Consider the following 111,061-nt stretch of genomic DNA (forward strand, 5'->3'; position numbering starts at 1 on the left):
CGAACATCGAGCAGTTCAAGTCGATCTTCTGATCCTGCGGGCTCCCGGACCCGTCCGGGAGCCCTTGCCCAAGGGACCCCCATGCTCGTCAGCCCCGTCAGCGAAGCCCCCGCGCCCGCCGCGGCGCGGGCCGAGCCCGCCCTCGCCCCCGTGCTCGAGCTTCGCGGGATCGCCAAGAGCTTTCCCGGCGTCAAGGCGCTCGACGGCGTGCGCCTCGGCCTCTACCCGGGCCAAGTCACGGCGCTCGTCGGCGAGAACGGCGCCGGCAAGTCCACCATCGTCAAGATCCTCACCGGCATCTACCAGCCCGACGCGGGCGAGATCCTGCTCGACGGCAGCCCGGTCGCCTTTCCGACGCCGCACGCGGCCGCCGACGCCGGCGTCACCGCGATCCATCAGGAGACCGTGCTTTTCGACGACCTCACGGTGGCGGAGAACATCCTGCTCGGCCACGCGCCGCGCACCCGCCTCGGCCTCATCGACTGGGGCCGCCTGACGGCACGCGCCCGCGAGATGCTGGCCCGCGTCGGCGCCGAGATCGACCCGCGCGCCCGGCTGCGCGACCTCGGCATCGCCAGCAAGCACCTGGTCGCGGTCGCCCGCGCCCTCTCCATCGACGCCCGCGTCGTCATCATGGACGAGCCGACCGCCGCCCTGTCGCACAAGGAGATCGCCGAACTCTACGAGCTGATCGAGCGGCTGAAGGCCGAGGGCAAGGCGATCCTGTTCATCAGCCACAAGTTCGACGAGATCTTCCGCATCGCCGACCGCTACACCGTGTTCCGCGACGGCCGCTTCATCGGCGAGGGCGCGATGGCCGACGTGACCGAGGCCGGACTGGTGCGGATGATGGTCGGCCGCTCGATCGACGCGATCTTCCCCGAGCGCCGCCACGAGATCGGCGACGAGATCCTGCGCGTCGTCGGCTACAGCCATCCGACCGAGTTTGACTCGATCGGCTTCACCCTGAATCGCGGCGAGATCCTCGGCTTCTACGGGCTGGTCGGCGCCGGCCGCAGCGAGGTGATGCAGGCGCTGTTCGGCGTGACAAGGCCGTCGAAGGGCGCGGTGCGGATCGACGGGCAGATCGCCATCATCCGCTCCCCCGCCGAGGCGATCGCCCGCGGCATCGTCTACGTCCCCGAGGATCGCGGCGCACAGGGCGCCATCCGGGCGCTGCCGATCTTCCAGAACGTCACGCTGCCCTCGCTCCACCGCACCTCGCGGCGCGGCTTCCTGCGCCTCGCCGAGGAATTCCGGCTCGCCCGCGAGTACACCCGCCGCCTCGACCTGCGCGCCGCGGCGCTGGATCAGGAGGTGGGCCAGCTCTCGGGCGGCAACCAGCAGAAGGTGGTGATCGCCAAGTGGCTCGCCACCCGGCCCCGCGTCATCATCCTCGACGAGCCGACCAAGGGCATCGACATCGGCTCCAAGGCCGCGGTCCACGAGTTCATGGCCGAGCTGGCGGCGCAGGGCCTTGCCGTCATCATGGTCTCCTCGGAGATCCCGGAGATCCTCGGCATGTCGGACCGCGTGATCGTCATGCGCGAGGGCCGCATCGTCGGTGAATACCCCCGCATCGGCCTCGATCCGGAAAGCCTCGTCCGGGCGGCCGCCGGGATCGGAGAAAGCGCATGAAATCCCGCGAACTGCTCCTCGCCGCCATCATTGCCGGCCTCGTCGCGCTGATCGCCACGCGCTTTCCGGCCTTCGCGCGGCCGGCGAACCTCGCCAATGTGTTCAACGATACCGCGATCCTCATCGTGCTCGCCCTCGGGCAGATGGCGGTGATCCTGACCAAGTGCATCGACCTCTCGGTGGCCGCCAACCTCGCGCTCAACGGCATGGTGGTCGCCATGCTGAACGCCGCCCACCCCGGGATCCCGATTCCGGTGCTGATGCTCGTCGCCCTCGGGCTTGGCGCGGCGCTCGGCGCCGTCAACGGCCTGATGGTCTGGAAGCTCGACATCCCGCCGATCGTCGCCACACTCGGCACCCTGACGATCTATCGCGGCGCGATCTTCCTGCTGTCCGGCGGCGCCTGGGTGAATGCCCACGAGATGAGCCCGGCGTTCAAGGCGCTGCCGCGCGCCTCCCTCGCGGGGCTGCCGGTGCTGACGTGGATCGCCGTCGCCGCGGTCCTTGCCATGTGGCTCGTGCTGACCCGCACGCCGCTCGGCCGCGCCTTCTATGCCGTGGGCGGCAATCCGCACGCGGCGGTCTATACCGGCATCGACGTCGGCCGCACCCGCTGCGCCGCCTACATCCTGTCGGGCGCGCTGGCCGGCGTCTGCGGCTATCTCTGGGTCGCGCGCTACGCCGTCGCCTATGTCGACGTGGCCGGCGGGTTCGAGCTCGACGTCATCGCCGCCTGCGTCATCGGCGGCGTGTCGATCGCGGGCGGCATCGGCTCGGTCGCGGGGGCGATCCTCGGGGCGCTGTTCCTCGGCGTCATCAAGAATGCGCTGCCCGTCATCGACGTCTCGCCGTTCTGGCAACTCGCGATCTCCGGGTCGGCGATCATCGCGGCCGTCACGTTCAACGCCCGCGCCGAGCGCACCAGGGGCCGCGTCATCCTCAAGGCGGCGGAAGCAGTATGACCGACCTCCGGCACGTCCCCGACCGTCTCGACACCCGCGCAAGCCGCGTCCTAAAGAGCTGGGAGGCGCTGCTCCTCGCGCTCGCGGTGGCGATCTTCATCGCGAACGCGCTGGCCTCGCCGTACTTCCTCGATCCGTGGAACCTGTCGGACGCCACGTTCAACTTCACCGAGAAGGCGATGGTCGCCTTTCCGATGGCGCTGCTCATCATCGCGGGCGAGATCGACCTGTCGGTCGCCGCGATCATCGCGCTCGCCTCGACCGCGATGGGCTATGCGCTGCACCTCGGCGCCGGCACACCCGCGCTGGTCGTGATCGGCCTCGGCACCGGGCTCGCCTGCGGCGCGTTCAACGGCTTTCTCGTCACCCGGCTCGGGCTGCCGTCGATCGTCGCCACGATCGGCACCATGAGCCTGTTCCGCGGCATCGCCTTCATCGTGCTCGGCGACAAGGCGTATACCGGCTATCCGGCGGCGTTCTCCTGGTTCGGACAGGGCTACGTCGCCTGGGTCTTTTCCGTCGAGTTCGTGCTGTTCTGGCTGCTCGCCGCGGCCTTCGCCGTGCTCCTGCACCTGACGAGCTTCGGCCGCACGGTCTATGCCATCGGCAACAATCCCACGGCCTCGCTGTTCTCGGGCATCCGGGTGGCGCGGGTGAAGTTCCTGCTGTTCCTGACGACCGGCCTGCTGTCCGGGCTCGCCGCGGTCTGTCTCACCTCGCGGCTCGGCTCGACCCGGCCGTCGATCGCGCTCGGCTGGGAGCTGGAGATCGTTACCATGGTGGTGCTGGGCGGCGTTTCGATCCTCGGCGGCTCCGGCACGATCATCGGCGTCGTCATCGCCGCCTTCGTGCTCGGCATGGTGACGTTCGGCTTCGGCCTGCTCAACGTGCCGGGCATTGTGATGTCGATCTTCATCGGCTTCCTGCTCATCGCCGTGATCGCTCTGCCGAGGCTCGTCAGCCGCATCCGCGCCGGGCGGGCCCATGCCTGAGCGCATCCTCGTCATCGACATCGGCAAGACCAACGCCAAGGTCGCGGTGGTCGACGCCGGCAGTCTCGCCCAGATCGACTTCATCGCCCGGCCGAGCCGGGTACTGCCCGGGCCGCCCTATCCCCACGCGGATACGGACGGCATCTGGGCGTTCCTGCTCGACGCGCTCGGCGCCCTGCACGCCCGGCATGGCGCCGATGCCGTGTCGATCACCGCGCATGGCGCCACCGCCGCGCTGCTCGACGCCGACGGCCGGCTGGCGCTGCCGGTGCTCGACTACGAGCATCCCGGGCCGGACGCGCTCGCCGACGCCTACGACGCCGCCCGCCCGGCCTTTGCCGAGACCGGCACGCCAAAACTGCCCGGCGGCCTCGTGGTGGGCCGCCAGCTGTTCTGGCAGTTCGCCACCTTTCCGGCGGCGGCGCGCGCCACGCGGATCCTCATGTATCCGCAGTACTGGGCGCACCGGCTGACCGGCGTCGCCGCGTCGGAGGCGACCTCGCTCGGCTGCCACACAGACCTCTGGAACCCGGCCGCGCGGGATTTCTCGTCGCTCGTCGCGGCGCAGGGGTGGCGCCCGCTGTTTCCGGCCCTTCGCGCCGCCTCCGATTGCCTCGGCCCGATCACGCGGCAGGTCGCGGACGCCACCGGCCTCTCCCCCGCCACCCCGGTGTTCTGCGGCATCCACGACTCGAACGCCTCGCTGCTGCCGCACCTGCGCAGCCGGCGCGCGCCGTTCGCCGTCGTCTCCACCGGCACCTGGGTCGTGACCATGGCCGTCGGCGGCCGGGCGGTGCAGCTCGATCCCGGCCGCGACACCCTCGTCAACGTCAACGCCTTCGGCGACCCCGTCCCTTCCGCCCGCTTCATGGGCGGTCGGGAGTGGGAGCTGACGCGCCCCGAGCCCCTGCCCGACCCCGCAGCCGTCGGCGCATTGCTCGAGCGCGGGATCTTTCTCCTGCCCTCGGTCGTCGCCGGCTCCGGCCCGTTCCCGGACCGGCGCGCGCAGTGGATCGGCCCGGCGGATGCCACCCCGGCAGAGCGCACCGCCGCGCTGTCGCTCTATCTGGCGATGATGACCTCGACCTGCCTCGAGCTGATCGGCGCGGCGGGCCCGACCCTCGTGGAAGGCCCGTTCGCGCGAAATGCCCTCTACGTCGCGATGCTTGGCGCCGCGACCGGCCGTCCGGTCGTGCTGCCGGCCCCGGGCAGCACCGGCACCAGCCTCGGGGCCGCGCTCCTCGCGCTACCCGAACCGCCCGCGCCGCAGGAGACTGCCGCCGCGACGCCGGAACCCGACCCGGCGCTCGCCACCTATGCCGATCGCTGGCGCGCCCGCGCCGCCCGGCCGGTCGACGCCTGAGCACGCGCAACCGGAGACGCCGATGGCGCCCGGTCCTGCGTGCGGTGGAAACTGGAGGGTTGGTGGAGCCAAGGGGGATCGAACCCCTGACCTCTTGCATGCCATGCAAGCGCTCTCCCAGCTGAGCTATGGCCCCGTACCACCTGGGTGCTGGCGGGGGCCCTTTTGGGGGCCCGCGCCGCGGTGCGCTTCTTTAGGTTGGAGACCGGACCAGATCAAGCGGGAAATGGCCCGGAAACGCAAAAGGGGCTCAGCCCTCTTCCTCGTCGCTGCCGACATCGGCGATCTCGTCCAGATCGACGTTGTCTTCCTCGTCCTCGAGGATCTCGTCGTCGAGATCGTCGTCGGTGTCGAGCGTCTCCTCGTCGGCGTCGATCTCGGGCAGATCCTCGAGATCCACCGGCTCCGGCTTCACCTTTTCGGGACGAAGGGTTTTGGCCTTGGCGACGGAAAGGCTGTCGACTGTGTAGACCGCGCCACAGCTCGGGCAGGTCATCGGGTCGCTACGAAGGTCGTAGAATCGGGTCGAGCAGGTCGGGCAAACGCGCTTAACGCCCCATTCATCCTTGGGCATTCGCTTCCTCACGGGCTGGAATCAAGGGGAAATCGGCGCCCCGATGCCACGCTTGCAGAACTTTGTCAAACCTTCGCGGCTACTGCTCGCGGACGCCCCGCCGGCAAGGGGTGGTGTCAAACGCTCTTGATGCGCTGCAACTGCGGGCTATACGTGACGCTAAAGTGACCAGTTGGGTGCCGATCGAGAGCGAGGGAATCGAGGGTGGGGATGCTCTATCACGCCTATGAAATGACCCATGCGGCCATCTCTCCGATGCGAGCCGCGGCGCGCGTCGGCCAGGAGGTCATCCGAAACCCCTTCAACCCGATGGCATCGAGCTACGGCTCGCGGGCGGTTTCGGCGGCGCTCGAGATGTTCATCAACGCCACCCGGCGCTACGGCAAGCCGGACTTCGGCATCGCCGCGGTCCAGGTCGACGGGATGGACACGCCGATCGAGGAGGAAGTGGTCTGGGAGGCGCCGTTCGCGCGCGTCATCCACTTCAAGCGGCTCTCGACGGCCGCCGAGACGCGCAACGACCCGAAGGTGCTGATGGTCGCGCCGATGTCGGGGCACTACGCCACGCTGCTGCGCGGCACGGTGCGCGACATGCTGCCGAACCATGACGTCTACATCACCGACTGGCTCGATGCCCGCGACGTGCCGCTGGCGGCCGGCGACTTCGACCTCGACGACTACACCGACTACCTCGTGCGGATGATCGAGGCGCTGAGCGGCGAGGGCGAGCGCATCGCCGTGATGGCGGTGTGCCAGCCCGGCATCCCGGTGATGGCGGCGGCCAGCCTCATGGCCCGCGACCGGAACCCGAAGCGGCCGGCGTCGATGGTGCTGATGGGCTCGCCCATGGACACCGCGCGCAACCCCAAGCAGCCGAACGAGCTGGCGGTGAAGCGGCCGCTCGGCTGGTTCGAGAACAACGTCGTCGTGATGGTCCCGTGGCCGTGTCGCGGATTCATGCGGCGGGTCTACCCGGGCTTCCTGCAGCTCTCGGGCTTTCTCGCGATGAACATCGACCGCCATGTCGATGCCCACGTCCACCAGTTCCAGAACCTCGTGCGCGGCGACGGCGACGGCGCCGAGCAGCACCGGACCTTCTACGACGAGTATCTCGCGGTCATGGACCTGACCGCCGAGTTCTACCTCCAGACCATCGAGCGCGTGTTCCAGAAGCGGCTGATGGCCAAGGGCCAGTACCGCTATCGCGGCACCCCGCTCGACACGACGCTGGTCGACGATATCGCGCTGATGACCGTCGAGGGCGAGAAGGACGACATCACCGGCCTCGGCCAGACCCAGGCGGCGCACGACATGACGCCGCGCCTGCCGGCGGAGAAGCGTGGCCACTTCGTCGCGGAGGGCGTCGGGCACTATGGCGTGTTCAACGGCTCGCGCTGGCGCAAGATGATCGAGCCGCGCGTCCGGGAGTTCATCCGGGCCCAGCGCGAGACGGCCTGAGCGCCGGCCCGTGGCCGAGGCGATCCGCATCGGGAACCCGGCGATCGAGGTCCGGCTGCGGCGCCATGCCGGCGCGCGGCGGATGGTGCTCCGGGTCTCGCACATCGGCTCGGCCCCGACCCTGACCCTGCCCCCGGGCGTGCCGCTGTCGCGCGCGCGGGCGTTCCTCTCGGATCAGGAGGCGTGGATCCGCGGCCACCTCGCCGCGCAGTCCCGCCGGACCGAGGTGGTGGACGGATCGGTCCTGCCGTTTCGCGGCGGAGAGCTGACCGTGCGGGCGGCGCCAGTCGCGCGGTTCACCCAGACCGGCGCGGATTCTGGCGGTGCCGATGCGCGGCCCGATCGGGCCGCTGGTGGCGGGCTGGCTCCGCGAGGAGGCGCGTCGCGATGTGGTCGACGCCTCGCGGCGCCACGCGGCGCAGCTGGGGGTCAAGGCGGGCCGCGTCACCTTGCGTGACCCGCGGAGCCGCTGGGGCTCGTGCAGCCACGCCGCCGACCTGATGTATTCCTGGCGCCTTGTGATGGCGCCCCCGGTCGTGCTCGACTACGTGGCCGCGCACGAGGTGGCGCACATCGTCGAGCTGAACCACTCGCCGGCGTTCTGGAGCGTGGTCAGCCGCCTGATGCCGGGATACGCCGCGCCGCGCGAGTGGCTGCGCGTGAACGGCAGTTCGCTTCACCGCATCGACTTCGGAACCCGCACCGCTTGACGCGCGCCGCGCCAGCCGCAAGCTGCGGCCGATGAACGAGCGCGAGCGCCAGAGCGATATCCTGCTGCCCGCCCACGAGCGGGTCTATCGGACCCTGCGGGCGCGGGTGATGCATGGACAGATCGCACCCGGGGTGCCGCTGACCCTGCGCGGGGTGGCGGCGGAGTTCGGCGTCAGCATGACACCGGCGCGCGAGGCGGTGCGGCGGCTGGTGGCAGAGGGGGCGCTGAAGCTCTCGGCCTCGGGGCGCGTCTCGACGCCGGAACTGGCGAACGAGCGGATCGAGGAGCTGGCGGCCCTGCGGGCGCTGATCGAGCCCGAGCTGGCCAGCCGGGCATTGCCCCGCGCGCACGCCGCCCTGACGGACCGGATGGCCGCGATCAACGCCGTGATCGACGAGATGATCGTCAAGGGCGACGCGTCGGGCTACGTGCGGACCAACCTCGAATTCCACCGCACCCTCTATCTCCGCGCACAGGCCCCGGCGATGCTGGCGCTGATCGAGACGGTGTGGCTGCAGGCGGGGCCGACGATGCGGCTGCTCTACGAGCGGCTGCAACGCCGGCAGGCGACCGACCTGCACAGGAAGATCATCGCGGCGCTGCGGGCGGGGGACGAACCGGGGCTGCGGCTCGCGATCCGCACGGACGTGACGCAGGGCCTGCGGATGCTCGCGGCGTAGGCGGACCTGCGGCGCGAGCCGCACAGTGCGGCATCAATTCGGGCCACCTGGGCGAAATTCGCCGTCCCCGGGTGGAAAATCGGGCGTATCCGCCCTAAGCTTCGCATCAGGCGCCCGCGCCCTCCCTCCTCGATCGTGAAAGCCGTTGTGATGAGTGAAGCCTGTATCGGTGCGGAACAGTCGCGTGCCATCGCCTCCACGACCCTGCTGATGCTGTCGCTCGCCGTCGGGGCCTTCGGGATAGGGACCGGCGAGTTCGCGATCATGGGCCTGCTTCCCGACATCGCGACCGGGCTCGGGGTGTCGCTGCCGGCGGCCGGGCATCTCATCAGCGCCTATGCCCTCGGCGTGGTGATCGGCGCGCCGGCGATCGCGCTGCTCGCGGCGCGGTTGAGCCGGCGCACGCTGCTGCTGGCGCTGATGGCCGGATTCGCGGGCGGCAATCTTGCGAGCGCGGTGGCGCCCGGCATCCTGTCGCTGGCGGCGGTGCGCTTCCTGTCCGGCCTGCCGCATGGCGCCTACTTCGGGGTCGCCGCGCTGGTGGCGGCGTCGGTGGCGCCGCCGGGCGGGCGGACGCAGGCGATCGGGCGAGTGATGCTGGGACTGACGGTGGCAACGCTGGTCGGGACGCCGCTGGTCGCGTGGCTCGGCCAGATCTTCGGCTGGCGGGCGCTCTTCGTGCTGGTGGGCGCGGTCGGCGCGCTGGCGGTGGGGCTGCTGTGGCTGACCCTGCCGGAGCATCGGCCGGAACCGGGCGCGAGCGCGTTTCGCGAACTCAGGGCGCTGCGCCGGCCGCAGGTGCTGCTGACCCTGCTGTTCGGGTCGGTGGGGTTCGGCGGCATGTTCGCCGTCTTCAGCTACATCGCGGCGACGGCGACCGAGGTTGCCGGACTGCCGGCGAGCTTCGTGCCGGTGATCCTGGCGATCTTCGGCACCGGCATGATCGCCGGCAACCTGATCGGGGCGAAGCTCGCCGACCGGGCGCTGATGGCGACGATTGCCGGCCTGACCGCGTTCAACATCGTGGTGCTGGTGGTCTTCGCGATGACGGCGGCCAGCGCGGTCATGCTCTGCCTCTGCGTGTTCTTCATCGGGTTCGGGGTCGCCATGGCGCCCGCGGTGCAGACCCGGCTGATGGACGTGGCCGGCGATGCGCAGACGCTGGCGGCGACCTCGATGCACGCGGCGTTCAACATCGCCAACGCGGCCGGAGCGTGGCTGGGCGGGCTGGCGATCGCCGCCGGGTTCGGCTTTGCCTCGACCGGATGGGTCGGCGCCGGGCTCGGGGCGATCGGCCTGGCGGTGTTTGCGGTGTCGTGGGCGCTGGATCGGCGCGGCTGACGGGCTTCCGCCGTAGCGGGGTGGAGGAAAAGCCCCCACCCCGCTGCGGGTCAGGCGTGAATGGCGCCGTCGCCGCAGGCCAGTGCCGCCTCGCGAACCGCCTCGGAGCAGGTCGGGTGCGGGTGGCAGGTGCGGGCCAGATCCTCGGCCGCGGCGCCGAATTCCATCGCGACGCACACCTCGGAGATCAGCTCGCCGGCCTGCGGGCCGATGATGTGGGCGCCGAGAATGCGGTCGGTCTCCTTGTCGGCGAGGATCTTAACGAATCCTTCACCCATGAAGTAGGACTTCGCGCGGGCATTGCCCTGAAAGGGGAACTTGCCGACCTTGTAGGCGCGGCCCTTGGCCTTCAGGGTCTCCTCGGTCTCGCCGACGGAGGCGACCTCGGGCGAGGTGTAGATCACGCCGGGAATGACGCCGTAGTTCACGTGCCCATGCTGGCCGGCGATGGTCTCGGCCACCGCCATCCCCTCGTCCTCGGCCTTGTGGGCGAGCATCGGGCCGGGGGTCACGTCGCCGATCGCATAGATGCCGGGGACCGACGTGCGCCAGTGCGCGTCGACCTTCACCTGGCCGCGTTCGGTCATCTCGATGCCGACCGCATCGAGGCCGAGGCCCGCGACGTAGGGCCGCCGGCCGGTGGCGACCAGCACCACGTCGGCATCGAGCGACGCCTCGCTGTCGTCCTTGCGCAGCTTGTAGGTGACGTGCACGCCGCCCTCGCCGGGCTCGGCCGACTGCACGGCGGCGCCGAGGATGAAGTCGAGGCCCTGCTTCGCCAGCTGCTTCTGCAGCGCCTTGCAGACCTCGAGGTCCATGCCGGGGGTGATCTGGTCGAGGAATTCGAGCACCGTCACCTTCGCGCCGAGGCGGGCGTAGACCGAGCCAAGCTCGAGGCCGATGACGCCGGCGCCGATGACGACGAGATGCTTCGGCACCTCTGGCAAATCCAGCGCGCCGGTCGACGAGACGACGGTCTTCTCGTCGATGGTCACGCCCCGAAGCGGCGTCACCTCGGAGCCGGACGCGATGACGATGTTCTTCGCCTTATGGGTGGCATCGCCGACGGTGACTTCCCCCGGGGCAGTGATCCTGCCCCAGCCCTTCAGCCAGTCGATCTTGTTCTTCTTGAACAGGAATTCGATGCCCTTGGTGTTCGAACTCGACGGTCGACGCCCTGTAGCCCTGCATCTTCGCGACATCGACGCCGACCGACGCGCCCCCGGTGAGGCCCATCTTCTCGAAGGTGTCGTGCGCCTCGTGGTAGAGTTCGGACGCGTGCAGCAGGGCCTTCGACGGGATGCAGCCGATGTTGAGGCAGGTGCCGCCGAGCGTTTCGCGGCCCTCGACGCAGGCGGTCTTCAGGCCGAGCTGTGCGCAGCGGATGGCGCAGACGTAGCCACCGGGACCACCGCCAATGACGATGACGTCGTAGTCAGCCAAGGGAACCTCCGTAAGTTCAGCTTACATCGTGGGTATGCACGAACCATGCACCGACCATGCACGGATCATGCACGGATCATGCATATGATTTTGCCCCTAGAACAGCGCCACAAGGATCATCACCAGCGTGGCGGTGAAGCCGATGCCGAAGATGACCGACCGCCACGGCGTCCAACCGAAGGCGTAGGCGGGCACGTAGAGAACGCGGGCGGCGAGGTAGATCCACGCGCACGCCGCGGTAAGACCGCTCGCCGAGGCGGAGAGCGTCACCACCACGACGGCGATGGTGAAGAAGGCGAGCGCCTCGAAGTGGTTCGCCACCGCCCGCCGGAGCCGGCCGGTCAGCGGCGAAAGCTGCGCCTCGATATCGCGCGGGCCGGCGTTGTAGGCCGGACCGGCATCGCGGCTCATCGCCGCCCCGGCGAACGCAATCTGCACCGACTGCAGCAGGGCGGCGAGGGCGAGGACCGTGAGTTCGGGAGTCATGCTGTCCTCTCGGTAACGGCGGGCAGACCGGCCGACCGCCCGTTGGAGCCGCTTTCGGGGCCGGCCGCCGGGGCCGCCGCGCTCGATCGGCGGCGCTCCGGCACTTACCTTAAGTCTCGCGGCCTCACAGATCCATCAGCAGGCGCCGCGGATCCTCGAGCGCGTCCTTGACCCGGACGAGGAACGTCACCGCGCCCTTGCCGTCGACGATGCGGTGGTCGTAGCTGAGCGCGAGGTACATCATCGGGCGGGCCACGATCGCGCCCTTCACCACCATCGGCCGCTCCTGGATCTTGTGCATGCCGAGGATGCCGGACTGCGGCGGGTTCAGGATCGGCGAGGAGAGCAGCGAGCCGTAGACGCCGCCGTTGGAGATGGTGAAGGTGCCGCCCTGCATCTCGGCCATCGAGAGCTTGCCGTCGCGGGCGCGCAGGCCCAGCTCGGCGATCTTCTTCTCGATCGTGGCAAAGGACATCTGGTCGGCGTCGCGCACCACCGGGACGACGAGGCCGGTCGGCGTGCCGACGGCGACGCCCATGTGGACGAAGTTCTTGTAGACGATATCCGTGCCGTCGATCTCGGCGTTGACCTCCGGCACCTCCTTCAGCGCGTGGCAGCACGCCTTGGTGAAGAACGACATGAAGCCGAGCTTCACGCCGTGCTTCTTTTCGAACTGGTCCTTGAACTCGTTCCTCAGGTCCATGATGCCGGTCATGTCCACCTCGTTGTAGGTGGTGAGCATGGCGGCGTTGTTCTGCGCTTCCTTGAGCCGGCGGGCGATGGTCTGGCGCAGGCGGGTCATCTTGACCCGCTCTTCGCGGGAGGCGTCCTCGGCGAGGATCGGCGCCCGCGGGATCGACACCGGCTCCGGCGCCGGAGCGGGGGCGGGGCGGGATGCCGCCCGTGCCACGTCTTCCTTCATGATCCGGCCGTCGCGGCCGGAACCCTCGATCGAGGCCGGGTCGATGCCCTTCTCGGCCATGAGCTTCTTGGCCGAGGGCGCATCCTCGACGTCACGGCGGGTGGATGCCGCGGGCGCGGCCGCAGCCGCCTCGCTGCCCGCCCTGGCGACGGCGGCCTTGCCCGTGCCGCCGCCGATGCGGCCGAGCTTGCCGCCGGCGGCCACGGTGGCCCCGGCGTCGGCATAGATCTCGGCCAGCGTGCCGGAAGCCGGGGCGGGCACCTCGACGGAGACCTTGTCGGTTTCGAGCTCGCAGAGGATCTCGTCCTGGGTCACGGCGTCGCCCACCTTCTTGAACCAGGTGGAGACGGCCGCCTCGGTGACGCTCTCGCCCAGCGTCGGCACGGCGATCTCGGTCGAGCCTTCGTTGGCCGGGGCGGACTCGGCATCCTCCGCCGCGGCGCGGCCGGGCTTTTCCTCGGCCGTGGCCGCCTTCGGCGCCGGGGCGGCGGACTCGGCGCGGGCGTCGGCGTTGGTGTCGATGGTGGCGAGCAGCGCGTCGGCGCCGACCGTCTCGCCCTCTTTCGCGACGATCTCGGCGAGGATGCCGGCAGCGGTGGCGGGCACCTCGACCGTCACCTTGTCGGTCTCGAGCTCGCAGAGCATCTCGTCGACCCTCACGAGGTCGCCCACCTTCTTGAACCAGGTGGCGACGGTCGCCTCGGAGACGCTCTCGCCCAGCGTGGGCACGCGGATGTCGGCCATTGTCTTAGCGGTCCTTCTTCAGGCTGAGCGCAGCGTCGATGAGGGATTCCTGCTGCGCCTTGTGCTCACGGGCGAGCCCGGTGGCGGGCGAAGCGGCGGCCGGGCGACCGGCATAGATCGGGCGGGTGTACTTCGCGCCGATCTTCTCGAGCACCCATTCGATGTTGGGCTCGACGAACGCCCAGCCGCCCTGGTTCTTCGGCTCTTCCTGGCACCAGACGATCTGGGCGTCCTTGAACCGCTCAAGCTCCCTGGTGAGCGACAGGGCGGGGAAGGGATAGAACTGCTCGAGACGCATCAGATAGACGTCCTCGATGCCGCGGGCGTCGCGTTCCTCGAGCAGGTCGTAGTAGACCTTGCCGGAGCAGAGGACGACGCGCTTGATCTTCGCGTCGGGCACCAGCCGCGCCGAGGACAGGCCATAGTCCGGGCCGAGGTCGGCGTCATCCCAGAGCACCCGGTGGAAGCTCGTGGTCTTGGCGAAGTCCTTGAGCTTCGACACGGCGAGCTTGTGCCGGAGCAGCGACTTCGGCGTGAACAGGATCAGCGGCTTGCGGAAGGTGCGGTGCATCTGCCGGCGCAGGATGTGGAAGTAGTTCGCCGGCGTGGTGACGTTCGCCACGATCCAGTTGTCGCTGGCGCAGAGCTGCAGGAACCGCTCGGGCCGGGCGGAGGAGTGCTCCGGCCCCTGCCCCTCGTAGCCGTGCGGCAGCAGCAGGACGAGGCCCGACATGCGCAGCCACTTCGCCTCGCCGGACGAGATGAACTGGTCGATCATGATCTGGGCGCCGTTGACGAAATCGCCGAACTGCGCCTCCCAGAGCACCAGCGCGTTGGGCTCGGCGAGGGAATAGCCGTACTCGTAGCCGAGGACGGCGTATTCCGAGAGCATCGAGTCCACCACCTCGTAGCCGGCCTGGCCCGCCTCGATGTGGTTGAGCGGCAGGTAGCGCTCTTCGGTTTCCTGGTCGATGATGCCGGAGTGGCGCTGGCTGAAGGTGCCGCGGGTCGAGTCCTGCCCGGACAGGCGGACGGGATAGCCCTCGGTCAGCAGCGTGCCGAAGGCGAGCGCCTCGGCGGTGGCCCAGTCGAGGCCGTCGCCCGTCTCGATCATCGCCCGCTTGGCATCGAGCATCCGCTGCACGGTCTTGTGCGGATGGAAGCCGTCGGGCAGGCGGGTGAGCGCCGCGCCGACCTTCTTCAGCCTGGACAGATCGACGCCGGTCTTGCCGCGCTGATACCGGCCCTCGCGCTTGCCGAGGCCGGACCACCGGCCATCCAGCCAGTCGGCCTTGTTCGGGCGGAATTCCTTCGACGACTCGAACTCCTCGTTCAGGTGCGCCTGGAAGGCCGCCTTCATGTCCTCGATCTCGCCCTCGGGAATGAGGCCGTCGGCGACGAGGCGGTCGGTGTAGAGCTGCAAGGTCGTCTTGTGGCTCTTGATCGACTTGTACATCAGCGGCTGGGTGAACATCGGCTCGTCACCCTCGTTGTGACCGAACCGGCGGTAGCAGAACATGTCGATGACGACATCCTTCTGGAACCGCTGGCGGAATTCGGTCGCGACGCGGGCGGCGTGGACGACGGCCTCCGGGTCGTCGCCGTTCACGTGGAAGATCGGCGCCTCGACCATCAGCGCGATGTCGGTCGGATAGGGCGACGAACGCGAATACTGCGGCGCGGTGGTGAAGCCGATCTGGTTGTTCACGACGATGTGGATCGTGCCGCCGGTCTTGTGGCCCTTCAGGCCCGAGAGGCCGAAGCACTCGGCGACGATGCCCTGGCCGGCGAAGGCCGCGTCGCCGTGCAGCAGGATCGGCAGGACGCGGGTGCGCTCGACGTCGCCCTTCTGCGCCTGCTTGGCCCGCACCTTGCCCAGAACGACCGGATCGACCGCCTCCAGATGGCTCGGGTTGGCGGTCAGCGACAGGTGGACGGTGTTGCCGTCGAACTCGCGGTCGGAGGAGGCGCCGAGGTGATACTTCACGTCGCCGGAGCCCTCGACCTCCTCGGGCTTGTAGCTGCCGCCCTGGAACTCGTTGAAGATCGCGCGATAGGGCTTTGCCAGCACGTTGGCGAGCACCGACAGGCGGCCGCGGTGCGGCATGCCCATGATGATCTCCTCGACGCCGAGCTGGCCGCCGCGCTTGATGATCTGCTCCATCGCCGGGATCAGCGCCTCGCCGCCGTCGAGGCCGAAGCGCTTGGTGCCGGTGTACTTCACCTGCAGGAACTTCTCGAAGCCCTCGGCCTCGACCAGCTTGTTCAGGATCGCGCGCCGGCCCTGCCGCGTGAAGGTGATCTCCTTGCCGTAGCCCTCGATGCGCTCCTTGAGCCACGCCGACTGTTCCGGGTCGGAGATGTGCATGTACTGCAAAGCGAAGGTGCCGCAGTAGGTGCGCTTCACCAGCGCGAGGATCTCGCGCAGGCTGGCCGTCTCGAGGCCGAGCACGTTGTCGATGAAGATCGACCTGTCGAGATCGGCCTCGGTGAAGCCGTAGGTCTCGAAGCGCAGCTCGGGGTGCGGCAGCTGATCCTCGAGGCCGAGCGGGTCGAGGTCGGCCTCGAGGTGGCCGCGGATACGATAGGCGCGGATCAGCATCAGCGCCCGGAGCGAGTCGGTGACGGCCTGGCGCAGCTGGCCGTCACCGACGGCGACGCCCTTCTCCTCGGCCTTGGCCTTGACCTTCTCGGCGAGCTTCGCCGGCGCCGGCCACTGGCCGTCGAGGGCGGCGGTCAGCTCGTCGTTCGGCTGCGGCGGCCAGTCGCTGCGCAGCCAGCTCGGGCCCTCGGCACTCTTCACCGCGTCGGTGTCGGAGTCGCCAAGGCCGCGGAAGAACGCCTGCCAGCTCGCATCCACGCTCTCGGGATCGCGGGCATAGCGCGCCTGCAGCTGCTCGATGTACTCCGCATTCTGCCCCTGCAGGAACGAGGAGGAATGGAAGACCGTGTTCTGCGACTGATCGGTCATCTGATGCCGGGCCGCTGCCCGCTCCCTCAACCGGACCCCGCCAGAGGCCCATGAAGCCGCCGCGGACCGTTCCGCGGCGGCGGTTCGCGAGCCTTAGCGGCCCATCGCCTTCAACACCGCCTGGCCGAGGCCGGCCGGGCTGTCGGCGACGACGATGCCGGCAGACTTCATCGCCTCGATCTTGTCCTCGGCGCCGCCCTTGCCGCCGGCGACGATGGCGCCGGCGTGGCCCATGCGACGGCCCGGCGGCGCGGTGCGGCCGGCGATGAAGCCGGCGGTCGGCTTCATCCGGCCCTTCTTCGCCTCGTCGCGGAGGAACTGCGCGGCGTCCTCTTCCGCCGAGCCGCCGATCTCGCCGATCATGATGATCGATTCCGTCTCCGGGTCCGACAGGAACCATTCCAGCACGTCGAGATGCTCGGTCCCCTTGATCGGGTCGCCGCCGATGCCGACGCAGGTGGATTGCCCGAGCCCCGCGGCGGTGGTCTGGCCGACCGCCTCGTAGGTAAGGGTGCCGGAGCGCGACACAACCCCGACGGAGCCGCGCTTGTGGATGTGGCCGGGCATGATGCCGATCTTGCAGGCGTCCGGCGTGATGACGCCGGGGCAGTTCGGCCCGATCAGGATCGACTTCGTGCCCTGCAGCGCGCGCTTCACCTTCATCATGTCGAGGACCGGGATCCCCTCGGTGATGCAGACGATGAGCGCGAGCTCGGCGTCGATCGCCTCGAGGATCGCGTCGGCCGCGAACGGCGGCGGCACGTAGATCGCGGTCGCGTTCGCCCCCGTGCGCTCGACCGCCTCGGCGACGGTGTTGAAGACCGGCAGGCCGATGTGGCTCTCGCCGCCCTTTCCGGGCGTCACGCCGCCGACCATCTTCGTGCCGTAGGCGATGGCCTGCTCGCTGTGGAAGGTCCCCTGCGAGCCGGTCAGGCCCTGGCAGATCACCTTGGTGTTCTCGTCGACGAGGATCGCCATCTCAAATTACCCCTTCACCGCCTTCACGATCTTCGCGGCCGCATCGGCCAGATCGTCCGCGGCGATCACCGCGAGACCGCTCTCGTTCAGGATCTTCTTCCCCAGCTCGACGTTCGTCCCCTCCAGCCGCACGACCAGCGGCACCTGCAGGCCGACCGCCTGCACCGCGGCGATGACGCCCTCGGCGATGATGTCGCAGCGCATGATCCCGCCGAAGATGTTGACGAGGATGCCCTTCACGTTCGGATCGGAGGTGATGATCTTGAAGGCTTCCGTCACCTTCTCCTTGGTCGCGCCGCCGCCGACGTCGAGGAAGTTGGCGGGTTCCGCGCCGTAGAGCTTGATGATGTCCATCGTCGCCATGGCGAGGCCGGCGCCGTTCACCATGCAGCCGATCTCGCCGTCGAGCGCGATGTAGTTGAGGTCGAACTTCGACGCCGCCAGCTCCTTCGGGTCTTCCTCGGTCTCGTCGCGGAGGGCGAGGATGTCCTTCTGGCGGTAGAGCGCGTTCGAGTCGAAGCCCATCTTGGCGTCGAGGCACTTCAGGTCGCCGTCGGTGGTGACGATCAGCGGGTTGATCTCCAGCATCTCGGCGTCCTTCTCGGTGAAGAGACGGTAGAGCTTGCTGATGAGATCGACGCACTGCTTCACCTGCTTGCCCTCGAGGCCGAGGGCAAAGGCAACGCGGCGGCCGTGGAAGCCGGAGATGCCCGAGGCGGGGTCGACGGTGAAGGACACGACCTTCTCTGGAGTCTTCGCCGCCACTTCCTCGATGTCCATGCCACCCTCGGTGGAGCAGACGAAGGCGATGCGCGAGGACACCCGGTCGATCAGCAGCGCGAGATAAAGCTCGCGGGCGATGTCGGAACCGTCCTCGATGTAGATGCGGTTCACCACTTTGCCGGCCGGGCCGGTCTGGTGGGTGACGAGGGTGCGGCCCAGCATCTTCTGGGCCTCGTCGGCGGCGTCGGCCACCGACTTCGTGACGCGGACGCCACCCTTTTCGCCGGCCGAGGCCTCCTTGAACTTGCCCTTGCCGCGGCCACCGGCATGGATCTGCGACTTCACCACCCAGATCGGGCCGTCGAGTTCGCTGGCGGCAGACTTGGCCTCCTCGGCCTTCAGGACGATGCGGCCGTCGCTGACTGGCGCGCCGTACTGGCGAAGGAGCTGCTTGGCCTGGTATTCGTGAATGTTCATCTCGGTCCTCGGGCCTTCTTGCCTGCGCACCCCGTAGGCGCGGATTCCCCGTCATGCAAATGGTTTGAGGCCAACGGGCGCTTTGGTCGCGGAAAATCGACCAAGTGTGATCACACGCAAAAACAGTGTGATCACACTTGGCCGAGGTCAGGGCGGTTGTGATCGAGAATCGGGCTGGGCGACGCCAGCCTCAGTCTCGCACGATGGAGATCAGCGAGCCTTTCCAACCGTCCGCACCGATCGAGCCGAGATCGAGGCGGACCGGCGCATTCGCATAGCTGCCGCGCCAGGACAGGTCGGAGCGGGGGACGACCGGGGCGACGGGCTGGGCCTTCGTCATGGCGAGCCACGGAGCGATCAGCGCCACGGCCTGCTCCGTGGTCATGCGCGACACCCCCACGATGCAGCCCTGCCTGGGTGCGCTGGCGATGCTCGCAGCCATGAAGAGCTGGAGGCCCGGCGCGGCGTAGAGGTTGACGCGCCGTTTGCCCCAGACGCCCTTGTCGGCATAGCCCGCGCCCTTGATCGCCTCGCGCAGGCCGTCGAAGTCCGGCAGGTGATCCTGGCAGATTTTCACCGCGTCGCGCGCCTTGGCGAGAACCGCGTCGGCCGCCTGCGCCCGCGCGGTCACTGGCAGGAGGGCAAGCGCGAGCGCGAGGGCAAGGGCGGCGGGCCTGGGCCCGCTGGAAGGGGTGACGGGCACGGGCTCTGGCTCCTCGGGGTGCGTCAATGCGCCCCGCCTATCACCAGATCCGTTCACCGGGTGTTAAGGCCCCCGGAACGGCAAACGCCGCCGCCCTTCCGGGCGACGGCGCTGTTTCTGGTCGCGGTCTGGCTCAGGCCAGCGACGGGTCGATGCCCTTGCAGGCCTCGACCAGGCCCTTCACCGCATCGACGGACTTGTCGAACATCGCCTTCTCGGCGCGGTCGAGGTTGATCTCGATGACCTTCTCGACACCGCCGGCGCCGAGCACCGTGGGCACGCCCACGTACATCCCCTTGAGCCCATAGGCGCCGTCGACATAGGCGGCGCAGGGCAGGACGCGCTTCTGGTCGTTGAGATAGGACTCGGCCATCTCGATCGCCGACGCGGCCGGGGCGTAGAACGCCGATCCGGTCTTCAGCAGGCCGACGATCTCGGCGCCGCCGTCGCGGGTGCGCTGGATGATGGCGTCGAGCTTTTCCTGGCTGGTCCAGCCCATCGCCACCAGATCCGGCAGCGGGATGCCGCCCACGGTGGAATAGCGCGGCAGCGGCACCATGGTGTCGCCGTGGCCACCGAGCACGAAGGCCGAGACGTCCTTGACCGACACGCCGAACTCCTCGGCGAGGAAGTAGCGGAAGCGGCCGGAGTCGAGCACGCCGGCCATGCCGACCACCTTCTCCGCCGGCAGGCCGGAGAACTGCCGCAGGGCCCAGACCATCGCGTCGAGCGGGTTGGTGATGCAGATGACGAAGGCGTCGGGCGCGTGCTTGGCGATGCCCTCGCCGACCGACTTCATCACCTTGAGGTTGATGCCGAGCAGGTCGTCGCGGCTCATGCCCGGCTTGCGCGGCACGCCGGCGGTGACGATGCAGACGTCGGCGCCGGCGATCGCCTCGTAGGACGAGGTGCCGGTGACGCCGGCATCGAACTTGCCGATCGGGCTCGACTCGGCGATGTCGAGGGCCTTGCCCTGCGGCACACCGTCGACGATGTCGAAGAGCACGACGTCGCCAAGCTCCCGCATGGCCGCGAGGTGCGCCAGCGTTCCGCCGATCTGTCCAGATCCGATGAGCGCGATCTTCGGTCGTGCCATTTCCGTCACTCTCCCGATTGTTCCGGTGCAAACTCGCCGAGTTGGCTAGACCCTCGGCCGAAGGTTGGCAAGCCGGTTTGGCTGCACCGCAGCAGGAGCCCCGGGGGAATCCGCTGGCGGCGATGTTCGGCTTCGTTGGAGTCCGCTTGCGGTTCTGGATCCCCGGCGCGCTTGCCCGCCCTGCCCGCCGCCCTACTTCTGCCCGAAACAGGCGGGAGACCGGGGTGGCAGGGAACGGGATCGGTGGCTCGCGGCTGGTCCGCGGCCTGTTTCTCTGCCTCGGGTTCGGGTTTGTCGCGATCGGGCTGGTGGGCGTGGTGCTGCCCGTGCTGCCCACGACGCCGTTCCTGATCCTCGCCGCCGCCTGCTTCGCGCGCTCGTCGGAGCGGCTGGAGCGGCGCCTGCTCGATCACCCGCGCTTCGGCCCGCCGCTCCGGGCGTGGCGCGAGCGTGGGGCGATCCCGCGGCGGGCGAAGCTGATGGCGCTCATCGGCAGCGCGGCGGGATTCGCCATCTTCCTCGCCACCGGCAGCCACGGCGCGGGCCTGACCGCTGCCGTGGCACTGGTGATGCTCGGCGGCATCGCCTTCGTCTTCAGCCGGCCGTCCTGACGCGGGGTCAGGCGGTCGCCGGCGCCGCCTCGGTCAGCCGGTCGCCCAGCATCTTCTCCAGCTTCACGGCATCGGCGTGGAACTTGCGGATGCCCTCGGAGAGCTTGTCCGTGGCCATCTCGTCCTCGTTCATCTGCCACCGGAACTCCGCCTCCGACAGGCGCTCGGGCCGGGCGCTGCCGGCCTGGGGCGTGAGCTTGCGCTCCAGGGTCCCGTCGGCCTTCGCCAGCTGGTCGAGCAGCGCCGGCGCGATGGTCAGCCGGTCGCAACCGGCGAGCGCCTCGATCTGCTCCGGGCTGCGGAACGATGCGCCCATCACCACCGTGTCGATGCCGTGCTCCTTGTAGTACGCATAGATCCGGCGCACCGACAGCACGCCCGGATCCTCCTCCGGGGCATAGGTCTTGCCGGTCTTCGCCTTGTACCAGTCGGTGATCCGCCCGACGAACGGCGAGATCAGGAACACGCCCGCGTCCGCGCACGCCTTGGCCTGCGCCATGCTGAACAGCAGCGTCAGGTTGCAGTCGACGCCATCCTTCTGCAGGATCTCCGCCGCGCGGATCCCCTCCCAGGTGGAGGCGAGCTTGATCAGGATGCGCTCGCGGCCGATCCCGAGCCGGGCATAGGTGTCGACGATCTGGCGCGCCCGTGCGAGCGAGCCGTCGATGTCGAAGGAGAGCCGCGCGTCGACCTCGGTCGACACCCGCCCCGGCACGATCCCGGCCAGCTCGGCACCCACGGCGACGGTCAGGTCGGAGGCAATACCGGCGGCATCGTGCCCGGCGCGGCGGCCGTCGTCGATCGCCTTCGCCACCACGTCGGCAAAGGCCGGCGAGCCGAGCGCGGCCAGCACGATCGACGGATTGGTGGTGCAGTCCTGCGGCTTGAACTGCCGCACGGCGTCGATGTCCCCGGTGTCCGCCACCACGGTACTCATCTGCCGGAGCTGGTCGAGCTTGCTCGTCATCGCGATTCCTCCTTCTCGCGGACTCCCGAGGCCCGCGTCCATTTCGCCGAAGCTTTCGCCCGAAAGCCCGGCGAGGAAAAGCCCTCACGCGGCAGATAGCGCCGAATGCCCCGGCTGCCACCGGCGGCGGGAGAGTCAACGTTAATGTTTAGTTCAACAGTTCTGTTGAATCTGCTATCCAATGAACAGCAAAGAGCTGATGAAGTGGCTCAAGCAGCGCGGATGCCGCACCAGGGCGGCAGTGGGCACCAGACGGTGATCCTCGGCGATCGCAAGTCCCAGGTTCCGCTGCACGGGTCGCGCAAGGAGCTGGGAACCGGACTGGTCAACCGGATCAAGAAGGATCTGGCGCTGGAGTGAACGGATCGGAAGGAAGACGACAGTGATCAGCTATCCCGTGACGCTGGAGCCTGACGACAACGGTACGCTTCTTGCCACCTGCCCGGACCTGCCGGGCGTCGTGACCTACGGCGAGAACGAGACCGATGCGCTGCGCCATGCGGCACAGGCGATCGAGGAATGGCTCGGACAGGCGCTTCACGCTTTCGCCCCGATCCCGCGGCCGTCGGGCGGCGCGCCGCGCGCAACACTATCGCTGAATACGACGCTGGTGCTGGAACTTTACTGGGCGCTATCGGCCCGTGGCTGGACCCGGGCCGACCTGCAGCGCGCTTTGGGTTGGCATCGGCCCCAGGTGGACCGATTGTTCGACCTGCGCCACGAGACCAAGTCGGTGCGGCTGGAAGCGGCGTTCCGCGCCCTTGGCGTCGAGCCCCACGTCGACGTGCGCCGGGCGGCCTGACGCCGAGCCGTCTGGCTCAGCCGCCGGCGACCTGGGTCGCGGGGCGGTAGAACATGTGCTGGCCGATCGTCACGGTGCGGGTGAAGCGGCGCGACCAGTCGGGGCGGATCGAGCGGACGTGGAAGTACGTCGCTCCCCCGGAGATCGTGCGCGGCTGGCCGTCGATCATCAGGCGCGCCAGCTTTTCGCTGCGCTCGCGGGCGAGGGCGCTCTTCATCACGTCGGGCAGACCGTCGCAGGCGTAGGAGAACTGGCACCCCCGGCCGCTGCCGACGCCCTGATGGACGACGCCGCAGATCGTGCCCGGGAAGCTGCGGCTCGAGGTGCGGTTCAGGACAACCTCGGCCACGGCGACCTGACCGGCGAGCGGCTCGCCCCGCGACTCGAAGTAGATCGCCTGCGCCAGGCACTGCCATTGCTCGTCCCCGCTGGCGGGCGGCAGCGCGTCGATGGCGGCGAGGCTCAGGCTCCTCGACGGCGACGGCTCGATCAGCGCCTCCGGCCCGTCCTCCCGGCTGGCGACGGTCAGGCTGTCGTCCCGGGCCATCGGGCGGGCGCTTTCGGCGATCGCTCCCAGCTGGTCGGAGGCGGTGCTGAGCGCCATCTGCTCGCGCGCGACGGCACGGGCAGCCTCGTCTCCGAACGGCCCGGCAACACCCATCGCCGGATTCAGTGCAAACAGAAGGCAAGCAACGGCAAGCCCCGCCGAGACGGCCCGGCGGCCCATTGATCGAATCATACTGTCTCTACCCCCGGAGCCGCCCGAATTGCGGCAGATCGGTCTCGATTGTCCCCATCTTCTCAACGTGGGTGTGCCCGTTCCGGGCCCGAATTGTCTAGCAAGTTCGCGAGGTGAGCGGAATCTCGCCAATCACGGCGATAAAATAGGTCTCATCTTCTGGATGAAACGGTCACGCTTTCAGACGTTTTTAAGACTTGCGTGAACTGCGGCGCGAGCCCGGCCATGCAGCTCTGCGAAGGTCGCGAACGGGTCGGCGATGGCCGCGAGGCGCGCCTCGAGCACCCCCGCCCCCTCGCGCCCGAACGATTCGACGAGCCGCGAGCGCATCCAGGCGCGCCCCTGCTCCTGCCGCCGGGTGGCACGGCCGTCGCCCTCGCGGCCGAGGCCGGCGAGCAGGTCGAGCGCCTCGGCGAGCCCGGTCCCGGCCTGCGCCGACACGATGGCGACCGGCGCCGCCCCGCCGTCCGAGCCATAGCCGAGCGCCCGGCGCACGTCCGCCGCCGCCCGCTGCGCCGGGGCACCGAGGTCGCCCTTGGTCACGAGCACCAGAATCCGGCACCTCCATGACGCCGGCTTTCATGAATTGCAGTGCGTCGCCCGATCCGGGTTGCGCGCAGAACACCACCACGTCGGCACAGTCGGCGATCTCGGTCTCCGACTGGCCCACGCCGACGGTCTCGACGACCACCCAGTCATAGAGCGCGCGCATCAGCACCATGGCCGGGAACACCTGATCGGCCAGCCCGCCGAGGCGCAGCCGCGCCGCCATCGAGCGCACGAAGACGCCCGGATCCTCCGGGTCGACGACGATCCGGGTGCGGTCGCCGAGCAGCGCCCCGCCCGTCCGGCGCGAGGACGGGTCGACTGCGATCACCGCCACCGTCTCGCCCCGGGCGCGGAGCGCGGCGATCAGCGCGCTGGTCAGCGTCGACTTGCCCACCCCCGGCGGCCCGGTCAGCCCGAGCGCGATGCCCCTCGGCGCCCCCCAGGCGGCCGCGAGCAGCGCGGCGAGCGTCCGGCTCTCGGGTGCGGTCTCGAGCGCGGTCAGCGCCCGGGCGAGCGCGACCTTGCCCCCGGCGGCGAGCGCCGGCAGATCGGCGGGAAGCCCGGTCATCGGCCGCCGTCCGCCCCGTCCCGGGTGAGCAGGCTGGCCTGCGCCGCGGCGAGGCGGGCGATCGGCACGCGGAACGGCGAGCACGACACGTAGTCGAAGCCCGCCACCTTGCAGAACCGCACCGACGACGGGTCGCCGCCATGCTCGCCGCAGAGCCCGAGCACCAGATCCGGGTTGCCGGCCCGGCCGCGCTTTGCCGCGATCAGCATCAGCTCGCCCACGCCTTCGAGGTCGAGGGTGTGGAACGGATCCTCGGTGAAGACGCCGCGGCTCACGTAGTCGCGCATGAAGCGTCCGGCGTCGTCGCGGCTGAGGCCATAGGTCATCTGCGTCAGGTCGTTGGTGCCGAACGACAGGAACGCCGCCGAGAGCGCAAGGTCGCCCGCGCGCAGCGCCGCCCGCGGCGTCTCGACCATCACGCCGAGGCGGAAGTCGAGCGTGGCACCCAGCTCGGCCTGCACCGCCGCGGCCACCGCGTCGATCCGGGCCTTGGCAATCACGACCTCATGGTTCGCCGAGACGAGCGGGATCATCACCTCCGGGACCACCGGCGCCTTCGCGTCGCGGTTGACCGCTATCGCCGCCTCGAAGATCGCCCGCGCCTGCATCTCGTAGATCTCGGGCATGACCAGCCCGAGCCGCACGCCGCGCATCCCGAGCATCGGGTTCACCTCGCGCAGCGCCCGCGCCCGCGCCATCACCTGATCGACCGGCAGGCCCATGGCGAGCGCCAGCGCGTGCAGGTCTTCCGACTCGCGCGGCAGGAATTCGTGCAGCGGCGGGTCAAGCAGGCGGATCACCACCGGCAGGCCGTGCATGATCTCGAACAGCTCGACGAAATCCGCCCGCTGCATCGGCAACAGCCGGTCGAGCGCCGCCAGCCGCCCCGCGGCGGTGTCGGCGAGGATCATCTCGCGCATCACCGTCAGCCGCTCGTGATCGAAGAACATGTGCTCCGTCCGGCAGAGCCCCAGCCCGTCCACCCGGAAGTCGCGCGCCATGCGCGCCTCGGCCGGCGTGTCGGCATTGGCCCGAACGCCGAGGTCGCGCACCGCGTCGGCCCAGTCGAGCAGCTCGGAGAATGCGCCGCCCAGCTCCGGCGCGATCATCGCCGGCGCCCCCGCCAGCACCTCGCCCCGCGTGCCGTCGAGCGTCAGGAGCGCCCCTTCGCGGAACGTCCGGCCGTCGGGGCTGGTCAGGGTCCGCGCCACCGGATCGAGCCGCAGGTCGCCCGCGCCGACGACGCAGGGCACGCCGATGCCGCGCGCGATCACCGCCGCATGGCTCGACATGCCACCGCGCAGCGTCAGCACGCCCAGCGCCGCGTGCATCCCGCGGATATCCTCCGGCCCGGTCTCGACCCGCGCGAGGATCGTCGGCTCGCCCTGCGCCGCCGCGGTCATCGCCGCCTCGGACGACAGCACCAGCCGCCCGGTCGCCGCCCCCGGGCTCGCCGCCAGCCCGGAGCCGAACACGTCGCGCAGCGCCGTCGGGTCGATCTGCGGGTGCAGGTGCTCGATCAGGCTGCGCGGCTCGATCCGGAGCAGCGCCTCGTCGCGGCCGATCACCCCGGCATTGGCGAGGTCGACGGCGATCCGCACCGCCGCGCGCGCGTTGCGCCGCACCGGCACCGAGTCGATCAGCACGGGCTCGCCGGCCTCGAGCGCGAACTCCACCAGATGCGCGTCGCGAAATCCCGCCGTCGCCGTCGCCGCCGCCGCGGCCAGCCGCTCGACCGCCGCCGGCGCCAGCTCGTCGAGCGGTGGCACGTCGAGCGTTGGCGCGGGCGCCTCGCGCCCGGCGCGGGTCAGCGGATGGGTGCTCGGGCTGGTGTCGAGGCCCTGCGAGCGCAGGATGAAGCCGCCGGCGATCTCCGGCGCCCCGGTGCGGCCCGACACGAGCTGCAGCGAGCCGCAGCCGCTCACCCCGGGCGCGAGCGACAGCGCCAGCCGCTGCACCACCAGCCCGAGGCCGGCGTCCTCCGGCGCGCCCTTCGCCTGACGCAGGATGCGCGCGCTCGGCGCCCGCCAGGCCCGCGCCATCGCCCGCGCGGCCGCCTCGAGCTGCTCGCCCGGATCCTCGGGCCAGGGCTCGCCCACCGCATCGGCATAAAGCGCCTCGACGTCGGCCAGCAGCGCGCGCAGGCCCGCCTCGTCCGGCTCCGCCCCGGCGCGCAGGTGCCGCCGCGTCAGCGCCTCGATCTCCTCGGGCTCGACCCCGTGCACCGTCTGGGCAAAGCCGGCGATGCCGCGGACGTGAAAGCGCAGCGCCGCGACGACGCCGACCCGGGCCGTCAGCCGGTCGAGGCTTTGCGCGCAAGCGCCGAGGTTCAGGATCGCGCTCGGCCCGCCCCAGGCGCGTTCCTCCGGGCTCGGGCGCAGCGCGAGCAGCCCGCCGCGCGCGAGACCCAGCGCCAGCTCCGGCATCGGCCCGCCCGCGGCGAGCGACGCAACGCAGGCGAACGACAGCGCCACGCCCTCCGGCACGGGCAGGCCGAGGCCGATCAGCCGCGCGAGAATCCGCCGCCTTGCGGCCGTGGATATCGGCGCGCACGGCGTCTCCGGCCCCGAGGCCCGCGACCGCCCCGGGCGGCACCTGCATGATTTCCTGCGGCTTCATTGCACCGCAGCATACCATGGAATTCCGGCCTGCAAACCGAAACGTACGGGCCGGCTTGTCCGCGTGCCGCCGCGGCTCCTCAGGCGCGCCCGACGATCGCAAAGCCGCGGGTGTGCGCGCCAGCCCGCGTGTTCATTGCCGCAAACAGGTCCTCCGCCCGGGCCCAGACCGGCGGATAGCGCACCAGCGACGTGTCCAGCACCAGAAAGCGGTCGCTCGCCGCGTCGTAGGCCACCAGCGGCGAGGTGTGGCCCCGCCCCTCCTGCCCGAGGGCCGGGCGCAGGTAGTTGACCGCAAGATGGCGCTGCGGATCGGCCAGAACCTCGCACGCGATCGCGCGAAACTCCTCGAGGCTGCCATGTTCGGCAAACCGCACCTCCGGCCGGCCGCCGTGCGCCGTCACGAAGTCGGCCAGCACCGCGAGCCCCATCCCCTCACGCGCCACCGCGTCCTGCGTGCGCACCGCATCGGTCCCGGGCGTGAAAATGTTGCGCTGGGTGAACTTCGGCCAGCCGGCGCCCTCCGGCGGCGCCAGGTCGAGCGCGTTCAGGCAGATGGCGATCGTCGCCGGGCCGCAGAACTTCGGGCTTTCCTGCGGCACGTAGTGCGCCGACAGCCGCAGGTAGTCGCCGAGCAGGCTGCCCACCAGAAGCGCCACCCCCTCGCGCGAGGGCAGCGCGATCAGATGATCGGGAAGCGGCAGCGGGCCTTCGCTGGGGGCAGGCCCAGGCGAGAGGAAGTCGTTGACCCGTCGGAGGAGCAGGTTGGCGCTGCGCTGCATGGGTCCCTTCGCCTTGAATTCAAACGGTCATCCAGCGTCGGACCTCGGCCTCGTCCAGCTCGGACGGGCGGCCGGCAAGCACGATTCGCCCCCGGTCCATTACCGCGACCCGAGTGGCCAACTCTATGGCAAAATCGAAAAATTGCTCAACCAGAACGATCGCCATGTGCCCCTGATCGCGCAGGTATGCGATGGCCCGGCCGATGTCCTTGATGATCGACGGCTGGATGCCCTCGGTCGGCTCGTCCATCAGCAGCAGCTTCGGCCGCGTCACCATCGCCCGGCCGATGGCGAGCTGCTGCTGCTGGCCGCCGGAGAGGTCGCCGCCACGGCGGTTCATCATCTCGGCGAGCACGGGGAACAGGTCGAAGACCTCCTCCGGGATCCGCCGTTCCTTGCGCGGCAGCAGCGCGAAGCCGGTCTCGAGGTTCTCCCGCACGGTCAGCAGCGGGAAGATCTCGCGCCCCTGCGGCACCGTGGCGACCCCGAGCCTGGCCCGCGCATCGGGCCGGAGCCGCGAGAGGTCCCGCCCCTCCCAGAGGATCCTGCCCGAGCGGATGCCCTGCCGGCCGGAGATCGAGCGCATCAGCGAGGTCTTGCCCACCCCGTTGCGCCCGAGGATGCAGGTCACCTGGCCGGGCTCGGCCGTGACCGATACGTCGCGCAGCGCCTGCGCGGCGCCATAGTAGAGGTCGATGTTCTCGACGGTGAGCATGTCAGCGCCCCAGGTAGACTTCGATGACTTCCGGGTTCGCCGACACATGGTCGAGCGAGCCCTCCGCCAGCACCGCGCCCCGGTGCAGCACCGTGACCTTGCAGTCGAGCGCACGGACGAAATCCATGTCGTGCTCGATGACGAGGATCGAGTGCTTGCCGGCGAGCGACTTCAGGAGTTCCGCCGTGCGCATGGTCTCGGCGTCGGTCATCCCCGCTGCCGGCTCGTCGACGAGCAGGAGCTGCGGGTCCTGCGCCAGCAGCATTCCGATCTCGAGCCACTGCTTCTGCCCGTGGCTGAGCCCCCCCGCGAGCCGGGTGCGCGCGTCGCCGAGGCGCACCAGCTCCAGAAGTTCGGTGATCCGCTTCGCCTCCTGGCCGGACAGCTTGTGGAACAGCGTCGCCGCCACCCCGCGCTGGCCGGCAAGCGCCAGCATCAGGTTCGCCTCGACGGTCAGCGTCTCGAACACCGTCGGCTTCTGGAACTTGCGCCCGATGCCGAGCCGCGCGGTGTCGGCCTCGTCCATCCGCGTCAGGTCGGTGTCCACGTCCCAGACCACCCGCCCCTGGTCGGGCCGGGTCTTGCCGGTGATGATGTCGAGCATCGTGGTCTTGCCGGCACCGTTCGGCCCCACCACCGCGCGCAGCTCGCCCTTGGCGATCACGAGGCTGAGGCCGTTGATCGCCTTGTAGCCGTCGAACGCGCGATGCACGTCCTGCAGGTAGAGCTGCGTCGAGGTCTGGGCTTCGATCGTGTTCTGCATCGCCCTCACTCCGCCGGCTCGGGCTGCGCCGCGGGGGTGCGGCGGCCCGGCTTCAGGTCTTCGATCAGCCCGACCACGCCCTTGGGCAGGAAGATCGTCACCAGGATGAACAGCGCACCGAGCGCGAAGAGCCACGCCTCCGGCAGCGCCGCGGTCAGCCAGCTTTTCGTCGCCGCGACGATGAGCGCGCCCAGCGCCGCGCCGACCAGCGTGCCCCGGCCGCCGAGCGCCACCCAGATGACGATCTCGATGGAGTTCGCCGGGCTGAATTCACTCGGGTTGATGATGCCGACCTGCGGCACGTAGAGCGCGCCGGCGATGCCCGCCATCACCGCCGAGACGGTGAAGACGAAGAGCTTGTAGTGCTCGACGCGGTAGCCGAGGAAGCGCGTCCGGCTCTCGGCGTCGCGCACCGCCACCATCACCTTGCCGGTCTTCGACGTGACGATGAAGCGCCCGAGCAGGATGCCGCCGGCCAGCGCGAGGCCCGACAGGATGAACAGCACCGCCCGCGTGGTGTCCGCGGACAGGCTGAACCCCAGCACGTCCTTGAAGTCGGTCAGGCCGTTGTTGCCGCCGAACCCCATCTCGTTGCGATAGAACGCGAGCAGCAGCGCATAGGTCAGCGCCTGGGTGATGATCGAGAGGTAGACGCCGGTGACGCGGCTGCGGAAGGCGAACCAGCCGAAGACGAAGGCGAGCAGGCCCGGGACGAGCAGCACCATCAGGCAGGCGAACCAGAACATGTCGAAGCCGTGCCAGAACCACGGCAGCTCCTTGTAGTTCAGGAACACCATGAAGTCGGGCAGCACCGGGTTGGCATAGGCTCCCCGATCGCCGATCTCGCGCATCAGGTGCATGCCCATGGCGTAGCCGCCGAGCGCGAAGAACGCGCCGTGCCCGAGCGACAGGATGCCGACGTAGCCCCAGCAGAGATCCAGCGCGACCGCGAGCAGCGCGTAGGTGAGGTACTTGCCGAGCAGCGCCACCATGTAGCTCGGCACGTGGCCGGCGCCGCCGGGGCTGACGAGCAGGTTGCCCGCCGGCACCAGCACCACCGCGAGGAACAGCAGGCCGAGGAAGATGCCGGTCCGGCGGTCGATGAGCCCTTCCTTCATCTCAGGCCTCCACTGCACGGCCGCGCTGCGGGAACAGGCCCCGCGGACGCTTCTGGATGAACAGGATGATGAAGACGAGGATCAGGATCTTGCCGAGCACCGCGCCGGCGAACGGCTCGAGGAACTTGTTCGCGATCCCGAGCGAGAACGCCGCGGCGAACGTGCCCCAGAGGTTTCCGGCGCCGCCGAACACCACCACGAGGAAGCTGTCGATGATGTAGCCCTGCCCGAGGTTCGGCGACACGTTGTCGATCTGGCTGAGCGCCACCCCCGCGAGCCCCGCGATGCCGGCGCCGAGCCCGAAGGTCAGCGCGTCGACCCGCGCGGTGCGGATGCCCATCTCCGACGCCATCGGCCGGTTCTGCGTCACCGCCCGCATCTGCAGCCCGAAGAGCGAGCGCTTGAGCAGGAGCTGCAGGCCGGCGAACACCAGCAGCGCGAAGATGATGATGTAGAAGCGGTTCCACGTCACCAGCATCTCGCCGAGCTGGAACGACCCGGACATCCACCCCGGGTTGCCGACCTCGCGGTTCGACGGCCCGAAGAACGTCCGCACCAGCTGTTGCAGGATCAGGCTGACGCCCCAGGTCGCCAGCAGCGTCTCGAGCGGCCGGCCGTAGAGAAAGCGCACGATCCCCCGCTCGATCGCCACGCCGATGCCGCCCGCGACCAGGAACGCCAGCGGCGCCGCGATGGCGAGCGACCAGTCGAACAGCTGTGGCGCGTGGGTGCGGATCAACTCCTGCGTCACGAAGGTGGTGTAGGCGCCGATCATGATGAGCTCGCCATGCGCCATGTTGATGACGCCCATCACCCCGAAGGTGATCGCGAGCCCCACCGCCGCGAGCAGCAGCACCGAGCCGAGCGACAGGCCGAACCAGAGGTTCTGCGCCAGCGCCCACATCTCCTGCGAGCGCTCGATCTCCGCCACCGCCGATTTCGCCGCCTCGGCGACGGCCGGATCCTTGTCGGTCTGCATCTGCGTCAGCAGCTTCAGCGCGTCGGACCCGCCGTGGGTGCCGACGACGCCCACCGCCGCGACCCTCGCCTCGCTCGCCGCGTCCGAGCCCAGCGTCGCCGCAGCCTGCGCGTCGGCCAGCGCCGCCTTCACCCGCGCGTCGGTCTCCTTGGCAAGCGCCGCGCCCAGCGCCTCGAGCTGTTCCGGGTCCGGGTTGCGGAACGCCTCGCCGGCCGCCGCCAGCCGCTGCGCCGGGTCGGGGTTCATCAGCGTCAGCGTCGCGAGCGCCGAGCGGATCGTCCGGCGCAGGCTGTTGTTCACCTTGACCGCATCGGTCGAGCGGCTCGCCACCGGACCGATCTCGGTGCCGGTCAGCGGATCGTAGGCGGTGGCGCTCGCGCCTCGCCCGACCACCCGCACCAGCGCGCCGTCGGCCTTCTGCGCCGCCAGTTCACCGTCGCCGAGTGCCGAGAGCACCGCCGCGGCCCGCGGATCGCCGGTCGCGGCGATTTCGGCGACCACCTCCGCCCGGTCGGTGAAGCTGCCGTCCGGCAGCTTCGCGATCAGCTCCTCGAGGCTCGCCGCCGCCGAGGGCAGCGCGAGCAGGATCCAGAGCAGTGCGGTGACGATCAGGCGCATGGAGATCCCCCGGGAGAGGCGCGGGCCGACAGCCGGCCCGTGCGAGCCGTCAGGCCGTCAGTTGGCCGCGGTCCCGCCGCACTTGCCGGTGGCGACGTTGAAGTTGCCGCAGTTCATCGGCGCGCGCCAAACCGAGATCAGGTCCTTCGACTCCGGCAGGAAGTCCGACCATTCGTCGCCCGGCACGAGGCCCGAGGTCTGCCAGACCACGTCGAACTGGCCGTCGTCGCGCACCTCGCCGATGTAGACCGGCTTGGTGATGTGGTGGTTCACGCCCATCGAGCTGATGCCGCCGGTGAGGTTCAGCACGGCGACGCCGTTCATCGCCTCGATCACCGCGTCGGTGTCGGTGGTGCCGGCCGCCTCGACCGCCTTCACCCACATGTTGAAGCCGATGTAGTGGGCTTCCATCGGGTCGTTGGTGGTGCGGTCATCCTTCTTGGTGAACTCGTGCCACTTCTGGATGAACGCCTCGTTCTCCGGCGTGTCGATCGACTGGAAGTAGTTCCACGCCGCCAGGTGCCCGACGAGCGGCTTGGTATCGAGACCCGCCAGCTCTTCCTCGCCGACCGAGAACGCGACGACGGGAATGTCCTCCGCCGAGACGCCCTGGTTGCCGAGTTCCTTGTAGAACGGCACGTTGGCGTCGCCGTTGATCGTCGAGACCACCGCCGTCTTCTTGCCCTGCGAGCCGAAGTCCTTGATCTGGCTCACGATCGACTGCCAGTCGGATTGCCCGAACGGCGTGTAGTTGATCATGATGTCCTCCTGCGCCACCCCATGCTGCTTGAGGTAGGCCTCGAGGATCTGGTTCGTCGTGCGCGGATAAACGTAGTCGGTGCCCGCGAGCACCCAGCGCTCCACGCCTTCCTCGTTCATCAGGTAGTCGACCGCCGGGATCGCCTGCTGGTTGGGCGCGGCGCCGGTGTAGAAGACATTGCGCTCGCTCTCCTGCCCCTCGTACTGCACGGGATAGAACAGGATCGAATTCAGCTCCTTGAAGACCGGCAGCACCGACTTGCGGCTGACCGAGGTCCAGCAGCCGAACACCACGGCGACGTGCTGGTTCGCGATCAGGTCGCGCGCCTTCTCGGCGAACAGCGGCCAGTCGGAGGCCGGATCGACGACCACGGGCTCGAGCTTCTTGCCGAGCACGCCGCCCTTCTTGTTCTGCTCGTCGATGAGCATGAGCATGACGTCCTTCAGCGTCGTCTCGGAGATCGCCATGGTCCCGGAGAGCGAGTGGAGGATGCCGACCTTGATCGTGTCTTCCTCGGCCCGCGCCACTCCGCCCGAGAGCGATGCAGCGAGCACACCGGCGGCAGCCAAGTATTTGATCTTGCTTATCATCTCACCCTGTCCCTGTCAGATTGGGCTGCGCACCCCGCGCCGGCCCGGCCGGATGGCCGGGGTGACGCGCGACCGCGACCGTGCGCGGCGTGCGCCGAGCCGGCCGCAAGCGGAGAAAAGCTCGCGCCAGCCTTCGCGATGCGTCAAGCAGCCAATCGCCCTAAATTTGCCCTCAGGAACGCCGTTGTTTATAAATTAGTCATATTGATGGTGACAAGTTTATCTCCGCCGCAGCGCGCGGCTGCGCGCACGGCCGGCAAGCCTGCCCGCCGTCGCTTGGATCCGCATGGTCCGCTGTCGGGCGCGAGGCGGCCCGTCAGCCGACCGCCGGTGGCTCAAATCAGGATGTCGTCGGCCAGCGCGGCGACGGTCATGCCGGCCACGGTCAGCGTGTCCGCGCCGAAACCGCCGGAGAGGACGTCGGCACCGGCACCGCCATAGATCAGGTCGTTCCCCTGCTCGCCGCGCAGCGCATCGGCGCCGGACCCGCCCCAGAGCGTGTCGCTTCCGACCCCGCCGCGCAGGTTGTCGCCCCCCCCGCGCCACCATAGAGCCGGTCGTTGCCGTCGCCGCCGTCGAGCGAATTCGTCACGTCGACGGCCGTACCGTCCACCAGACGGAAGCTCCAGAGCTGTCCGCTCACGTCGTCGGCGTAGAGATAGCGCCCCTGCATCCCGCCGCTCGCGCCACGGTAGACAAAGCCGCCGATCACCGCGAAGCCGCCGCTCGCATCGTGGGCGCAGGTCACGACCGGATCGGTCAACGCCGGGCTGTCCGGCGCCGGATTGCCCGGCACGCTCGAATCGTAGACGAGATCGCCCTCTTTCACCTTCCAGCCGAAGTTGGCGCCGCCCGCGCTGCCCGCCAGCAGCACGTCGATCTCCTCGCGGGCGTCCTGCCCGACGTCGCCGATATAGAAGTCGCCCGTTGCACGATCGAAGCTCGCCCGCCATGGATTGCGCAGGCCGAGCGACCAGATTTCATCCGCCCCGTTGCCACCGACCACCACGTCGCTGCCGCCGCCGGCGAAGATCGTGTCGCTGGCGCCCAGCCCGGCGATCCGCTCCGCCGTCGCGCCACCGACCAGCCGATCGACGCCGTTCGTGCCGGTGATGTTCATTGCCGAGCCTCCTCTGCCACGCGGGCCCGGCGCATCGGGCTCCGGGATCTCCGACGACCGCGCCGGAAACGCCGGTTGGCTCGCTGCCGGGCCCACGCCTCCGGGCCGGCGCTCACGCACTGCCCATTCCCCGGCAGGAGCCACGGCAACGGCGTCCCGGCAACCCTCCCGAGCGGCGCAATCGCCCCACAGGAAAATCAATCCTGGCGAATCTGTTTGGAATCATTGGCTTACCCGCAGCCTCACGCGTGTAGTCCTCCGCGACTCAACCCCTTGCCCTTTCGCGGAGAATGGGTAACGTCACGGTCCCCTCTCGGGCTCCGGTCCTCTTCCAACGGCGGTCGAACATGAAAGTCAGCATGGAGCGCAGCGCCCTTCTCCGGGCCATGAGCCGGGCGCAGTCCGTGGTCGAGCGTCGGAACACCATCCCGATCCTCTCCAACGTCCTGATCGAGGCCGAGGGCGACGCCGTGAGCTTCCGCGCCACCGACCTCGACATCGAGGTGATCGACCGCGCCCCCGCCGTGGTCAGCCGGGCGGGCGCCACCACGGTCCCGGCCCACACCCTGCACGAGATCGCCCGCAAGCTGCCCGACGGCGCCATGGTGGAGCTTTCCGACGACGGCCCGAGCCAGCGTCTCGACGTCCGCGCCGGCCGGTCGCACTTCAGCCTGCAGACCCTGCCCCGCGATGACTTTCCCATGATGGCGAGTGCGGAGTACCAGGTCGGCTTCGCCTGCCCGGCGCCGACCCTGCGCCGCCTGTTCGACAAGGCGAAGTTCGCGATTTCCACCGAGGAAACCCGCTACTATCTCAATGGCGTCTACATGCACGCGGCGACCGGCCCCGACGGCCCGGTGCTGCGCTGCGTCGCCACCGACGGCCACCGACTCGCGCGGATCGACGCGGCCCTGCCCGAGGGGGCCGACGGCCTGCCCGGCGTCATCGTGCCGCGCAAGACCGTGGGCGAGCTGCGCAAGCTGCTCGACGACGACGAGATGAAGATCGCCGTCTCGGTCAGCGAGACCAAGGTCCGCTTCGCCACGCCGGACGTCACCCTGACCTCGAAGGTGATCGACGGCACGTTCCCGGACTATGCCCGCGTCATCCCGACCGGCAACACCCGCCGGCTCGAGGTCGACGCCGCCGAGTTCGCCCAGGCCGTCGACCGGGTGGCCACCGTCTCCTCCGAGCGGTCGCGTGCGGTGAAGATGGCGCTGGAGGACGACCGGCTGGTGCTGTCGGTCAACGCGCCGGACTCGGGCGCGGCCGACGAGGAACTGGCGGTCGCCTATGGCGACGAGCGGCTGGAGATCGGCTTCAACGCCAAGTACCTGCTCGAGATCGCCGGGCAGGTCGACCGCGAGAACGCGGTCTTCCTGTTCAACTCCGCCGGCGACCCCACCCTGATGCGGGAGGGCAACGACGAGACGGCCGTCTACGTCGTGATGCCCATGCGGGTCTGAGCTGGCGCTCACCCGCCTCCGTCTTTCGCATTTCCGCTCGCATGTGGCGGCCGCCCTCGACCTCGACGGGCGGCCGGTGGCGGTCTTCGGCCCGAACGGTGCCGGCAAGACCAACCTGATCGAGGCCATCTCGCTGCTCTCCCCCGGCCGCGGCCTGCGCGGCGCCGCGCCCGACGACCTCGCGCGCCGGCCCGAAGCGATCGGCTGGAAGGTCACGGCCGCCGTCGCGGCGCCCGATGGGCCGCACGAGATCGCGACGTGGTCCGAGGGCGCCGGCCGACGGGTCGAGATCGACGGCAAGGCCGCGAGCCAGACCGCACTCGGCGGCGCGCTGCGGGTGCTGTGGCTTACCCCGGCGATGGACCGGCTCTGGACCGAGGGCGCCGCGGAACGGCGGCGCTTCCTCGACCGGACGACGCTGAGCCTGATCCCCGAGCATGGCGAGGTGGCGCTCTCCTACGACCGGGCGCTGCGCGAGCGGAACCGGCTGATCCGCGACGGGGTGCGCGATCCCGGCTGGTTTGCCGCGCTGGAGGACACCATGGCGACCGCCGGCGCGCGGCTGGCCGCCCACCGGGCGGCGGCGCTCGCCCGACTGGCCGCGGTCGCGGCCGACCCGGCGTTTCCCCGGGCGGAGCTTGCCATCGAGGGCGAGGGGCCGCGCGAGGCGGCGGGCCTGCGCGAGGCGCTGCGCGAGGGGCGGGGGCGCGACCTCGCGGCCGGGCGGACGCTGGTCGGGCCGCACCGCGACGACCTCGGGGCGGTCTACGCGGCGAAGGGCGTGGCGGCGCGGCTGTGCTCGACGGGGGAGCAGAAGGCGCTGCTGGTCAGCCTGGTGCTCGCCAACGCCCGGGCGGTGGCGGAAGGGTTCGGGCGAGCGCCGGTGCTCCTGCTCGACGAAATCACCGCGCATCTCGACGAGGGACGGCGCGCGAGCCTGTTCCGGGCGGTCGAGGCGCTGGGGGCGCAGGCGTTCATGACCGGGACCGGCCCGGAACTGTTCGAGGGAATCGACGCGCAGCGGGTGGCTGTCGGCGAGGCCGGCCTCGGCCCGGGTTAGAGCAGACCGGACGGAATCGTCCGGCGGTCAGGATATTGCGCCAATCCAAGACTCTGGAGCGGATGGCCCGGCTCTGCCGGACGGGCTCCGCGCTAGGAGGCGGCGAGGATGTCTTCCTTGCTCATCGAGCCCGGGACGACGGTGATCGGCACGCGCAGGTCATTGAGGCGGCGGCCGGTCAGGGCAGTGACGAGGGGGCCGGGGCCGGACTTGTCGGCGGCGGCCCCGAGCACGATGACGCCGACCTCGGGGTCGGATGTCACGTAGTCGATGATCTGCTCGACCTGATCGCCCTCGCGGATCGCCAGCGTCGGGGTGATCCCCTCGCGCTTTTCCATGCGGTCCTTGAAGATCTGGAAGTGGGCCTCGACCTTCTCGTGGGCCTCGGCCCGCATCACGTCGGCGACGCCCATGAAGTGCTGGAACTCCTCGGAGGAGATGACGGCCAGCATGACGATGCCGCCGCCAGTCTTCGCGGCCCGGCTGGCGGCGAAGCGCATGGCGTTCAGCATCTCGGGGGTGTCGTCGAGGATGATCAGAGATTTGCGCATCGCGCGCCCCCGAGCGGTGCGAAACCGGGGGATTTCGCGCGTGAAACAGGTGTCAGGACGTCGGGAATCGAGGGGGCAAGGTTGGGGAAATCTGGAACGCAAAAATCGCCCCAAAGCGTGCCGCGTGTCGCAGCGGTGACGCCAGCTGGATTTGTCCGTCGGCAAATCCAGCCGCGCCCGCCCCTCCCGGGGGCGGGCGCGAGCGCCCGCCAGGGGCGCGCACGACTGGATTGGCGCCCTGCCGGAGAAATCTGCACCCCTGACGGCCTCCGCGCGTCCCGCGCTCCCCGCCGTTGGCGCGGCGAACGCAGTGCGTTCGCTTGTCGCGCCGATGTCTCGCCCGCGCGAACGCGTGCGTCGGTCGTCTGGTGCCTGCGGGTCAAAACGCGCACTTCCGGAGCCGTGTGGGCGTCACACCCCCTCGACCAGCACCAGATCCCGGATCGAGGCGTTGCGGGCATAGGACAGCGCCTCCTGATAGGCGGGCGAGTTGTAGCACGCTTCCGCCGTCGCGATGTCGGGGAACTCCACCAGCACGTTGCGGGCGCGGTCGCGGCCCTCGAGCTGCTTGTGCTTGCCGCCGCGCACCAGGAACTTGCCGCCGAAGCTCTCGATCGCCGGACCGGCGAGCTTGGCGTACTTGCCGTAGCTCTCCGCGTCCGTGACCTCGATGTTGGTGATCCAGTAAGCCGCCATCGTCTCTCTCCCCTTGCTCAGGCTTCCAGCAGCGCGCGCGCCGCGGCGATCGCCTGCGGCGCCTTTGACGCATCGGCGCCGCCGGCCTGCGCCATGTCCGGCCGGCCACCGCCACCCTTGCCGCCCAGCGCCTCGGCCGCGACCCGCACCAGATCGACCGCCGAGACGCGGGCCGTCAGGTCGTCGGTCACGCCCGCGGCCACCGCGGCCTTGCCGTCGGTGTCGGCGACAAGGACCACCACGCCGGAGCCGAGCCGGGTCTTGTGCGCGTCGATCAGCCCGCGCAGGTCCTTGCCGGAGACGCCGGTCAGCACCTGCCCGAGGAACGGCATGCCGCCCACGGTCTCCGGCCCCGCCGCCGCCTCGCCGCCCCCGCCACCGAGCGCGATCTTGCGCTTCAGGTCGGCAATCTCCTGCGCCTGCGCCTTGCGCTCGTCCATCAGCGCGCGGATCCGCTCGGCGATCTCCTCCGGCCGGGCGCGCAGCAGCGCCGATGCCTCGGCGAGCGCCGCCTCGTTCGCCGCGACGTGGGCGAGTGCGCCCTTGCCGGTCAGCGCCTCGATGCGGCGCACGCCGCTGGCCGACGCGCTCTCGGAGAGCAGCTTGAAGGCGCCGATGTCGCCGGTGCGGCCGACGTGGGTGCCACCGCACAGCTCGAGCGAATAGGTGTCCTTCTCCGCGCCGATGCCGCTGCCCGGGCGGCGGCCCATGGAGACCACACGCACCTCGTCGCCGTACTTCTCGCCGAAGAGCGCGCGGGCGCCGAGGCCCTGCGCGTCGTCCGGCGTCATCACCCGCGTCTCGACGGGCGTGTTCTGCCGCACGTAGTCGTTCACCTCGGCCTCGACGCGGGCCACCTCCTCCGGGCTCATCGCCTTCGGATGGGCGAAGTCAAAGCGCAGGCGGTCAGGCGCAACGAGGCTGCCGCGCTGCGCCACATGGTCGCCGAGCGCCAGCCGCAGCGCCTCGTGCAACAGGTGCGTCGCCGAATGGTTCGCCCGGATCGCGGCGCGCCGCGCATGGTCGACGGTCAGCTCCGCCGCCACGCCGCGGGCGATCTCGCCCTCCTCAACGCGGCCGACATGGACGAAGACGCCCGCCTTCTTGCGCACGTCGGTGATCGCGACCCGGCCCCGGTCAGTCCTGAGCGTGCCGGTGTCGCCGACCTGCCCGCCCTGCTCGGCGTAGAACGGCGTCTGGTTCAGCACGAGCTGCACCTCGGTGCCGATCTCGGCCTTGTCGACGCTGGCACCGCCGACGACCACCGCCAGAACCTGGCCCTCGGCCGTCTCGGTGTCGTAGCCGAGGAACTCGGTCGAGCCGAACTTTTCGGCCATGTCGAACCAGATCGACTCGTCCGCGGCCTCGCCCGACCCCGCCCAGGCCGCGCGGGCCTTGGCCTTCTGCTCGGCCATCGCCGCCTCGAAGCCCGCCACATCGGCGGCGCGGCCCTGCTCGCGCAGCGCGTCCTGCGTCAGGTCGAGCGGGAAGCCGTAGGTGTCGTAGAGCTTGAACGCCGCGGCACCGGGCAGCGCCGCCCCCTCGGGCAGGCCCACCAGCTCCTCGTCCAGCAGGCGCAGGCCGCGGTCGAGCGTGACCTTGAAGCGGGTTTCCTCGGACTTCAGCGTCTCCTCGATCAGGCTCTGCGCCCGCCCGAGTTCGGAGAACGCCGCGCCCATCTGCGTGACGAGCGCCGGCACGAGGCGGTACATCACCGGATCCTTTGCCCCGAGCAGGTGCGCATGGCGCATCGCCCGCCGCATGATCCGGCGCAGCACGTACCCGCGGCCCTCGTTCGAGGGCAGCACGCCGTCGGCGATCAGGAACGAGGTCGAGCGCAGGTGGTCGGCGATCACCCGGTGGTGGATCCTGCCCGGCCCGTCCGGCGCGCCGTCGGTGGCGTGGGCGCTGGCTTCGATCAGCGCCCGCATCAGGTCGGTGTCGTAGTTGTCGTGCTTGCCCTGCAGCACCGCGCCGACGCGCTCGAGCCCCATGCCGGTGTCGATCGACGGCCGCGGCAGGTTGACCCGGGTGCCGTCGGCGAGCTGCTCGTACTGCATGAAGACGAGGTTCCAGATCTCGATGAACCTGTCGCCGTCCTCGTCCGCGCTGCCCGGAGGGCCGCCCGCGACCTTGGGGCCGTGGTCGTAGAAGATTTCCGAGCACGGGCCGCAGGGGCCGGTCGGACCCATCATCCAGAAATTGTCCATGGTGGCGATGCGGATGATCCGCTCGTCGGGCAGGCCCGCCACCTTCTTCCACAAATCCGCCGCCTGCTCGTCGTCGTGGTAGACCGTGACGAGGAGCTTTTCCTTCGGCAGGCCGAAGTCCCGGGTCAGCAGCTCCCAGGCGAAGGGGATGGCGTTCTCCTTGAAGTAGTCGCCAAAGGAGAAGTTGCCGAGCATCTCGAAGAACGTGTGGTGGCGCGCGGTATACCCGACGTTGTCGAGATCGTTGTGCTTGCCGCCGGCGCGCACGCATTTCTGGCTGGTGGTGGCGCGCACGTAGTCGCGATGCTCCAGCCCGGTGAAGACGTTCTTGAACTGCACCATGCCCGCGTTGGTGAACATGAGCGTCGGGTCGTTTCTCGGCACCAGGGGCGACGAGGGCACGACGCGGTGGTCGTGCTTCGCAAAGGAGTCGAGGAAGGTCGCGCGGATGTCGTTCAGGCTCGGCATGGTGTCTCGCGGCGCTGGTGCCGGCCGTCATCGCGGCCAGAGACGTGAGTTAGCCGGGAGACGGCCCGGAGTCCACCGGCTCGGCATACGCCAGCCCTGCTTGCGGGGTTCGGCGGGCTGGATTCGGCAGGCTGGGGCTCATAGCCAGCCGTTCTTCTTGAAGCGCCAGTAGAGCACCGAGCAGATCGTCGCCATCACCAGCAGCACGCCGGGATACCCGAAGCGCCAGCCGAGCTCGGGCATGTCGGCGAAGTTCATGCCGTAGATTCCGGCGAGTGCGGTCGGCACGGCGAGGATGGCGGCCCAGGCCGCGAGCTTTTTCGAGATCGCCGTCTCGTGGCCCTGGCCGATCAGCAGGCTCGCCTCGAAGGCGAAGGCCAGCACCTCGCGCAGGCTGTCGATGCGCTCCTGCACGCGGCGGATGTGGTCGGTGACGTCGCGGAACATCGGGTGCATCTGCGCGCGCACCTGCGGCAGCTCGTTGGTGGTGAGCCGCACGCACACCTCGACGAGCGGACCGGCGGCATTGCGCAGGCGCAGCAGGTCGCGGCGCAGCATGTAGAGCCGTTCGATCTCGGCACGGGTGAGCGGGGTCTCGAGCACGCGGTCCTCGATCGCCTCCACCTCCTCCTCGATCGCCTCGAGCACGGGCATGTAGTTGTCGACGATGAAGTCGAGGATGGCATAGAGGATGAAGTCCTCGCCCTTGGCGAGGCTGGTCGGGCAGGACTCCCAGTGCTTGCGCACTGCCGTGTAGGACGTGGATGCGCCGTGGCGCACGGTGACGATGTAGCCCTTGCCGACAAAGATGTGGGTCTCGCCGAAGCTGATGCGCCCGTCGATCAGCTGCGCCGTGCGGGCGACGATGAAAAGCGCCTCGCCGTAGATTTCGAGCTTCGGCCGCTGGTGGGCGTGCTGGGCGTCCTCGATGGCGAGCGCGTGGAGGTTGAACTCGTGCTGCACCTTGCGGAGCAGCTCCCAGCTCGGCTCGAGCAGACCGATCCAGACGACGTAGCCGTCGTGGCCGGCCCAGGCTGCCGCGCCCTCGACCGGGATGTCGCCGACGCGCCGGCCGCCGAGATAGACGCCCGAGGCGACCACGCCCGGCTCGGGCTCGACGTGACCCGGAAAGCAGCGGGGCTGTTCCATCTTCGACGCCTCCGACCCTCGTTTCCCTCGGCAGGCAGAGGGTAGCGCAGCGCGGCCGGCCCGCAAAGCCCGAACGCCGTCCTCGACCGCGGTCGCCGCCGCGTGATCGGCGGCGGGTCGAGCCTTGCGCGCCGAGGCAGGTCGCGGGAAGCTTGCGCCGGCTTCGGAGCGTGAGGTGCAAGATGACGAGGGGATGGCTGGCCGCCATGGGGAGGATCCCCGGTGTGGCGGCCCTTGGGGCTGGGGCCCTCGGGGTCTGGATCGGGGCCGCCGGCGCGGTGGCCGCGGCCGGATGCGACACGCCGCTCGACGCGGCGCTGAAGCTGAACGACACGCCCTATCACATGAAGATGACGGTGACGGACGCGTCGGGCGGCGGCGCCGAGGTCTCGGAGCTGATCGCGACCAGCGATGCCACCTACGTGCGCATCGGCGGGACATGGCATCCCGGGCCGAAGGAGGACCTTTCGCTCGGCGACGCGGACGACATGGCGGAGGCCGAGCAGAACATGACCTGCCGGCTGGCCCGCTCGGAAACCGTGGCGGGCGTGGCGACGGATGTCTGGCAGATCGACGACCGCAGCGACCCGGACGAGCCGAAGCAGCAGACAGTGTGGATCGCACAGGATGACGGGCGCATCCTGCGGATGGAGATCGTCCTGACCGGGGACGACGACGTCGGCGCGCGCACGACGGCGGAAATCGACTACAAGAACATTCAGGCGCCGCAGTAGCGCGGCGCGTCTCGCCCGGCCACGGACCGGGCCGCGACTGCCGGCGTTGCGAGGGGGCCTTCCGCCCCCTCCTGGCCTTCGGCCAGTTCACCCCCGGGAGTATTTGTCGCCAAGAAAAAGCCGGAAGGCGGGGCGTCTTTCGCGGGGCGCCACGTGCCGGCGCCGGAAATGAAGAACGGCGTCCGGTGGGGGACCGGACGCCGCGCGGAGACGGTTACAGGGGGTGGGAAGGGGTGCGCCCCCGCTCAGTTGGCCTGCCGGCGAAGGAAGGCCGGGATGTCGACGCGTTCGCGTTCGGTATCCTCGAAGTCAGTGGCCGGGACCGTCTGGTGCTCGGCCGCGGCGGGACGGGCGTGGTCGCGGGTCGCCTGTCCGGTCATCTTGTGGATGAGGCTGTTGATGGTGAGCCGGGCGGGGCGCTCGGCCTCGCGCGGCTGGGCGATCTGGCGGACCATCGGCTGGGCCTTCGGCATGTTCTGCACGGCGGCCTGCAGCCGGCGCAGCGCCTCGGGCGACGGGTCGCCCGGCTGGCGGGCGTTGCCGCCCTCGAACTTCGGCGCGCCGAACGGGGCGGTGCGCTCCAGCGACGCGGGCTGCGGAACCTCGGTCTCCTCGGCGTAGGTGGCGAGCTGCGCCCGCTCCTCGTCGGCGACCTGCGCGTCGGCGAAGCTCGCCGCCGGGGCGAGCGAGGGCGCGACCGGGGCCGGGGCCGGCCGGGCAGCGGCGACCGCGGCGGCGATCGGGTTGGCCGCGCGCGCCGCGATCGTCTGCGCCACCGGCTCGGCCGTGCGGGCGGGTTCGGCGGTGCGGGTGGGCTGCGCCGCGGCCTTGGCGGCCGCGTCGATGCCCGTCGCGACGACGGAGACGCGCATCATCCCCGCCATCTCGGGGTCGAGCGTGGAGCCGACCATGATGTTCGCCTCCGGGTCGACCTCGGCGCGGATGCGGTTGGCCGCCTCGTCGAGCTCGAAGAGCGTGAGGTCGGGCCCGGCGGTGATGTTGATGAGAACGCCCTTGGCGCCCTTGAGGCTGATCTCGTCGAGGAGCGGGTTGGCGATCGCCTTCTCCGCCGCCTGCACGGCGCGATCCTCGCCGGTCGCCTCGCCGGTGCCCATCATCGCCTTGCCCATCTCGTTCATCACGGAGCGGACGTCGGCGAAGTCGAGGTTGATGATGCCGGGGCGGACCATCAGGTCGGTCACGCCCTTGACGCCCTGATAGAGCACATCGTCGGCCAGCGCGAACGCCTCGGTGAAGGTGGTCTTCTCGTTCGCGAGCCGGAAGAGGTTCTGGTTCGGGATGATGATGAGCGTGTCGACGTGGCTCTGCAGCTCCTCGACACCCGACTCCGCCTGCTTCATGCGGCGCGAGCCCTCGAAGTGGAACGGCTTCGTCACGACGCCGACGGTGAGGATGCCCATCTCGCGGGCGGCCTTGGCGATGATCGGCGCCGCACCCGTGCCGGTGCCGCCGCCCATGCCGGCGGTGATGAAGCACATGTGGCAGCCGGAGAGGCGCTCTACGATGTCCTCGATCAACTCTTCCGCCGCGGCCGCGCCGACCTCGGGACGGGCGCCGGCGCCGAGGCCCTCGGTCACGCGGGCGCCGAGCTGGAGCTTGTTGACGGCCGAATTCTGCTGGAGGGCCTGGGCATCGGTGTTCGCGACGACGAACTCGCAGCCCTCGAGCTGCTTCTCGATCATGTTGTTGACCGCGTTGCCGCCAGCGCCACCGACGCCGATCACGGTGATGCGGGGGCTCAGGTCCTGGGTAACCGGGATGCTCAAATTCAGTGCCATCGTTCAGGTCCGCCTGTTTTGACCGCCGTTTGTGTCTTCCGCGCCGCTACGCGGAATTCTTTTATTGATTCGGGATCGTAGACCAATTGACACCACTGGTCACGCAGAATCGGGGTAAGCCACGCAAAATGTTGAGGTTTTCAACCATATGACGAGGATTTCCCGGGATTCACCACTAGTTACCAGTTTTCCTTGAACCACCGCAGGGCGCGTGTGACGCGCCGCGCGCCCTGTCTATCGGCGGGTGTTTCGAAATCCCAGCACTCATCCTGGGGATGAGAAACGTGCAGGGACAGGCCGACGGCCGTGGAGAACGCGGTGCCGGTCGCCGACTGCGGCAGGCCCTGCACCCGGATCGGCTTGCCAATTCGGCACTGCCGGCCGAGGATTCGGCTCGCGACCGATTCGAGCCCCGGGATCTGCGCCGAGCCGCCGGTCAGCACGATGCGCTGGCTCGGCAGATACTCGAAGCCCGAGGCGTCGAGCCGGGCGCGGACCTCCTCGAGGATCTCCTCGACCCGCGGCCGCATCACCCCGATCAGCTCGGAGCGCGAGATCTGTCGCCGGTCGTGATCGGAGTCGCCGAGGGTCGAGGGCAGCTCGATCATGTCGCGGTCGTCGAGCCCGGTGGCGATCAGCCCGCCGTGCATGGTCTTCAGCCGCTCCGCGTCGGGCAGCGACACCTGCAGCCCATGACAGATGTCGGAGGTGATGTGCGCGCCCCCCATCCGCACGCTGTCGGCGTAGATCATCTGCCGCCGCAGGAAGACGGAGAGGCCGGTGACGCCCGCGCCGATGTCGATGCAGGCCGCGCCCAGCTCCTGCTCGTCCTCGGTCAGGCTGGCCAGCGCGCTGGCGTAGGACGACACCACGATGCCGCCAAGCTCGAGGTCGCAGCGCCGGATGCAGTGCAGGACGTTGCGCAGAGGGACGGAGGCGATCGTGACGAGGTGCATGTCGACCGCCAGCATCCGCCCGACCTGGCCGCGCGGATCGGTCAGGCCCGAGCGCTCGTCGAGGCAGAAGTTCACCGGCAGCGCGTGCAGCGCGTCGCGGTCGTGGCCGTAGTCGGGGATGTCGCAGGCGGCGAGCACGTGTCCCACGTCGCGCTCGGCCACCGCGCCGTGCTCGACCTCCACCTCGCCGGTGCAACCGTAGGAGCGCGGACGGCCGCCGGAGAACGAGACGATAACGTGATCGACCCGCAGGCCGGCCATCTTCTGCGCGCCCTGGATCGCGGTACGTACCGCGCGCTCGCATTCCTCCATCGCGGAGATCTCGCCGAAGGCGACGCCGCGCGAGCGGGTGTTGGCCGCGCCGATGACCCGGAAGGCGCCCTGACGCAGCACCGGGCGGGTGTCGCCCGCCTCGCCGATCTCCTCGGGGACGAACTGCAGGACCAGGCACGCCACCTTGGACGTGCCGATGTCGAGAACCGCGATGACACCGCGGCGCAGCGCCGTCTCGCGGCGAGCCCGCATCGCCCGCTGCACTTCATAGAGCTGCCGCCTCATGCATCCTCTCCCGTCTTGCCCGTCTTCAGCCGTTTCAGTTCCGTGACCGCGCGCTCGGTCAGCCGCAGGACCGGCCGGGCGGGATCACGCATGTCGATCACCGACACGTCGCGCTTCAGCACTTCCGCAGACGCCTCGAGCGCCATCACCTGGCCGAGCGCCGCCGTCGGGTTGTCCTCCGGCAGCTTCACCACCTGATCGCGGTCGAGCACGAGATCCCAGCGCCGGTCCCCGACCCGGACGAGGCCGCGCACGCGGGCGCCCACCGGGTCGGCGAGCTTCAGCAGCGCCAGCGCCTCGGGGACGTGCGCCGCGGCGCCGTCGCCCGCGATCAGCGGCAGGTCGGGCCGGCGCATCCGGCTGTCGACCTCGGCCACGCGCACGCCACCGGAGTCGAGCAGCTCGATGCCGCCGGGAGCGCGCCAGACCACGACCGGCACCCGCTCGACCGCCTGGATCTCGAGGATCCCGGAGGGCAGGGCCCGGACGCGGGCGCGCTGCACCGCGTCGAGCGCCTCGATCCGCTCGCGCACCGCGTTGACGTCGAGCTCGAGGCTCGACGCCGGCAGGCGGACGAAGGCGGCGACGCGGATCTGTTCGGCGAGATCGCGGCTGACACCCGGGACGCTGATCGCGGTGATGGTGAACTGCGGCCGGTCGACGATCTTCTCGTGCAGCTCCTCGGCCAGGGCGACGACGCGGGCGCGGGCATCGAACTGCGCCACGATCGTCCAGCTCGCCAGCAGGCCCGCAAGCAGCGGCACGCCGAAGTTGACCGCGCGCCGCACGCCCGGGCGCAGCCAGAATCCGCGTTAGGCGGTAGCGCAGCCGCGAGGGCGCCGGATCGCGGCGCGGGGTGGCCGGTGCGGCACGCCTCACCGGGAGCATGACGCGTCCTCCACCAGCCAGCGCACCAGCGCGCCGAAGCTCATGCCGACGTGCGCCGCCTGCTCGGGGGCGAGCGAGGTCGGGGTCATGCCGGGCTGGGTGTTCACCTCGAGCAGGACGAGGCCGGCCGCGCCCTTCGAACTCGTCCCAGCGGAAATCCGTGCGGCTGAGGCCACGGCAGCCGAGCGCCCGGTGCGCGCGGAGCGCGTGATCGAGGCAGGCGCGGGTGATCGCCTCGGGCAGGTTCGCGGGGATCTCGTGGCGCGAGCCGCCCGGCGCGTACTTGGCGTGATAGTCGTACCAGCCATCGGTGATGATGTCCGTGACACCGAGCGCCCGGTCGCCCAGCACCGAGGTGGTGAGTTCGCGGCCGGCGACGTATTCCTCGACCATCACCGTCGCGGGCATGTCGTCGGACAGCTGCGCCGGGCCGTTCGCGCCCTGCATCACCAGATAGACGCCGACGGAGGAGCCCTCGCTGTTCGGCTTCACCACGTAGGGCGGCGGCATCGGATGGGTGCGCCGCACCTCGTCGCGGGGGACGATCATGCCCTTTGCCACCGGCAGGCCCGCGGCGGCGAAGATCGCCTTGGCGCGGTCCTTGTCCATGGCGAGCGCCGAGGCCATCACGCCGGAATGGGTGTAGGGGATGCCGAGCCATTCGAGGAGGCCCTGGACGCAGCCGTCCTCGCCCCAGCGCCCATGCAGCGCGTTGAACGCCACGTCCGGCTTCTCGCGGACCAGTACCTCGGCGAGGTCCGGGCCGGCGTCGATCTCGACGACGTCGTATCCTTCTGACCGCAACGCAGCCGCGCATTCACGGCCGGAGACGAGCGATACCTCACGCTCGGCCGAACGGCCACCCATCAGCACTGCGATGCGGGCGCGTGTCCTGCTCGACATGCCCGCCTCAAACTGCCCACCGCCGGCCTTTTTCGGCCTGTACGGTTGTTCTTGTTATTGCAGCCCGGGCGCCCCTAGCGACGCCCGATCCGCATGATTTCCCACTCTAGCGATATTCCGAATGATTCCAAAACCTTTTTTCGTACCAATTCGCCAAGATCCTCAAGATCGGCGGCCGTTGACCGATCGGCGTTCAACAGGAAGTTGGCGTGCTTCTCCGACATCTGCGCGCCGCCGAGCCGCGCGCCCTTCATGCCGGCGTCCTCGATCAGCTTCCACGCCTTCAGGTCGTGCACGTCGTCGGCCCGCCCCGTCGAGGAAAACCCCGCCGGGTTGCGGAAGGTCGAGCCGGCGGAGCGGTCTTTGGTCGGCTGGCTGGCGTCGCGGCGGGCGAGCTGGTCCTCCATGCGCGCCGCGATGGCCGCAGGGTCGTCGGCCGGGCCGGCGAGCGTGGCCTCGACGATCACCATCCCCTCGGGCACCGCCGACGCGCGGTAGGCGAAGCCGAGGTCCGCGGCCGTCAGCGTCACCGCCCGGCCCGAACGGTCGAGCGCGCGGGCCGAGACGAAGACGTCGGCGACGTAGCTGCCGTAGCAGCCGGCGTTCATCCGCACCGCGCCGCCGATCGAGCCGGGGATGGTGCGCAGGAAGCCGAGGTCCACCCCCGCCTCCGCTGCCTTGCGGGCCACATGCGCGTCGAGCGCCGCGGCGCCCGCGATCACCCGGCCGTCCTCGACGCGGATGCCGTTGAAGCCGCGCCCGAGCCGGATCACCACCCCGGGCACGCCGCCGTCCCGCACGATCAGGTTCGAGCCGACGCCCATCGGAAACACCGGCACCTCCGCCGGCAGCGCGGCGAGGAAGTCCGCCAGATCCGCCTCGTCGGCCGGCTGGAACAGCCAGTCCGCCGGGCCGCCGACGCGCAGCCAGGTCAGCTCCGCCATCACCCGGCCGGGGGTCAGGCTGCCACGCACGGCGGGCATGTCCATCGCATCTTCCTCTTCCGTGCCGCATCGGGGCGGGATCAAGGGCGGCAGAGCCGGCGCCGCTGGCGGCGCGTTGCCCTTGAGGCCGGCCCGAACCGGCCCATCACGCCGGGCGAGGCAAGGTTTTCTTGCGAACACCGGCTTCACCACCGACGCCAGTCCGCGGGCGGGCCGACGCCGCCGCTCTCGGGCGGCCGACGCACCGCCCTTCCTTCAGGCCTCGACCGTCTCGCGCGCGCCGTTCTCCAGCCGCGCCGGCAGGGCATTCGCCCAGGCCGAGATCGACCCCGCCCCAAGGCAGACCAGCAGGTCGCCGGGCGCGCACTCGGCCTTGACAAAATCCGCCAGTGCCTCCTCGCCCGCGAGGGGCAGCGCCCGCCGGTGGCCGTGCGCGATCAGCCCGCCGACCAGCGTGTCGCGCGACACCCCCTCGATCGGCGCCTCGCCCGCGGAATAGACGTCGGCGATCGCCACCACGTCCGCGTCGTTGAAGCAGCCGCAGAACTGGGTGAAGAGGTCGCGCAGCCGGGTATAGCGGTGCGGCTGGTGCACGGCGATGACCCGGCCCTTGGTGGCCTGCCGCGCCGCACGCAGCACCGCGGCGATCTCCACCGGATGGTGGCCGTAGTCGTCGATGATGGTGACGCCGTTCCAGACGCCGACCTTGGTGAAGCGCCGGTTCACCCCGCCGAACGCCGCCAGCGCCGCCTTGACCGCCTTCGGCCCGATCCCGAGGTGCCGCGCCACCGCGACGGCGGCGAGCGCGTTCGAGACGTTGTGGTCGCCGGTCATCGGCAGCCGCACGTCCTCGATCACCCGCCCCTCGCCGTTCAGGGCGACGTCAAACACCGCGCCGCCGTCCTCGAAGCGCAGGTTCTTCCCCTGCACGTCCGCCTGTGGCGAGAAGCCGTAGGTCGCGACCCGCCGGTCGGTGATCCGGCCGACCAGCGCCTGCACCTCCGGGTGGTCGATGCAGCAGACCGCGAGGCCGTAGAACGGGATGTTGGAGACGAAGGTGTCGAACGCGGCCTTCACCCCCTCGAAGTCGCCGTAGTGGTCGAGGTGTTCGGGGTCGATGTTCGTCACCACCGCCACCGTCGCCGGCAGCTTCACGAACGTGCCGTCGCTCTCGTCGGCCTCGACGACCATCCATTCGCCCTGCCCGATCCGGGCGTTCGAGCCGTAGGCGTGGATGATGCCGCCGTTCACCACGGTCGGATCCATGCCGCCGGCGTCGAGCAGCGCCGCGACCATCGAGGTCGTCGTGGTCTTGCCATGCGTGCCGGCGACCGCGACGTTCGACTTCAGCCGCATCAGCTCGGCCAGCATCTCGGCCCGGCGCACCACCGGCAGCTTCTTCGCCCGCGCCGCGTCGAGCTCCGGGTTGCCGCGCTTGATGGCCGACGAGATCACCACCACCTCGGCGCCCTCGAGGTTGTCGGCCGACTGGCCGATGAACACGCGGGCGCCCTTCTGCTCCAGCCGCGCGGTGATCGGCGACGCCTTGGCGTCCGACCCCTGCACCTGAAAGCCGTGGTTCAGCAGCACCTCGGCGATGCCCGACATGCCGATGCCGCCGATGCCGACGAAGTGGATCGCCCCGATGTCGTGGGGCAGGCGCGTCTGTCCGTTCATGCCTCGTGTCCCTTCTCCGCCAGCTCTTCGACCAGCGCTGCCAAATCCGTTGTCGCGTGCGGCCGCCCCACCGACAGGCTCGCGGCCGCCATCGCGCGCGCTCCGTCCGGGTCGCCGATGATCGCGGCGATGTGCCCTGCCAGTCGCTCGGCCGTCAACTCCGCCTCGCGCAGCATGAAGGCGCCACCGGCGGAAACCAGCCCTGCGGCGTTCGCCGCCTGATGGTCATCCATCGCCGCGGCATAGGGAATGAGCACCGCCGGGCGCCCGACCACGGTGATGTCGGCGATCGACGAGGCCCCGGCCCGGCTCACCACGAGGCTCGCCGCGGCCAGCCGCGCCGGCACGTCGTCGAAGAAGCCGCGCAGCTCGGCCGCAAGGCCCATCTCGTCATAGGCCATCCGCACCCGGTCCATGTCCTCGGACCGGACCTGCTGCGACAGGCGGATCCGGGCCCGCAGCGCCTCGGGCAGAAGACCGAGCGCCGCCGGCACCACCCGCCCGAACAGGCCCGCGCCCTGGCTGCCGCCGATCACCAGCAGATCCACCGGCCCACCGCCCGTCCCAGGCTCCGGCACGGGATAGGGCGCCGCCGCCTCCGCCAGCACCGCCGCGCGCACCGGGTTTCCGACCGCGACGGCCCGCGCGCCCGCGGGCACCGGCGTCGGCCACGTGCCGCAGGCGACCACGTCGACCCGGGCGGCGAACGCCCGGTTCACCCGGCCGAGCACGCCGTTCTGTTCATGGATCAGGCACGGCAGCTTCAGCGCTCTGGCCGCGATCATCGCCGGCAGCGCCGGATAGCCGCCAAAGCCCGCCACCACCGCCGGCCGGTCACGCCGCATCGCCCGGATCGTCGCGAGCGCACCGGCGGCGATCGCCAGGGGCGCCGTCGCCCGTGTCCAGGCGCTGCCCTGCGCGAAGGTCGCGGCCGGTGTCGCCTGCCGCTCCACCGCGTCGGGAAAGCCGCCGGCATAGCGCGCGCCGCGGGCGTCGGTCGCGAGCGTCACCCGCCAGCCGCGCGCCAGCATCTCCTCGGCCAGTGCCTGCGCCGGAAACATGTGCCCGCCGGTGCCGCCGGCGGCGATGACGAGACGCGGCGGCACCCCGGGCGCGCTCAGCGGCTCACCCCCAGCAGCTCCTCGAGCGGCTCGTGCTGCGGGCGCTTGCGCGTCATCGCGAGCAGCACGCCGAGGCCGAGGCCGGCGGCGATCAGCGACGACCCGCCGTAGGAGATGAGCGGCAGGGTCATGCCCTTGGCCGGCAGCAGGCGCACGGCGACGCCGATGTTGATCATCGCCTGCATACCGAGCTGCACCGCGAGGCCGGTCCCGGCGAGGCGGATGAACGGATCGCGCTCGCCCACCAGCCGCATCAGCGACCGCACCACCACCGTCGCATAGAGCACCAGCACCACGATGCAGAGCAGCAGGCCGAACTCTTCCGCCGCGACGGCGATGATGAAGTCGGTGTGGGCGTCGGGCAGCGTCCACTTCACCTGTCCGTTGCCGAGGCCGACGCCGAGCAGGCCGCCTTCCTGGATCGCGTTGGTCGCATAGCCGATCTGGGTCAGCGGATCGACGTCGGACGAGAGGAACCCGTCGATGCGGCGCGCGACGTGCTCCGAGTTGTGGTAGGCGAACCAGCCGACGCCGATCACCCCCGCCCCGACCGAGCCGAGCAGCACCACCGGCGCGCCGGCGGCGAAATACATCAGCGCCCAGCTCGCGATGATGAGCCCGGCCTGTCCGAAATCCGGCTGAAGGGCGAGCGTCGCGGTCAGCACCACGGCCACGGCGAAGGACATCGCCTTTCCCGGCGGCCCCTTGATGTCGTAGCTCGCGGCCATCAGCCAGGCCGCGAAGATCGCGAACGACGGCTTCAGGAACTCCGCCGGCTGCACCGAGACGACGCGCAGGGAGTACCAGCGGATCGCCCCCTTGCCGAAGTCGGTGCCGAAGATCGGCAGCAGCATCAGCGCGACGACCGAGAGACCGAACACCACGACGCCCCAGCGGCGCAGGCGCTGCGGCGACATCATCGAAACGACGAGCATCAGCAGGAACGAGAACGCGCCGAAGCCCGCCTGCCGCCAGACGTAATGGAAGGGGTCGAGGCCGTTCTTCACCGCCAGGGGCGGCGAGGCGGCGAGGCCGAGCAGCGTTCCGACCAGGAACAGCCCGGTGATCGCCGCGAGCGAGCCGCGGTCGACCGTGCGCCACCACTGGGGAAGAATCGGCTCGCCGTGCTTCGCCGGCACGGCGCCATAGACCATCTCGGTCATCGGGACTGCCCTTTCCCATCTCTGCCTGTCCGTCCGCCCGGGGTTGGTCCCCGGTGCGGCCGATGCGAGCTTACCCTCGCGGTCCGGTCATTTCCAGCGCGTTGCGAGGGCCCTGCCGATCACGGCCGGCGCCGGCGCTCGTAGGCATAGGCGAGCATCCCGCCCACCGCAGCCAGCGCGGCGAGGCCGCTGCCCGCGTCGATCTCGGGCGCGGAGATGGGGGTGCAGTCGCACTTCGCCAGTGTCGGCGGGGATGCGAGCAGCAGGAACGGGACGGCAAGCAGGCACAATCTCAGGAGCATCGCTCCGTTACCTCCGAAAAGTCCCACGCAACCGCTACCCGGCGGGGAAGATAGTCGTAACCGCCGATCCGTCACAAGACGAAATGGCGGGATGGCGCGGCCTTTATTTCTCGCGGACGACGGCTGATTGGTCGGTCCTTTAAGTCATCCTTAACCATGGCCTCGCGAACTCGGCCAGACCTTCGGGAAGGAGCGCCGATGTCCGACCTGAGCCTTCCCGTCCCGCGCCCGTTTCCCGTCCTGGTGCTGGCGCTCGCCGCGGCGGAGATCCTCGCGATCGCGCTGGTGTTCCAGTTCGCGGTCGACTTCGACTGCCGCGCGGCCGGCGCCTATGCCGGGTGCATGGCGGTGCGCAACTCGCTCGGCCGGGGAATCGCCGCGCTGGCGGTCATCGCCCTCGTCCCGGCGCTGCGCGGCGTCCTGCTCACGCTGCCGCCCCGGCCGGCGCCGATGCCGTGGCCGCTGGTGCAGGTCGCGGGCGTGGTGCTGATCCTGATGCCCGCGCTCGCCCCCGCGTCGCAGGACTTCGCCCGGACCTTCCACGCCGCGTTGCCGCTCTGGGGCCTCGGCGCGGCGCTCGCCGCCACCGGCACGCTGCTCTGGCTGGCGCCCGCCGCCCACTGGGCGCGGCTGCTGCGGCCGGCCTGCGCCGTGCCGCTTGCCGCCGCCCTTGTCGCGCCCGAGCTGCTCGGGCTCGCTGATCGGCTGTGGTCGGACGCGGCGCTGCCCGATCTCACCTTCGCCGTCGTCGCCCGCGGCCTCGCGCCGTTCGGCGCCGTCGAGGTGTTTCCCGCCGAGCGCCTCGTGCATCTCGACAACTTCGCGGTGGAGGTCGCCGGGCCGTGCTCGGGGATGGAGGGGTTCGCGCTCATCTCCGCGCTGCTCGCCACCCACCTCTGGATCGAGCGTCGCAGCCTGCGCTGGCCCCGGGCGCTCCTGCTGTTCCCGCTGGCCATCGCGGCGAGCTTCGCGCTCAATGCGGTGCGCATCGGCGCGCTGGTGCTGATCGGCGCGCGGGTCTCGCCGGAGCTGGCGATCAACGGCTTTCACAGCCATGCCGGCTGGCTCGCCTTCACGCTGCTCGCGTTCGCGCTGATCGCGCTCACCCGGCTCCCCGCCCTCCGCGCCGAGACGCACGCCGCGCGCGCATCGGGCGACAGCGCGGACGACAGCGCGGCGCTGATCCTGCCGTTCGTCGCCACCATGCTGGCGGCGCTGGCGCTCGACACCTTCGCGGCGGACCCGGCCGGCCTCTATCCCCTGCGCGCGGCGGTGATGCTGCTCGCGGTCCTGCCGTTCGCAGGGACGTGGGCACGTCTCGGAGCGCCGGAGCCGCTGGCGCTCGCCCTTGGCCTCGCGGTCGGCGCCGGCTGGCTGCTCACGGCGCCTGCACCCGACGCCAGCGGCGGGTGGCTCGCGGTGCGCATCGCCGGGGCGGTGCTGCTGACGCCGCTGGTCGAGGAGGCGTTCTTTCGCGGCTATCTGCAGCCGCGGCTGATCCGCGCCGGGGTGCCGGCCGCGCTGGCGGTCGTCATCGCCGCGGCGCTTTTCGGCCTGCTGCACGGCCGCTGGCTCGCCGGCACGCTGGCGGGCGTTGTGTTCGGCCTCGCGGCGCTGCGGCGCGGCCGGCTCTCGGACGCGGTGGCGGCCCACGTGGCGGCGAACGCCGCCCTCGCGGCCTGGGCGCTGGCGACCGCCGGGGCGCCCGCGTTCTAGGACGCCTTCAGAGCCGCGGCAGAAGCGCGCCGAGCTTCGCCCGGAGGCCGTAGATCTCCGCCGACGCCGTCGAGCGCCCGGACACCTCGGGCGCCGTCCGCCCGTCGAGCATCGACTTCGAGAAGGCGTTGCGGTTGCCGAGCTGCGTGGCGAGCAGCAGCGCCCGCGACGGCCCGAGCGCGGTCAGCACCTCGTCGAGGCTGGCGAGCCGCGGCGGCATCCGGTTCAGCACGATCCGAAGCGGCCGCTTCAGCTTTCCCGCCGTCTCGATCACCGTCTCGAGCGCCCAGACGTCCATGCCCGACGGCTGGCAGGGCGCGAGCACCAGGTCGCTCTCGCGGATGACGTTCTCGAGCAGGCTGGTCGCCGCCCCGGGACAGTCGACCAGCACGAAGTCATACGCCTTCTTCGCCGCCCGGATATCGCCGCCGGCACGATAGTCCTTCGATTCCAGCACCTCGATCGCCGGATCGGCCCGGAGCCCGGCCCAGCGGGTCAGCGACCGCTGCGGATCGAGGTCCATCACCGCGACCGACCGACCGGCCTCGGCCCAGGCGGCGGCAAGATGTGCGAGAAGCGTGGTCTTTCCGGCCCCGCCCTTCTGCTGGGCGAAAGTGATGACGTGCCCCATACGGCGGTTCTTCTTTCTGTCGTGACTGCCTGACGCCGCACTCTATTGCTTTTCCGCCCCAGGGGAAGCGCCTTGCGCGCAGCTCAGCGCAACCGGAGGATGCGGTCGCTCAGCGCCGTCGGGAATATCCGCCGCATGATCGCCGCGCCGCGCGTCGTGCCGGTGACGCCGTAGCGCGCCCGCGGCCTGCGGCTCTCCAGCGCCTCGATGAGGCGCGCCGTGACGGCCGACGGCGGATGCTGTCCCGCACCGGGGGTCTCGGCGTGCAGCCGCGGCAGCAGGCGCGCCTCGTAGGCCGCCCGGTGCGGCGAGGCGCGCCAGTCGACATGCCGCTCGAAGTGCAGGATCGAGTTCCTGCGGAACGGCGTGTCGATCGGCCCGGGCTCGATCAGCACCACATGGACGCCGGTCCCCGCCAGCTCCAGCCGCAGCACGTCGGTCAGGCCCTCCAGCGCGAACTTGGTCGCGACGTAGGCGCCCCGCCAGGGCGCCGCCACCAGCCCGAGCACCGACGAGTTCATCACCACCCGCCCGGCACCCGCCCGACGCATCGCCGGCAGCAGGCGGTTGGTCAGGTCGACCTGTCCGAAGAGGTTCACCTCGAAGATCTCGCGCAGCGCGGCGCGCGGCAGGTCCTCGACCGCGCCCGGGGTGGCGAAGGCGGCATTGTTGAACAGCGCGTCGAGCCGACCGCCGGTGCGCGCCAGCGTTTCGTCCGCGACCGCCGCGACACTCTCCTCAGAGGCGAGTTCCAGCGTCAGCGGCTCGACCCCTGCGGCCGCCAGCCGGGCCGCGTCCTCTGCCTGCCGACAGGTGGCAAGCACGCGCCAGCCGCGCTGCCGCAGGGTGCAGGCGGCGTCGCGACCGATGCCGGACGACGCGCCGGTGACGAGGATGGTTCGCATCGGCCGGATCACGGCTCCCGTTGTGGCGCAGGCGCCCGGACAATCCCGGCAAGGGCGCATCGCGTCAATCGCGCCGGTCGCAGCGACCGGCCCCGTGAGGCCGAAAGGCTACACGCCAGAGACGTACTCCGCCCACGCTCGATAACCATTTCTCCCGCGATACTTGCATGGCTCCGGAATCTCGGATATCTTTCGATCCCGGGGATATCGGGGGCTGCGATCCGTCGCAGTAGTGACGAGTTAAATGGTTTCGCCAATCTTGATGGCCGGGGGCATTCTCCCAGGTTTTGCAGAGCCCAGCTCGACAGCCGCGAAGAATACTGGATTCCTGCACAGCAGAGTTCTTGATCGCGTCGCCCGGAATGACGTCGATGTCGTGTGTGCGTTGGGGGGGGGAGTGAGCCATGCCAAGGTTCGACCGGGACCGGGACGGGTTCCTGAGGGAGATTGACCGGCGGCATCGCTGGGCGTGGCGGGTGGCACGGCTGCGGAACGGCCTCGGCACCCTTTCGCGGCCCGTCCAGGCCGAGGCCTACGACCGCACCTTCCGTTCGGACCTTGAGGCGGTGACGTATCACTATGCCGTCCGCAATTCGCACATGCCCGACTTCGAGACACCGCGCTGGGTGAACGAGAAGGTTCGCTGGCAGTTCATGAACCACCCCAATCCGCTGATGACGCTGGCGGCGGACAAGGCGGCGGTGCGGGAATACCTGCGCTACAAGGGTGCCGAGATCCCGGCACCGGAGCTCTACGGCACCTTCGAGACCGGCGCGCAGCTTGCCGAGGCGCGGCTGCCCCGGCGCTACGTGCTGAAGTCCACCTTCGGCTGCGGGCAGAATCACTTCATCGACGAGGTGGAGCCGGTGCGGCGCCGGGCGCTCGCGGCCCAGCTCGGCCGTCTCGGCGAGTGGGACCACTGGCGCATCCTCGGCGAGATGCACTATCGCGGCATCCCGAAGCGCTGGCTGGCCGAGGAAGACGTCGGCCCGGTCAACTCGATCAAGGAATACAAGTTCTACTGCCTGCACGGTCAGCCGATCTTCGTGCTCTACATCAGCGAGCGCGGGCCGGGGCGTTTCCGCCATGCGCTGTTCGACCTGAACTGGGGGCCGGTCGACTTCCACTGGAACGGCCATCCCGAATCGGCCGAACGGCCGCCGCGCCGCCCCGCCGACTTCGAGCGGATGGTGACCGAGGCCAAGCGGCTGTCCGAGGACTTCATGCACGTCCGGGTGGATTTCCTGCAGCAGGGGTCGAAGACCTACTTCTCCGAGCTGACCTTCTCGGGCGGTGGCGCGCGCAACCCGTTCATCCCGTACTTCCACAACGAAGTGCTGGGCGAGATGCTCGACCTCAACCATGCCGACGCCTATCTCGAGCGCGGCCGGCACATCGCGCGGGCACTGTCAGGCTCAGTTCAGCAGCCGCTCGACTGCGGACACGCCCAGCGCGCCTGACGGCCGGGGCCCCGGGGCTCCGGCGATTGAAGTGGATCCGCGCTGACCGGCGCGGTACACCATATCTATGGCCGACGACAACGATATCCCCGACATCCCGTCCAACGATCTGCCCTCCGAGGTGATCGAACCGCTCGACCGCGCCCTCGGCGAGCGATACCTCACCTATGCGCTGTCGACGATCATGCACCGGGCGCTGCCCGATGCGCGCGACGGCCTGAAGCCGGTGCATCGCCGCATCCTCTACGCCATGCGCGGCCTGCGGCTCGATCCGACCGGCGCCTTTCGCAAGTGCGCGAAGATCGTCGGCGAGGTGATGGGCAACTATCACCCGCATGGCGATCAGGCGATCTACGACGCGCTGGCCCGCCTCGCGCAGGACTTCAACGTCCGGTATCCGCTGGTCGACGGACAGGGCAACTTCGGCAACATCGACGGCGACAACCCCGCCGCCCAGCGCTACACCGAGGCGCGGCTGACCGCCGCGGCCGCCGCGCTGATGGAGGGGCTGGCCGAGGACGCGGTCGACTTCCGCGACAACTACGACGGGTCGGAGCAGGAGCCAGTGGTGCTGCCCGCGGCCTTCCCGAACCTGCTCGCCAACGGCTCGTCCGGCATCGCCGTCGGCATGGCGACGAATATCCCGCCGCACAACATCGACGAGCTTTGTGCGGCCTGCCTGCACCTGATCCAGCATCCGGGTGCGACCGACGAGAAGCTGCTCGATTTCGTGCAGGGGCCGGATTTTCCGACCGGCGGGATCATCGTCGAGCCGCGCGCGGCGATCAAGGACGCCTACCGCACCGGCCGCGGCGGCTTTCGCCTGCGCGCCCGCTGGAACGTCGAGGATCTCGGCCGCGGGACCTGGCAGATCGTCGTCACCGAGATCCCTTATCAGGTGCCCAAGGGCCGCCTGATCGAGCGGCTGGCGGCGCTCATCAACGAGAAGAAGATCCCGATCCTCGCCGACGTGCGCGACGAGAGCACCGAGGACATCCGCCTGATCCTGGAGCCGCGGGCGCGGACGGTGGACCCGGCCGTGCTCATGGAGATGCTGTTCCGGGCAAGCGACCTCGAGACGCGCTTTGCGATGAACATGAACGTGCTGATCGACGGGCGCACCCCGCAGGTCTCGACGCTGCGCGAGGTGCTGCGCGCGTTCCTCGATCACCGGCGCGACGTGCTGCTGCGCCGGTCGCGGCACCGTCTGGCGCGGATCGACGCGCGGCTGGAAATCCTCGAGGGCTTCCTCGTCGCCTACCTCAATCTCGACCGGGTGATCGAGATCATCCGCTACGACGACGACCCCAAGGCCCAGCTCATCGCCGAGTTCACCCTGACCGAGGTGCAGGCCGAGGCGATCCTCAACATGCGCCTGCGCAACCTGCGCAAGCTCGAGGAAATGGAGATCCGCGGCGAGCGCGACGCGCTGACCGCCGAGCGCGCCGGGCTGATCGAGCTTCTGGATTCGGAAGACGCGCAATGGCGCCGAATCGCCGACGAGATCCGCGAGACCCGCAAGACGTTCGGCAAGAGCGCGAAGGGCGGCGCGCGGCGCACCACCTTCGACGACGCGCCGGAGGTCGAGGAGGTGTCGCTCGAAGTCGATGATCGAGCGCGAGCCGATCACCGTCGTCTGCTCCGAGATGGGCTGGATCCGGGCGATGCGCGGCCGCATCGACCCCGGCACGGAGCTGAAGTTCAAGGACGGCGACGGCCCGCGCTTCCTGATCCCCGCCGAGACCACCGACAAGCTGCTGCTCTTCGCCTCGAATGGCCGGATGTACACCCTCGCCGGCAGCGCGCTGCCCGGCGGCCGCGGCATGGGCGAGCCGGTGCGCCTGATGCTCGACCTGCCGAACGAGGCGCAGGTGCTGGCGCTGTTCGTCCATACGCCGGGCGCCAAGCTGCTCCTCGCCTCCGACGCCGGCGACGGCTTCGTCCTGCCGGAAGACGAGGCGATCGCGCAGACCCGCGCCGGCAAGCAGGTGCTGAACCTCAAGGAGGGCGTGCGCGCCAAGGTGTGCCGCGCCATCCGGGGAGACCACGTGGCCGTGGTCGGGGACAACCGCAAGCTCGTGGTCTTCCCGCTGTCCGAGCTGGACGAGATGACCCGCGGCAAGGGCACCCGGCTGCAACGCTACAAGGACGGCGGCCTGTCCGACGCCACCACGTTCACGCTGGCCGACGGCCTGACGTGGAAGGATCCGGCCGGACGGACCCGCACCGTGGCGCAGCCCGAACTCGACGAGTGGATCGGACGGCGCGCCGACGCCGGCCGCATGGCGCCCCGCGGATTCCCGCAGGGCCGACGCTTCGACTGAGCCGCAACGGAAGGCGCCGCGGCTTGCGTTTCAGCCTCGGGAGGAACCGGCGCCGGGTGCGCGACGTTTCTCCCCGGAGCCCGGGCTGCACCCCTGGCGTGGAGTTTGAGCCGATGAACACGCTTTCCGCCGTGGTCGCGATGGTCGCGGGTCTGGCGACCGCGTTCGCCCCCATCGCCGCCAGCGCGCAGGACGCCCTGCGCGACGCGGTGAGCGAGCAGCAGCGGCAGTCCGACCTGTCCGACACCACCGACTCGGACCTGCCCGAGCCGACTCTCCTGACCGACGACGAACTCGACGACCTCGTGGCGCCCGTCGCGCTCTATCCCGATGCGCTGCTGGCGCAGGTGCTCGTTGCCTCCACCTACCCGCTGCAGATCGTCGAGGCCGAGCGGTTCCTCGGCGAGTCCGAGAGCATGTCGGACGACGAGCTGGCAAGCACGCTCCAGGAAAAGAACTGGGACCCGAGCGTGCTGGTGCTCGCATCCGGCTTTCCGACCGTGGTGAAGCGGATGTCGGACGACCTCGAGGCGACCGACCGGCTGGGCCACGCCATGCTCGCACAGGACGACGATGTTCTGGCCGCGGTGCAGCGCAAGCGGGCCGAGGCGAAGGACATGGGCTATCTGTCCGACAACGCCGCCCAGAGTGTCACCACCCACGAGGCCGGGCAGATCTCGATCGCGCCCGCCGATCCGAAGGTGGTCTACGTCCCGACCTATGACCCGGAAGCGGTCTACACCACGCGCCAGACCGTGCAGCCCTACGTCGCGCCGGTGGCGGAGGCGACGACTTCCGGCCTGCAACCCAACCCGTTGCTGACGGGCGCGCTTGCGTTCGGCGCCGCGCTGCTGGTGGCGCAGCTGTTCGGCAACGACCACGACGACGAGGACTCCGACGGCTGGGACGACTACTGGCACCGGCGCCAGTTCGACTGGCACGACCGACAGTTCTATCCGCGGCCGCGCTGGCAGTGGGCGGACGACCGGCCGGATCACCCCTGGGGCTGGGAGCGGGATCGCTACTGGGATCCGCGCGCCCGCCGCTGGGACCGCGGCCCGATGGCGGTGCGCGCCTATGACGACGATCGGCGGGACACGCTCGGCTGGCTGGTGGTGCCGGATCCGGATCGGCCGCAGCCGTGGGTGCGCGGGTTCCACCCGGCGCGGCAGGCCCCGGACGACCGGGCTTTGCGGCAGGCTGAGCGTCAGGCGGCCGAGCGCCGTCAGGCGCGGCTGGCGGCCGAGCGGCGCGAGGACCGTCGCGCCCGCCAGGCGGAGGAGGAGCGCGAGGCGCGCCTCGCCGCGCAGCGGCGCGAGGCCCGGCAGGCCGCGATCGAGGCCGACCGGCGCCGCGACGCCGTGGCGGACAGGGACCGCAACGCCCGGCAGAAGGCGCAGGCGGAGCGGCGGCAGAAGGCGCAGGCCGAGGCGGAAGCCGACGCGCGCCGCAAGGCACAGGCGGACCGGCGCGCAAAGGCCGAGGCGGACGCCCGGGCAAAGGCGCAGGCCGAACGCCGGCAGCAGGCCCGGGCAGACGCCAAGGCCAAGGCCGACGCGGAGGCGCGCCAGCACGCGCAGGCCGAGCGCCGCGCCAAGGCGCGGGCGGAGGCTCAGGCCAAGTCCGACGCGGACGCCAAGGCAAAGGCCCAGGCGGAGCGCCGGCAGCAGGCAGAGCGGCGGCAACAGGCGGCGGCCAACGCGAAGGCCAAGGCCGACGCGGATGCGCGCCGGCAGGCGCAGGCCGAGCGGCGGCAGAAGGCACAGGCCGAGGAGACGAACCGGACGCGCCGCGACGCGCCAAGGCGCGTCAAGTGCCGGCCGAATGACGAGGCTTGCCTGAAGCAGAACCAGTAGCGCGCCGCACGCGTCGGCGCGGCCGGCTCAGGCGAAGGCTTCGGGACGCGCGGCGCGGGCCATGTGGTCGAGCACGGCGTTCACGAAGCCCGCTTCCTTGCCGGCGGGATAGAACGCCTTCGCGACGTCGACGTACTCGGTGATCGTCACCTTGGGCGGCGTCGCCGTCGCGGTCATTTCGGCGCCCGCCGCGCGGAACAGGGCGCGCAGCGTCGGGTCGATGCGGTCGATCGGCCAGCGCGCCACCAGTGCCGCATTCATCATCTGGTCGACGCGCGCCTGATCGCTGACCGCCGCCGTCACCACCGCGCGGAAGTGGCCGAGATCGGGTTTGGCATAGGTCGCGCCGTCGATCTCGGACCCGATGCGGTGCGTCTCGAATTCGTCGAGCACCGCCGGCAGCGCGGCTTCTGCCGCTTCCATCTGGAACAGCGCCTGCACCGCGTAGAAGCGGGCGGCCGAGCGCATCTGGCGGGCATCGGCAGCGGAGGGGCGCGGCGTGCTCACGAGCGGCCCCCGCGGAACCGCCGGGCCAGCGCGATCAGGTGCAGCGCGGCGTCGGCGGCGCCACCGCCCTTGTTCTGGCCGGCGGGATCGGCGCGCACCGCCGCCTGCGCGTGGTTCTCCACGGTCAGGATGCCGTTGCCGATGCAGAGACCGTCGAGCCCGAGCAGCGTCAGCCCGCGCGAGCTGTCGTTGCAGACCGTGTCGTAGTGGGTCGTCTCGCCCCGGATCACGCAGCCGAGGGCGACGAACCCGTCATAGCTGTTGCTGCGGCTGGCGAGCTTGATGGCCGTCGGCACCTCGAGCGCGCCCGGCACCTCGATCACCTCTGCCGCCACACCCGCATCGGCGAGCGCGGCCTGCGCGCCGGTGAGCAGCCCGTCGGCGATGTCGCGGTAGTACGGCGCGATGACGATCAGCACGCGGGTCGGCGCGGTGAACTTCGGCCGCGGCAGGACGGTATGGGATTGGATGCTCGCCACAGGTCAGCTCCGCGCCGGAATGGGCCGGGTCGCCGTGATGGTCAGGCCGTAGCCCTCCAGCGCCACGGGCCGCGGGCTCGGCGAGTTCGTCAGCAGGATCAGCTCGCCAAGGCCGAGCGCCGTGAGGATCTGAGCGCCGATGCCGTACTGCCGCAGCCGGTGTGGCGAAACGTGGTCGCCAAGCTCCAGCTTCGCGCCGGTGTCGCGCAGCAGCACGACGACGCCGCGCCCCTCGGCGCCGATCAGGCGCATGGCATCGTGCAGCTGGTGGCTGCGCCCGGCATGGACGCCGAGCACATCCTCGAGCGGGTTCAGCGCGTGCATCCGCACCAGCACCGGCTCGGGCGTGCTGAGATCGCCCTTGGAGAGCGCGATGTGCTCGCCGCCGCTGGCCGCGTCGGCGAAGATGCGCATCTGCCAGGGGCCGCCGAACTCGGAGGTGACGATCGAGACGGCGGTCTCGCGCACCAGATTGTCGTAGCGCCGGCGGTAGGCGATCAGGTCGGAGATCGTGCCGATCTTCAGCCCGTGCCGCTGCGCGAAGGCAACGAGGTCGGGCAGGCGCGCCATGGTGCCGTCCTCGTTCATGATCTCGCAGATCACGCCCGAGGCGTTCAGCCCGGCGAGGCGCGCGATGTCGACCGCCGCCTCGGTATGGCCCGCGCGCACCAGCACCCCGCCGTCGCGGGCGCGCAGCGGGAAGATGTGGCCCGGCGTCGCGATGTCCTGCGGGCCGGAGCGCGGGTCGATCGCCACGGCGACGGTGCGGGCGCGGTCGTGCGCCGAGATGCCGGTGGTGACGCCTTCGCGCGCCTCGATCGAGACGGTGAACGCGGTCTCGTGCCGCGACGAGTTCGACGCCGCCATCAGCGGCAGGCCGAGCGCGTCGAGCCGTTCCCCCATCAGCGTCAGGCAGATCAGGCCGCGGCCGTGCGTCGCCATGAAGTTGATGGCCGTGGGCGTGCACATCTGGGCCGGGATGACCAGGTCGCCCTCGTTCTCGCGGTCCTCGTGGTCGACGAGGATGAACATGCGGCCGTTGCGGGCATCCTCGATGATCTCGTCCACCGACGAGATGGCGTCCCGGTATGTCTGGTCCGTATTGCTGGACATGGTTCCCGCCTTCGCTACGTCCGGCGCCATAGCGCACGGCCGGCCGGAACGCCAGCGCTAGCGCGCCGGGAGGCTGAAGAAGCGGTCGCCCGAGAGATGCCCGCCCAGCCGCGCGGCCTCGCACCAGAGCCGCTCCTCGGAGGTCTCCGCCACCAGCCAGACACCCCCCGGCGGCAGGTCGCCGATCGCCGCGAGCACGTCGGCGCGGATCGTCGCCCAAGGTGCCGAGAAGCGCGGGGCGCGGCCCGAGGCGGCGAAGTGGATGCCCTGCTCGGCGGCCAGCCGCGCGGCGAGCGCCGCGGCGTCGGCAGGCGGCTGGGCCGCGAGCGCCCGCGCGGCGCCGGTGATCGCGCGCAGCCGCTCTGCCCGCGCGGGCGGCACCGGATCCTGCGGCCGCAGCACCCGCAGGGCGTTCGACGAGAACAGGAATGCGATGATGTCACGGCCGGTGGTTTCGCGGGCGGTGGCATAGGTCCGGTAGTCGAGCCCCAGCTCGCGCGCGCGGCGGACCCGCATCCGGACCACCTCGATCGGCAGGTGCGGCAGCAGCGCCTCGCGCGCCTCGCGCCAGCAGTGCCGCCGCCAGCTCACGCCGTCGTCCATCGCCGGGCCGCGGTTGTGGCCGAGCCCGTGCAGCGGTGCGGTCATGCGGCGGCGAAGTCGGCGAGCCGGGCGACGTAGCGCGCCAGCGTGTCGATCTCGAGGTTGACCGGATCGCCCGGGCGCGCGGTGCCCCAGGTCGTCACCTGCGCGGTGTGCGGGATGATGTTGACGCCGAAGCGCACCCCGTCCACCTCGTTCACCGTCAGCGAGGTGCCGTTCAGCGCCACCGAGCCCTTGGGCGCGATGTAGCGCGCCAGCCGCTCCGGCGCCTCGAAGGTGAAGCGGACGCTGTCGCCCTCGCCCGTCATGCCGACGATGGTACAGAGCCCGTCCACGTGGCCGGACACGATATGCCCGCCCAGCTCGTCACCGAGGCGCAACGACCGCTCCAGATTGACGCGGCGGCCGGTGACCCAGCCCACCGCCCCGCTGCGGATGTTGGTGCGCGCGACGGTCTCGGCCGAGATGTCGACGTCGAACCAGCTGCCCTCCGTCCCGGTGCCGCGGTCGACGACCGTCAGGCAGATGCCGTCGCAGGCGATCGAGGCGCCGAGCGCGATCCCGGCGGCCGGATAGGCGCATAGGATGCGGGCACGCAGGTCGCCCCGGTCCTCCAGGCGCTCGACGGTGCCGACATCGCTAACGATTCCCGTGAACATGTCCGAGGCTCTAGCGCCTCGGCGCGATTGCGGCAAGCCGGAGGTATGCCCGCGCGGCCACAGCCTGCGTCACCTGCGCACGGGCAGGACGTTTCGATCTGGCCCCGCGCGGCCGCTCCGGGGTAGTCTCCCGCCTCAAGCCAACCGGCGAGAAGAACGAGCAGAGCGAGGCAGTCGATGCAGGGGACGCGGATCGCAGCGGCGACGCTCGTGCGCATGCTCGTTGGCATGATCGCGATGATCGCAACCCTCGCCGCCTGCACCCTGCCGCGTTCCGGCCCGACCTCCACAGACATCATCCGCGGCACCAACCAGACCGAGCTCGGCATCCATCTCGTCGATGTCACGCCGGAGGTGGCCCAGATCACCCGGCCGGTGGAGGCCACGACCATCGCGCCGGCCTTTACCGACGCCGGCGTCCTGTCGCCCGAGACGATCCGCGCCGGCGACGCCGTCTCTGTCCGGGTCTGGGAGAACGTCGACAACGGCATCCTCGCCGGCGTCGGCCAGCGGGCCTCGAACCTCGAGGCGCTCAAGGTCGACCAGTCGGGCGAGATCTTCGTGCCCTACGTCGGCGAGGTGAAGGCCTCCGGCAAGACGCCCGACGAGCTGCGGAAGGACATCACGCAGCGCCTGTCGAGCCAGACGCCCGACCCGCAGGTCGAAGTGGTCCGCATCGCCGGCGATGGCGCCACGGTCAGCGTCATGGGCGGGGTGCGCAACCCGGGGATCTTCCCGATCGACGTCTCGACCCGCCGCCTGTCGGCAATGCTCGCCAAGGCGGGTGGCGTCTCGACGGTCCCCGACGTGGCGCAGGTCCGCATCGAGCGGGGCGGCAACATCGGCAAGATCTGGCTGCAGGATCTCTACGACAACCCGGCGCTCGACATCGCGCTGCGCCCCAACGACCAGATCGTCGTCGAGGAGGATCGCCGGTCGTTCACCGCGCTCGGCGCGACCTCGGGCCAGGCGCGCGTGCCGTTCAACAAGCGCGACATGTCGGCGCTCGAAGCGATCGCCACCGCCGGCGGCCTCGACTTCCGCAGCGCCGACCCCACCGGCGTCTTCGTGTTCCGCGACGAGCCCGCGACGGTGGCGAACCGGGTGCTCGGCACCAGCGATCTGGTGGGGCCGCAGCGCATGGCCTACCTCATCGACCTCACGCGCCCCGAAGGCGTCTTCGCCGCGCGGGAATTCGTCATTCATGATGAAGACACGGTCTACATCACCGAGGCGCCGCTCGCATCTTGGGCGCGTGTCATCGCCATCGCGACGGCGACCGCAAGCCTTGGACGGACGATCGACCTCCTGACGTCCAACTGACGTGAAAAGACGAACCGGAACGGTTTCTGCAACCGTTTTCGCTGCGCGTTTGCGTTGTTAATCGTTCATTAAGATTTGAATCACTTAAGTCACTTGCGGACGTTTCGCGAGTGCTGGTCAATGAACTGTAAATATTAATACTCCAACACGGTCGCATCGCGTTAAACGCGCAACGAACATTAAGTGTCCAGAAGAGGATCGTGGAATTGGGTTGGCTTGTTGACGTTGACTTCAAGAATAGCTCTATCCATGGGATGGGCATCTTTGCCACTCGGCCGATCAAGGCCGGTACTCGTCTATGGGAATATGACGAGTCCATGCACGCGTGTGACGAAACGTCCTTCGAACGCCTCACGCCGCGCGAACGGCGGTTCGCGTTGCACGGCGGCTACCTGCACAAGCCCTCGGACAAGTTCCTGTGGTACACCGACGGCATGCAATTCATGAACCACCGGGTCACGCCCGATGCCAACGTCGGGCTCGGCGTCTGGCCGGCGCTCACCGAGGATCACACCACGGCGCTGCGCGACCTCGCCGCCGGTGAGGAGCTGACCGAGGACTATACCTTCTGGTCCGACGGCGGCATCGCCCCCGACCACTGGCTGAATCGGTTCTACCTGGCCCACTGCCCCGAGCATCTGGCGTTCCTGCACCAACTCGAGGCGCTCCGGCACGCCGCCTGACATCCCCAAGCTCTCCGCCCCCCGCGCATCTCGCGGGGGCGGAGCCCGCCGCGAGCCTCAGTCGAGGTAGCGCCGCACCATCCCGACGAGATCGCCGATCAGGATCGGCTTCGGCAGCACGCAGGAAAACCCCGCGTCGCGACACGCCGCCTCGACGTCGCCGGTCGCCGTCGCCGTCACCGCCACCAGCACCGGGCTCGCTCCGTTCATCCGCTCGCGGATCGCCGACGCGGCGGCAAAGCCGTCCAGCCGCGGCATGTGCAGGTCCATGAGCACCAGGCGCGGCCGGTGCCGAGCCGTCATCGCGACCCCCTCCTCGCCATCGCGGGCCATGCGCGGCTCATAGCCGTGCTTGCGCAGCATCGTCCGCAGGATGAGCGCGTTCACCTGATTGTCCTCGACGATCAGGATGTCGTCGCCAGCGAGGGACTCAGGCGGCATGGCGCGCTCCATCCGGTTCTGCCACCGCCTCGAACGGCGCGCTGAAGACGAAGGTCGACCCCTTGCCCAACACACTTTCCACGTGGATTGCCCCCCCCATCATCTCGGCGAGGCTCTGGCTGATCGCCAAACCCAGCCCCGTGCCCTCGGCGCTGCGCGTCGACGAGCCGTCCACCTGATAGAATCGATCGAAGATCCGCGGCAGCGCCTCGGCCGAGATGCCCCGCCCGGTGTCGGTCACCTGCACGAAGACGACCGCGCGCCCGCCGTCGGGGCGCAGCCCGGCCGTCACGTCGACGCTGCCCGCCTCGGTGAACTTCACCGCGTTCGACACGAGGTTGGTGACGATCTGCCGGAACGCCTTGCCGTCGCCGAGCAGGTCGACGCCCTCGATGGTCTCCCAACGCGCATCGAGGCGGATGCCCTTGCTGTCCGCGGCGACGCGGATCATGTCGGTCACGTCGCGCATCACCTCCGCCGGGCGGAACGGGGCGAGCACCAGCTCGCGGTTGCCCGATTCGATCCGGCTGAAGTCGAGGAGATCGGAGATCAGCGCCATCTGCGCGTTTGCCGAGGTGAACAGCATCGTGAGCAGCTCTCGCTGCTCGGCGTCGAGCGGGGTGGTTTCGAGCAGCTGGGCTACCCCGAGGATGCCGTTCATCGGCGTCCGGAGTTCGTGGCTCACATTGGACAGAAACTCGCTCTTGCTGTGGTCCGCGGCCTTCGCATCGTGGAGCGCACGTTCGAGCCGCCGGGCCGAGCGGGCCGCGTGACGGGCGCTGATGCCGCTGATCGTCGCCACGGTAAGCAGCGCGATCAGCAGCGGCAGCGCCACCTGCTTCAGGATGCGCGCGCCCGGCTTCGGCGGACTCCAGGTCACATAGCTGATGACGTGCCCGTCGTGGTCGAGCAGCGCGATCGAGGCGCGGCCCGGAGCCGGCGCGTCCGCCAACTGCAGGTTGTCGAGCAGCAGCGGGCCGCCAATCTGCCGCAGCCGGGCGTCGTTCAGGCGCAGCCCGTGGATCTGCAGCGGCAGGTCTTCCACGGCCACGCCCGGCGGCGGCCCGTTGACCGGCGTCACGCGCGCCACCGAAAACGCCCAGGGCTCGCCGCCGAACTTTGCGAGGACGGTCTTGGCCACCCCCTCGTCCGAATCGCCGTCCCGCAGCAGGCCGAAGATCGTCGCGAGCAGATCGGGCGGCAGGAGTCCCGACTCGCCCTCCGGGGGAGAGCCGGCGCGCCAGCCAAAGCTTTCGCCGGTCGCCGTGTCGACGAACTCGATCAGGTCGAGCGTGCCGATCTCGGCCGCGGCGTTGCCGATGTTGCTGTAGATCCACGGCCGGTCATCCGACTCGATCGCGTCATACGCCTCGTCCCAGATCGAGTAGTCGCGCACCAGGGTCCTCAGCCGCAGCCGGAATGCCGACAGCCCGCCGCGGACCAGTTCTTCTGATGATTCCGCCGCGAGGTGGTTGTGCTCTCGTGAGACCCACAGGACGCTGGACAGCACGGCGAAGATGAGCACGAGGATCGCGCCGATGTGCAGGGCGACCAGGCGATGGGACAGCCGAATCCCCTCGTCTCCCTCGGGATCGACGCCGCTCACCGAATCACCCGCAGGCGCTCGGCCGGGCTGGCCAAGTGCAGTGATCTCCGGATGATTTCCTCAACCCCTAGGAGCATCAACTCGTTCCGTTGAACGTTTTGACGAGCCGTCAAGCCGAACGCGGCCGTCGAATTCGAGCGTCACAATACCAAGGGTTGATGCACCGGGCAATCGCACGCTCTTAGCTTGCGCCCGCCCTGGGTTCGCCGCGATGATTCAATCGCCGCCGGAGGCGCGGCGTCAGTGCCGGCGGAGCCAGCGGCTGCGCATGTCGGGCCCGATCGGCGCGACGTCGATCAGATCGAAGCGGGGCGCGAGCTGCAGCGCGGTGATCCCGAGTTCGCCCACCGCCGGCACGGCCGATCCGCCGAGCGCGAGCCCGGCACTGTAGCACACCAGCTCGTCCACGAGATCGTCCTCGATCAGCGCCGCCGCCAGCCGCCCGCCGCCCTCGCACAGCACCCGGGTGATGCCCCGATCGCCGAGCCGCTGCATCATCGCCGAGAGATCGAGCTGGCCGTCCGCCTGGAACGGGATCTCGATCAGCTCTGCACCCAATTCGGCCCACGCCTTGCGCCGGCTCGCCTCCGCCTCGACGTCGTGGCAGAGCCAGAGCGGCACGTCGGCCGCGGTCGCCGCCAGATGGCTGTCCCGCGGCAGCGACAGCGCGCCGCTGACCACAACCCGCACCGGGCTGCGGTCGCCCATGCCCAGCTCGCGCACGTCGAGCCGCGGATTGTCGCTGCGCACCGTGCCGGCGCCGACCAGGATCGCGTCGGCCTGCGCGCGCAGGAGGTGGACCTCGACCCGGGCGCGCAGCCCGGTGATCCACCGGCTCTCGCCCGTCGCCGTCGCGATCCGCCCGTCGAGCGACGCCGCGAGTTTCAGCGTCATCATCGGCCGCCCGGCAGTGACCCGTCGCAGGAAGCCGCGATTGAGCGCCGTCGCCTCTGCGGCGAGGCAGCCGAGGTCGACCTCGATTCCGGCAGCACGCAGCGCGGCGATACCGGCGCCGTTCACCCGCGGATCGGGATCCTCAATCGCCACCACCACCCGCGCCACGCCCGCAGAGATCAGCGCCTCGGCGCAGGGGCCGGCGCGGCCCTCGCGCACACAGGGCTCGAGCGTGACGTAGACGGTGGCACCGCGGGCGCGCCCACCCGCTTCCGCGAGCGCCGCAGCCTCGGCGTGTGGACGTCCGCCATCCGCCGTGCGCCCGCGCCCGACCACCTCATTGCCCGAGACGATGACGCAGCCCACCGCCGGATTGGGCCAGACCCGCCCCAGCCCCCGGCGCGCGAGTCCAAGCGCCGTCCGCATCCAGCCCGCATCGCGGGCGTTCCCGGCCATGGCGTCAGTCTTCTTCCCGGCCCACCGCCGCGGGGGGCCGCAGTTCGGACACGAAATCCTCGAAATCGTCGGCCGCCTGGAAGTTCTTGTAGACGCTGGCGAAGCGCACGTAGGCCACGGTGTCGATCCGCGCCAGCGCCTCCATGACGATCGCGCCGATCGTGTCCGAGGGAATGTCGGTCTCGCCCATCGATTCGAGCCGCCGCACGATGCCGGAAATCATCTGGTCGAGCCGCTCGCTCTCGATCGGCCGCTTCTGCATCGCGATGCGGATCGAGCGCTCCAGCTTGTCACGGTCGAACGCCTCGCGCCGGCCGCTCTTCTTCACCACCACCAAGTCGCGCAGCTGCACCCGCTCGTAGGTGGTGAACCGTCCGCCACACGCCGGGCAGAACCGGCGGCGCCGGATCGAAACATGGTCTTCCGCCGGGCGGCTGTCCTTCACCTGAGTGTCGATGTTGCCGCAGAACGGACAGCGCATGCCATGCCCTCGGGTCGCTACTCGGCCGGTTCGCGAGCACTATAGGGATGCCTCGAATTGTTGGGTAGTGACAAGATCAAACCACAACATGCCGTTTCAGCCCGGCCCGAGATAGTAGCGCAGCGTACCGAGCCACGCCGGCGATCCGAGCGTGTCGAGGATCGCGCGGTTGACGGGTTCGCGCAGCGCCGATCCCTCGGGCAGCGCCATGGCAAAGCCGACCGGCTGGAACCGCACCGGGGCAAGGGTGATGCCGCCGAGGGTCTGCCCCTGCCAGGCCAGTTCGGCCTCGTCGTGGACCAGCGCGTCGATCTGGCCGTCGGCCAGCGCGCCGAGGGCCGCGCTCAGGGTCGGAAACGTCTCGACCTTGCCGCCCAGCGCCGCGAGCCGCGCCACCGCCGGGGCGCCGGCCACCGCGCCGACGTGCAGCCGGCTCAGGTCCGCGGCGCTGCCGACGCGGCCGTTCAGCCGATCGGCCGTCAGGATCGCCGACAGCTGCGCCGTGGCGAGCGCCACCAGCCCGAGGGTGAGGATCATCCAGATGATCCCGAGCAGGCGCCCCGCCACCGTGGCCGGCGCCTTGTCTCCGTACCCCACCGTGGTCATCGTCACGGTCGCCCACCAGAACTCCGCTGAACAGCCCGCGCGCCGGCGACCGCTCGAACTGCGGATTCCGGCGCCGCTCGACCATCCAGGCGAGCACGCCGACGACCACCGTCAGCCCGAGCAGCACCGCGAGCACCCCGCGGAATTCCCGCGACGCCAGTGCCTTCAGCAGGTCGAGCACCGGCACCGGCCGGGTCGACGGCACCGCGACCGCAAGCCCGCTCTGGAAATATCCGTTGCTGAAATCCACCATTCGCTCGGCATCGGCGGAGGGCACGATCGCCCCGATCGCGCCGTCGAGCTGGCCGGACGCCACTCCGGCGACCAGATCGGGCGGATCGACCTCGACCAGCCGATAGGCAAATCCGGCGCGGTCGGCCACCCCGGCAAGAAGGTCAATGCTGATCCCTTCCCAGCCGCCCCCGGGTGCGCGCATGACGAACGGCGGCGCCGGCGCCGTGCCGATGCGCAGTGTCGGCGGCGGCCCGGCCGGCTGCGCAAGAGCCGGCTGTACGAGAGCAGGCGCCGCCACCGCGAGGGACAGCGCGAGCGCCAGCCCCCCGCCGCGCGTCATGCGCCCTCGAAGCCCGTCAGGACGCCGACGGCATTCTCGCCGATCGCCTCGACCGCATAGCCGCCCTCCATCACGAACAGCGTCGGCAGCCCGAGCGCGGCGAGGCGCGCGCCGATCACCGGGTAGTCCGGCGTGTCGAGGCGAAACTGGCTGATCGGGTCGCCGTGGTAGGTGTCGACCCCGACCGAGACGACCAGCACGTCCGGCGCGAACCGCCGGATCGCCTCGGCCGCGACCGCAAGCGCGTCGATCCACCGGGCGAAGTCGGTGCCGTGCGGCAGCGGCAGGTTCAGGTTCGCGCCCAGACCGGCGCCCGTGCCCCGCTCGTCCGCGTGGCCGAGGAAGTAGGGGTACTCCACCATCGGGTCGGCATGGACGCTGACCACCTGCACGTCGCCGCGGGCATAGAAGATGTCCTGCGTGCCGTTGCCATGGTGATAGTCGATGTCGAGGATGCTCACCCGCCCGGCCCCGGCGAGGCGCAGGGATTCCGCCGCCACGGACGCGTTGTTGATGTAGCAGTAGCCGCCGGCGAACCGCGCCCCCGCATGGTGCCCCGGCGGCCGGCACAGGGCGAAGGCCGCCCGGGCGCCGCCGGCCACCAGCCCCGCCGCGGTCAGCGCGACGTCGTGGCTCACCTTCACCGCGTCCCAGGTGCCGGCGACGAACGTCGCGCCCGCATCCATCGCATAGAACCCGAGCAGGCCGTCGATGTCGTCGGGCGGCACGTCGGCCCGCAGGCCCGGGCGCGGCCAGACGAACGGCATGGCTGTGCCGTCACGCCCGGCGGCCTGCCAGCGGCCCCAGACACCGGCGAGGAAATCGAGATAGTCCGGCGCGTGCACCCGCGCCGCGATCGTCAGGTCGTGGGTGTCCGGCTCGCGGATCGGCCCGAGGCCCACCGCCTCCACGCGGGCGCGCACGATCTCGGCCCGGCGCGGCAACTCGAACGCCGGCACGATCGCGCCCGGCTGCAGCTCGGTGTTGCCGTCGTGCCCGGCGTGGCGCGGCGAATAGACCGTCTGCATGGCTCCGGAACGCTCCCCGACGCGGATCGGACCAGCCTAAGCCGACGCTCCGCGCCCGCGCAAGCCGGGCGTCAGCGCAGGCCGGTCTCGTCGAGCAGACCCGCGGCCTTGGCCTCGTGGTAGTAGCCGCGCGCGTAGAGGCCGACAGCCCGGTCGCGGTCGCCGCCCGACACCAGCCACGCGCCACGCAGGTACTTCACCGCGTATTCAAGGTTGGTCGCCGGGTCGAGCAGGCCCTCCGGCTTGCCCTGGAAACCCATGGAGCGCGCCGTCGCCGGCAGGATCTGCATCAGGCCCCAGTACGGGCCGTTGCGCGCCTCCGGCCGGTGGCGGCTCTCGCGGATCACCACGCGCTGCACCAGATCCTCCGGCACATCGTACCGCGCCGCCGCACCGTCGATCAGGCCACGCAGCTCCGGCGTCTCGTTCGGGTAGAGCGGCAGGGCGCGAGAAACTTCGGGCGCCGGCTGAACCGGCGGGGTGCCCGCGCATCCCGAAAGCAAGACCGACACTGCCGCCAGAATGGCGGCAAGCTTCGCTGCCCGCATGTCGACTCTCCGGTCGCTGCCTCGTTAATCCTAAACCTTCCTGAAGAACCCCGGGTCCGTCAACCGGAGCGGCAGCCAGCGGCGGATTTCCGCCCATGGGCCGGGCCACAACCCCCCGTGCATCCGCGCCGAAATTTCCCTATGAGGGGGGCGGGGCGCCCCGTCTGCGCCTCGCCGCTCAAGGAAGCCGGATGGCTGTCTCGCTGGTTATCGTTCTGGTCCTGATCGTCCTGAACGGGTTCTTCGCCATGTCCGAGCTTGCCATCGTCTCCTCGAAGCGGCCGCGCCTCGAGATCATGGCCAAGGCCGGCAACCGCGGCGCGGAGCGCGCGCTGCGCCTCGCCGAGGATCCGACCGGGTTCCTCTCCACCGTCCAGATCGGCATCACCCTCATCGGCATCTTCGCCGGCGCCTATTCCGGGGCGACGCTGTCCGAGCCGATCGCCGAGGTGCTGCGCGGCATCCCGGCGGTCGCCACGATCGCGGGCCCGCTCGCCTTCGCGCTCGTCGTCGTCGCCACCACCTATGTCTCGCTCATCATCGGCGAGCTGGTGCCGAAGCGGCTGGCGCTGCGCAACGCCGAGGGGCTTGCCGCCACCGTCTCCGGGCCGATGGCGGTGCTCGCGACCATCGGCAAGCCCGTCGTCTGGTTCCTCCGCCTCTCGACCGAGGCGGTGCTCGGCCTGCTCGGCGCCCGCGGCGAGGCGCCGTCCGCCGTCACCGAGGAAGAGGTGAAGGCGATGATCGCCGAGGGCACCGACGCCGGTGTCTTCCACGCCGCCGAGCGCGAGCTGCTCGAAGGGGTCATCCGCTTTGCCGACCGCCCGGTGAAGGGCGTCATGGTGCCGCGCCACGCGATCGCGTGGCTCGACGTCAATGATCCGATGCCGGCGATCCTCGACGAGGTTCTGGCCTCCGGCCACTCGCGCTTCCCGCTCTGCGACGGCGAAGTCGACGAGGTGCTGGGCTACCTGCACGTCAAGGACATCCTGCAGCTTCAGGTCTCCGGTGCAGCCGACCTGCGCGGCGCGGCCCGCGAGCCGCTCTATGTCGGCGAGACGATCCAGGCGCTGCGCATGATCGACCTGTTCCGCTCCTCCGGCACGCACATCGCCATGGTGGTCGACGAATACGGCAGCCTGGAGGGGCTCGTGACCCCGACGGACATCCTCACGAGCATCGCGGGCGACCTGCCCGACCACGACGAACACGACGAGTCGGCCGCGGCGCAGCGCGAGGACGGCTCGTGGCTGCTCGATGGCAGCCTGCCGATCGAGCAGGTTGCCCGCCATCTCGAGGTCGAGGACATGAGCTCGAACGACTTCGTGACCCTCGCGGGGATGATCATCGAGGAGCTGGGCCACATTCCCGTCCCCGGCGAGCACGTCACGCTGCATGGCTGGTGCTTCGAGGTGATCGACCTCGACGGCCGCCGCATCGACAAGGTTCTCGCCCGTCGGCCATAGCCGTTCGTGACGCTCTCCCACCCCGCCGCCAAGGTCGCGATGATGCTGTCTGACCTTCTCCCCATGGCCCTTGGCGTGGCGTTGAGCCCGTTCCCGATCATCGGCGTCGCCTGGTGCTGACCAGTTCGCGGGCGGCGGTCTCCGGTCCCGCGTTCGCCGGCGGCTTCGTCGCCGGGCCTGCCGGGCTCGCCGCAGTCACCTTCGTGCTCCTCGATGGCTCGGGCTCCGGCGGCGGGCGGGCCGGGGCAATCCTGCGGATCGCGCTCGGCGTCGCGCTTGTGGCGCTTGTGGCGCTTGTGGTCTCGAAGTGGCGCAAGCGCCCCCGCGCCGGCGAGATGCCGCCCCTGCCGGGCTGGATGGCTGCGCTGCAGGAGATCGCGCCGGGCCGGGCCTTCCTGGCCGGCGCCGCGCTCGGGGGCGTCAATCCGAAGAACATCGCCTTTGCCTCAGCGGCAGGCGCCGCCGTCGCGACGCGGCCGCCGCGCGAGACCGCCGTTGCCGCCGTCGCCTTCGTCCTGCTCGGGTCCGCCTCGGTTCTGCTCGCCACGTTCGCCCGGCTCGCGGCCGGCACCGCGGCAACCGCCCCGCTCGAGGCGATCCGCGGCTTCATGGTCCGCAACGGCAATGCCGTGCTCGCGGCGATCTTCCTGATCCTCGGCGCCAAGCTTCTGATCGAGGGATGGTCCGGCCTCGCCGCATGACCGCCGCGTCGCGGTCGATTCTCCGCCGTCGTGCAACCTTCCATCCTGCGACGAATTGACGCAGTGCGAGGCGTAAGGTCCGGGCGCCCCCTTGGGCGTGCCGGAACGAGAGACGACCATGGGCAGGATCATCGGCACCGCCGGCAACGACGACCTCGACGGAACCCGGCTGGGAGACCTTATCCGGGGCCTGCAGGGCAACGACGACATCGAGGGGCGCCGCGGCGACGACCACATCTCGGGCGGCGTGGGCCAGGACGACTTCGCCGACTTAAGCGCGGCCGACTTCATCCTGTGAGGCGTGACCTGCGGGCGGCACCGACGCCGCCCGCAGGCTCCGCAGCCGCTCCGCCAGCCCGGACCGCCAGCCCGGACCGCCCGGACGGCGGCCAGAGCCGCGGCCCCGCCGTTCCGGCGGCGCTTCACATGCGCTGGCAGGTCCTGAAGACGAATCCCCATGAATTCACGGCGCTTCCGACCGTCGCCCCGTGAAGTCAGCCGCTTTCGCCTCCGGCCGCCGCCGTCCCAATTCTCTGGCCAGCGCGCCCCGGATCGCCTATCTCCCGAGGTCTTCACCAGAGACCCCGGAACCGCCGATGGCCCGCATCCTCATCACCTCCGCGCTGCCCTACATCAACGGGGTGAAGCACCTCGGCAATCTGGTCGGCAGCCAGCTTCCCTCCGACGTCTTCGCCCGCTATCGGCGTGCCCGCGGCGACGAGGTGCTGTTCATCTGCGCCACCGACGAGCACGGCACCCCGGCCGAGCTGGCCGCCGCTGCCGCCGGCGAGCCCGTCGCCGACTACTGCGCCCGGCTCTGGCAGGTGCAGAAGGACCTCGCCGATGGCTTCCGCCTCAGCTTCGACCACTTCGGCCGGTCCTCCTCGCCCGAGAACCACCGGCTGACCCAGCACTTCGCCGGCCGCCTCGCCGACGCGGGCCTGATCGCCGAGGTGATGGAGAAGCAGGTCTACTCGCCCGCCGACGGTCGCTTCCTGCCCGACCGCTACATCACCGGCACCTGCCCGAACTGCGGCTATCCCCGCGCCCGCGGCGACCAGTGCGAGAACTGTACCAAGCAGCTCGACCCGACCGACCTGATCGAGCCCCGTTCCGCCATCTCCGGCTCCACCGACCTCGAGGTGCGCGAGACCAAGCACCTCTACCTTCGCCAGAGCCTGATGCGCGACGACCTGCGCCGCTGGATCGGCACCAAGACCGACTGGCCGGTGCTCTCGACCTCGATCGCGCTGAAATGGCTCGACGACGGCGACGGGCTGCAGGACCGCGGCATCACCCGCGACCTCGACTGGGGCATTCCGGTCCGGCGGGGCAGCGAGGACTGGCCCGGGATGGAGGGCAAGGTCTTCTACGTCTGGTTCGACGCGCCCATCGAGTACATCGGCGCCACCGCCGAATGGGCCCACGCGCGCGGCCTCGGCGAGGAGGGCTGGCAGCGCTGGTGGCGGGCCGACCTCGGCGCGGCGGACGTGCGCTATCTCGAGTTCATGGGCAAGGACAACGTGCCCTTCCACACCCTCTCGTTCCCCGCGACGATCCTCGGCGCCAATCAGGACGGTCGGGAGGACTGGAAGCTCGTCGATTACATCAAGTCGTTCAACTACCTGAACTACGAAGGCGGCAAGTTCTCCACCTCCGAGGGGCGCGGCGTCTTCATGGACCAGGCGCTCGCGATCCTGCCGGCCGACTACTGGCGGTGGTGGCTGATGTCGAACGTGCCGGAGGGATCGGACTCGAACTTCACCTGGGAGAGCTTCCAGTCCGGGGTGAACAAGGATCTCGCCGACGTGCTGGGCAATTTCGTCAGCCGCGTGACCAAGTTCGCCGCCGCGCGCCTCGGCGCGACGGTTCCGGCAGGCACCTACGGTCCGGCCGAGGAGGCTGTGGTCGAGGAGTTGTCCCGGCGGCTGGCGGCCTTCGAGGCCGCCATGGACGCGATCGAGCTGCGCAAGGCGTCGCAGGAGCTGCGGGCGATCTGGGTGGCGGGGAACGAGTACCTGCAGGCGGCAGCCCCGTGGACGGCGATCAAGACCGACCCGGAGCGGGCGGCGGCGATCGTGCGGTTCAGCCTGAACCTGATCCGGCTCTATGCGGTGCTGAGCCAGCCGTTCGTGCCGGACGCCTCTGCGGCGATGCTCGACGCCCTCGGGGTGTCCGAGGCGCACTGGCCGACGGATGTGGCGGCCGCGCTCGACGCGCTGCCGACCGGGGCGGCGTTCTCGGTGCCGGAGGTGCTGTTCGCGAAGGTCGACGACGCCCGCCGCGAGGGGTTCGAGGCGCAGTTCGCGGGTGGCAAGGCGTGAGACCGACGGACGTCCTGCGCGTGCGCTGAACCCAGCGAGGCCGCTCCGAGCGGCGTCTGCAGGTGGGGGCGGATCGCGCAGTTGGCGGGTTCGGGAGCCTCCGGCGGGAGTATTTGTCGCCAAGAAAAAGCCGAAGGCGGCCCCGGCCGAGCGGCTACCGGCGTTTCGCGCGCTTGTCGTCGACCCGCTTGCGGACGCGGCTCGCGCCGAGCTTGCGGCGGGGGGCGCCCCTCGCGCCCTTCGGCGGCGTCGGCATGGTGCGGCCCTCGACCTCCAGCAGCTCGAAGAGCAGGCCGCCGGTGATCGGCGCGGCCTCGGCCAGCCGCACCGTCACCCGCTGGCCGAGGCCGAGGACGCGGCGGGATTTCTCGCCGGTCAGCGTCTGGCTGTCGAGATCGTAGACGAAGTACTCGCGGCCGATCGCCGAGATCGGCACGAGGCCGTCGGCGCCGGTCTCGTCGAGCTTCACGAACAGGCCGAAGCGGGCGACGCCGGAGATCGTGCCGACGAATTCCGATCCGACGCGATCGGAGAGCCAGGCGGCGAGGTAGCGGTCGGTGGTGTCGCGCTCGGCCAGCATCGAGCGCCGCTCGGTCATCGAGATGTGCTCTGCCGTCTCGCCGAGGCCGCGCTCTTCCTCGATGGTCAGCCCGTCGTCGCCCCAGCCGTGCGACCGGACCAGCGCGCGGTGAACGACGAGGTCGGCATAGCGGCGGATGGGCGAGGTGAAATGGCCGTACTTCGGCAGGTTCAGCCCGAAGTGGCCGAAATTCTCGGGCGCGTAGTAGGCTTGCGTCATCGAGCGCAGCACGCTGATGTTGACCATCTCGGCGTGCTCGGTCCCCGCCACGCCGTCGAGCAGCCGGTTCAGCTGCGCGGTCTTCAGCACCTGTCCCTTCGCGAGCGACAGGCCGACGGACTCGACGATTTGCCGCAGCGACTCGAGCTTCTCCTGGCTCGGCTCCTCGTGGACGCGGTAGAGCAGGTGCATCCGTTTCGCCTCCAGCTCCTCGGCGGCGGCGACGTTGGCGAGGATCATGAAATCCTCGATCAGGCGGTGCGCATCGAGGCGGTCGCGGAAGGCGACGGACTCGACCTTGCCCTCGTCGGACAGCACGATCCGGCGTTCGGGCAGGTCGAGATTGAGCGGCTGGCGCAGCTCGCGTGCGGTGTGGGCGGCGCGCCAGGCGGTCCAGAGCGGGCGGATGACGCTGTCCATCAGCGGCTCGGTCAGGGCATCGGGCTGGCCATCGGCGCCGGCCTGGGCCTGCTGGTACGAGAGGGTGGCACGGGAGCACATCAGGCCGCGGGTGAAGCGGTGGCTGCGCTTCGAGCCGTCGGGGCCGAGCACCAAGCGGACGGCGATGCAGGGGCGGTCCTCGGTGTCGACGAGCGAGCAGAGGTCGCCCGACAGCGCCTCGGGCAGCATCGGCACCACGCGGTCGGGAAAGTAGGTGGAATTGCCGCGACGGCGTGCTTCCTGGTCGAGGGCGGAGCCGGGGCGGACATAGGCGGCGACGTCGGCGATCGCCACCCAGACGACATGGCCGCCGGGGTTCGCCGGATCGTCGTCCGCCATCGCCGCAACCGCGTCGTCGTGATCCCGGGCATCGGACGGGTCGATGGTGACGAGCGGCAGGTCGCGCAGGTCCTCGCGCCGGCCGAGCGGCATGGGTCGGGCGAGGGCGGCCTCGGCAAGGGTGGCCTCGGGGAAAACGTCGGGGATGCCGTGCTCGTGGATGGCGATGAGCGAGACGGCCCGCGGCTGTGACGGGTCGCCGAGGCGGGCGACGACCCGCGCGCGGGGCAGGCCATGCCCGCGCGGCGCGCCGAGCTGCTCGGCCTCGACCAGTTCGCCCTCGCGGGCGCCGCCGCTGTCGCCGGGGGCGACCTGCCAGTCGCGATCGGTCTTCTTGTCGATGGCGGCGATGCGGCCGCCGAACTCCGCCGCGTGGTAGATGCCGATCACCCGGCGCGGCCCCATGCCGATGCGACGGATGACACGGGCGGCGAGCGGGGCCTCTTCGGTGCCGGCGACCAAGCGGCCGAGCAGCCGGTCGCCGGCGCCGAGCGCCGGGTCGTCGCGGCGGGTGAGGACGAGGATCCGCGGTGCAGGGCCGTCCCCCTCCCACTCGGCGGGCTCGGCCCAGAGGTCGCCCGCGTCGTCGGGGCCGACGGCGCGCAGAACGAGGACCGGGGGCAGCTCGCCGTCGGGGCGGACCTTGCGGCGGTTCCTCTCGATCAGCCCCTCGCGCTGCATCCGGGTCAGGAGCTGCTTCAGCTCGACCTTCGCCGCCCCCTTCAGGCCGAAGGCGCGGGCGATGTCGCGCTTCGCGCCCTCGCCGGGGTGCTGGCGGAGCCAGTCGAGGATCTGTTCGGGCGAGGGGACCTGCTGTGCCATCCCCGCGCCGTAGCACGCCCGGGGGGCGAGTGCGACCGTTGAGAGGAGGTCCGGCGGGATCGAGGCGGGGAGGCCCAACGAATTGTTCCGACAGGATCAGCGCGCACTTTGGCCGTTGCCCCCCCGCCGGGATTTCACTGCGGGCAGTGCGCGCCCGTGTCGACCCATGCCTGGATCAGCTCGCCGAATTCCGCCTGCGTGCCGGGAGCCGGGGTGCGGCCCTTGCCCGGATCCCAGCCCCAGCCGACCAGATCGTCGTGCGCCATGTGCTCGACGATCTCGTCGAGGTCCCGGCCACCGTTGCGCGCGGGGTCCTTGAGCTGGGTGCAGATGTCGCCGAGCGACTTGCCGACCCAGCCCATGGAGAGCGGCGCGAGGTGCCACGCCGGATTGCCCGGGATCGACCCGAGGCCCTCGGCCTGCGCGACGATGGCGACGTTCGCCGGGCCGTGGCAGGTGGTGCACATCATGCCGGGCGCGCCCATGTCGGCGTCGCCGCGAACCACCGGGGGCTGGTGGGCGTGCATGTCGTCGCCCTGCATGGGCGTGTCGCCGACCGGGTGGCAGTTGAGGCAGCGCGGGTGCTCGATGACCTTGCCGGCCTCCTCGAAGAGCACGGCCGAGCGGGCAGCCGGGTCGGCGATGGCGTCGAACGCGGAGACGGGCTTCAGGTCCTGCGCGAGCGCGGGGCCGGCGACGAAGGCGGCCAGCGCGGCCGTCAGGAAGGGCGCGCGCATCAGGCGAGCTCCGCGCTCGAGAGCGGCAGGCGGCGGACCGGCTGGCCGGTAAGGCGGCGCCAGGCGTTGGCGACGGCGGGGCCGATCGGCGGGACGCCCGGCTCGCCGACGCCGGTCGGGGCCTCACGCGACGGGATGACGGCGACCTCGACCGCCGGCATCTCGTTGATCCGCAGCGAGCGATAGTCGTGGAAGTTGGACTGGACGATCCGGCCGCTGTCGCCGAGGCTCACCTGGTCGAACAGGATCGCGCCGAGGCCGTACCCGACGCCGCCCTCCATCTGCGCCTTGATGACGTTGGGGTTGACCGGCTGCCCGCAGTCGACGGCGACCCAGACCCGATGGACCCGCGGCCTGCCGGCTTCGATCGAGATCTCGGCGATCTCGGCGACGTAGGTGTTGAAACTCTTGTGCAGCGCGACGCCGCGCTGGCGACCCTCCGGCACGGGGCCGCCCCAGTCGGCGAGGTCGGCGACCTTCTGCAGCACGGCGGTGTGGCGCGGCGATCTGTCGCCGAGAAGGGCGAGGCGGCCGGCAACCGGATCCTTGCCACCGGCCTGCAGCAGTTCGTCGACGAACGTCTCCACCGCGAAGCCGGTGTGGGTGTGGCCGACGGAGCGCCACCAGAGCACCGGCACGGGCAGGTCGGTCGCGGTGGCGGTGACGTGGAGGTTGGGGATGGCATAGGGCAGGTCGGCGGCGCCCTCGACGGTCGACTCGTCGAACTCGCCCTTTTTCATCAGCGACTGGCCGACGATGTGCTGCTGCCACGCGACGATGCTGCCGTCCCGGTCGATCGCGCCCTTGAGGGTATGCAGATAGGTCGGGCGGTAGAAGCCGCCGCGGATGTCGTCCTCGCGGGTCCACATGTGCTTGACCGGACGGGCCATGCCGGAGGCGGCGAAGACCGCCGCCGCCTCGCGCAGGTAGGGCGAGCCGAACTGCGCCCGGCGACCGAAGCTGCCGCCGGCGAGCTGGGTGTTGATGCGGACCCGCGCGGGATCGACGCCGCAGACCTCGGCGATCGCCGCCTTGTCCTGGCCCGGGAACTGCGCCCCGTTGAAGCAGTCGATCGAGCCGTCGGCGTTTCGCATCAGCACCGCGTCGAGCGGCTCCATCGGGGCGTGCGCGAGATAGGGGAAGACGATCTCGCGCTCGAGCACCGTCAGGCCGTCGGCGGTGAAGGCCGCGTCGACGTCGCCGGTCTTCGCCGCCTCGTGGCCGGTCTTGGCGAGGAGGGCGCGATAGTCGGCCTCGATCTCTGCGCTGGAGCGGGTCTCGGCGTGGGTGAGATCCCAGTCGATCGAGAGCGCGGCGCGGCCCTTGAGCGCGGCCCAGGTCGAACTCGGCGTAGACCGCGACGCCCTGCGGCACCGGCTTCACGTCGACCACGCCCGGGACGGCGCGGGCGGCGGTGTCGTCGAAATGCCCGACCGTGGCGCCGAAGTGGGCAGGATGGGCGACCATGGCAACCAGCATGTCCTTCGCCTGCACGTCGATCGTGAAGACCGCCTGGCCGGTGGATTTCGCGTGCGTATCGAGCTTGGGAAGCTCGGTGCCGATCAGCACGAAGTCGGCCGGGTCCTTCAGCGGCGGGTTTTCCGGCGCGGGCATCGTCGCGGCAAGTTCTGCGAACGCGCCGAAGCCGCTTTCCCTCCCCGTGCCGGCGTGGGCGATCCGGCCCTTCGCGACGGTGATCTCGGCGGCGGGAACGCCCCAGCTCTCGGCGGCGGCGGCGACGAGCATGGCGCGGGCGGTCGCGCCGGCCTTGCGCATCTGCTCGTAGGAATTGGCGATGGCGGTGGAGCCGCCCGTGCCCTGCAGGCCGAACATCAGGTTGGCGTAGATCTGATCGTCGGCGGGCGCGGCGGCGGCGCGCATCTGGCTCCAGTCGGCGTCCATCTCCTCGGCGACGAGTGTGGCGAGGCCGGTATAGGGGCCCTGGCCGAACTCGATGTGCTTGGAAAGCACCGTGACGGTGCCGTCGGGCGCGACCCGGACGAAGGCGTTGAACGGGCTGGCGCCGGTGACGTCGGCGGGCGCGCCGCGGGTCAGCGCGTCGGCGGCGAAGCCACGGGGCGCGAGGGTGACGCCGATGACGAGGCCGAGGCCGGTGAGGAAGGCGCGGCGGGAGGTCTGCACGGTCATGGCTCAGCCCTCCAGGGTCGCCGCGGCATCGTGGATCGCCTGCCGGATGCGGACGTAGGTGGCGCAGCGGCAGATGTTGCCGGCCATGGCGTGGTCGATATCGGCATCGCTGGGCCTCGGCACCAGTTGCAGCAAGGCGACGGCGGACATGATCTGGCCGGACTGGCAATAGCCGCATTGCGGCACGTCGAGCGCGGTCCAGGCGGCGCGGATGGCATCGGCCTCGGCGCCCGCGACCGCCTCGATCGTCACCACGTCCGAGCCATCGACGGTGGCAATCGGCGTGACGCAGGAGCGGCGCGGCAGGCCGTCGAGGTGGACGGTGCAGGCGCCGCACTGGGCGACGCCGCAGCCGTACTTCGTGCCCGTCAGGCGGGCCTCGTCGCGGATGACCCAGAGCAGAGGGGTGTCGGGATCGCCGTCGAAGCTGGTCTTCTGACCATTGAGGGTGAAGGTGACGGCCATCGTCGCGCTCCTCCTGGCTGTCGGGGCAGCATGAGCGGCGCCCCGTTGGCTGAGGGGGAGGAGGTAGCGCCGTCGTGACCTCCGGCAATCGCAAAAGCGGGAAAAACGCTGTTGCGCGCGCCTCAGGGTGGTGGCGCACGTCGATGCCGTGGACCCGGAGCGCGTCGAGGGAGCCGCGAGACACGCGCGGTCGTCGATGCCGACCACCGCGACTTTTCAGAACCGCTGAACCCAGGACAGCGAGCGACAGCCGCCGCTCTCTCGACGAGGCGGCGGCTGGCTGGTCTGGCGGCTCAGATCGGCAGCCGGCTGCGCTCGGCCTGACGCTCGACCTCGTGCGCGGCCTTGAGCTGCGCCTTGGTGTACATGAGCGCGTGGGTGGCGAGATCCATCCCGTCTTCCCAGAGGTTGCGCCAGATGCCGAGGATGCCCTCGAGCGGCTGGCCGACGACGCGGGAGGAGAAGCTCTCGAACGTGATCGGGCCCTCGTACTTCGCCCGGACGATCGCGCGGAACGCCGCCTGCAGGTCGATCGAGCCCGACCCGAGGTAGCCGCGATGGCTGTCGCCGGTGTGGAAGTATCCGATGTGGGGCGCGGCGTCGATGATCGCCGAGGCCATGTCGGATTCCTCGATGTTCATGTGATAGACGTCGAGGTGGACCTTCACGTTCGGCGCGCCGACCAGCTTGCACATCTCCACGCCCTGTGCGGCGGTGTTGCAGATGTTGGTCTCATAGCGGTTCACCACCTCGAGGCAGAGGTTGATGTCGCTCTTCGCCGCAACCCCGGCCACCTCGCGCAGGATGTCGGCGGAGCGGCGGATGCCGTGGGCGGTCGGCTGCTCGTAGTACTTGCCGAAGCCGGAATAGAGGATGCCGCCGATCGACTTGCCGCCGCAGTCGCGGCAGACCGAAATCGCGTCGAGCAGCAGGGCCTTGCCGCGCTTTTCCTTCTCCGGGTCGCCGGAGGAGATGTCGGACTCGAAGTCGAGCCCCATGGAGAAGGCGATGCCGATGCCGGCGGCCTCGAGCAGCTTCACCGTGACGGCGGGGTCGATCGAGGACGGGTCGAGCGACGGCGCCTCGATGAAGTCGAAGCCGGCTTCGGCGGTCTGGTTGATGGCGCTGGTCGCCTGCTCCTTGCTCCAGCCGTGCTCCCAGACGAAGGCGTGGACGCCGAGCTTGTTCTTGATGGTCATGGGACTGTCTCCTCAGGCCCGCTTGCGGGCGGTATCGTTGACGCCGTCGAGGTCGGGCGCGAGGCCGTAGCTCATGTTCTTCATCTGCCGGATGACGCGCTCCATCTCGTCGTCGGGCAGCACCGGCGGCTCGCCGAGCACGAGGGCCTGGATGTAGAGGCGCGACAGCGTCTCGACCTCGATCGCGTTGGAGAACGCCTGCGCCAGCGTCTTGCCGAGCGCGATCTGGCCATGCTGGCCGAGGAGGCAGGCGGTGCGGTCCTCGAGCGCCTCGAGCGCCGCGTCGGACAGCGCCTGCGTGCCATAGGTGGCATAGCGGGCGCAGCGGATCGTCGTGCCGCCGAAGATCCCGGTCATGTAGTGGAACGAGGGGATCGTCTTGTGATGGACGGCAAGGCTGGTGGCATAGACCGAATGGCAGTGGAAGACGCTGTTCACGTCGTCGCGCGCGGCGAGGATGTCGCGGTGAAAGCGCCACTCCGAGGACGGCCGGCGGGCGCCGTCATAGCTGCCGTCGAAGTACATCTGCACGACGTCCTCGGGCTGCATCGCGTCGTAGGGCAGCGACGAGGGCGTGACGAGAAAGCCCGCGGCGTTGCGCACGGAGATGTTGCCGGCGGTCCCCTGGTTCAGCCCGCTCGCATTCATCCTGCGGCAGGTCTCGACGATCTCGCGGCGGAGGGCGGTGTCGGCGGTTTCGGTCACGTCAGGGTCTCCCGGTGTCAGAGCTGCGCCTTCAGCGGGCGCGAGGATCAGGCGCGCGCGCCGTCAAGCGCGGTGGTTGTCTGTGCGCCATCAGGCGCGGCAGTCGTCTGCGCGCCCTCGGGCGCGGTGGTCGTCTGCGCGCCCTCGGGCGCCGCAGTCAGGGCCTCGCGCCAGCGGGCGCGGTAGGCGGCGAGGTCGGGCAGGCCGGCCGTGTCGGGGCGGGCGAGCGCGAGGGCGGCGGGCGCGGTGCGGGCCGCGTGCCCCGCGAGCAGCGCCGCCCCGGCCGAGGCGCCGTAGCTGTCGGAGTTGACGCACACCTCGGCCCCGGGGTGCAGGTGCTGGACAAGGGCGCCGTAGAGCGGATCGCGGACGAAGTTGCCGTCGAGCACCACGGTCCGCGTGTCCGGCAGGGCGTCGAGGATCTCGGCGGTGAGCAGCGCGGCGTAGAGCACCGCAAGAGAGAAGCGCGCGGCGGGATCGTCGGCCATCGGACCGATCACGCGGCCCTTGCCGGCGCGGCCGGGAGCGAGGCCGTCGTCCTGGCCGAAGAACGGCAGCGCCATGGTGCCGCTCTCGACGAGCCGCGCGAGGGTGGCGCGGTCGGCCGGCCCCTCCGCCCCGCCCGCGACGGCGGAGAACTCGCGGCCGCCCATGGTGAGCATCCCCGGCACCGGGCGGCCATGGACGTCGGAATTGCAGCTCCAGCCGGCGCGCTCGGTGGTGAAGTCGACGTCCTGGCGGTCGGTGAGCGCGACGATCCACGTGCCGGTCGAGATGACGGTGAGATCGGCGAGGCCCGCCGCCTGGTAGCGGTAGAAATTGGCGGAGGAGTCGTGGATGCCGCAGATGACCCGCGTGTCCGGCGACAGGCCGGTGTGCGCGGCGATCTCCGGACGGATCGGGCCGAGGGTCGCCCAGGCGGGCGTCATCGGCGGCAGCAGGCGCTGCCAGCCGCGGCGGGCGACGATGGCCGCGAGGCGGCTTTCCGGCGCGCACCAGAGGTGCGACTGCGCGCCAAAGCTCGTGACCTCGGAGGCGGACACGCCGGAGAGCCGCCACGACCAGTACTGCGGCGTGTGGAGGTAGGCGCGGGCGCGGGCGAAGACCTCGGGGAACGCGCGCTCGAAGTGGAGGAGCTGGCGGGCGGAATGGGCGGCACCGAGCATCAGGCTGCTGCCGCCGCGCTCGTGGAAGTCGTCCATCGCGGCGCGATAGGCATCGGCCGTGGCCGTGGGCAGGGGCGCTTCGTAGTCGATCATCGGCAGGGCCGCCGCGTCGTCGCCGATCAAGACGCCGCTGCCGCCGTGGGTGCACGGCACGATCGCCTCGATGGCGTGGCGGCGGCCGAGGTCGGCGAGCGAGGCGAGGAGCCAGTCCTCCAGCCCGGCGAGGTCGTGGTGCGGGTAGGGCGGCCCGGGCAGGACCCGGTTCGGAGTCGCCAGCTGTTCCAGCACCTCGCCCTCGCCGGTGACGGCGGAGAGCTTGGCGTTGGTCTTGCCGAGGTCGAGGACCGCGACCGTCATTTGCGTCTCCGGAACGGCGCGAACGCGGCCCAGGCGGTTTGCGCCAGCACGACGCCGATCAGCGTGCCGCCCCAGATCGCGACGGTGAGATAGTTGGAGATGCCGAACTGGTTCAGACCCGAGGAGATGACCTGGAGGATGGCGAGGGCGATCATCAGGCCGGAGACGGTGCCGAAGCCGCCGAACGGGTCGACGCCGCCGAGCACCGCGGCGAGGATCGTGACCAGCAGGTAGGACTGGGCATAGTCGGCACTGGCGGAGTTGAAGGTGCCGAGCACGACGAGGGCGGCGAAGAAGCAGGTGACGCTCGACAGGGTATAGACGCCGACGAGGACGCGCCGCGTGTCGATCGCGGAATAGCGCGTGGCCTCGATGTTCGAGCCGATCATGGCGCAGGCGATGCCGAAGGGCGTGTGCTTCAGCACGATGCCGACGAGGATCGCGGCCACGACGAGCAGCAGGAAGATGAGCGGCACCCCGAAGAACGAGGCGTTGAGCGCGGCGGAGAGCGGCTCCGGCACGCCCGACAGCGCCATGCCGCGGGTGAGGTAGATCGAGATGCCGTCGATCAGCGACTTGGTGCCGAGGGTGACGAGGATCGGGTGGACGCCGGTATAGGCGACCAGCGCGCCCGTCACGAGGCCGATGACGACGCAGAGCAGCAGGCCCGCCACCATGGCGAGCGCGATGACGCCGATCACGGTGGCGCTGCCGGCATCGGGCGCGAGGAGCGTGCGCATGATCCAGACCATGAGCAGCGCGCACTGGTTCATCGTGGCGATGATCGCGAGGTTCAGCCCGCCGGTGAGCAGCGGCACCACCATCGCGAGGGACAGGAGCCCGAGCAGCGGCAGCTGGTACATGAACGAGTTGAGCGTGCCCTGGCTGAGGAAGCCGGGAACGAGGAGGGCGAATAGCAGGAGCAGGGCCGCGAGCAGCGCAAGCAGGCCGAGGTGGCCGCCGGGCACCCCCCGGAACAGGCGCAGCAGTCCCCCGCCCTCGGAGCCGGTCAGATCAGCCATGGGCGGGCGCCTCCTCGAGAATGCGGTGGCGCCTGCCGCGGCGCGACGAGATGACGGTGATCGAGGTGGAGACGAGAATGGTGACGCCGATCACGATCTGGAAGAAGTAGGACGACACCCCGAGCAGGTTGAGGCCGTTCTGCAGGATCGCGAGCAGCACGATGCCGAGCAGCACCCCCGGCACGGTGCCGATGCCGCCCGACAGGCTGGCGCCGCCGAGCACCGCCGCCGACAGGACGGCCAGCTCGGTGTTGACCATGGCGTTCGGCACGCTCTCGCCGACCCGGTGCGCCTGGATCATGCCGCCGAGCGCGGCGAGCACGCCGAGGTAGCCGTAGGCGAAGAACGTGAGCAGCCCGATGTTGGCGCCGATCCGCCGCGCCGCCTCCGGGTTGCCGCCCATGGCGTAGATCTGCCGGCCGATCGAGGCGCGGGTCATGATCGCCCAGGTGATGAGTGACACCGCGGCCATGACGACGATCGGCAGCGTGATCCGCACGATGTCGCCCGACGCCAGCTCGGCGCGGTAGAAGGTGACGCGGGTCGTCCACCAGTCGGGCAGATCGTAGATCGACTTGCCCCCGGAGAAGTACATGAGCAGCGAGAAGGTGATGCTCATCATCGAAATGGTGGCGATGATCGAGGTGATGCGCAGGTAGTGGATCAGCGCCGCGTTGAGGCAACCGAGCCCCGCGCCGATGGCGAGGCCGGCGGCGATCACCACCGGAGCGGGCAGACCCGCCCGGGCCGCGAGCAGCCCGGCACAATACTGCGCGACCGAAGCGGTGGCGGCAAAGGAGATGTCGATGCCGCCGGAGACGAGCACGACGAAGAGACCCATGGCGACGATCGCCTGCACCGAATAGGTCTCGAGCAGGTCGATGATGTTCGGCAGCGTCAGGAAGCCCGGCGCCGCGGCACTGAAGATCGCACCGACGACGAGGATGACGAGGAGCAGCCACAGCTCCGGCCGGCGCCGCCAGCGCGCGAAGGCACCCGGTGCGTGCTCAGGCATAGATCCGCTCCTCCATCTCATGCTCGGAGATCGTGCCCGGCACCACCTCGCCGACGATACGGCCGGCGCGCATCTGCAGCACGCGGTCGCACGTGGCGAACGCCTCCATAACCTCGTCGGAAATCAGGATGACGCCGACGCCCGATCGGGCGAGTTCGGCGACCACCTCGTAGATGCCCTGCTTGTTCTTGATGTCGACGCCCACCGTCGGGCTGTCGAGGATCAGGACCTTCGGGTGGGTGGCGAGCCATTTCGCCAGCACCACGCGCTGCTGGTTGCCGCCGGAGAGCGTCTGCACCGGGCGGTCGAGGCCCGGGATCTTGACCGCGAGGCGCTTGACCCACTCCGCGGCCAGCGCCTTGCGCCGGGCCGGCGGGATCAGGCCGAAGCCCCCGGTCAGCCGCTTCATCACGGCGAGGACGATGTTGTCCTCGATCGACTGCGGCAGCACCACGCCGAGCGACAGGCGGTCCTCGGACACGTAGGCGATGCCGGCATTCACCGCGTCGCGGTTGGAGCCGAGGTGCAGCTCGCGGCCGTCGAGGCGGATGCGGCCGCCCTCGGCGCGGCTCATGCCGAACAGCGTGAGCGCGAGTTCGGTGCGCCCCGATCCGAGCAGCCCGACGATGCCGAGCACCTCGCCCTGGCGCAGGGTGAACGAGACATCGGCGAACTCGCCGCGCCGCGACAGACGATCGACCTCGAGCAGGACCGGGGCGCCGCTCATGTCGCGGGCGACCACGCCGGTCTCGATGTCGAGGCCGGTCATCAGGTTGGCGATGCGGCGCTGGTCGACCTCGGCCACCGGCCATGTGCCGACCTTCCGGCCGTCGCGCATGACGGTGACGCGCTCGGCGATCTCCACCACCTCGTCGAGGCGATGCGAGACGAAGACCACGGCAATGCCGTCGGCCTGCAGCCGCGCGACGATCGCGAGCAGGCGGTCGACCTCGGCGCGGGTGAGCGACGCGGTCGGCTCGTCCATGAAGATGAGCCGCGCCTCGGCGGCGAGGCCGCGGGCGATGGCGGTGATCTGCCGCTCGGCGACGGGCAGGTCGGAGACGAGCGCGTCGAGGTCGATGGGGAAATCGAGCCGCTTCAGCACGGCGCGGGCGACGTCGCGCATGTGGCGGCGGCTGATCGGCTTCAGGGCCGCGCCGAGCGTGTCCTCGATGGCGATGTTCTCGGCGACCGTGAGGTTCGGGAAGAGCGAGAGATCCTGGAAGATCACCTGGATGCCGAGCGCCTTGGCCTTCGCCGGATCGAGGGGCAGCACCGAGCGGCCGTCGATCTCGATGTCGCCGGCGGAGGGCAGGTGGACGCCGGCCACCGCCTTGATGAGCGTCGACTTGCCGCAGCCGTTCTCGCCCACGAGGCAATGCACCTCGCCGGGCCGCACTTCCCAGTCGATGTCGCTCAGCGCCTGCACGCCGCCGAAGCGTTTGGAAACGCCCCGCAGCCGCAGGAACGGCGTCTCGTCCGTCATCGAGATTCCCCCCCCCCGGAAACGGGCGGGCGCCGGATCAGGCCGGCACCCGCCAAGGTCAGTCAGTGGGCGCTCAGAGCCCGAGTTCGACCAGACGGTCGATGTTTTCCTTGTCGAGCGCCTCGAGCTTCTGCGCCTGGATGAGCTTCTTGTCAGGGAAGACCCGGACCGGGCCGACGCCGACCAGCTCCATGCCGTCCTTCGGCTCCTCGCCCTTGGCGAGCATGTTGCCGAGCTGGACGAAGATCTCGCCCGCGGTCATCGGATTCCAGATGTAGCCGCCGCGGATCGTGCCGCTCTTGACGTACTTCACGCCCTGGCCCGGGGAGAAGCCGCCGACCAGCGCCACCTTGTCGGCGGCCTCGCGGTCCTCGAGCACCCGCGCGGCGCCGATCGGCCCCTGCGAGCCGAAGGTCAGGATGCCCGCGAGGTCGGGATGGGCGCGCAGCTGGTCCTGGGTGGTCTTGATCGTCTCGTCGACGCTCTCCGCAACGCCGAAGCGGTCGCCGAGCATCTTCATGTTCGGGTACTTTTCCTTCTGGTAGGCGATCGCCGCGTCGGCCCACGCGTTGTGCAGCGGCACGGTCAGCGAGCCGACATAGACGATGTACTCACCCTTCTCGCCCATTTCCTTGGCGAGCAGGTCCATGTGCGCCTGGCCGTAGGCCTCGACGGTGGTGAGCTCGAAATCCCAGTCGCGGTTGTCCTGGTTCGGACCTTCATGGGCGAGCACCTTGATCCCGGCGTCGCGGGCCCGGCCGAGGACCGGCGCGAGGGCGGCAGAATCGTTCGGGACGATGCCGATGACGTTCACCTTGCGGGCGATCAGGTCCTCGATGGCACGCACCTGCTGGGCGGCGTCGGCCTGCGTCGGACCGACCATCCAGGCGTTGACGCCTTCCTTCGAGCCTTCCTGCTTGATGCCCTGCTCCATGGCGTTGAACCACGGGATACCGCCGATCTTGACGACGATGCCGACCTGCGTGTCGGCGGCGAAGGCGATACCGCCGGGCAGCAGGCTGGCCGCGAGGCCCGCAGCCGTCGTGCCGAGCAGCGCGCGTCGTGTGAGTTTCATGGTTTTCCTCCGGTGTCGCAAGTGGTGGCTCCTGTCGGGGCCGATTGCCGCGGGGTCGAGCCGCGGATGGTCACGGCGCACGCGAGGCGCACGGCCTCCGGCGCGCCGTCTTCGCCGGCGATGCGCCGGCGCAGGATCGTCCAGGCGCTTTCCGCCATTTTTTCGACCGGCTGCCGAACGGCGGTGATTGCCGGGGTGACGAGGCGCATCCACTCCATCTCGTCGAAGCTGGCGAAGACGATGTCGCTGCCGGGGCGGAGGCCGATCTCGCCGAGCAGGCGGTAGACGGCGAGCGTGGTCTCGTGGTCGAGGCAGAAGATCGCAGCGGGGCGATCCGGCGCGCGCAGCCTGTCGGCGAGGCACGGCGGGGCATGGTCGTCGAACCCGACCTCGATGAGGTCGAGGTCCATGCCGTCGGCCCCGGCCATCGCCCCCTCCCAGCGCTCGCGGACGTTGCTGATCCCCAGGCTGGTGCCGAGCACGAGGCAGCGGCCCGCGCCCTGCGCCGAGATATGGCGGGCGATTGTCGCGGCGGCGGCGGCGTTGTCGACGGCCACAAGGTCGAAGCGCTGGACGTCGGGGATGCGGTCGGCCACCACGAGCGGCATGGCGAGACCGCGGGGCAGGCGGTCGATCAGCGCGCCGTCGCAGGGCAGCACGATGAGGCCGGCGGGGCGCCACTCGCGGATCTTGCCGAGGCGTTCGGCTTCTTCCGCCGGATCGTTGCGGGAGGAGACCACGACGAGATCATAGTGATCGAGCCGCGCGAGGTGCTCCAGCGTCGAGACGAAGCTCGCGAACATGGGGTTGGTGAGGTCCGGCACGATCAGGCCGACGAGACGCGACTTCCCCGAGCGGAGGCGGGCGGCGCGGTTGTCGCGCACGTAGCCCAACGCCTCGACGGCGGCATGGACCCGCGCCACGATCTCGGGGGAGACGGTGGTCTTGCCGTTGAGGACATTGGAAACCGTCGCGACCGAGACTTTTGCCGTCTCGGCAACCAATCGCATCGACGGCCCAGCCGCGTTTCGGATCATATCCTCCCCATCACGTTCTCTTTCGCAGGTGCGGTGAAACGTTTCACGGGAAAGGTAGCGGAATCACTCCAAGCTTGTCAATCGCCCTGAGCAGCTTGGTGAAAACACGGTCAGTAGGTCCTGATCAGGCCGACAAGCTTGCCCTGCACCCGGACCTGATGATCCTGGTAGAGCCGCGTCTCGTAGGCCGGATTCGCAGCCTCGAGCGCGATGGTCGAGCCGCGGCGGCGGAACGTCTTGAGCGTTGCCTCCTCGCCCTCGATCAGCGCGACGACGATGTCGCCGTTCTGGGCCGTCTGCTGTTCCTGGATGACCACGATGTCGCCGGAGTTGATCCCGGCGTTGATCATCGAGTCGCCCTTCACCTCCAGCGCGTAGTGCCGATTTGCTGCCGCCAGCATGGCACCGGGCACGGCGATGTGCCGGGACACCTGCTGGATCGCCTCGATGGGCGTACCGGCAGCGATGAGTCCCATGACGGGCAGCTCGATGGCTGTCGTTTCGGCGCCGGTAGTGCCAGACGGGCCACGCGGAGCGCCGTCCACGACCTGCGGCTCGAAACCGCCGCTGGCCTCGAGCGATTCCGGCAGGCGGATGATCTCGAGCGCGCGGGCACGGTGTGGCAACCGGCGGATGAACCCGCGCTCTTCCAGCGCGGTGATGAGTCGGTGAATGCCGGACTTCGACCGCAGGTCGAGCGCATCCTTCATTTCGTCGAACGAAGGCGGAACCCCGTCACGCTGCAGCCGGCGGTGGATGAAGTGCAAGAGATCGTATTGCTTGCGCGTCAGCATGTCCGCCTCAGACCATTGTCGTACCCGTTCTAGGTACGTTCCCGTTTTGTGTCAACTGGTCTCGAAGGATGATCCACTTATGGAGGAGTTATATCCAGATGAATTCAACTTCCGCGCCTAGTTGCTGCGACGGATCGCTTTCAGGGCGAACAAGCAGGGCGTTGGCGTCGGAAAGGATGGAAAGGAGTGAGCTGTCCTGGCGGTCGAACGCCGTGCAGCGCCAGCCGTCCGGCCCCGCCTCGACGCGCGCGCGCATGAAATGCGTCCGCGGGCCGTTGGCGGCGACCGGCGCGCCGAGGCGGGCGCGCAGACGCGCGGGCGGGTCGCCCGCCAGACCGAGCATCCGCTCCACCGCGGGAACGAGGAACACCCGGCCCGTCACCAGGGCAGACACCGGATTGCCGGGCAGACCGACGAAGGCCGCCCCGCCGAGCCGTCCCGCCATCAGCGGCTTGCCCGGCCGAATGGCGATGCGGTGAAATTCCAGATCGAGCCCCCTCGCCACAGCCGTCGGCCGCACCAGATCGCGGTCGCCGACCGACGCGCCGCCGATCGTCACGAGGAGATCGGCCCCCGCCGCGAGCGAGAAGCCGAGATCGAGGCTCTCGGCGGTGTCGCGGGCGATCGGCAGGATTCGCACCTCGGCGCCGGCCGCTTCCAGCATCGCCTTGAGGCCGAAGGCGTTGGAGGCCACCACCTGATCCGGCCCGGGGACCTCGCCGGGCATGACCAGCTCGTCGCCGGTCATCAGCAGCGCGACCACCGGCCGGCGATACACCCGGACGGGATCCGCGCCCATCGCGGCGACGAGGGCGAGGTCGGCGGGCGAGAGGCGGCGGGGCGCCACGATGCGGGCGCCGGCCGGGAAGTCGCCGCCGGCGGGGCGGATGTTGCTGTCGGTGTCGTGACCGGGCTTCGGCGCGACCCAGCCCTCGCCGGTGTCGGCGTCTTCCTGGATCAGGACGGTATCCGCACCCGGCGGCACCGGCGCGCCGGTGAAGATGCGGGCCGCCTCGCCGGCGCCGATGCGGCCGTCGAGGCCCCGCCCCGCCGCCGCGGTGCCGACGAGCCGCAGCCGGACCCCCGGGGCGAGGTCCGCCGCGCGCACGGCGTAGCCGTCCATCGCCGAGATCGCCACCGGCGGCTGTGCCCGGGCGGCCACCACGTCCACGGCGAGCACGCGCGCGCCCGCCTCCGCGAGCGGGATCGTCTCGCTCTCCACCGGCGAGAACAGCGCCATCAGGCGCGCATGGGCCTCGCCGACCGGCAGCAGCGCCATCAGGGAGCCTCGTACCTGCCGGACTTGCCACCTTCCTTGAGGGTCAGGCGGACGTCGCCGATCACCATGCCACGGTCCACCGCCTTCAGCATGTCGTAGACGGTGAGTGCGGCGACCGAGACGGCGGTCAGCGCCTCCATCTCCACCCCGGTCTGGCCCGTGGTGACGGTGGTAGCCTCGATCTCGACGGTGCCTCGCTCCACGTCGGCGCGCAGGTCGACGGAGACCTTGCTGAGCGGCAGCGGATGACAGAGCGGCACCAGCTCCGCGGTGCGCTTCGCCGCCATGATCCCGGCGAGCCGCGCCACGGCCAGCACGTCGCCCTTGGCCGCGGTGCCGGCCGTGACCAGCGCCAGCGTCGCTGGCGCCATGTGCACAGCCCCGCGGGCAACGGCACGGCGAACGGTGACGGGCTTTGCCGACACATCCACCATGTGCGCCGCCCCGGCCGCGTCGAAATGCGTCAGGCCGGACATCACTCCGCGTCCGGTGTCCAGGGCGAGCGCAGCAGCTCGCGCGTCGCGGCCTCGACGTTCGGCTCGCGCATCAGCGACTCGCCGATCAGGAAGCAGCGGATGCCGTAACGCGCCATCTGCGCCAGATCCTGCCGGGTCGAGAGACCGGACTCCGAGATGATGAGCCGGTCGGCCGGCACGTTGCGCGCAAGCTTGCGGGTCACGGCCGTGTCGGTGACGAAGGTGTTGAGGTCGCGATTGTTGATGCCGACGAGCGGCGAGCGCAGCAGCTTCGCCCGGTCCACCTCCTCGGCGGTATGGCATTCGATCAGCACCGCCATGCCGAGCTCGATGGCGGCATCCTCGAGCGTGGTGGCCTCCTCGTCGGTAAGTGCCGCCAGGATCAGCAGCACGCAATCGGCGCCGAGCACCCGGGATTCAGCGATCTGCCAGGGGTCGAACATGAAGTCCTTGCGCAGCACCGGCAGCTCGCAGGCATTCCGCGCCAGCGCCAGATAGCTGTCGTCGCCCTGGAAGCTCGGGCCGTCGGTCAGCACGCTCAGACAGGCGGCGCCGGCCTCGGCGTAGGCCCGGGCCAGCGCCTCGGGGTCGAAGTCCTCGCGGATGAGGCCCTTGGACGGGCTCGCCTTCTTGATCTCGGCGATGAGGCCATAGCCGCGCCCCATCTGCCGGCGCAACGCGCCCTCGAAGTCGCGCGGCCGCGCGGTGTCGCGGGCCGCCGCGTGCATCTCGGGCAACGGGCACGCCGCCTTGCGGACAGCCACGTCGGCGAGCTTGTAGGCCTTGATGTCGTCGAGAATGCTCATTTGCCGGCGTCCACCGCTGCAGTCACGGCGGCGAGCGCCGCCGCCTTGGCGCGGGCTGCGCCGGAATCGATGCTGTCGCGGGCGATCGCGACACCCGCCGCGAGATCGGTCGCCCGGTCGGCGATGACGAGCGCGGCGGCGGCGTTCAGCAGCACCGCGTCGCGATAGGCCGACGCCTCGCCGTCGAGCAACCGGCGCAGCGCGCGGCCGTTCTCCGCCGGCGTGCCGCCGAGGATCGCGGTGATCGGGTGGCGCGGCAGCCCGGCATCCTCCGGGACGACGACGAACTCGGCGATCGCGCCGTCGTTCCATTCGGCGACGTCGGTCTCGCCGGCGATGGAAATCTCGTCCGTCCCGTCGGCCCCGTGCACGACCCACGCCCGATCCGAGCCGAGCTGGCCGAGGGTCTCGGCCATCGGGCGGATCACCGCGCGGGAATAGGCGCCGGTCAGCTGGCGCCGCACCGAGGCGGGATTGGTGAGCGGGCCGAGGATGTTGAAGATCGTCCGGGTTCCGAGCTCCTGCCGCGGCGCCATGACGTGCCGCGTCGCCGGATGGTGCATCGGCGCCATCATGAAGCCGATGCCGGCCTCGGCGAGGGCGCGCTCGACCACCTCGGGGCCGACCATGACGTTGATGCCAAGCTCGGTCAGCGCATCCGCGGCACCGGATTTCGACGAGAGGTTGCGGTTGCCATGCTTGGCCACCGGCACGCCGGCGCCGGCGACGACGAAGGCGGTGGCGGTCGAGATGTTGAGCGTGCCCTTGCCGTCGCCGCCGGTGCCCACGATGTCGATCGCCCCCTCCGGCGCGCGGACGCGCAGGCACTTCGAGCGCATGACGGACGCGGCGGCGGCGTATTCCGACACCGTTTCGCCCCGGGTGCGCAGCGCCATGAGAAAGCCGCCGATCTGCGCGGGCGTCGCGTCGCCCTCCATGATGGCGGAAAACGCGGCCTCGGCCTGCTCGCGGGTCAGCGGACCCTCGGCCGCGCGGCCGATCAGGGGGCGCAGGCGCTCGCTCATGCCGGCACGCGGGCTTGCGCGTGGCGGGCGATGTCGAGGAAGTTCCGCAGCAGGGCGTGGCCGTGCTCGGAGGCGATCGACTCCGGGTGGAACTGGACGCCGTGGATCGGCAGCGTCCGGTGCTGCAGCCCCATGATCGTGCCATCGGAAAGCGCGGCCGTCACCTCGAGCGCGGCGGGCAGGCTGGCCCGCTCGACGATGAGGCTGTGATAGCGCGTGGCGCTGAACGGCGAGGGCAGGCCCGCGAAGACGCCCTTGCCCTCGTGCTCGATGATGCCGGCCTTGCCGTGCACGATCTCGCCGGCGCGCACGACGTTGCCGCCGAACGCCTGGCCGATCGCCTGATGACCGAGGCAGACGCCGATGAGCGGCGTGCGGGTCTCGGCCGCCGCCTCGATCATCGCGATGCAGACGCCCGCCTCGTTCGGGGTGCAGGGGCCCGGCGACAGCAGGATCGCCGACGGGTTGAGCGCCATGGCCGCCTGCACGTCGATCTCGTCGTTGCGGCGGACCACGATCTCGGCGCCGAGCTGGCCGAGATAATGGTACAGGTTGTAGGTGAAGCTGTCATAGTTGTCGATCAAGAGCAGCATGGCGTCGGCGCCCATCCCCGGCAATTCGCTGGCGCCCGCCCGCCCGCGCGCTATAGATGGCCCCGGGTCCCCGAGGGGGTCAAGGGCAAGCGGCCCGGCGCGGGCAAGGTTGCAACAGGGAGTTGCAGGTTGGCAGCACGGACGGCAGGCGGCAGCGACCGGGGTGGCGGCGGCTTCTGGCGCGGCTTTCTCGCCGGGCTGGTGCTCGCATTGCTCGTCGGGCTGACGCTCGCGTGGGCCTTTCCGCCGCTCAAGGCCCCGGACGTGGACGAGACGCGCCTCGCGGCCCCGGATGGCCTCGTCGAGCCGGCGGGCATCGCGCACCCCGGTGCCGCGACGCCCGAGGTCGGCCTGCCGGAACGCGCAGGCCCCGCGGCCACACCGGAGCCCGGACCCGATCGCGCGCCCTGAGGCCGGATCAGTGGGCCGCGTAGCCGGTGACGGCCGCGCCGAAAGCCTGGAACAGCGGGCGGGACACCGGGTCGTTGACCGCGTTCCACTCGGGATGCCACTGCACCGCCATGGCAAAGCCCGGCGCGTCCTCGACGACGATCGCCTCGGGCGTCTCGTCCGGGGCAAAGCCCTCGATGACGATCCGGGGCCCCTTGTCGAGGATCCCCTGCCCGTGGAGCGAGTTGACCAGCACCTCCCGCGCGCCGAGCAGCCGGTGGAAGGCGCCGCCGTCCGACAGGCTGACCAGATGCCGCAGCTCGAACTGTTGCTCGAGCGTGCCGTCGGGCGGCATGCGGTGGTTCATCCGGCCGGGAATTTCGCGGATCTCCGGGTGCAACGTGCCGCCGAACGCCACGTTGAATTCCTGAAAGCCGCGGCAGATGCCGAAGATCGGCACGCCGCGCGCGATGCACTCGCGGATCAGCGGCAAAGTCACGGCATCCCGATCGGGATCGAACGCGCCATGCTTCTCGGTCGGCTCGTGGCCGTAGTGACTGGGGTGGACGTTCGGACGGCCGCCCGTGAAGACGAAACCGTCGCAAACCTCGATCAGGTCGCTCACCGCGCCCACCTTGGGCAACGCCGGGACCATGAGGGGGATCGCGCCGGTCAGGTCGGCGACCGCCTCGATGTTCGAGACGCCGACCGACTGCACGGGATATCGCTCGTTGATGACGTGGGAGTTTCCGATAATGCCGATAACGGGCTTTGCCATGATCCCAACTTGGCAGTTGACTTTCCCGGGACGATAGGGCACGCGCGCTCATCCGTCGAGAGCTTGGTCGCGACGTCCGGCGCAACACCGCGTGTGCGTCCGACGATCGTCGGGACGGCTGCTTGTCGATCCGGCCCGCGGCCCCTAGAATAGCCGCATCCTTATCCGGGCGCTGGCCCGCATCCTCTTTCCGAACGAGCGGAGCATGTCCGAGATGTCCTGGACCGACGAGCGCGTTGAAACCCTCAAGGCCATGTGGTCGGAGGGCAAGAGCGCCAGCCAGATCGCCAAGGAGCTGGGCGGCGTCACCCGAAACGCGGTGATCGGCAAGGTTCACCGCCTCGGCCTCTCGAACCGCGTCGGCGGCGCGGATCATTCGGACGAGGCGGCCAGCGCGCCCGAAGCGGTCAGCGAGGAGGTCGCCGAGCCCGTGGCCGAGGCGGCCCCGGTGCCGCCGCAGGCCCAGGTGCGGCCGGTGCCCGCGCGCGAGCCCGCTGCTCCGCCGGCCATCCGTCCCAAGGCCCCGGGCCAGCCGCAGCCGCCGCAGCCGCCGAATGCCGAGATCAGCGCCGAGGCGCTCGCGAATCTCGCCGAGGTGGCAAAGCGCGCCCGCCGGCTGAACCTCATGCAGCTGACCGAACGGACGTGCAAATGGCCGGTCGGCGATCCCGCGACGGATGACTTCTGGTTCTGCGGCCTGCCCGCGGTCCCGGGCAAGCCCTACTGCGAGACGCACGTCGCGGTGGCGTTCCAGCCGATGTCGGCGCGCCGCGACCGCCGGGCCGGCGGCCGCTGAGGCCAGCTGCGGCCACGCCCGCGGCTCGCGGGTGTGGCCACAGGCGGCTCGGGTGAAATTCCGCTCTCGCCTGCCGTTGACACCCCCCGCGCGGCCCGTATATGAGCGCGCATCGACACCCTGCCCGGGTGGCGGAATTGGTAGACGCGCTGGTTTCAGGTACCAGTGACCTAACGGTCGTGAAGGTTCGAGTCCTTTCCCGGGCACCAGATTTCAGCTCCGTGGCCGCCTGCCCGAGCCCCGAGCGCAGTTGCCCGAGGACGCGGATGGCGAACCACCTTTACCGCGGCGACCTGCCGGACGGCCTCGACCTCGGCGCCATCGTCGCCATCGACACCGAGACCATGGGCCTCGTCCCGAGCCGCGACCGGCTCTGCGTCGTGCAACTGTCGGGCGGTGACGGTGACGCGCATCTGGTGCAGATCGCGCAGGACCAGACCGAGGCGCCCAACCTGACCCGGATGCTGGCCGACCCGGCCGTGCTGAAGCTGTTCCATTTCGGCCGCTTCGACATCGCGGTGCTGCTGAACCGCTTCGGCGTGACGACCGCGCCGGTCTACTGCACCAAGATCGCCTCGCGGCTGGTGCGGACCTATACCGACCGCCACGGCCTGAAGGATCTGCTGCGCGAGCTGCTCGAGGTCGACATCTCGAAGCAGCAGCAGTCGAGCGACTGGGGCGCGGACACGCTGTCGGTGGCGCAGGTCGACTATGCCGCGTCGGATGTGCTGCACCTGCACCGGCTGAAGGCCGTGCTCGACACCCGCCTCGCCCGCGAGGGCCGCACCGAGATCGCGCAGGCGTGCTTCGATTTCCTGCCGCAGCGGGCCCGGCTCGACCTGGCCGGCTGGGACGGCATCGACATCTTCGCGCACAGCTGACGCCGATGCTGACCGCCCCGCATCCGATCGATTCCGAGGCGCTGCTCGCCGCCGGCCGCCGCGTGATCGAAACAGAGGCCGCCGCGCTCGGCCAGCTGGCCGCGAGCCTTGGCCCGTCGTTCGTCGAGGCGATTGCCCGCATCCTCGCCGCGCCCGGCCGCACCATCGTCTCCGGCATGGGCAAGTCGGGCCACATCGGCCGCAAGATTGCCGCGACCCTCGCCTCGACCGGAACGCCGGCGATGTTCGTGCATCCGGCGGAGGCGAGCCACGGGGACCTCGGGATGATCGCGCCCGAGGACGTGATCCTGCTCCTGTCGAACTCCGGCGAGACGCCCGAGCTGGCCGATCTCATCGCCTATTCCCGCCGCTTCGCGATCCCGCTGATCGGTGTCGCCAGTCGTCCGGGCTCGACCCTGCTGCGGCAGTCCGACGTGGCGATCCTGCTGCCGCCGGCGCCCGAGGCCTGCTCGGTCGGCCTCGCGCCCACCACGTCGACCACCATGACGCTGGCGCTCGGCGATGCGCTGGCCGTGGCGCTGATGGAACACCGGCACTTCACCCCGGAAGACTTCCGCGGCTTCCATCCCGGCGGCAAGCTCGGGGCGCGGCTCACCACCGTCGCCGCGCTCATGCACGGCGGCGAAGAGCTGCCGCTCACCACGCCGGAGTCGCCGATGGCCGACGCGCTGCTCGAGATGAGCCACAAGGGATTCGGCGTGGTCGGCGTCACCGATCCGGCGGGCCGGCTGGTCGGCATCGTCACCGACGGCGACCTGCGCCGGCACATGGCCGGCCTGCTGGATCGCCGGGTGGCCGAGGTGATGACCCCGGGGCCCCGCACCATCTCGACCACGGCCCTCGCCTCCGAGGCGCTCGGGGTGATGAACGCGAACAAGATCACCACGCTCTTCGCCGTGGCGCCGGGCGCCCCCGGCGTCCCGGCCGGCATCCTGCACGTCCACGACTGCCTGCGCGCCGGCGTGGTTTGATGGCGCCGAGACCCGAGGTCCATTCGCGGGTCGTCACCATCCTGAAGCTCGGGCTGCCGCTCGTCGCGCTCGCGCTGGTCGCGTCGGTGTTCCTGGTGCAGACCGACGACCGGCTGGGCGGCACCATCAACTTCTCGGACGCCGACATCGACCAGCTCGGCCAGGGCCTGCGGCTCACCAACTCGGTCTTCACCGGCACCACGCAGAACGGCGACCGCTTCCGGGTCGCCGCCGCCACCGTGATCCCCGATGCCGCGCCGCCGAAGCGCGCGACGATCACGAAGCTCGACGGCTCGCTCGAACTGGTGGAGGGACGGACGGTTTCCGTGGTCGCCGACACCGGCGATCTCGACATCGCGAGCCAGCGGCTCGACATCGCCGGGAACGTGCGGCTCAGTTCGTCGGACGGCTACGAGCTGGCCACCGACAAGGCGACGATCGACTTCGTGTCGGGCAGCTTCATCGCCGGCGACCGGGTGGTGACGACCGGCGCGCTTGGCGAGATCACCTCGGGCAACCTTCACGTTGCGCCGACCACCGCCAGCGGCGAGGCGCGGCGGTTTTCCTTCAGCAATGGCGTGCATGTGATATACGATCCGCCCGACCCGAAACGAGGACCATGATGCGCGCCATCGGCCTAACCGCGGCGGCCTGGCTGTCGATCCTTGCGGCCCAGACCCTCGCCGCTCCCGCCGCGGCCCAGACCACCGTGCCGTTCGGCACGTCGCGCCACGACGCCTCGCAGCCGGTCGAGGTCACGTCCGACCGGCTCGACCTCGATCAGGGCAGTGGCACGGCCGTGTTCTCCGGCACCGTCCGGGTGGGTCAGGGCGAGCTGCGCCTCGCCGCCGACCGGGTGCAGGTGTTCTATGATCAGAAGGCCCAAGGGGGCGCCAACGGGCCGATCCAGCGCCTGATCGCCAGCGGCAACGTCACGCTCGCCAATGGCACCGAGGCGGCCGAGGCGAGCACGGCGACCTATGAGGTCGCGAGCGGTCGCGTCGACATGCAGGGCAACGTGCTGCTCACGCAGGGCAGCAGCGCACTCTCGGGCGACAAGCTTGCCATCGACCTCAACGCCAATACCGCGCGGATGGACGGCCGGGTCCGGACGCTGTTCGTGCCGCAGTCGCGTGGCACGGCCGGCGCCCAGCCTGCCCCCGGCGCCCGGCCATGACCGACGCGCTCGCCGAGCCGGCCGCCGTTTCCGCCCCCGTGCCCGCCGCGCACGGGCTCGTGGTGCGCAACCTCGCCAAGAGCTATCGCAGCCGCCCCGTGCTGCGCGACGTCTCGCTGGAGCTGAGCCGTGGCGAGGTGGCGGCGCTGCTCGGCCCGAACGGCGCCGGCAAGACCACGTGCTTCTACGCGATCGCGGGCCTCGTGCCGCCCGACCGCGGCACCATCCTGGTCGACGGGGTGGATGTGACGTGGCTGCCGATGTACCGCCGGGCGAAGCTCGGGATCGGCTACCTGCCGCAGGAGGCGTCGATCTTTCGCGGCATGACCGTCGCCGACAACATCCGCTCGATCCTCGAGCTGACGATTCCCGACACCGAGAAGCGCCGCGAGATGCTCGACGAGCTGCTCGGCGAGTTCTCGATCACCCACCTGCGCCGCGCGCAGGCGGTGTCGCTCTCGGGCGGCGAGCGCCGGCGGGTGGAGATCGCCCGGTGCCTCGCGGCCCAGCCGAACTACGTCCTGCTCGACGAGCCGTTCGCCGGTGTCGACCCGCTGGCCGTGGCGGACATCCGCGGGCTGGTGCGGCACCTGACCGAGCGCGGCATCGGCGTGCTGATTACCGACCACAATGTGCGCGAGACGCTGGATATCGTCGACCGAGCCTATATCCTGCACGACGGTGCTGTCCTCATGTCTGGCACGCCCGACGAAGTGGTCCGCGACGACACCGTGCGAAAGGTCTATCTGGGAGAGGGCTTCCGCATCTGAGGAAGCCGGCGGGGGCAGGTTCGGATGGCACTCGCGCCACGCATAGAGATTCGCCAGACGCAGTCGCTGGTGATGACCCCGCAGCTGCAGCAGGCAATCAAGCTGCTGCAGATGTCGAGTATCGACCTTGCCGGCTATCTGGCGGCCGAGGTGGAGAAGAACCCCCTGCTCGAACTCGGGCCGGCGCCGACTGCGCCGGGGGTGACGGGAGCCATCGGACGGCGGGCCGACGACGATGGCGACTGGCTCGACGGCATCGCCGCCAACGTCACGCTGCACCAGCACCTGCACACGCAGATCCGGCCGATGCGCGGCACGCCCCGCGTGATCGAGGCGGCGCTGCTCATCGCCGACGAGCTGGAGGACGACGGCTACCTGCGTGTCCCGCTGGCCGAGGTGACGGCACGGCACGGGCTGCGCGCTGCCGACGCGCTCGCCGGGCTGACGCTGGTGCAGGCGTGCGACCCGTCCGGGGTCGGCGCGCGCGACCTCCGGGAGTGCCTGTCGTTGCAGCTTCGCGACCAGAACCGGCTCGACCCGGCAATGCAGGCGATGCTCGACAACCTCGCCCTCGCCGCGAAAGGCAATCTGGTCGAGCTGGAGCGGGTCTGCGGGGTCGATGCCGAGGATGTCGCCGACATGCTCGCCGAAATCCGCGCCCTCGATCCGAAACCCGGCCTGCGATTCGCCCAGACGCGGGTCGAGGTCGCGGTGCCCGACGTCTACGTCAGCCGTGCGCCGGACGGCACGCTGAACGTCGAGCTGAATGCCGAGAGCCTGCCGCGGGTGCTGATGAACAACGTCTATGCCACCCGGATCGGCAAGGACGATTCGGAGGCGCGGGCCTTCGTGTCGGAGTGCAGCACCCGGGCGAGCTGGCTCATCCGCAGCCTGGAACAGCGCGCCCGCACGATCCTCAAGGTGGCGATCGAGATCGCCCGCCGGCAGGACCGCTTCTTCGACACGGGCACGCCCGGCCTGCGCCCGCTGACCCGGCGCGCCGTGGCGGAACAGCTCGGCCTGCACGAGTCGACCGTCAGCCGGGTGACGGCGGGCAAGTACGTCGCCTGCGAGCATGGCTGCTACGAATTTTCCCACCTGTTCGTATCGGCGATCCAGGCGGTCTCGGGCGGCGAGGCCTATTCGTCGGCCGCGGTGCAGGATCGCATCCGCAGCCTGGTTGAGGCCGAGCCGGCGCGCCGCACCCTGTCCGACGACAAGCTGGTCACACTGCTCAAAGGCGAAGGGATAGACATTGCACGCCGCACGGTTGCGAAATACCGTGAGAGCATGGGCATTCCGTCCTCCGTCGAACGTCGTCGCCTCCGGGCAAGGCCGTCTGCGACACGGGAGATCGCCGCGGGCGCCGGCCGGTCACGCGATTGACAACGGGGGGTGGGGCGTCCATAGGGTCCGCCCGTTGGGGGCGGACACGGCGAGCCGGTCGGTGAAGTTCGAAGGGCGAAGCAATGCGCATCCATATCAGCGGCAAACAGATGGACATCGGGGACGCCCTGCGTACCCACGTCGAGGATCGCCTCGGCGAGGCCGTCGGCAAGTATTTCGACCGGCCGGTCGATGCCGTGGTGACGTTCTGCAAGGACCGGCACCAGTTCGTCGCGGACTCTTCCGTCCATCTCTCGACGGGCATGACCGTGCAGGCCAGCGGCAAGGCGGATGAGGTCTACGCGAGCTTCGAGGGCGCGGTGGAGCGGATGGAGAAGCAGCTCCGCCGCTACAAGCGCCGCTTGAAGGACCATCATCGCGACCGGCAGAACCCGATCGAGGCGATGGAGGCGGCGGCATACGTGCTGCGTGGCCACGACGATACCGACGGCGAGGAGCCCGCGACGCTCCAGCCCGTGATCGTCGCCGAGATGGCGACCCGCGTGCCGAGCCTTTCGGTCGGCGAGGCGGTGATGCAGATGGAGCTCGCGGGCGCCCAGCTGCTTGTCTTCCGGAACGACGCGCACGGTGGGGTCAACGTGGTGTACCGTCGGGATGATGGCAACATCGGGTGGGTCGACCCGAAGAACGCCCAGTAGGCGGCGAGGCGGTCAGGCGAGGAACGCTCTTCATGGAGCTATCGGACATACTCGGCGTCGAAGCCGTTCGCGCGCCCTTGAAGGCCACGAGCAAGAAACGCCTGCTCCAGGATCTCGCCGAAATGGCGGAGGCGGTCTATGGCCTGCCGTCCACGGTCGCCTACAAGGCCCTGATGGACCGCGAGGCGCTGGGGCCGACCGGGGTCGGCCGCGGCGTCGCGATCCCGCACGCCCGGTTCGCCGGTGTCGACCGGGTGATCGGCATGTTCACCCGGCTGGAAAAGCCGGTGGATTTCGAGTCGATCGACCGCCAGCCGGTCGATCTGGTCTTCGCGCTCTTCGCACCGGAGAGCGCGGGGGCCGAGCACCTGAAGGCGCTGGCCCGGGTGTCGCGCACGCTGCGCAGCGAAGCGGTGTGCGCCAAGCTGCGCTCGACGTTCGACCCGTCCGCGCTCTACGCGATCCTGACGGACGGCAAGGCCGAGCGGGCCGCCTGACCGGCCTCCCGGCCGGCCATGACTACGCATCACCCGGACCGCCACGCCTGAAAAGCCGAGGGGTCCCGCCCGTTACCGAGCGAGACCCCCCAAGGATTGCAGCCTGCGCCGATGCTCAGCCGCGCGCAGCGACCTTCGAGCCGATGCCGAGCTCGGTCTGGCTGACGGTCCGCAGGAAATCCAGGAACTCGTCGCGCAGCTCCGGCCGCGCCAGACCGAAGGCCACGGTCGCCTGCAGGTAGCCGGGCTTCGAGCCGCAGTCGAAGCGCCGGCCCTTGAAGCGGAAGGCCGACACGTCGTTGTGCGCCGCGATCTCGCGCGCGATGGCGTCGGTCAGCTGCACCTCGCCCCCGGCGCCGGTCTCGGCATCCTCGAGGTTGCGCAGCACGTTCGGTGCCAGGATGTAGCGACCGATCACCGCGAGGTTCGACGGGGCGACCTCGGCCTTCGGCTTCTCGACCATGCCGCGAACCGGCATCACGGAGCCGACCGCCTTGTCGACGTCCAGAATGCCGTAGGACGACACGCTCTCCACCGGAACCTCCATCGCCGCGACCATGTTGCCGCCGCGATAGTTCTCGATCATCTGCTGCAGGCAGGGCACGTCCGCGTCGATCACGTCATCGGGCAGCAGCACGGCGAACGGCTCGTCGCCGATCAGCTTGCGCGCGCACCAGACCGCATGACCAAGGCCGCGGCGCTCCTGCTGCCGCACGTAGGCGACCGCGCCCGACTCCATGTCCGTCTGCTTCAGCGCCTCGAGCAGCGCGGTCTTCTTGCCGTCGCGCAGCGAAGCTTCGAGTTCCGGCGCGCCGTCGAAATAGTCCTCAAGGGCGCTCTTGCCGCGCGAGGTGACAAAGATGAATTCCTTGATCCCTGCGGCGCGCGCCTCGTCGATCGTGTACTGGATGAGCGGCTTGTCGACCAGAGGAAGGATTTCCTTCGGCACCGACTTCGTGGCCGGCAGAAACCGCGTCCCGAAGCCCGCCACCGGAAGGACCGCCTTCGTTACCTTGTTCGTCATCTCGTCCCCAACTGTCTACTCGTCAAGACCGTGAACCCCACGATGGCGGTTCTGTTCCAGAAGATCCCGTGGCGCGCATTTTACCCACGGGTTCCCTAAACACAATTGCCGTTTCTGGTCCGTTGCCTCGACCTTGCGGCTGATTGTTGCCTACGGCAGCCCCAACCCTTGAAGGATTCCTTCGATCTTCGGCACGTCCGTCGGGTTGTTGAGTTCCCAGAATGGCCGGCCACGCGCCTCGACTTCCACGCAGGTCACGGGCACGCCGTTTTCCATGAAGCGGAGCTGTTCGAGCCCCTCCCAGGTTTCCAGCCGGCCGACCGGCCAGCCGCCATAGGCGGCCAGCGCCGCGCGGCGGTAGGCGTAGACACCGACGTGGTGAAAGACCGGGATTTCCTCGTCCGGCCCGAGGGTGCGGCCGGTGTAGGGCAGCACTTCCTTCGAGAAGTAGAGCGCGCGCATCGCCCGGTCGAACACCGCCGTCGTCGCGCCGACCCGGCCGTTGCGCCGGTCCTCCAGGAAGCTCGCGAGCGCCGCCGCATCGGTGCGCAGCACCGGCGTCGCCACCTGCGCCAACGGATCGGCCTGCATCGCCTCGACCAGCGCGGCGACGAACCAGGGCGGGGTGAGCGGCGCATCGCCCTGAAGGTTGACAACGATGTCCCACTCCGGCCCGAGCCCTTCGGCCACGACGGCACAGCGCTCGGTGCCGTTGCGGCAGGTCTCGGGCGTCATCACCACCTCGGCGCCGAAGCCGCGGGCGGCATCGGCGATGCGCCCGTCGTCGGTCGCGACCACCACCCGGTCGACGCCCTCGACCGCCATTGCCGCCTCCCAGCTGCGGCGGATCAGGCTCCGCGCCTCGCCCGTCGCGCCGCGCAGCTCGGCGAGCGGCTTGCCGGGGTAGCGGGTCGAGGCGTAGCGCGCCGGGATGGCGATCAGGACCGCCATGGGATCAGGCCGGAACCAGGTCGATGCCCGGGGCGAGCGCGATGAAGAACGGGTTCTCGAAGCCCGACTTGCCATAGGCGAGCGGCGTGTGGTCGTCGAAGCGCACCACCTCGCCGCCGGCGCCGAGCAGCACGGCCTGGCCCGCCGCGGTGTCCCACTCCATCGTGCGGCCGAGACGCGGATAGAGGTCGGCCTCGCCGGCGGCGACGAGGCAGAACTTCATCGACGAGCCGGCCGAGCGGAAGTCCGCGACGGCGTACTTCGCGATATAGTCGTCGGTGGCCTGATCGCGGTGCGACTTGGAGGCGACGACGACGAGGCCGGCCGGATCGGGCTTGCCGACACGGAGCGGGGTCAGCGCGCCGGGCTCGGCGCCGAACGGCCCCGCCTCCTCCTGCGACTGCCCGGCGGCGTCGGTGTAGAACAGCCGGCCCTTTGCCGGGGCATAGACCACGCCGCGCGTCGGCACGCCGTTCTCGATCAGCGCGATGTTGACGGTGAAGTCGCCGCGGCGCTGGACGAATTCCTTGGTGCCGTCGAGCGGATCGACGAGGAAGAACACCGGCGCCTTGATCGCGTGGCTGGCCGCCTGCTCCTCGGTGACGGCCGGAATCTCGGGGAACGCGGCCGCGAGGCCCGCGGCGATCAGCTTGTCCGCCCGCTCGTCTGCCTCGGTGACGGGCGAGGCGTCGGACTTGGTCTTCACCTCGAAGTCCGGGCTCTCGTAGACCTGCATGATCTCCGCCCCGGCCTCGAGCGCCAGCGTGCGGATGGTCGTGACGATGCGCGCGTAGTCCATGCTCTTGTCCCCTCTTACTTTACAATCCCGCCGCGCCCGGTATGGACCGCGCCGCCGGGGTTTGTAAACATGACTGACAAAACCAACGTCCAGAGGAACATCATGGACCGTGAGGCAAGCCGCGGCCGGGCACCGCGGGAACAGGATACACGCGCGGCGCGTGGGAGCAGGGCGGTGAAGGGCGGACTCGCGCTCGGCCTGCTGCTGCTGGCGCTTCCCGGCGCGGGCCCGCTGCCGTCGCGCTTCGACGTGGTGGGCGTCGCCGGCGACAGCGCGCTGAACGTGCGGGCCGAACCGAACGCCTCGGCGCCGGTCGTTGCGACGCTCGCACCGGACGCCCGCGGCGTCGAGGTGGTGGCGCTCGATGCGTCGGGCCGCTGGGGCCGGGTCAACGCCGGGGAGGGCTCGGGCTGGTCGGCGATCCGCTACCTGCAGGAGCAGCCGGGCGTCTGGCCGGCCGGGGCGCTGCCCGCCGGGATGCGCTGCTTCGGCACCGAGCCGTTCTGGTCGCTGGTGCCCGAGGGCACGACCGCGCGACTCGAGACTCCAGACGGGAGCGAGAGCTTTGCGCTGACCACGCTCGACCGCGGCCACCCCGCCGATCTGAACCGCGCATTGCTCCTGAAAGGCAACGGCGGCGAGTCGACCGTGACGATCACGCCCCAGGCCTGCAGCGACGGCATGTCCGACCGCCTGTTCGGCCTTGAGGCGCTGATGGTGCGGAACGGCCCCAACGGATCGCAGCTTCTGTCCGGCTGCTGCTCGGTCGCCGCGCAGCGCTGACCCCGGCCGCGCCGGCACGCCGGGCGTGCCGGTTGCCGGGCCATGGCGGGGCAGGATACGCTTCGCCATGGCCCTTCGCTTCACCCTCCGACAACTGGAATACTTCGTCGCTGTCGGTCAGGCCGGCAGCATCGCTGCCGCCTCCGATGCCGTGAACGTCTCGCCCCCGTCGATCTCGGCCGCGATCTCGCAGCTGGAGCGGGAGTTCGGCATCCAGCTCTTCATCCGCCAGCACGCGCAGGGCCTGTCGCTCACACCCGGCGGCCGGCGCTTCTTCGGCGAGGCGAAGCTGGTGCTCGAGGCGGCCGACGGCCTGCACGAGCTAGCCGCCGACATCGCGCACGCGCCACGCGGGCCGATCGGCATCGGCTGCTTCGCGACGCTGGCACCGCTGGTGATCGCCGGCCTGCGCCGCAGCTTCGAGGCCGCCTTCCCCGAGGCCACCGTGACGCAGGCCGAGGGCGACCAGGAGCGGCTGCTCGGGATGCTGCGCCGGGCCGAGATCGACGTCGCCGTGACCTACGACCTCGAGATTCCGCAGGATGTCCGCTTCCTGCCGCTGGTCAACCTGCCGCCGCACGCGCTGCTTGCCGCGGGCCATCCGCTCGCCACACTGCCCGAGGTGACGCTCGAGCGGCTCGCGGACGCGCCCATGGTGCTGCTCGACCTGCCGCTCAGCCGCGACTATTTCCTGTCGCTCTTCGCCGCCGCCGGCCTGCGCCCGCGCATTGCCGAGCGGACGCGCGACATGGCCGTAGTGCGCAGCCTCGTCGCGCACGGCTACGGCTATGCCCTGGCCAA

Annotated in this window: 104 protein-coding genes, 2 tRNA genes and 7 pseudogenes (2 of these 113 cut by a window edge); 39 read left to right on the forward strand and 74 right to left on the reverse strand. The window is 70.3% G+C overall.

The annotated features are described in order from the left end of the window. The 5 genes in view from rhaS to QM699_RS15335 are tightly spaced (at most 49 nt apart) and all read left to right on the forward strand, a layout consistent with a single transcriptional unit that may run on beyond the window. Positions 1–32, forward strand: the 3' end of a protein-coding gene (gene rhaS / locus QM699_RS15315) for a rhamnose ABC transporter substrate-binding protein (protein ID WP_415011937.1). It extends 961 nt beyond the left edge of the window; 32 of the gene's 993 nt are visible here — the last part of the coding sequence; its start codon lies beyond the left edge, outside the window; it ends in the stop codon at positions 30–32. A gap of 49 nt (positions 33–81) precedes the next feature. Continuing rightward, positions 82–1,638 carry a sugar ABC transporter ATP-binding protein gene (locus QM699_RS15320; RefSeq protein WP_415011938.1) on the forward strand — a complete coding sequence of 519 codons (1,557 nt, stop codon included), beginning with the start codon at positions 82–84 and terminating at the stop codon, positions 1,636–1,638. Further along, positions 1,635–2,600, forward strand: a complete 966-nt coding sequence (locus tag QM699_RS15325) for an ABC transporter permease (RefSeq protein ID WP_415011939.1) — start codon at positions 1,635–1,637, stop codon at positions 2,598–2,600. The genes QM699_RS15320 and QM699_RS15325 overlap by 4 nt, the downstream gene beginning before the upstream one ends. Beyond that, positions 2,597–3,592, forward strand: coding sequence for an ABC transporter permease (locus QM699_RS15330; RefSeq protein WP_415011940.1), 996 nt, complete (start codon positions 2,597–2,599; stop codon positions 3,590–3,592). Before QM699_RS15325 ends, QM699_RS15330 begins: the two co-directional genes overlap by 4 nt. Further along, positions 3,585–4,955: an FGGY-family carbohydrate kinase gene (locus QM699_RS15335; protein WP_415011941.1), complete on the forward strand. Its 1,371-nt coding sequence runs from the start codon at positions 3,585–3,587 to the stop codon at positions 4,953–4,955. Before QM699_RS15330 ends, QM699_RS15335 begins: the two co-directional genes overlap by 8 nt. A 60-nt stretch (positions 4,956–5,015) precedes the next feature. On the opposite strand, the gene QM699_RS15340 is transcribed toward QM699_RS15335, so the two are convergent. Both QM699_RS15340 and QM699_RS15345 read right to left on the reverse strand, forming a co-directional pair. Continuing rightward, positions 5,016–5,091: transfer RNA gene (locus QM699_RS15340), tRNA-Ala, on the reverse strand. Between the two features lie 114 nt (positions 5,092–5,205). Continuing rightward, the gene (locus QM699_RS15345) at positions 5,206–5,529 is read right to left on the reverse strand and encodes an FYDLN acid domain-containing protein (protein ID WP_415011942.1); all 324 of its coding nucleotides are present in this window, start codon (positions 5,527–5,529) and stop codon (positions 5,206–5,208) included. 210 nt (positions 5,530–5,739) lie between these two features. On the opposite strand from QM699_RS15345, the gene QM699_RS15350 reads away from it, so the two are divergent. The 5 genes and pseudogenes from QM699_RS15350 to QM699_RS15370 all read left to right on the forward strand — a co-directional run bounded on the left by QM699_RS15350 (position 5,740) and on the right by QM699_RS15370 (position 9,720). Then, entirely contained in the window at positions 5,740–6,987 is a 1,248-nt protein-coding gene (locus QM699_RS15350) for a polyhydroxyalkanoate depolymerase (protein WP_415011943.1), read from the forward strand. 82 nt (positions 6,988–7,069) lie between these two features. Beyond that, positions 7,070–7,219, forward strand: a pseudogene (locus QM699_RS15355) (M48 family peptidase); the annotation flags it as partial. Between the two features lie 97 nt (positions 7,220–7,316). Beyond that, positions 7,317–7,697, forward strand: coding sequence for a M48 family metallopeptidase (locus QM699_RS15360; RefSeq protein WP_415011944.1), 381 nt, complete (start codon positions 7,317–7,319; stop codon positions 7,695–7,697). A 31-nt stretch (positions 7,698–7,728) separates the two neighbouring features. Beyond that, positions 7,729–8,379 carry a GntR family transcriptional regulator gene (locus QM699_RS15365; RefSeq protein ID WP_415011945.1) on the forward strand — a complete coding sequence of 217 codons (651 nt, stop codon included), beginning with the start codon at positions 7,729–7,731 and terminating at the stop codon, positions 8,377–8,379. A 150-nt stretch (positions 8,380–8,529) separates the two neighbouring features. Next, the gene (locus QM699_RS15370; protein WP_415011946.1) at positions 8,530–9,720 is read left to right on the forward strand and encodes an MFS transporter; all 1,191 of its coding nucleotides are present in this window, start codon (positions 8,530–8,532) and stop codon (positions 9,718–9,720) included. Between the two features lie 50 nt (positions 9,721–9,770). On the opposite strand, the pseudogene lpdA reads toward QM699_RS15370, so the two are convergent. The 8 genes and pseudogenes from lpdA to mdh all read right to left on the reverse strand — a co-directional run. Beyond that, positions 9,771–11,100: pseudogene (lpdA, locus tag QM699_RS15375) on the reverse strand (dihydrolipoyl dehydrogenase); the annotation flags it as partial. A 159-nt stretch (positions 11,101–11,259) separates the two neighbouring features. Beyond that, positions 11,260–11,649: an MAPEG family protein gene (locus QM699_RS15380; protein ID WP_415011947.1), complete on the reverse strand. Its 390-nt coding sequence runs from the start codon at positions 11,647–11,649 to the stop codon at positions 11,260–11,262. A 124-nt stretch (positions 11,650–11,773) separates the two neighbouring features. Next, the gene (gene odhB, locus QM699_RS15385) at positions 11,774–13,315 is read right to left on the reverse strand and encodes a 2-oxoglutarate dehydrogenase complex dihydrolipoyllysine-residue succinyltransferase (protein WP_415011948.1); all 1,542 of its coding nucleotides are present in this window, start codon (positions 13,313–13,315) and stop codon (positions 11,774–11,776) included. Between the two features lie 4 nt (positions 13,316–13,319). Beyond that, positions 13,320–16,286, reverse strand: coding sequence for a 2-oxoglutarate dehydrogenase E1 component (locus QM699_RS15390; RefSeq protein WP_415011949.1), 2,967 nt, complete (start codon positions 16,284–16,286; stop codon positions 13,320–13,322). A gap of 93 nt (positions 16,287–16,379) precedes the next feature. Beyond that, positions 16,380–17,264, reverse strand: coding sequence for a succinate--CoA ligase subunit alpha (gene sucD / locus QM699_RS15395; protein WP_415011950.1), 885 nt, complete (start codon positions 17,262–17,264; stop codon positions 16,380–16,382). A 6-nt stretch (positions 17,265–17,270) separates the two neighbouring features. Continuing rightward, positions 17,271–18,464 carry an ADP-forming succinate--CoA ligase subunit beta gene (sucC, locus tag QM699_RS15400; RefSeq protein ID WP_415011951.1) on the reverse strand — a complete coding sequence of 398 codons (1,194 nt, stop codon included), beginning with the start codon at positions 18,462–18,464 and terminating at the stop codon, positions 17,271–17,273. Between the two features lie 190 nt (positions 18,465–18,654). Beyond that, on the reverse strand, positions 18,655–19,167 hold the full coding sequence (locus QM699_RS15405; protein ID WP_415011952.1) for a hypothetical protein: 513 nt from the start codon (positions 19,165–19,167) through the stop codon (positions 18,655–18,657). Between the two features lie 133 nt (positions 19,168–19,300). Beyond that, the gene (gene mdh / locus QM699_RS15410; protein WP_415011953.1) at positions 19,301–20,263 is read right to left on the reverse strand and encodes a malate dehydrogenase; all 963 of its coding nucleotides are present in this window, start codon (positions 20,261–20,263) and stop codon (positions 19,301–19,303) included. Positions 20,264–20,487: 224 nt separating this feature from the next. On the opposite strand from mdh, the gene QM699_RS15415 reads away from it, so the two are divergent. Then, positions 20,488–20,874: a YbaN family protein gene (locus QM699_RS15415; RefSeq protein ID WP_415011954.1), complete on the forward strand. Its 387-nt coding sequence runs from the start codon at positions 20,488–20,490 to the stop codon at positions 20,872–20,874. 7 nt (positions 20,875–20,881) lie between these two features. Here the strand turns inward: QM699_RS15415 and tal are convergent, their stop codons facing one another. After that, the gene (gene tal, locus QM699_RS15420; RefSeq protein WP_415011955.1) at positions 20,882–21,841 is read right to left on the reverse strand and encodes a transaldolase; all 960 of its coding nucleotides are present in this window, start codon (positions 21,839–21,841) and stop codon (positions 20,882–20,884) included. Between the two features lie 204 nt (positions 21,842–22,045). On the opposite strand from tal, the gene QM699_RS15425 reads away from it, so the two are divergent. Both QM699_RS15425 and QM699_RS15430 read left to right on the forward strand, forming a co-directional pair. Beyond that, positions 22,046–22,201: a hypothetical protein gene (locus tag QM699_RS15425; protein ID WP_415011956.1), complete on the forward strand. Its 156-nt coding sequence runs from the start codon at positions 22,046–22,048 to the stop codon at positions 22,199–22,201. Between the two features lie 22 nt (positions 22,202–22,223). After that, complete coding sequence (locus QM699_RS15430; protein WP_415011957.1) at positions 22,224–22,643, forward strand: type II toxin-antitoxin system HicB family antitoxin; 420 nt, start codon at positions 22,224–22,226, stop codon at positions 22,641–22,643. 16 nt (positions 22,644–22,659) lie between these two features. On the opposite strand, the gene QM699_RS15435 is transcribed toward QM699_RS15430, so the two are convergent. The 12 genes and pseudogenes from QM699_RS15435 to QM699_RS15490 form a co-directional block, all read right to left on the reverse strand. Further along, positions 22,660–23,304, reverse strand: coding sequence for a cell wall hydrolase (locus QM699_RS15435; protein WP_415011958.1), 645 nt, complete (start codon positions 23,302–23,304; stop codon positions 22,660–22,662). A gap of 258 nt (positions 23,305–23,562) precedes the next feature. Next, on the reverse strand, positions 23,563–23,931 hold the full coding sequence (locus tag QM699_RS15440; RefSeq protein WP_415012829.1) for a hypothetical protein: 369 nt from the start codon (positions 23,929–23,931) through the stop codon (positions 23,563–23,565). A 64-nt stretch (positions 23,932–23,995) separates the two neighbouring features. Then, positions 23,996–24,499 (reverse strand): annotated as a pseudogene (locus QM699_RS15445) (methylmalonyl Co-A mutase-associated GTPase MeaB); the annotation flags it as partial. After that, positions 24,496–26,973 carry a putative PEP-binding protein gene (locus QM699_RS15450; RefSeq protein ID WP_415011959.1) on the reverse strand — a complete coding sequence of 826 codons (2,478 nt, stop codon included), beginning with the start codon at positions 26,971–26,973 and terminating at the stop codon, positions 24,496–24,498. The gene QM699_RS15450 and the pseudogene QM699_RS15445, both read right to left, overlap by 4 nt. 224 nt (positions 26,974–27,197) lie before the next feature. Next, positions 27,198–27,899: a phytochelatin synthase family protein gene (locus QM699_RS15455; protein WP_415011960.1), complete on the reverse strand. Its 702-nt coding sequence runs from the start codon at positions 27,897–27,899 to the stop codon at positions 27,198–27,200. 19 nt (positions 27,900–27,918) lie between these two features. Then, entirely contained in the window at positions 27,919–28,614 is a 696-nt protein-coding gene (urtE, locus tag QM699_RS15460; protein ID WP_415011961.1) for an urea ABC transporter ATP-binding subunit UrtE, read from the reverse strand. A 1-nt stretch (position 28,615) separates the two neighbouring features. Further along, positions 28,616–29,377: an urea ABC transporter ATP-binding protein UrtD gene (urtD, locus tag QM699_RS15465; protein WP_415011962.1), complete on the reverse strand. Its 762-nt coding sequence runs from the start codon at positions 29,375–29,377 to the stop codon at positions 28,616–28,618. Positions 29,378–29,382: 5 nt separating this feature from the next. After that, the gene (gene urtC, locus QM699_RS15470; RefSeq protein ID WP_415011963.1) at positions 29,383–30,495 is read right to left on the reverse strand and encodes an urea ABC transporter permease subunit UrtC; all 1,113 of its coding nucleotides are present in this window, start codon (positions 30,493–30,495) and stop codon (positions 29,383–29,385) included. A 1-nt stretch (position 30,496) separates the two neighbouring features. Next, complete coding sequence (urtB, locus tag QM699_RS15475) at positions 30,497–32,092, reverse strand: urea ABC transporter permease subunit UrtB (protein WP_415011964.1); 1,596 nt, start codon at positions 32,090–32,092, stop codon at positions 30,497–30,499. Positions 32,093–32,149: 57 nt separating this feature from the next. Next, positions 32,150–33,442, reverse strand: coding sequence for an urea ABC transporter substrate-binding protein (urtA, locus tag QM699_RS15480; RefSeq protein ID WP_415011965.1), 1,293 nt, complete (start codon positions 33,440–33,442; stop codon positions 32,150–32,152). 335 nt (positions 33,443–33,777) lie between these two features. Beyond that, positions 33,778–33,966, reverse strand: a complete 189-nt coding sequence (locus QM699_RS15485) for a hypothetical protein (RefSeq protein ID WP_415012769.1) — start codon at positions 33,964–33,966, stop codon at positions 33,778–33,780. Beyond that, a complete protein-coding gene (locus QM699_RS15490) occupies positions 33,885–34,562 on the reverse strand; it encodes a PQQ-dependent sugar dehydrogenase (protein WP_415011966.1) in 678 nt (225 codons plus the stop codon). The genes QM699_RS15485 and QM699_RS15490 overlap by 82 nt, the downstream gene beginning before the upstream one ends. Positions 34,563–34,909: 347 nt before the next feature. Between QM699_RS15490 and dnaN the strand changes: the two genes are divergently transcribed. Together dnaN and recF are read left to right on the forward strand one after the other, a co-directional pair. Next, positions 34,910–36,028, forward strand: a complete 1,119-nt coding sequence (gene dnaN / locus QM699_RS15495) for a DNA polymerase III subunit beta (RefSeq protein ID WP_415011967.1) — start codon at positions 34,910–34,912, stop codon at positions 36,026–36,028. Between the two features lies 1 nt (position 36,029). Further along, positions 36,030–37,088 carry a DNA replication/repair protein RecF gene (gene recF, locus QM699_RS15500; RefSeq protein WP_415012770.1) on the forward strand — a complete coding sequence of 353 codons (1,059 nt, stop codon included), beginning with the start codon at positions 36,030–36,032 and terminating at the stop codon, positions 37,086–37,088. A 92-nt stretch (positions 37,089–37,180) separates the two neighbouring features. Here recF and QM699_RS15505 read toward each other — a convergent pair whose 3' ends face one another. From QM699_RS15505 to QM699_RS15520, 4 genes are all read right to left on the reverse strand, one after another. After that, the gene (locus tag QM699_RS15505; RefSeq protein ID WP_415011968.1) at positions 37,181–37,639 is read right to left on the reverse strand and encodes a universal stress protein; all 459 of its coding nucleotides are present in this window, start codon (positions 37,637–37,639) and stop codon (positions 37,181–37,183) included. Positions 37,640–38,050: 411 nt separating this feature from the next. Beyond that, positions 38,051–38,335, reverse strand: a complete 285-nt coding sequence (locus QM699_RS15510) for a DUF1330 domain-containing protein (protein WP_415011969.1) — start codon at positions 38,333–38,335, stop codon at positions 38,051–38,053. A gap of 17 nt (positions 38,336–38,352) precedes the next feature. After that, positions 38,353–41,013 (reverse strand): alanine--tRNA ligase, encoded by a 2,661-nt coding sequence (gene alaS / locus QM699_RS15515; protein WP_415011970.1) that lies wholly within the window; start codon positions 41,011–41,013, stop codon positions 38,353–38,355. 138 nt (positions 41,014–41,151) lie between these two features. After that, on the reverse strand, positions 41,152–42,162 hold the full coding sequence (locus QM699_RS15520) for a magnesium and cobalt transport protein CorA (protein ID WP_415011971.1): 1,011 nt from the start codon (positions 42,160–42,162) through the stop codon (positions 41,152–41,154). 182 nt (positions 42,163–42,344) lie between these two features. On the opposite strand from QM699_RS15520, the gene QM699_RS15525 reads away from it, so the two are divergent. Continuing rightward, the gene (locus QM699_RS15525) at positions 42,345–42,896 is read left to right on the forward strand and encodes a hypothetical protein (protein WP_415011972.1); all 552 of its coding nucleotides are present in this window, start codon (positions 42,345–42,347) and stop codon (positions 42,894–42,896) included. Between the two features lie 245 nt (positions 42,897–43,141). On the opposite strand, the gene ftsZ is transcribed toward QM699_RS15525, so the two are convergent. The 9 genes and pseudogenes from ftsZ to QM699_RS15570 all read right to left on the reverse strand — a co-directional run bounded on the left by ftsZ (position 43,142) and on the right by QM699_RS15570 (position 53,207). Continuing rightward, positions 43,142–44,695, reverse strand: a complete 1,554-nt coding sequence (gene ftsZ, locus QM699_RS15530; RefSeq protein WP_415011973.1) for a cell division protein FtsZ — start codon at positions 44,693–44,695, stop codon at positions 43,142–43,144. 179 nt (positions 44,696–44,874) lie between these two features. Beyond that, positions 44,875–46,209, reverse strand: coding sequence for a cell division protein FtsA (gene ftsA / locus QM699_RS15535; RefSeq protein ID WP_415011974.1), 1,335 nt, complete (start codon positions 46,207–46,209; stop codon positions 44,875–44,877). Then, positions 46,206–46,997, reverse strand: a complete 792-nt coding sequence (locus QM699_RS15540) for a cell division protein FtsQ/DivIB (RefSeq protein WP_415011975.1) — start codon at positions 46,995–46,997, stop codon at positions 46,206–46,208. The genes ftsA and QM699_RS15540 overlap by 4 nt, the downstream gene beginning before the upstream one ends. Positions 46,998–47,084: 87 nt before the next feature. After that, a pseudogene (locus tag QM699_RS15545) lies at positions 47,085–48,000 on the reverse strand (D-alanine--D-alanine ligase). Positions 48,001–48,074: 74 nt separating this feature from the next. Further along, entirely contained in the window at positions 48,075–48,989 is a 915-nt protein-coding gene (gene murB, locus QM699_RS15550) for a UDP-N-acetylmuramate dehydrogenase (protein WP_415011976.1), read from the reverse strand. A gap of 210 nt (positions 48,990–49,199) precedes the next feature. Further along, a complete protein-coding gene (gene murC, locus QM699_RS15555) occupies positions 49,200–50,621 on the reverse strand; it encodes a UDP-N-acetylmuramate--L-alanine ligase (protein WP_415011977.1) in 1,422 nt (473 codons plus the stop codon). Beyond that, positions 50,618–51,727: a UDP-N-acetylglucosamine--N-acetylmuramyl-(pentapeptide) pyrophosphoryl-undecaprenol N-acetylglucosamine transferase gene (locus QM699_RS15560; protein WP_415011978.1), complete on the reverse strand. Its 1,110-nt coding sequence runs from the start codon at positions 51,725–51,727 to the stop codon at positions 50,618–50,620. The genes murC and QM699_RS15560 overlap by 4 nt, the downstream gene beginning before the upstream one ends. An 11-nt stretch (positions 51,728–51,738) precedes the next feature. Next, positions 51,739–52,905, reverse strand: coding sequence for a peptidoglycan glycosyltransferase FtsW (locus QM699_RS15565; RefSeq protein ID WP_415011979.1), 1,167 nt, complete (start codon positions 52,903–52,905; stop codon positions 51,739–51,741). A gap of 119 nt (positions 52,906–53,024) precedes the next feature. Further along, on the reverse strand, positions 53,025–53,207 hold the full coding sequence (locus QM699_RS15570) for a VPEID-CTERM sorting domain-containing protein (RefSeq protein WP_415011980.1): 183 nt from the start codon (positions 53,205–53,207) through the stop codon (positions 53,025–53,027). A gap of 198 nt (positions 53,208–53,405) precedes the next feature. Between QM699_RS15570 and xrtE the strand changes: the two genes are divergently transcribed. Beyond that, the gene (xrtE, locus tag QM699_RS15575) at positions 53,406–54,923 is read left to right on the forward strand and encodes an exosortase E/protease, VPEID-CTERM system (RefSeq protein ID WP_415011981.1); all 1,518 of its coding nucleotides are present in this window, start codon (positions 53,406–53,408) and stop codon (positions 54,921–54,923) included. 7 nt (positions 54,924–54,930) lie between these two features. Here the strand turns inward: xrtE and QM699_RS15580 are convergent, their stop codons facing one another. After that, complete coding sequence (locus QM699_RS15580) at positions 54,931–55,554, reverse strand: AAA family ATPase (protein ID WP_415011982.1); 624 nt, start codon at positions 55,552–55,554, stop codon at positions 54,931–54,933. 83 nt (positions 55,555–55,637) lie between these two features. Continuing rightward, complete coding sequence (locus QM699_RS15585) at positions 55,638–56,459, reverse strand: SDR family NAD(P)-dependent oxidoreductase (RefSeq protein WP_415011983.1); 822 nt, start codon at positions 56,457–56,459, stop codon at positions 55,638–55,640. A 404-nt stretch (positions 56,460–56,863) separates the two neighbouring features. Here QM699_RS15585 and QM699_RS15590 point away from each other — a divergent pair, with 404 nt between their 5' ends. The 3 genes and pseudogenes from QM699_RS15590 to QM699_RS15600 all read left to right on the forward strand — a co-directional run bounded on the left by QM699_RS15590 (position 56,864) and on the right by QM699_RS15600 (position 62,099). Beyond that, positions 56,864–57,919: an ATP-grasp fold amidoligase family protein gene (locus QM699_RS15590; protein ID WP_415011984.1), complete on the forward strand. Its 1,056-nt coding sequence runs from the start codon at positions 56,864–56,866 to the stop codon at positions 57,917–57,919. Between the two features lie 67 nt (positions 57,920–57,986). Next, positions 57,987–60,243: pseudogene (gene parC / locus QM699_RS15595) on the forward strand (DNA topoisomerase IV subunit A). 113 nt (positions 60,244–60,356) lie between these two features. Beyond that, positions 60,357–62,099: a DUF3300 domain-containing protein gene (locus tag QM699_RS15600; protein WP_415011985.1), complete on the forward strand. Its 1,743-nt coding sequence runs from the start codon at positions 60,357–60,359 to the stop codon at positions 62,097–62,099. A gap of 27 nt (positions 62,100–62,126) precedes the next feature. Here the strand turns inward: QM699_RS15600 and nusB are convergent, their stop codons facing one another. The 5 genes from nusB to QM699_RS15625 are packed head-to-tail and all read right to left on the reverse strand — an operon-like array spanning position 62,127 to position 65,460. After that, entirely contained in the window at positions 62,127–62,567 is a 441-nt protein-coding gene (gene nusB, locus QM699_RS15605; RefSeq protein WP_415012771.1) for a transcription antitermination factor NusB, read from the reverse strand. A 35-nt stretch (positions 62,568–62,602) separates the two neighbouring features. Further along, entirely contained in the window at positions 62,603–63,085 is a 483-nt protein-coding gene (locus QM699_RS15610) for a 6,7-dimethyl-8-ribityllumazine synthase (RefSeq protein WP_415011986.1), read from the reverse strand. Between the two features lie 3 nt (positions 63,086–63,088). Continuing rightward, positions 63,089–64,198, reverse strand: a complete 1,110-nt coding sequence (gene ribB / locus QM699_RS15615) for a 3,4-dihydroxy-2-butanone-4-phosphate synthase (RefSeq protein ID WP_415011987.1) — start codon at positions 64,196–64,198, stop codon at positions 63,089–63,091. Between the two features lie 57 nt (positions 64,199–64,255). Beyond that, complete coding sequence (locus QM699_RS15620; protein ID WP_415011988.1) at positions 64,256–64,846, reverse strand: hypothetical protein; 591 nt, start codon at positions 64,844–64,846, stop codon at positions 64,256–64,258. Then, entirely contained in the window at positions 64,843–65,460 is a 618-nt protein-coding gene (locus QM699_RS15625) for a riboflavin synthase (protein WP_415011989.1), read from the reverse strand. The genes QM699_RS15620 and QM699_RS15625 overlap by 4 nt, the downstream gene beginning before the upstream one ends. A gap of 177 nt (positions 65,461–65,637) precedes the next feature. On the opposite strand from QM699_RS15625, the gene QM699_RS15630 reads away from it, so the two are divergent. Next, entirely contained in the window at positions 65,638–66,783 is a 1,146-nt protein-coding gene (locus tag QM699_RS15630) for a polysaccharide biosynthesis/export family protein (RefSeq protein ID WP_415011990.1), read from the forward strand. A 254-nt stretch (positions 66,784–67,037) separates the two neighbouring features. Continuing rightward, positions 67,038–67,466 carry an SET domain-containing protein gene (locus QM699_RS15635; protein ID WP_415012772.1) on the forward strand — a complete coding sequence of 143 codons (429 nt, stop codon included), beginning with the start codon at positions 67,038–67,040 and terminating at the stop codon, positions 67,464–67,466. 57 nt (positions 67,467–67,523) lie between these two features. Here QM699_RS15635 and QM699_RS15640 read toward each other — a convergent pair whose 3' ends face one another. From QM699_RS15640 to QM699_RS15675, 8 genes and pseudogenes are all read right to left on the reverse strand, one after another. Beyond that, the gene (locus QM699_RS15640; protein WP_415011991.1) at positions 67,524–67,907 is read right to left on the reverse strand and encodes a response regulator; all 384 of its coding nucleotides are present in this window, start codon (positions 67,905–67,907) and stop codon (positions 67,524–67,526) included. Further along, a complete protein-coding gene (locus tag QM699_RS15645) occupies positions 67,897–69,513 on the reverse strand; it encodes an ATP-binding protein (RefSeq protein ID WP_415011992.1) in 1,617 nt (538 codons plus the stop codon). Before QM699_RS15645 ends, QM699_RS15640 begins: the two co-directional genes overlap by 11 nt. 240 nt (positions 69,514–69,753) lie before the next feature. Next, positions 69,754–70,863, reverse strand: coding sequence for a bifunctional diaminohydroxyphosphoribosylaminopyrimidine deaminase/5-amino-6-(5-phosphoribosylamino)uracil reductase RibD (gene ribD, locus QM699_RS15650; RefSeq protein WP_415011993.1), 1,110 nt, complete (start codon positions 70,861–70,863; stop codon positions 69,754–69,756). A gap of 4 nt (positions 70,864–70,867) precedes the next feature. Further along, entirely contained in the window at positions 70,868–71,344 is a 477-nt protein-coding gene (gene nrdR, locus QM699_RS15655) for a transcriptional regulator NrdR (protein ID WP_415011994.1), read from the reverse strand. Between the two features lie 96 nt (positions 71,345–71,440). Further along, the gene (locus QM699_RS15660; protein ID WP_415011995.1) at positions 71,441–71,950 is read right to left on the reverse strand and encodes an ion channel; all 510 of its coding nucleotides are present in this window, start codon (positions 71,948–71,950) and stop codon (positions 71,441–71,443) included. 247 nt (positions 71,951–72,197) lie between these two features. Then, positions 72,198–72,524 (reverse strand): annotated as a pseudogene (locus QM699_RS15665) (transporter substrate-binding domain-containing protein); the annotation flags it as partial. Then, positions 72,521–73,552: a histone deacetylase family protein gene (locus QM699_RS15670; RefSeq protein WP_415011996.1), complete on the reverse strand. Its 1,032-nt coding sequence runs from the start codon at positions 73,550–73,552 to the stop codon at positions 72,521–72,523. The pseudogene QM699_RS15665 and the gene QM699_RS15670, both read right to left, overlap by 4 nt. A gap of 71 nt (positions 73,553–73,623) precedes the next feature. Continuing rightward, complete coding sequence (locus QM699_RS15675) at positions 73,624–74,100, reverse strand: transglycosylase SLT domain-containing protein (protein ID WP_415011997.1); 477 nt, start codon at positions 74,098–74,100, stop codon at positions 73,624–73,626. Positions 74,101–74,291: 191 nt separating this feature from the next. Here QM699_RS15675 and QM699_RS15680 point away from each other — a divergent pair, with 191 nt between their 5' ends. The 4 genes from QM699_RS15680 to metG all read left to right on the forward strand — a co-directional run bounded on the left by QM699_RS15680 (position 74,292) and on the right by metG (position 78,591). Continuing rightward, complete coding sequence (locus QM699_RS15680) at positions 74,292–75,566, forward strand: hemolysin family protein (protein ID WP_415011998.1); 1,275 nt, start codon at positions 74,292–74,294, stop codon at positions 75,564–75,566. A 113-nt stretch (positions 75,567–75,679) separates the two neighbouring features. After that, on the forward strand, positions 75,680–76,267 hold the full coding sequence (locus QM699_RS15685; RefSeq protein ID WP_415011999.1) for a GAP family protein: 588 nt from the start codon (positions 75,680–75,682) through the stop codon (positions 76,265–76,267). Between the two features lie 118 nt (positions 76,268–76,385). Beyond that, complete coding sequence (locus QM699_RS15690; protein WP_415012000.1) at positions 76,386–76,565, forward strand: hypothetical protein; 180 nt, start codon at positions 76,386–76,388, stop codon at positions 76,563–76,565. Positions 76,566–76,863: 298 nt separating this feature from the next. Continuing rightward, on the forward strand, positions 76,864–78,591 hold the full coding sequence (gene metG / locus QM699_RS15695) for a methionine--tRNA ligase (RefSeq protein ID WP_415012001.1): 1,728 nt from the start codon (positions 76,864–76,866) through the stop codon (positions 78,589–78,591). A 154-nt stretch (positions 78,592–78,745) separates the two neighbouring features. Here metG and rnr read toward each other — a convergent pair whose 3' ends face one another. From rnr to QM699_RS15790, 19 genes and pseudogenes are all read right to left on the reverse strand, one after another. Then, complete coding sequence (gene rnr / locus QM699_RS15700) at positions 78,746–80,992, reverse strand: ribonuclease R (protein WP_415012002.1); 2,247 nt, start codon at positions 80,990–80,992, stop codon at positions 78,746–78,748. Positions 80,993–81,126: 134 nt separating this feature from the next. Next, positions 81,127–81,729, reverse strand: a complete 603-nt coding sequence (locus QM699_RS15705; protein ID WP_415012003.1) for an Isoquinoline 1-oxidoreductase subunit — start codon at positions 81,727–81,729, stop codon at positions 81,127–81,129. Beyond that, a complete protein-coding gene (locus tag QM699_RS15710) occupies positions 81,729–82,892 on the reverse strand; it encodes a xanthine dehydrogenase family protein molybdopterin-binding subunit (protein ID WP_415012004.1) in 1,164 nt (387 codons plus the stop codon). The genes QM699_RS15705 and QM699_RS15710 overlap by 1 nt, the downstream gene beginning before the upstream one ends. A 466-nt stretch (positions 82,893–83,358) precedes the next feature. Next, positions 83,359–83,877 (reverse strand): annotated as a pseudogene (locus tag QM699_RS15715) (molybdopterin cofactor-binding domain-containing protein); the annotation flags it as partial. A gap of 3 nt (positions 83,878–83,880) precedes the next feature. Next, complete coding sequence (locus QM699_RS15720; RefSeq protein WP_415012005.1) at positions 83,881–84,342, reverse strand: (2Fe-2S)-binding protein; 462 nt, start codon at positions 84,340–84,342, stop codon at positions 83,881–83,883. Between the two features lie 293 nt (positions 84,343–84,635). After that, positions 84,636–85,541, reverse strand: a complete 906-nt coding sequence (locus tag QM699_RS15725; RefSeq protein ID WP_415012006.1) for a sugar phosphate isomerase/epimerase family protein — start codon at positions 85,539–85,541, stop codon at positions 84,636–84,638. A gap of 12 nt (positions 85,542–85,553) precedes the next feature. Next, complete coding sequence (locus tag QM699_RS15730) at positions 85,554–86,246, reverse strand: class II aldolase/adducin family protein (RefSeq protein WP_415012007.1); 693 nt, start codon at positions 86,244–86,246, stop codon at positions 85,554–85,556. 47 nt (positions 86,247–86,293) lie between these two features. Next, complete coding sequence (locus QM699_RS15735; RefSeq protein ID WP_415012008.1) at positions 86,294–87,769, reverse strand: FGGY-family carbohydrate kinase; 1,476 nt, start codon at positions 87,767–87,769, stop codon at positions 86,294–86,296. Further along, positions 87,766–88,791 carry an ABC transporter permease gene (locus QM699_RS15740; protein ID WP_415012009.1) on the reverse strand — a complete coding sequence of 342 codons (1,026 nt, stop codon included), beginning with the start codon at positions 88,789–88,791 and terminating at the stop codon, positions 87,766–87,768. Before QM699_RS15740 ends, QM699_RS15735 begins: the two co-directional genes overlap by 4 nt. After that, the gene (locus QM699_RS15745) at positions 88,784–89,806 is read right to left on the reverse strand and encodes an ABC transporter permease (RefSeq protein WP_415012010.1); all 1,023 of its coding nucleotides are present in this window, start codon (positions 89,804–89,806) and stop codon (positions 88,784–88,786) included. The genes QM699_RS15740 and QM699_RS15745 overlap by 8 nt, the downstream gene beginning before the upstream one ends. Continuing rightward, on the reverse strand, positions 89,799–91,292 hold the full coding sequence (locus QM699_RS15750) for a sugar ABC transporter ATP-binding protein (protein ID WP_415012011.1): 1,494 nt from the start codon (positions 91,290–91,292) through the stop codon (positions 89,799–89,801). The genes QM699_RS15745 and QM699_RS15750 overlap by 8 nt, the downstream gene beginning before the upstream one ends. 73 nt (positions 91,293–91,365) lie before the next feature. Beyond that, positions 91,366–92,367, reverse strand: coding sequence for a substrate-binding domain-containing protein (locus tag QM699_RS15755; protein WP_415012012.1), 1,002 nt, complete (start codon positions 92,365–92,367; stop codon positions 91,366–91,368). After that, a complete protein-coding gene (locus QM699_RS15760; protein WP_415012013.1) occupies positions 92,364–93,404 on the reverse strand; it encodes a LacI family DNA-binding transcriptional regulator in 1,041 nt (346 codons plus the stop codon). Before QM699_RS15760 ends, QM699_RS15755 begins: the two co-directional genes overlap by 4 nt. A gap of 110 nt (positions 93,405–93,514) precedes the next feature. Continuing rightward, positions 93,515–94,198 (reverse strand): transcriptional repressor LexA, encoded by a 684-nt coding sequence (gene lexA, locus QM699_RS15765; RefSeq protein WP_415012014.1) that lies wholly within the window; start codon positions 94,196–94,198, stop codon positions 93,515–93,517. Between the two features lie 88 nt (positions 94,199–94,286). Continuing rightward, positions 94,287–95,471 (reverse strand): gephyrin-like molybdotransferase Glp, encoded by a 1,185-nt coding sequence (glp, locus tag QM699_RS15770; RefSeq protein WP_415012773.1) that lies wholly within the window; start codon positions 95,469–95,471, stop codon positions 94,287–94,289. A 5-nt stretch (positions 95,472–95,476) separates the two neighbouring features. Then, positions 95,477–95,953 carry a cyclic pyranopterin monophosphate synthase MoaC gene (gene moaC, locus QM699_RS15775; RefSeq protein WP_415012015.1) on the reverse strand — a complete coding sequence of 159 codons (477 nt, stop codon included), beginning with the start codon at positions 95,951–95,953 and terminating at the stop codon, positions 95,477–95,479. Continuing rightward, on the reverse strand, positions 95,953–96,759 hold the full coding sequence (trpC, locus tag QM699_RS15780) for an indole-3-glycerol phosphate synthase TrpC (RefSeq protein ID WP_415012016.1): 807 nt from the start codon (positions 96,757–96,759) through the stop codon (positions 95,953–95,955). Before trpC ends, moaC begins: the two co-directional genes overlap by 1 nt. Further along, the gene (trpD, locus tag QM699_RS15785) at positions 96,756–97,784 is read right to left on the reverse strand and encodes an anthranilate phosphoribosyltransferase (protein WP_415012017.1); all 1,029 of its coding nucleotides are present in this window, start codon (positions 97,782–97,784) and stop codon (positions 96,756–96,758) included. Before trpD ends, trpC begins: the two co-directional genes overlap by 4 nt. After that, positions 97,781–98,377, reverse strand: a complete 597-nt coding sequence (locus QM699_RS15790) for an anthranilate synthase component II (protein WP_415012018.1) — start codon at positions 98,375–98,377, stop codon at positions 97,781–97,783. The genes trpD and QM699_RS15790 overlap by 4 nt, the downstream gene beginning before the upstream one ends. A gap of 129 nt (positions 98,378–98,506) precedes the next feature. On the opposite strand from QM699_RS15790, the gene QM699_RS15795 reads away from it, so the two are divergent. Then, entirely contained in the window at positions 98,507–98,788 is a 282-nt protein-coding gene (locus QM699_RS15795; RefSeq protein WP_415012019.1) for a hypothetical protein, read from the forward strand. A 7-nt stretch (positions 98,789–98,795) separates the two neighbouring features. Here the strand turns inward: QM699_RS15795 and QM699_RS15800 are convergent, their stop codons facing one another. Next, positions 98,796–99,545, reverse strand: coding sequence for a gamma-glutamyl-gamma-aminobutyrate hydrolase family protein (locus tag QM699_RS15800; protein WP_415012020.1), 750 nt, complete (start codon positions 99,543–99,545; stop codon positions 98,796–98,798). Between the two features lie 214 nt (positions 99,546–99,759). On the opposite strand from QM699_RS15800, the gene QM699_RS15805 reads away from it, so the two are divergent. From QM699_RS15805 to QM699_RS15850, 10 genes are all read left to right on the forward strand, one after another. Continuing rightward, complete coding sequence (locus QM699_RS15805; RefSeq protein WP_415012774.1) at positions 99,760–100,341, forward strand: GcrA family cell cycle regulator; 582 nt, start codon at positions 99,760–99,762, stop codon at positions 100,339–100,341. 122 nt (positions 100,342–100,463) lie between these two features. Then, positions 100,464–100,550, forward strand: a tRNA-Leu gene (locus QM699_RS15810). Between the two features lie 57 nt (positions 100,551–100,607). Beyond that, the gene (locus QM699_RS15815) at positions 100,608–101,222 is read left to right on the forward strand and encodes a ribonuclease D (RefSeq protein ID WP_415012021.1); all 615 of its coding nucleotides are present in this window, start codon (positions 100,608–100,610) and stop codon (positions 101,220–101,222) included. Between the two features lie 5 nt (positions 101,223–101,227). Then, positions 101,228–102,214 carry a KpsF/GutQ family sugar-phosphate isomerase gene (locus QM699_RS15820; protein WP_415012022.1) on the forward strand — a complete coding sequence of 329 codons (987 nt, stop codon included), beginning with the start codon at positions 101,228–101,230 and terminating at the stop codon, positions 102,212–102,214. Next, positions 102,214–102,837, forward strand: a complete 624-nt coding sequence (locus QM699_RS15825; protein WP_415012023.1) for a hypothetical protein — start codon at positions 102,214–102,216, stop codon at positions 102,835–102,837. Before QM699_RS15820 ends, QM699_RS15825 begins: the two co-directional genes overlap by 1 nt. Continuing rightward, positions 102,837–103,391, forward strand: coding sequence for a lipopolysaccharide transport periplasmic protein LptA (gene lptA, locus QM699_RS15830; protein WP_415012024.1), 555 nt, complete (start codon positions 102,837–102,839; stop codon positions 103,389–103,391). The genes QM699_RS15825 and lptA overlap by 1 nt, the downstream gene beginning before the upstream one ends. Next, on the forward strand, positions 103,388–104,161 hold the full coding sequence (gene lptB / locus QM699_RS15835) for an LPS export ABC transporter ATP-binding protein (RefSeq protein WP_415012025.1): 774 nt from the start codon (positions 103,388–103,390) through the stop codon (positions 104,159–104,161). Before lptA ends, lptB begins: the two co-directional genes overlap by 4 nt. A 24-nt stretch (positions 104,162–104,185) precedes the next feature. Then, positions 104,186–105,547: an RNA polymerase factor sigma-54 gene (rpoN, locus tag QM699_RS15840; RefSeq protein ID WP_415012026.1), complete on the forward strand. Its 1,362-nt coding sequence runs from the start codon at positions 104,186–104,188 to the stop codon at positions 105,545–105,547. 83 nt (positions 105,548–105,630) lie between these two features. After that, complete coding sequence (hpf, locus tag QM699_RS15845) at positions 105,631–106,206, forward strand: ribosome hibernation-promoting factor, HPF/YfiA family (RefSeq protein ID WP_415012027.1); 576 nt, start codon at positions 105,631–105,633, stop codon at positions 106,204–106,206. A gap of 32 nt (positions 106,207–106,238) precedes the next feature. After that, positions 106,239–106,703 (forward strand): PTS sugar transporter subunit IIA, encoded by a 465-nt coding sequence (locus tag QM699_RS15850; RefSeq protein ID WP_415012028.1) that lies wholly within the window; start codon positions 106,239–106,241, stop codon positions 106,701–106,703. A 115-nt stretch (positions 106,704–106,818) separates the two neighbouring features. Here the strand turns inward: QM699_RS15850 and galU are convergent, their stop codons facing one another. From galU to cysQ, 3 genes are all read right to left on the reverse strand, one after another. After that, positions 106,819–107,727, reverse strand: a complete 909-nt coding sequence (gene galU / locus QM699_RS15855) for a UTP--glucose-1-phosphate uridylyltransferase GalU (protein ID WP_415012029.1) — start codon at positions 107,725–107,727, stop codon at positions 106,819–106,821. Between the two features lie 150 nt (positions 107,728–107,877). Next, a complete protein-coding gene (locus QM699_RS15860; RefSeq protein WP_415012030.1) occupies positions 107,878–108,678 on the reverse strand; it encodes a 3-deoxy-manno-octulosonate cytidylyltransferase in 801 nt (266 codons plus the stop codon). A 4-nt stretch (positions 108,679–108,682) separates the two neighbouring features. After that, positions 108,683–109,477: a 3'(2'),5'-bisphosphate nucleotidase CysQ gene (cysQ, locus tag QM699_RS15865; protein WP_415012031.1), complete on the reverse strand. Its 795-nt coding sequence runs from the start codon at positions 109,475–109,477 to the stop codon at positions 108,683–108,685. 174 nt (positions 109,478–109,651) lie between these two features. Between cysQ and QM699_RS15870 the strand changes: the two genes are divergently transcribed. Then, positions 109,652–110,260, forward strand: coding sequence for a COG3650 family protein (locus QM699_RS15870; RefSeq protein ID WP_415012032.1), 609 nt, complete (start codon positions 109,652–109,654; stop codon positions 110,258–110,260). A 67-nt stretch (positions 110,261–110,327) separates the two neighbouring features. Further along, positions 110,328–111,061 carry the 5' portion of a LysR family transcriptional regulator gene (locus QM699_RS15875; RefSeq protein WP_415012033.1) on the forward strand. Its footprint extends 181 nt past the window's final position, so only the first 734 of its 915 coding nucleotides appear in the window; its start codon is at positions 110,328–110,330; its stop codon lies off the right edge, out of view.

This window comes from Amaricoccus sp., assembly GCF_047602525.1.
Lineage (GTDB): Bacteria > Pseudomonadota > Alphaproteobacteria > Rhodobacterales > Rhodobacteraceae > Amaricoccus.

What these genes read in the sequence shown, in the direction of transcription:
- QM699_RS15320 (WP_415011938.1), top strand. Translation starts at nt 82, where the DNA reads ATGCTCGTCAGCCCCGTCAGCGAAGCCCCCGCGCCCGCCGCGGCGCGG.
- QM699_RS15325 (WP_415011939.1), top strand. Translation starts at nt 1,635, where the DNA reads ATGAAATCCCGCGAACTGCTCCTCGCCGCCATCATTGCCGGCCTCGTC.
- QM699_RS15330 (WP_415011940.1), top strand. Translation starts at nt 2,597, where the DNA reads ATGACCGACCTCCGGCACGTCCCCGACCGTCTCGACACCCGCGCAAGC.
- QM699_RS15335 (WP_415011941.1), top strand. Translation starts at nt 3,585, where the DNA reads ATGCCTGAGCGCATCCTCGTCATCGACATCGGCAAGACCAACGCCAAG.
- QM699_RS15345 (WP_415011942.1), bottom strand. Translation starts at nt 5,529, where the DNA reads ATGCCCAAGGATGAATGGGGCGTTAAGCGCGTTTGCCCGACCTGCTCG.
- QM699_RS15350 (WP_415011943.1), top strand. Translation starts at nt 5,740, where the DNA reads ATGCTCTATCACGCCTATGAAATGACCCATGCGGCCATCTCTCCGATG.
- QM699_RS15360 (WP_415011944.1), top strand. Translation starts at nt 7,317, where the DNA reads ATGCGCGGCCCGATCGGGCCGCTGGTGGCGGGCTGGCTCCGCGAGGAG.
- QM699_RS15365 (WP_415011945.1), top strand. Translation starts at nt 7,729, where the DNA reads ATGAACGAGCGCGAGCGCCAGAGCGATATCCTGCTGCCCGCCCACGAG.
- QM699_RS15370 (WP_415011946.1), top strand. Translation starts at nt 8,530, where the DNA reads ATGAGTGAAGCCTGTATCGGTGCGGAACAGTCGCGTGCCATCGCCTCC.
- QM699_RS15380 (WP_415011947.1), bottom strand. Translation starts at nt 11,649, where the DNA reads ATGACTCCCGAACTCACGGTCCTCGCCCTCGCCGCCCTGCTGCAGTCG.
- odhB (WP_415011948.1), bottom strand. Translation starts at nt 13,315, where the DNA reads ATGGCCGACATCCGCGTGCCCACGCTGGGCGAGAGCGTCTCCGAGGCG.
- QM699_RS15390 (WP_415011949.1), bottom strand. Translation starts at nt 16,286, where the DNA reads ATGACCGATCAGTCGCAGAACACGGTCTTCCATTCCTCCTCGTTCCTG.
- sucD (WP_415011950.1), bottom strand. Translation starts at nt 17,264, where the DNA reads ATGGCGATCCTCGTCGACGAGAACACCAAGGTGATCTGCCAGGGCCTG.
- sucC (WP_415011951.1), bottom strand. Translation starts at nt 18,464, where the DNA reads ATGAACATTCACGAATACCAGGCCAAGCAGCTCCTTCGCCAGTACGGC.
- mdh (WP_415011953.1), bottom strand. Translation starts at nt 20,263, where the DNA reads ATGGCACGACCGAAGATCGCGCTCATCGGATCTGGACAGATCGGCGGA.
- tal (WP_415011955.1), bottom strand. Translation starts at nt 21,841, where the DNA reads ATGACGAGCAAGCTCGACCAGCTCCGGCAGATGAGTACCGTGGTGGCG.
- QM699_RS15435 (WP_415011958.1), bottom strand. Translation starts at nt 23,304, where the DNA reads ATGGGTGTTGCCGGGCCGTTCGGAGACGAGGCTGCCCGTGCCGTCGCG.
- QM699_RS15455 (WP_415011960.1), bottom strand. Translation starts at nt 27,899, where the DNA reads ATGCAGCGCAGCGCCAACCTGCTCCTCCGACGGGTCAACGACTTCCTC.
- urtE (WP_415011961.1), bottom strand. Translation starts at nt 28,614, where the DNA reads ATGCTCACCGTCGAGAACATCGACCTCTACTATGGCGCCGCGCAGGCG.
- urtD (WP_415011962.1), bottom strand. Translation starts at nt 29,377, where the DNA reads ATGCAGAACACGATCGAAGCCCAGACCTCGACGCAGCTCTACCTGCAG.
- urtC (WP_415011963.1), bottom strand. Translation starts at nt 30,495, where the DNA reads ATGAAGGAAGGGCTCATCGACCGCCGGACCGGCATCTTCCTCGGCCTG.
- urtB (WP_415011964.1), bottom strand. Translation starts at nt 32,092, where the DNA reads ATGCGCCTGATCGTCACCGCACTGCTCTGGATCCTGCTCGCGCTGCCC.
- urtA (WP_415011965.1), bottom strand. Translation starts at nt 33,442, where the DNA reads ATGATAAGCAAGATCAAATACTTGGCTGCCGCCGGTGTGCTCGCTGCA.
- QM699_RS15490 (WP_415011966.1), bottom strand. Translation starts at nt 34,562, where the DNA reads ATGAACATCACCGGCACGAACGGCGTCGATCGGCTGGTCGGTGGCGCG.
- dnaN (WP_415011967.1), top strand. Translation starts at nt 34,910, where the DNA reads ATGAAAGTCAGCATGGAGCGCAGCGCCCTTCTCCGGGCCATGAGCCGG.
- QM699_RS15505 (WP_415011968.1), bottom strand. Translation starts at nt 37,639, where the DNA reads ATGCGCAAATCTCTGATCATCCTCGACGACACCCCCGAGATGCTGAAC.
- QM699_RS15510 (WP_415011969.1), bottom strand. Translation starts at nt 38,335, where the DNA reads ATGGCGGCTTACTGGATCACCAACATCGAGGTCACGGACGCGGAGAGC.
- alaS (WP_415011970.1), bottom strand. Translation starts at nt 41,013, where the DNA reads ATGCCGAGCCTGAACGACATCCGCGCGACCTTCCTCGACTCCTTTGCG.
- QM699_RS15520 (WP_415011971.1), bottom strand. Translation starts at nt 42,162, where the DNA reads ATGGAACAGCCCCGCTGCTTTCCGGGTCACGTCGAGCCCGAGCCGGGC.
- QM699_RS15525 (WP_415011972.1), top strand. Translation starts at nt 42,345, where the DNA reads ATGACGAGGGGATGGCTGGCCGCCATGGGGAGGATCCCCGGTGTGGCG.
- ftsZ (WP_415011973.1), bottom strand. Translation starts at nt 44,695, where the DNA reads ATGGCACTGAATTTGAGCATCCCGGTTACCCAGGACCTGAGCCCCCGC.
- ftsA (WP_415011974.1), bottom strand. Translation starts at nt 46,209, where the DNA reads ATGAGGCGGCAGCTCTATGAAGTGCAGCGGGCGATGCGGGCTCGCCGC.
- murB (WP_415011976.1), bottom strand. Translation starts at nt 48,989, where the DNA reads ATGGACATGCCCGCCGTGCGTGGCAGCCTGACCCCCGGCCGGGTGATG.
- murC (WP_415011977.1), bottom strand. Translation starts at nt 50,621, where the DNA reads ATGAACGGACAGACGCGCCTGCCCCACGACATCGGGGCGATCCACTTC.
- QM699_RS15565 (WP_415011979.1), bottom strand. Translation starts at nt 52,905, where the DNA reads ATGACCGAGATGGTCTATGGCGCCGTGCCGGCGAAGCACGGCGAGCCG.
- QM699_RS15570 (WP_415011980.1), bottom strand. Translation starts at nt 53,207, where the DNA reads ATGCTCCTGAGATTGTGCCTGCTTGCCGTCCCGTTCCTGCTGCTCGCA.
- xrtE (WP_415011981.1), top strand. Translation starts at nt 53,406, where the DNA reads ATGTCCGACCTGAGCCTTCCCGTCCCGCGCCCGTTTCCCGTCCTGGTG.
- QM699_RS15580 (WP_415011982.1), bottom strand. Translation starts at nt 55,554, where the DNA reads ATGGGGCACGTCATCACTTTCGCCCAGCAGAAGGGCGGGGCCGGAAAG.
- QM699_RS15585 (WP_415011983.1), bottom strand. Translation starts at nt 56,459, where the DNA reads ATGCGAACCATCCTCGTCACCGGCGCGTCGTCCGGCATCGGTCGCGAC.
- QM699_RS15590 (WP_415011984.1), top strand. Translation starts at nt 56,864, where the DNA reads ATGCCAAGGTTCGACCGGGACCGGGACGGGTTCCTGAGGGAGATTGAC.
- QM699_RS15600 (WP_415011985.1), top strand. Translation starts at nt 60,357, where the DNA reads ATGAACACGCTTTCCGCCGTGGTCGCGATGGTCGCGGGTCTGGCGACC.
- nusB (WP_415012771.1), bottom strand. Translation starts at nt 62,567, where the DNA reads ATGCGCTCGGCCGCCCGCTTCTACGCGGTGCAGGCGCTGTTCCAGATG.
- ribB (WP_415011987.1), bottom strand. Translation starts at nt 64,198, where the DNA reads ATGTCCAGCAATACGGACCAGACATACCGGGACGCCATCTCGTCGGTG.
- QM699_RS15620 (WP_415011988.1), bottom strand. Translation starts at nt 64,846, where the DNA reads ATGACCGCACCGCTGCACGGGCTCGGCCACAACCGCGGCCCGGCGATG.
- QM699_RS15625 (WP_415011989.1), bottom strand. Translation starts at nt 65,460, where the DNA reads ATGTTCACGGGAATCGTTAGCGATGTCGGCACCGTCGAGCGCCTGGAG.
- QM699_RS15630 (WP_415011990.1), top strand. Translation starts at nt 65,638, where the DNA reads ATGCAGGGGACGCGGATCGCAGCGGCGACGCTCGTGCGCATGCTCGTT.
- QM699_RS15635 (WP_415012772.1), top strand. Translation starts at nt 67,038, where the DNA reads ATGGGCATCTTTGCCACTCGGCCGATCAAGGCCGGTACTCGTCTATGG.
- QM699_RS15640 (WP_415011991.1), bottom strand. Translation starts at nt 67,907, where the DNA reads ATGCCGCCTGAGTCCCTCGCTGGCGACGACATCCTGATCGTCGAGGAC.
- ribD (WP_415011993.1), bottom strand. Translation starts at nt 70,863, where the DNA reads ATGGCCGGGAACGCCCGCGATGCGGGCTGGATGCGGACGGCGCTTGGA.
- nrdR (WP_415011994.1), bottom strand. Translation starts at nt 71,344, where the DNA reads ATGCGCTGTCCGTTCTGCGGCAACATCGACACTCAGGTGAAGGACAGC.
- QM699_RS15660 (WP_415011995.1), bottom strand. Translation starts at nt 71,950, where the DNA reads ATGACCACGGTGGGGTACGGAGACAAGGCGCCGGCCACGGTGGCGGGG.
- QM699_RS15670 (WP_415011996.1), bottom strand. Translation starts at nt 73,552, where the DNA reads ATGCAGACGGTCTATTCGCCGCGCCACGCCGGGCACGACGGCAACACC.
- QM699_RS15675 (WP_415011997.1), bottom strand. Translation starts at nt 74,100, where the DNA reads ATGCGGGCAGCGAAGCTTGCCGCCATTCTGGCGGCAGTGTCGGTCTTG.
- QM699_RS15680 (WP_415011998.1), top strand. Translation starts at nt 74,292, where the DNA reads ATGGCTGTCTCGCTGGTTATCGTTCTGGTCCTGATCGTCCTGAACGGG.
- QM699_RS15690 (WP_415012000.1), top strand. Translation starts at nt 76,386, where the DNA reads ATGGGCAGGATCATCGGCACCGCCGGCAACGACGACCTCGACGGAACC.
- metG (WP_415012001.1), top strand. Translation starts at nt 76,864, where the DNA reads ATGGCCCGCATCCTCATCACCTCCGCGCTGCCCTACATCAACGGGGTG.
- rnr (WP_415012002.1), bottom strand. Translation starts at nt 80,992, where the DNA reads ATGGCACAGCAGGTCCCCTCGCCCGAACAGATCCTCGACTGGCTCCGC.
- QM699_RS15705 (WP_415012003.1), bottom strand. Translation starts at nt 81,729, where the DNA reads ATGCGCGCGCCCTTCCTGACGGCCGCGCTGGCCGCCTTCGTCGCCGGC.
- QM699_RS15720 (WP_415012005.1), bottom strand. Translation starts at nt 84,342, where the DNA reads ATGGCCGTCACCTTCACCCTCAATGGTCAGAAGACCAGCTTCGACGGC.
- QM699_RS15725 (WP_415012006.1), bottom strand. Translation starts at nt 85,541, where the DNA reads ATGACCATCAAGAACAAGCTCGGCGTCCACGCCTTCGTCTGGGAGCAC.
- QM699_RS15735 (WP_415012008.1), bottom strand. Translation starts at nt 87,769, where the DNA reads ATGACGGTCGCGGTCCTCGACCTCGGCAAGACCAACGCCAAGCTCTCC.
- QM699_RS15740 (WP_415012009.1), bottom strand. Translation starts at nt 88,791, where the DNA reads ATGGCTGATCTGACCGGCTCCGAGGGCGGGGGACTGCTGCGCCTGTTC.
- QM699_RS15745 (WP_415012010.1), bottom strand. Translation starts at nt 89,806, where the DNA reads ATGCCTGAGCACGCACCGGGTGCCTTCGCGCGCTGGCGGCGCCGGCCG.
- QM699_RS15750 (WP_415012011.1), bottom strand. Translation starts at nt 91,292, where the DNA reads ATGACGGACGAGACGCCGTTCCTGCGGCTGCGGGGCGTTTCCAAACGC.
- QM699_RS15755 (WP_415012012.1), bottom strand. Translation starts at nt 92,367, where the DNA reads ATGAAACTCACACGACGCGCGCTGCTCGGCACGACGGCTGCGGGCCTC.
- QM699_RS15760 (WP_415012013.1), bottom strand. Translation starts at nt 93,404, where the DNA reads ATGATCCGAAACGCGGCTGGGCCGTCGATGCGATTGGTTGCCGAGACG.
- lexA (WP_415012014.1), bottom strand. Translation starts at nt 94,198, where the DNA reads ATGCTGACGCGCAAGCAATACGATCTCTTGCACTTCATCCACCGCCGG.
- moaC (WP_415012015.1), bottom strand. Translation starts at nt 95,953, where the DNA reads ATGTCCGGCCTGACGCATTTCGACGCGGCCGGGGCGGCGCACATGGTG.
- trpC (WP_415012016.1), bottom strand. Translation starts at nt 96,759, where the DNA reads ATGAGCATTCTCGACGACATCAAGGCCTACAAGCTCGCCGACGTGGCT.
- trpD (WP_415012017.1), bottom strand. Translation starts at nt 97,784, where the DNA reads ATGAGCGAGCGCCTGCGCCCCCTGATCGGCCGCGCGGCCGAGGGTCCG.
- QM699_RS15790 (WP_415012018.1), bottom strand. Translation starts at nt 98,377, where the DNA reads ATGCTGCTCTTGATCGACAACTATGACAGCTTCACCTACAACCTGTAC.
- QM699_RS15800 (WP_415012020.1), bottom strand. Translation starts at nt 99,545, where the DNA reads ATGGCAAAGCCCGTTATCGGCATTATCGGAAACTCCCACGTCATCAAC.
- QM699_RS15805 (WP_415012774.1), top strand. Translation starts at nt 99,760, where the DNA reads ATGTCCTGGACCGACGAGCGCGTTGAAACCCTCAAGGCCATGTGGTCG.
- QM699_RS15815 (WP_415012021.1), top strand. Translation starts at nt 100,608, where the DNA reads ATGGCGAACCACCTTTACCGCGGCGACCTGCCGGACGGCCTCGACCTC.
- QM699_RS15820 (WP_415012022.1), top strand. Translation starts at nt 101,228, where the DNA reads ATGCTGACCGCCCCGCATCCGATCGATTCCGAGGCGCTGCTCGCCGCC.
- QM699_RS15825 (WP_415012023.1), top strand. Translation starts at nt 102,214, where the DNA reads ATGGCGCCGAGACCCGAGGTCCATTCGCGGGTCGTCACCATCCTGAAG.
- lptA (WP_415012024.1), top strand. Translation starts at nt 102,837, where the DNA reads ATGCGCGCCATCGGCCTAACCGCGGCGGCCTGGCTGTCGATCCTTGCG.
- lptB (WP_415012025.1), top strand. Translation starts at nt 103,388, where the DNA reads ATGACCGACGCGCTCGCCGAGCCGGCCGCCGTTTCCGCCCCCGTGCCC.
- rpoN (WP_415012026.1), top strand. Translation starts at nt 104,186, where the DNA reads ATGGCACTCGCGCCACGCATAGAGATTCGCCAGACGCAGTCGCTGGTG.
- hpf (WP_415012027.1), top strand. Translation starts at nt 105,631, where the DNA reads ATGCGCATCCATATCAGCGGCAAACAGATGGACATCGGGGACGCCCTG.
- QM699_RS15850 (WP_415012028.1), top strand. Translation starts at nt 106,239, where the DNA reads ATGGAGCTATCGGACATACTCGGCGTCGAAGCCGTTCGCGCGCCCTTG.
- galU (WP_415012029.1), bottom strand. Translation starts at nt 107,727, where the DNA reads ATGACGAACAAGGTAACGAAGGCGGTCCTTCCGGTGGCGGGCTTCGGG.
- QM699_RS15860 (WP_415012030.1), bottom strand. Translation starts at nt 108,678, where the DNA reads ATGGCGGTCCTGATCGCCATCCCGGCGCGCTACGCCTCGACCCGCTAC.
- cysQ (WP_415012031.1), bottom strand. Translation starts at nt 109,477, where the DNA reads ATGGACTACGCGCGCATCGTCACGACCATCCGCACGCTGGCGCTCGAG.